Here is a 111,786-nt window from a genome sequence, read left to right as displayed (position 1 = left end):
AGCCCAGTGCTGCGTACAAGCCGGCCGACGCGTCCGGCCCCGCCCAAAACGTCCCTGTACCTGTGCTGCCGGAAGTGGCGAAGACGGAGACAAAAGAAGGGCTCGAGGCGTTTGTAAGGTACTGGTACGCAACGCTAAATTACGCCTTTGAGACCGGTGACACGGAGAAACTTGTGGAAACGAGCGGACCCGGCTGTGTCTTCTGCATGGGACTCAAAGACGGAGTGACGGAGGCCTGGGGTGAGGGCCGTTGGGTATCGGGAGGAAAAATCGAAACTCCTGCAGTTTCAGTTGTGTTCAAACCCGGGGTGGAATCACACGCCGTAGTGCAGGTGCTACAGCAAACGATTGAAATCAGAAAACCGGACGGAAGTCTTTTCCAAGCCCCTACTGCGGCTACCAATACTGGAAGTCGTGCGGCCGCTACTTTTGGCTCAACGGGATGGATGATGACCGACCTTGGCCTGATCAGGTAAGGGGATGAAAGCCAGTCCGCTAGGAGTATTAGGCATGACCTTGCTGCTGCTGATTGTCACTCCCACCCTCGCGTTCGCCGACATTTCACTCGGCTATGAGGAGAAAGGTCTGGGAGTTGGTGCAGATCAATGGGCCATCGACGAAGCAACAGGTCAACTAATGCGGGCGGAACCTGGGTCTGTGAATACCGACCCCAACGAGTACAAGTACGAACTCCAGTGTCACCTTGGCGGAGGCGACTTCGATACTAGCTGCCTTGCCCGGCAAATCGAATGCAACGACGGCCCTGACGGTGAAGAAGGTATTCCCGTCATCTGGCTTTCAAGGCCCCGCGGAGTCCCGGGTGCCGTCTGGGCCCGCCACTCGGGCCCGACCTGCCTTTACGATGCCCGACCTGAGGACCTGCTGCCCCGAATCGCCGCCGCCATCCAGCGGCAGTTCGAAAGCTTGCCGGTGAACGCCGGGAGTGTGGTCGCCCAGCCCAGTCCTCACACGCTGAGGGGTGCCGAAACCAACTTCTACGCCGAAGCAGTTGAACAGCAGTTCGACGTCACCATGTTCGGCCAGCGGGTGCACATCGTGGCTACCCCGGTTCAATACACGTGGAACTACGGCGACGGCACGATCTTCGGTCCCCAGCCGTCGATGGGAGGCCCGCTGCCGCAGGACCGGTGGGGTGAGAAGACGAGGACAAGCCACGCCTACGGAACCACGGGGGACTTCCAGGTCGTGCTGACCACCACCTTCCAGGGAACATACTCGGTCAACGCCGGCCCTCCGCTGCCTATCCCCGGCCAAGGCCAGTTCAGTGCGCCGCCTCAAACAGTCAGCGTCTGGCGATCGCTTACCCGCAACTATGCCGACGACTGCATTGTGAACCCGCAGGGACAGGGGTGTCCGGGAGTCGGGGCGACGCGCTGATCTCCTGCCGTGCCCCTTAGGCGCATACACCACCGGCGCTCACGCTGGCCGCGCCGCCTGCTACCCACCCACCCTGGTACCCGAAGCGACGTCATGAAGGGGTGTGATTCGCGTTGCATCCGGAATAGTTGCACGCGCCGCCCAGTTGGGCCAGACAGAACGTTGAAAACTTCGAAAGGACGCGCATGCTGTTTTCCCCTCTGGCCCTTGGCGAACTTGAACTCCCGAACCGCCTGGTGATGGCACCCCTGACCCGCCTCCGCGCGGGTGAGGATGGCATCCCGGGACCCATCATCGCGGAGCATTACCGCCAGCGTGCTTCCCTTGGCCTTATCGTCAGCGAAGGAACCTACCCCAGCCCCGCTGGCCGTTCCTACCCCGGGCAACCCGGCATCGTCACCGAGGAACAGGTGGCCGGGTGGAAGAAGGTCACCGACGCCGTCCACGCCGAAGGCGGGCGTATGTTCGCCCAGGTCATGCATGGAGGCAGGGTCTCGCACCCCGACATCACGGGTGGCAACACCATCGTCGCCCCCAGCGCCGTAGCCATTGAAGGCGACGTCCGCACTCCGTCCGGCAAGCAGCCATACCCGGTGCCGCACGCACTGACCACTGACGAACTGCCGCTGGTGATCCAGGAATTCGTCGCCGCCTCGCTGAATGCGATCGAGGCCGGGTTTGACGGCGTGGAGTTGCACTCAGCCAACGGCTACCTCCTTCACGAGTTCCTGGCGCCGAACTCCAACGTCCGCACGGACAGCTACGGTGGTTCCCCCGAGAACCGGGCGCGTTTCGTGATCGAGACGGTCAACGCGGTTGTAGCAGCGGTCGGCGCCAACCGGGTGGGCATCCGTATCTCCCCGGAGCACAACGTCCAGGGCATTGCCGAGGTGGACGCAGCCGACGTGCGCGCAACGTATGAGGTGCTGGTGGACAGCATCGCCCCGCTGAATCTCGCCTACCTCAGCATCCTGCACCACGAACCGAGCGGCGAACTGGTCCAGGACCTCCGCGCCCGCTTCGGCGGCACCTTCCTGGTCAACACCGGTTTCAGCGTCGTCACCACCCGTGAGGAAGCCGTTGCCCTGGTGGCCGACGGTCACGCCGATGCCGTCGTGGTGGGCCGTCCCGCCATCGCCAACCCTGACCTGGCCCGGCGCTGGAACGAGAGCCTGCCGCTGAACGAGCCTGACCCCTCCACCTTCTACGCCGAAGGTGCCGAGGGCTACACGGACTACCCGGCCTACGCGGGCTAAACGTCCCTCTACCAGCAAACACGCGAATAACAGCAGATGCGCGAAAACGACGACGGCGGCACCCGGCCTGGGTGCCGCCGTCGTTTGCTGCTCGGTGTGCTGTCCCGGCAGCGGGCGCCAGGGCCATCCGACGGCCTCCAGCTGGTGAAGTTGGCCCACCGGGCTCCTCTGGGGTCCCGGCGGTGATCAGATGCTACTCCAGCAAATGGAGTTTTACTAGGGGCCGGTCAAGCGACTGCCGGACAGGCTAGAGAAGCGCCTCCCGGCCTGTTCCTTCCTTCATCACGAGCTTGCCGTCCTCGATCGAAACGAGCACGCTTTTGGGCTTTCCGCTGACCTTTGTGATCGCCTTCAGGCCCCGGTTGGTCACTTCGACTCCCACCTGCGCGCCCTTGGCCGGCAGCTCGATGGACACCTCGGATGCGATGCCGAGAATCGGATTCGTGGAGACGTCCAGGTCCCGCCGCGCCTGCTTGCCGTTCACCGTCACGGTGATGTTGGCTTCCTCGAACCCCTCCTGAAACACAATGAGCAGTTCCCGCATGATGCCCTCTTCCTCGAGCGATGGGTGCCTTGTGACGGTAGTCCAACTACAGCACTTTGTGGGCGGCAGCGGAATACCTTCCCGGCAGGGCAGCACGCCTCCGCGGCAGTGGAGCCGGACAAACGCTTAGGGCAAGATGTTCTGGTGACCCAACTGCCGCACGCCCCTTCCCCTGCACCGTCCACCCCCGCGAAAAGGGAGCACGGAATCTACAGCCAGATCGCAACCGAACTGGGCGTCAAAGCCTGGCAGGTGAAGGCAGCCGTGGAACTGCTCGACGGCGGTTCTACCGTCCCGTTCATCGCCCGCTACCGCAAGGAGGCCACCGGGACGCTGGACGACACGCAGCTCCGTGACCTCGACGAGCGCCTGCGCTACCTCCGGGAACTGGAGGACCGCCGTCGTACGGTGCTCGATGCCGTTGCGTCCCAAGGCCAGCTGACCCCCGAGCTGCAGACGGCGATCCTCGCTGCGGACACAAAGTCCCGGCTCGAGGACATCTACCTGCCGTTCAAGTCCAAGCGGCGGACCAAAGCCCAGATCGCGCGTGAGGCAGGCCTGGAACCGCTTGCCGAGGCGCTGCTGAAAGGGCCCGAGCTTCATCCGGAACGTGAAGCCGCCAAGTACCTCAACCCGGAGCATGCCGTTGGTGACGCAGCTGCTGCGCTCGCCGGTGCCAGGGCCATCCTCGTTGAGCGCGTGGCCCAGGACCCGGACCTCGCCGCCACCCTGCGCGAGCGCCTTTGGACGCAGGGGCGCATGGTGTCGCGCGTGAAGAAGGGTAAGGAGACCGAGGGCCAGAAGTTCGCTGACTACTTCGAGTTCGCGCAGGCGCCGGCCGGCATGCCGTCGCACCGGGTCCTGGCTTTGCTGCGTGGCGAGAAGGACGGCGTCCTTGAGCTTGATCTCGCCGAGGCAGACCCCACGGACGACGGCGCCCTTGCCGCCGCGCGTTCACGGTACGAATCGGCGGTGGCCCGGTGCCTTGGGGTCGCCGACCGCGGACGGCCCGCCGACGCCTGGCTGATGGAGACGGCCCAGTTGGCATGGCGGTCCCGCGTGCTCGCCCGGCTGACAGCCGACCTTCGCGGGAAGATGTTTGCAGCTGCTGAGGATGAGGCGGTCCGCGTTTTCGCTGCGAACCTTCGGGATGTGCTGCTGGCTGCGCCTGCCGGGAACCGTGCCACGCTCGGTTTGGACCCCGGGCTTCGAACCGGCGTCAAGGTAGCGGTGGTGGATGGCACCGGCAAGGTGGTGGCCACAGATACGGTCTACCCCCACGCTCCGGTACGGAAGTGGGACGAGGCGCTGGCGACGCTGGTGCGGCTGGCGCGGCAGCACGCCGTGGAACTGGTGGCCATCGGCAACGGCACTGCATCGCGCGAAACAGACAAACTCGCCGCCGAGCTGATCAAGCGGCTGCCGGACGTGGAACGGAAACCGCAAAAGCTCGTGGTGTCCGAAGCCGGGGCCTCCGTCTACTCGGCTTCCGCTCTCGCTGCGGCTGAACTGCCGGGCATGGATGTGTCCCTGCGCGGGGCGGTGTCCATCGCCCGCAGGCTGCAGGACCCTCTTGCAGAATTGGTGAAGATTGACCCGAAGTCAATTGGCGTGGGCCAGTACCAGCATGACGTGACTGCGTCGAAACTGGACCGGAGCCTGGACGCCGTTGTGGAGGACTGCGTCAACGCCGTGGGCGTGGACGTCAACACCGCTTCGCCCGCGCTGCTCAGCCGGGTGGCCGGCGTCGGGCCTCTGCTGAGCGAAAACATCGTGGCGTACCGCAACGAGCACGGGCCGTTCGCCAAGCGGGCAGAATTGAAGAAGGTGCCGCGGCTCGGCGCCAAGGCGTTCGAACAATGCGCAGGCTTCCTTCGCATCACCGGGGGAGCGGAACCCCTGGACGCCTCCAGCGTGCACCCCGAATCGTACGCCGTGGCCCGCAGAATTCTTGTTGCCGCCGGTTCTGCGCCCGCCTCCTCACTGGACCCGCGGGAGTTTGTGGACGACACCTTCGGGCTGCCCACGGTGCAGGACATCCTGGTGGAGCTGGACAAACCCGGCCGTGACCCACGTCCCGCGTTTGCAGCCGCTACCTATTCGGAGGGGATCGAGAAGATTTCCGATCTCAAGCCGGGGATGATTCTGGAAGGGACAGTAACCAATGTTGCGGCGTTCGGAGCGTTCGTGGATGTGGGCGTCCACCAGGACGGACTGGTCCACGTCTCGGCACTGGCGAACCGCTTCGTGTCCGATCCCCGCGAAGTGGTGAAACCCGGGCAGGTGGTCCGGGTGAAGGTCCTCGAGGCAGACCCCGACCGGAAGCGGATTTCGCTGACGCTGCGGCTCGACGACGAGCCTTCCCCGGGTGCCTCAGCTCCCGGCAGAGCCGGTGGTAAGCCGCAAAACCAGGAGCGGGATAGGACCGCAAGTGCCGGGCGCGGAGGCAACCCGAATGCCGGGCGCGGCGGAAAGCAGGGTTCCGAGCCTGCTGCACGGCAGGAACGGGAACGATCGGGTGGTAAGCCGGCACGCAACGCGCCGCTGTCTGGCCGCCGCCATGCTTCCCAGCCGGCCCCCGTGAATACGGCGATGGCCGAAGCGCTCCGGAAGGCGGGGCTCGGTAAGTAGTTCCGTTCGAGACGCTCGGGCTCTTGGGTGTTAGGTGCGGCAGCCGCCTGGCGCCTACTGCTTAGGCCAGTGACAGCACGAACGCGAGGACGAATCCTGCGGCCGTGCTGAGAGCGACGGCAGGACCGCCATGTTCGTACGCCTCGGGCATCAGCGTGTCCGCGAGCGATGCGATCACCGCACCGGCAGCAAACGCCAAAGGTATGGAGATGGCCTCCGGGTCCGCTCCGGAGAGCGGTCCGGCTCCCATTACGACGGCGATGACGAGTAGGACCGCACACGCCACCCACAGCCCGAGGATGCTGCCGGTGGACCGGCCTTGGCTGCGCATGGACGCCGAGCCTACCAGCGCTTCCGGGAAATTGGAGACGAAGATCGCCGCGAGCAGGGCCAAGCCGCCGGTTCCCTCGCCCAGCGAGATTCCTAGGGCAACGTTTTCCGGCACGCCGTCCAGGGTGACGGCAGCCAAAAGCGCCAAGCCAGCTGCGCCGCGGGTTGAAGCAGATGTGGCGGGTTTGTCGCTGGCGGCCGCGTCGGTGTCCAGCTTGGCGCTGCCCTCGAACTCGTCGGCAGGCGTGGCCTGTTTCTGTTCTCCGGCCTGAGCCCACCGGTCCAACAGCGCGCTGAGGACCGTGAACACCACTGCACCGCCCATGAGGCCGATGGCTGCGCGGAGGATCCCGCCGCGCTCGTAAGCGTCTTCGAACAATTCGAAAGCGAGGGCAGTGATAAGCGAGCCGGCGGCGAAAGCCAACAGCATGGCCAGGAGACGCTTAGGCAGTTCGAAGCGGACGCCGACGAAAGCACCAACGACCAGGGCGCTGGATGCTATGACGCCAAACCACAGCGACATCATCATGCCGCAAGTATAGGAGTGCGCCGCTGACGTGGGAATACATACCTGGCCCTCCACCCGCTGAGCGCACTTTCGATGACGAGGGGTTTCTGCAAAGGTGGGTTCATGACCTATTTCCTGGAGTACACCATCCCTGCCGCAGCCAACGATGCCGGGTTTGAGTTCCCGCACGATGAAATTAACTCCGGTGCCACCATTCCGCTGACCCAGACGAATGCTGATGTAGTGCACGCGCCCGAACTTCCGGCGCGGACAGGCATCATCGGGGCGACTGTTCCCGAGGCAAAACTGGAGGCCGAGCAGCTGATCACCCACAGCCGCGCAACTGAAGCATCGCTGTACTTCGACCCGTCCAACTCCTTGAACGCTGGAGTCGGAACCCTTGTGGCCACTTTCGATGAGGGCCGCGGCTGGCAGGACGTTTAGGACCTATAGCTTCGGGGCCAGCTATCGGCCGAGGAAACGGGGCCGGCCGAATTGGGTCCGGACCCCAGGCGAATACAGAACAGACTCCGGCGGGCCGTCCACTTCAATCCCCGCGGCTGCCATCAACCCATCGTTCAGTTCCAGCACGTTTGCCCCGTACAGGGGCCATGGTTCGTGTGTATTAGGGATGTAGAGCGTTTGGCCCTTGAAAGTGCTATGCAGCCCGAAACGTGCAGTGAGATGAGTGGACAGGGGATCCTCCACGAACTTACCAAGATCCAGCGCCGCGCGAAATCTGCTGCTGGCGCCCTGCCTGAACCGGCGAACTGAGTAGCTGGTGACAGGGGACCTGGCGGAGGGCGGCTCGTAACCTGTGCGCGACCAGACATAGGGCAAGCCAGCCGCCCGAGCGGCCAGGACCACGGGCAGCCGGTTGGCGTCCAGGCTCAGAAAAACCACACCACGTGTACCGTCAGTCTCCCTGGAGTAAAGGCGGACGTTGACCTCAGTGAAACTCCCCAGGTGGGGGATGCCTGGCCCGCGTCCAATCCCAGCCTTCTTCATGCGGAAGCCGATAAGGCCCGCCCAGGAGCTTCCGTCGAAGGTGTCCGGCTGCACGCCCCGAGGCATAAACCGGGCAGCAACGGGTTCCGGAATGCGCCAGTGGAGGAAAACGGCGTCGATCCATTGCTGATCCATGATGACAGGAAGAGGCAGCTCCTCCGGCAACGGCCACCGCGCCGCCCCGTCCTGGTGCTGTTTCATCGCCCTCCTGCTGATTCATCGCGTGGGTATCTGGGGAAGATGGCCACCGCCCTGAGGAATGACCGCGGGAAAATCCATGCTGACTTGGCGTTGGTCGTTGCAGTGATGCTGTGAAGCCTAACGGAGCCCGTCGGAAACCAGCAGGAGCCCTCCGGGTTGGGAGGTACGGCTTGCTGGATGTGCGACGGGTGGCAACTCCGTCGTCGGTGGGAACCTGTGGATTCCTCCCGGGACAGAGCTGCTTTACGGGCCGGGCGCCGTATTCCTGCCTGGTTGTCATTCCGGCGGTGTTCATTACGGTGGCGGGCCCTCACTGTCGGGTGGGTGGTGGGGATGGTTTGAAGTAGGTGTTTTGTTGGGGTTTTTGGTGGGGGTCGATGTGTTTTGGGGGTGTGTACCAGGGGGTGCCGTTGATGGTGGTGATGGTCCATTGGTCTTTGTGGATCAGGTGGTGGTGGCCGGTGCAGAGGAGTGCGCCGTTGTTGATGGTGGTGGGGCCGCCGTGGGACCAGTAGGTGATGTGGTGGGCTTCGCACCAGGGGGCGGGGATGGTGCAGTGGGGGAAGGTGCAGCCTTGGTCGCGGGCGGTGAGGGCGAGGCGTTGGGTGGGGGTGAAGAGCCGGTTTTTGCGGCCGAGGTCGAGTAGTTCGCCGTGGGTGCCGAGGATGGCGGGGATGATGTCGGCGTCGCAGGCGATTTTGCGGAGGGTCGCCGGGGCGGCGGGTCCGGTGAAGGCGAAGTTCCCCGTGCCGTTGCCGTTGCCGGTGCGGGGTGGGTTGTTGTCGGGGTGGGGGAGGAGGCCCTGGTAGTTGATGGTGGCGATGATTTGGGGTCGGTTGCCGCCGGTGCCGGGCAGGGCGTTGGTGGCGAGGGCAACCTTGGCGGCGCCGATGAGGCCGTCGAGTTGTTTCTGTGGCCGGGTGCGGCGGTCCAGGTCAGGGTCGCCGTGAGCCCAACCGTCCTGTCCGGTGCCGGTGCCGGTGCCAGTCGCAGTGCCGGTGCTGGTGCTGGTGGTGGTGCGGGGGTTGGTGGCGGTGTTCATGACGGTGAGGAGGTGTTCGTACTGGTCGGTGGTGGCGAAGATCTCGAGGTGGTGCAGGCCGTGGCGGGGTTTGCGGATGAACGCGCCCTGGGTGTGGCGGAGGGCTTCTTCGCTGGGTTCGGTGCCGTCGGCGTCGATGGTGTCGGCCCAGCGGCGGGCGACGCGGGTGAGGAAGTCCGGGTCCGTTGTCGCGGCGGTGGTGGTGAGGTTCTCCTCGATCAGCGCGAGTTTCTCCGGGGTGGTGAGGTGTTGGAGCCGGTTCAGGGTCAGGCTGATGATGGTCCCGGCACGGGATGACACGGCCGGGCAGGCCGGGGCCTGACCGGGCAGCAGGACTGCACCGGCGCCGTTGGTGTCCTCCTTGGTGTCCTCGGTGTCAGGGTCGGAGTTTGGGGCGGTGTCGTCGGGGTTTGTGGCTGGTGTGGGGGTGAGGGCGGCGGCGAGGTGTTCGCGCGGGGCCGGGATGGTGTCGCCGGTGAGCGTGGTCGCGGGGAGGATGTCCGCGGCGAGGGCGAGACGGCGGTGGGCTTCACTCTTGCTTATACGCAGCCGTTGGCGGAGGAATTCGGCGGTGTTGGCGCACCCGTCATCGGCCGGTGAGGTGATGACCCGGTCACGACCGGCCGTCGCAGTCCCGCCAGGGCCGGCAGGTGCTTCACTGGGCCAGGCTGCGTCGGTTTCGTTCAGGGTTTCCACGCCGTTGTCCCAGCCGGTGACCCAGCCCTTGCCCGTGCGGGAGCGGCCGGCCCGGGCGGCGTCCGCGGCGGCGATGGCCCCTGTGCGGGTCCGGTCCACGGCGCCGGCGGCAAGGATCTGCAGGTACTCCACGCCCCGGGAGAGGTCCTCAACCTGCCCGGCGAAATCAGCGGCCTCCACGTAGTCAGCCGAAGCCAGCAAACCAGGTGCAGCAGCAGCGGCAGCAGCCAGAAGCCGGCCAATATCTGCCAGGCTGACCGGCGCACCGGCACCGGCACCTCGCCTGTCCGCAGAGTCCAGGGGCGCGGCCTGAACCGGCACAGCTTCGGAGGACTCAGCTTCACCCGGCACAGCTTCACCCGGCACAAATTCAGCCGGCAGAGCTTCGACAGACTCAACTTCGCGAGGTGTGTGCGTGGCGGGACCGACGCGAAGGCGAGGTCTGGAACTGGGGCAAGCGCCGTCGTCGTACGCTCCAGGGCCATGTGCGGGACTGGTTCCAGCCCGCGTCAGCACGGCAGTGGAACCGCCGAACTCCGCAAGCTGATCCCCCAGGGCTTCCATAGGACAACTCTGCCAAAGACCACCGGCAAAAGTGCGTGCAGAAGTTGCTATGTGGATAACTTACGCAGGACGCATCCCAAAAAAATCAGCGCGAGGTGGCTTCCGCGGAATCCGACGTACGTTCTTCCTTCTGCCACGGCCAGCGTCCCGTAATTTCCAGCTCCAACGAGAAGCTCAGGAACGTCCGGATCAGCACAATCATGGCCAAGACTCCCACGCTTTCGAACGTCGGCGTGACAGCCACAGTGCGAATGATGTCGGCCGCCACCAGGAGTTCGAGGCCCAACAAAATGGATCTGCCCAGCAGCTGCCGATAAAGGCGGTAGGTGCTGAGGCTTTCAGCCCCCGCCGGTAAGTTGCGCGGCTGGTGTCCGCGGAGCGCCAGCGGAATGGAAACCAGCGCCCCGATGACCATAACGGCCACTCCGGCAAAGTCGACAAATTCTCCGACCGTCTCGATGATGTGCCGAAAATCCATGGTTCCTGTCTCACTCGCGTCGCGTCAAAGCTGTTGGCGTCCAGGTGACAGCCTAAGCGCTGATACTCAGGGGAAAGGCCACAACCTACGGGTGCCGGACCCCGTTCCCGGCAAGAATGTCACGGTAGCCCTCGCGGAACGACGGAAAGTTGAACTCGAAACCAGTGTTTCGCAGGAGTCGGTTCCGGCAGCGCTTGTTACCGCCGCGCGCCGGCCCGGCGTCTCCCAGTGGGGGCTCGGCCAGGCCCATCTCGGCGGCCAGGAAACGGAGCACGGTACCGAGGTCGGCGGGTTCGTCGTCCACACCAACATAAACGGGCGACAGTTCGAGAGCCATGGTGGCGAGATGAACGATCGCAGCAGCGGCATCGTCGCGATGGATACGGTTGGTGTACCGGACATCTTCCGGAATGATGGCTGAACCGCTGCGTACCTGGTCGATCAACCGGGTCCTGCCCGGGCCGTAGATGCCGCCAAGACGCAGCGAGACCGCCTCGGTTCGTGTCCCCTCGAACCTGGCGTGCAGGAGTTCTTCGGCTTCGAAAAGGACCCGTCCGGAGAATCCGCCGGGAACCGCTGCGGTACCCTCATCAACCCAGCCGCCGCCGGCGTCGCCATAAACAGCGGTGGAGGAGATAAAGAGCACCCGCTCCGGCGTAACGCCGTCGCGCTCCAACGCGTCAAGGACGTGCGTGAGGCCCCGCATGTACGCGTCCCGGTAGGACTCCTCTGTTGGTGAGTCGGCGGCTACAGCTATCACGACGGCGGTGGTGTCGGCAGGCACCGGCGGAAGGTTGGGAGCGCTCAGGTCAGCCGCCACGCCTTCGATAACCGGCGGCAGCTTCGCAGGTGAGCGGCGCCAGCCCACAACCCGGTGACCCTGCGCGGCGAACCGCAGTCCGGCTTCCGTTCCAAGATCGCCGCAACCGGCCAGGAGGATCGTCATGCCCTACGGTGCCTCCACCGGGAAGAACACCCGGGGGTCCTGCAGGAGTGCCGGGTAAGCGAAGGCAGACCTGTCGATGATCTCGGTGACGGTGAAGTTCCTGCCGAACCTGCCGTCCTCGAGAGTGATGGGCCGGCCCACTACCTGCCCGACCGCAAACTTCGTACCGTGCTCGAACGGGACAGCCACGGGGGTCTTTCCGGGGAGCGTGGAGAAGGCTTCCTCCTGAGCCAGGCGCTTGCGGGTGGGCTTCTTCACCAGCTGCTTCGGCGGTGCCTTGCGCGGCTGCTTGGAGGGGCGGCGGGACGAGTCCTCAATGTATACAGGGGTGTAGTCGTCGTCGGCATCAGTAGCGGCGGCAGCCGTGAAACCATGCACCGGCGGCAGTGCCACCGTGTCCAGCGTCTGGGGATCGACGTCATGATGCGGCGACCGGAGGATCCAGAGAATGTCCCCCTCGGGTTCCTGCGGCAGGAACTCGTGCTTGGGCTCGGGCCAGAGGTAGTCCATGTCCGGAACCGCGTCCGTGAAGACGGAGCTGTAGAACTTCGGCTCCTTGCGCACAAGCTTGGAGCGGTGGCTGAGGTGGAAGTCCGAATCGCCAAGCCACGGCGGCATCGGAATTTTTGAAGCGTAGTCCGGGTGGGCGGCCTGAGGAGCGAACTCTGTGATGTTGGCGCGGGTCTTGTCCGGGTGCCCGCGTTGGGTCCATTCGTCCACCATCGCCAACCCGTACATGGTCAGCGCGGGCACGTACCCCATCCACATCCGGATGGCCGGGTGGGTCTGCCAGCCGTATCCGGGAATCACCAGTGCACGGAGCGTCTGCAGGGCTTCGACACGCTGCTTGCCGAGCCGGGCAGTATCCAAGGACGCGGCGCTCTGCCGGAAGTCGGGGTACGGAAGGAATGTTTGCATCCCTTCAGTCTGACGGCAGCCGGCTGATGTGCCAATTGCAGTGCCGGGCACCACAAACGCGGCACCCAGATGTTCATATCGTGGACCATTACATACACCGGATGGACGGAACCACTAAGATCACCGCAACCACCCCAGCGTTCTGGAAGCCCTCTCATGACATTCACACCTGAAAACTCCGCCGGAAACACACGCTCCTTCGCGCCCCGCTACGGGCAGATGCTGAGCCCGGAAGCTAAGGGCATCCTGGTCCTTGACGAATTCACCCTCGACCCCGAAGCCGCCATCAAGGAGCAGCATGGCTTCCTCGCCGGCGTGGCCGCCGTCGCCACCACTATGCGCCGCATCGCCGCGTTGCGCGTGGTGATCGCGGCCGTGGCCATCGCTAATCTGCCGCTCTTCCTGCTCTCCAGCGGATGGTGGATTTACGGCGTCTCACTCACCCTCGTCGTCGGCGTCCATGCTGCCGTCACCTGGCTGAACCGGCACGAGCCGAGGCTGAAGCAGCGGTCTGCCCTGGAACTGCACCTGCACCGCGAACGCAGCGCCAACTACCGCAAGGTCCGCGATGCCGTGAAGTACATGATCGATACCCCCAGCCGGATGAACGAGCACCTCTACCTGGAGCTCCTGGCCGCCAAACGCGTTGCCCTCAACCTGGCGCACGGCACCGTTGCCCTTTTGGACACGAGCGACGACGCCGCCTGGAAGGTGCGCATCGTCCGTGAGTTGCCGGCAGCCAGCTAAGCATCCGGCTTCAATAACTTAAAGAAAAGTACGACGCCGGCCCGCCCCTTGTGGGGGCGTGCCGGCGTCGTTCTGTGGTCAACGGAATTTGTCTATCGCCGACCGATTGGGGAGCCCTTGCGGGCGTCAGGCACTACCGTGCCACGTTCGCGCGGGAAAGGATTCACGCGGGAAGCTGGATGACCTGTCCTTCGAAGACGAGGTTCGGATCTGAAATGGTGTCCAGGTTCGCGTCGGCAAGGTGCTGCCAGCCGCCGTCGACACCCAGTTTCTCAGCCACGATGCTCAAGGTGTCGCCGGCCTGCAGGGTGTAGGTCTCGCCGCTCAGGGCAACCGCGGTGACGTGCTTGGCGACGGGCGCCTGGGCAGCGGGCGCGTTCTGAACCGGGGCAGCCTGAACCGGCGCGGCCTGGACCGGGGCAGCCTGAACCGGTGCGGCCTGGACTGGGGCAACCTGGGCAGGTGCGGCCTGGACCGGCACGCTTTGTGGTGCGACGCCGGTGCCGCCCCCGCTGAGGCCGAGCTGCGCGGCGCAGGATGGCCAGGCACCCCAGCCCTGGGACGCCTGGACCTTCTCGGCGACCGCAATTTGCTGCTCGCGGCTGGCGTCCGCGGCGGAACCCGTGCCGCCGTAGGCTGCCCACGTGCTGGGGCTGAATTGAAGGCCGCCGCTGTAGCCATTGCCGGTGTTGGTGGCCCAGTTGCCGCCGCTCTCACACTGCGCGACGGCGTCCCAAGTGGAGGCGCTTGTAGCGGCGTTTGCCCCGGTGGCCGAGAGAGCGATCCCTGCGGCTGAAATGGCGGCTACGGTGGCGCCGCGGCGCGCGGCAGTACGGAATCTAGTGTGTTTCATAATGGTGATGCTCCTGAAGGCCACCTGCGCTGGCTCCGTCCCCGGAGATCGTCGCGCCACTGCCCACCCCTGACGAATAGAGGTCATTTTCGGTGGCTGCCAGCTGGGCAGTTCTGGTGGGGGCAGCACCGGGCATTCATGCGCCCACGTTCGCGGGCATGCATTTCACGCTAGGACATAGCCCCGGCGTTATCAAATCGAGATTTTTCTGGGCGTTGGCTGGTGCTTTCCTGACGGAGTGCCGCGGCCAGGTAGGGGGCGGTGCGGCTTTCAGGGGACTGTGCGACGACGGCGGGTGTCCCGGTTGCCATGATTTGTCCGCCTTTGTCCCCGCCTGACGGCCCCAGATCAATCACCCAGTCGGCGCCGGCCACCACTGCCATCTCGTGCTCAACAACCACCACCGAGTTTCCTGCCTCCACCAGGCCGTGGAGTTGCGCCATCAGCAGTTCCACGTCAGCGGGGTGCAGGCCGGTGGTTGGTTCGTCCAACAGATACAGGGTGTGGCCGCGTTGGGCCCGCTGTAGTTCCGTGGCCAGTTTAATGCGTTGCGCCTCCCCGCCCGAAAGCTCAGTGGCCGGCTGCCCGAGCCGGAGATAGCCGAGCCCGACGTCCTGCAGGCTTTTGAGGCTCCGCGCCGCGGCAGGGACGTGGGCCAGGAACTCTGCGGCGATGTCCACCGTCATGGCCAGCACTTCGGCCACGTTCCGGCCGCGGTACTGCACCTCAAGCGTTTCCGGGTTGTAGCGGGACCCGGCACATTCAGGGCAGGGGCCGTAGCTGCCGGGCAGGAAGAGCAGTTCGACGGCAACAAAGCCCTCGCCCTGGCAGGTTTCACAGCGCCCGCCGGCCACGTTGAAGGAGAACCTGCCGGCACCGAAGCCGCGCGCCCTTGCTGAGTCAGTGGCGGCAAAAATCTTGCGGACCGCGTCAAAAAGCCCCGTGTAGGTCGCGAGGTTGGAGCGCGGCGTCCGGCCGATGGGCTTCTGGTCCACCGTCACCAGGCGATCGATGTGGTCGCTTCCGGTCACGGTTCCCAGCGCCAGGGGCTCCGCGGTTTCGTCCGGCTCCAGGGGCGTCCTGAGCCCCGAGCCCACCACTTCGCCCAGCACTCGGCTCACCAGGGTGGACTTGCCGGAACCTGAAACACCGGTGACGGCAGTCAGGACGCCAAGTGGAAAACGGGCGTCCAGTCCCCGCAGGTTGTGCCGGCTGACGTCTTTCAGCTCCAGCCATCCGGCAGGCTCCCGTGTTTGGTCCTTGCGCGTATCGTCGGCGACCTGCGGCAGCGCTTCGCCAAACAGGAAGGGCCTCGTGACGGATGCCTCGACGCCGGCGAGCCCGTCCACGGGTCCGCTGTAGAGCACCTCGCCGCCGCCTTCGCCGGCGCGTGGGCCGACGTCCACCAGCCAGTCCGCCTTGCGGACCACATCCATGTTGTGCTCCACCACGAACACCGAGTTGCCGGAGGACTTCAGTTGCTCCAGCACGTCCAGCAGGGGCTCGGCGTCGGCCGGGTGGAGCCCTGCGGACGGTTCGTCCAGCACGTAGATCACGCCGAAGAGGCCGGAACGCAGTTGGGTGGCGATGCGAAGCCGCTGCATCTCGCCCGGCGACAAAGTGGGCGTCGCGCGGCCCAGAGCAAGATAGCCGAGCCCGAGGTCCAGCAGGACAGTGATGCGCTGGAGCAGGTCCCTGGTGATGGCCACGGCAACCTCGTTCGACTCACCGGAGACATGCGTGCGCGAGGCTGTGCCGGCGTCGTGCAGCTGGGAGGTGGGGCGGACGATCTCCGCAAGGTCCACCATGGGAAGGCGGTTGAGCTCCGCGATGCTCCGTCCCGCAAACGTGACGGCCAGGGCCTCCGGCGTCAGCCCGGTGCCTGAACAGCGTGGGCACGGCCCGGACTCCATGAACGCAAGCACCCGCTCCCGCATTGAGGCGCTTTGCGAATCGGCCAGCGTATGGAGCACGTAGCTCCTCGCGCTCCAGAAGCGCCCCTTGTACGGTTTGGCCACGCGGTCCCGCTGGGGCGTCACCTCCACCACGGGCTGTTCCTCGGTGAAGAGGATCCAGTCGCGGTGCTTCTTTGGCAGCTTGCGCCACGGGGTGTCCACGTCGTAGCCCAGATGGGTGAGGATGTCCCGCAGGTTCTTTCCCTGCCACGCGCCGGGCCAGGCAGCGATGGCGCCGTCGCGGATGCTCAAGGACGGATCCGGGACGAGCGAGGACTCAGTGACGGTGTGCGCGGTGCCCAAGCCGTGGCATTCCCGGCACGCCCCTGCGGCGGTGTTGGGGGAGAACGCGTCCGAGTCTAGCTGGGTGCTACCGGCGGGGTACGTGCCTGCGCGGGAAAAGAGCATGCGCAGGGAGTTGGAGAGCGTGGTGACCGTTCCCACCGTTGACCTGCTGCTGGGTGCGCCGCGGCGCTGTTGAAGCGCGACGGCGGGCGGCAGGCCGCTGATCAGCTCCACCTTGGGATTGTGCCCCTGCTGGATGAGCCGGCGGGCATAAGGGGCCACGGACTCGAAGTAGCGGCGCTGGGCTTCTGCGTAAATGGTGCCGAACGCAAGCGACGACTTTCCGGAGCCGGAAACCCCGGTGAACGCCACGATCGCATCGCGCGGAACGTCAACGTCCACGTTGCGCAGATTGTTTTCACGGGCTCCGCGCACCCGGACGAAGCCGTCGGTTGCGTGGGCAGGAGCTGGATATTGCAGGTCATCAGCGTGCTTTGCATTCTGCATTGGTTCGACTCTAGTGGCGTTTCCGGCGGAGGGCATTATCCTGACCGGATGGATAACTTTGCGGGCGGTACTGCCGCGCCTGAAACCGAGCCCGTCGCAGTTGAGCCCGAGGTCCCCACCAGGCTCCTCCCGGTGGCGGAGCTGCACCTCCATATCGAGGGGACACTTCAGCCGGAGCTGATCTTTGCGCTCGCGGAACGCAACGGCATCGCGTTGCCCTACAGCGGGATTGACGAGCTCCGGGCGCGGTACGAGTTCACCGACCTGCAGTCCTTCCTTGACCTGTACTACGCCAACATGGCCGTTCTGCAGACGGAACAGGACTTCGCCGACATGACCCGCGCCTACCTTGAGCGGGCTGCCGCGGCCGGCGTCCGGCACGCCGAAATCATGCTGGACCCGCAGGCGCACATCTCCCGCGGCATCCCCTTGGAGACCTGCGTCAATGGCGTGGCCTCAGTCCTGGCGACGTCCGAGGAAGACCACGGGATCTCCACCATGCTGATCGCGGCGTTCCTGCGCGATCTTTCCGAGGAGTCGGCGCTGGAAGTCCTGGATAGGCTGTTGGCCATCAACGCGCCCATCGGAGCGATCGGGCTGGACTCAGCAGAGGTGGGGAATCCGCCGTCGAAGTTTGAGCGGCTTTACGCCAAGGCACGTGAAGCGGGGCTCCGCCTGACGGCCCACGCAGGCGAGGAGGGGCCGGCGTCGTACATTATTGAGGCCCTGGACATCCTCGGCGTGGAGCGCATCGACCACGGCATCCGCTGCATGGACGATCCCGACCTGGTGGAGCGCCTTGTGGACGCCCGGATCCCGCTGACCGTCTGCCCGTTGTCCAACGTCCGGCTGCGCGCCGTCGACACCCTGGCCAACCACCCCCTGCCCGCCATGCTCGCTGCCGGGCTCAACGTTTCCGTGAATTCGGACGATCCCGCCTACTTTGGCGGCTACGTGGATGACAACTTCACGCAGCTGGAAGCGGCCTTCGAACTCTCCGATTTCGACAAGGCCCGACTGGCGGCGAACTCCATCCATTCGTCCTTCGCCTCCGAGGAGCGGAAGGCGGAACTGCTGGACGAACTGAACCGCGGAGAAGTCACGCACTGACGCCCGTTGTGTCTCACGCAACAAGCGCTCGGTTATACCGCTAAACTGGGTGCCGCAGACGTGTCTGGGACGTGCCGGGTGGCATCCATGTCAGCACTACGGGGTTGTGAAGCCAGCCCCGAAACCTGAGACCCCAGACTCACTTGCCGGAATGTCCGCTTAATAGTCGGTCACGACACGCAGAGTTAACCATTTCAAGTCGCGCGATTTAACGGGCAGTTGGCAAGATGCCTAAGACCGATCGCTTTTATAAAAGGGGAATCATGGCCAAGTCCACCGCAGAAAACACCTTCCTTCGACTCAAGACCGTGCTGGATGTCCTGACCGAAGGCGTGTGGTCCGGCGATGCACTGAACGCGGGCGAGGTCCTCGCGGAGGCTACGGCACGCGTGCCGTTCAACGAGCACGAGGGCGAGCTGCTCAGCGGCGGCATTCCCCGTGGCCACAAGACGCTGACTTCAGCCACGGCCAAGCTTGTCAAGGCCGGCTGGCTCGTCAAGGGCCGCTCCGGCTGGACCATCACCGAAGACGGTATGCGCGCCACGGTCGCCTACCCGGATCCGGTGTCCTTCGCCACCGCGCTCGACGCCGGAACCCCCGTTCCTGCCGACACCCCGGTTCCCACGGCTCCCGCAGGCTTCGTCCGCAGGACGAGCGCAGTTCCCCTGGCAGCAGTGCCGGCAGCGGGCCCGGCCAAGACGGAGACCAAGAAGGCCGCCGCGAAGAAGACTCCTGGAAAGAAGGCCGCTGCAGCCGTAGGCAAAGCAGCCAAAGTGATCGAGGACGCCGTCGAACCCGTGGTGAAGGCAGTGCGTGGCAAGGCTCCTGCCAAGACCCCGGAAGCCGAAACTGCTGCCGAGCCGGTTGAGGACGCGGACGTCGAGACGCACCCGCAGCCCGAAGCTGTGGCTGTTGCGGGCGACTTCAACACCATCCTCGGTGCGCCCGAGAACTGGGCGCCGCAGTACGACGAAGCCCAGATGGAGTTCGATTTCCTGGACCAGCTCTGGAAGAAGAGCGCCGAACTGCCGGCCGGCCACTACACCTTCAAGATCGCCCTGAACCGGTCGTGGGACGAGAACTACGGCGCCTTCGGCACCTTCGACGGACCCAACCACGAACTGCACCACGACGGCGGGACGGTCACCATCCGCTACAACCACAGCACCCGCGACATCACCATCAACTAAGTTCCGCCGGCCCAACTGGGTCGCACATTACGTCGTGAAGATCCGTTTTCGGAGCGTTAACTGCGACCCAGTTGGGAAACCAGCCGCTTTACCTGCGGCCGTTGAGCATTCGTGGCGGGTGATTAGTTGGCAAAAGAGGAGAGGCCAATGGGCCCGGAAGGTTCGTCTTCCAGTGCGTCGAATTTGCCTGAGTCCGACGCCGGGGCGGTGCGCTTGACTGCCCGCGTGTTCGGCGTGGTGCAGGGCGTCGGGTTCCGCTTCTGGACGGCGGGCAAGGCGGAGGAGCTGGGCCTCACCGGCGAGGTGAAAAATCTCGACGACGGTTCGGTCTCACTGGTGGCTGAAGGGCCGCAGTGGAAGATCCACGAGCTCAGGTCCTGGTTGAACTCCGACGCCACACCCGGCCGGGTGGAGCGGGTGGAGGACTCGATGTCCCCGGCGGAGGGCAACTTCCGCGGTTTCAGGGCCCGCTGACCCTGGTCACGGGCCTTGCCGCACGAGCGTGGTGCCGCTGAAGTGTGGGATTGTCAGGCTCCCGCTGCATTGCCGCATGCCGTCCGACAACTTCACTCCCGCGGGCTGAGGCCTATAAACGCGCCGAGCTCCTCCAAGGATGCCGGCCGGTGCGGCATGTAGCTGGTGAGCTCGGGGGAGCGGATGATGACCGCCCGCCACTGCCCGCGCGATACCGCCACGTTGATCCGGTTCCTGTTCAGCAGGAACTCGGCCCCGCGGGGCGCCTCGCTGACTGCCGAACAGGCCATCGACACCAGCACCACCGGTGCTTCCTGGCCCTGGAACTTGTCCACTGTTCCCACCCGGACGCCGTTCAGGCCTTCCTCCTCGAGGGCTTTCCGGATCAGGTGGACCTGTGCGTTGTAGGCGGCCACCACCAAAAGGTCGTCCTGGTCCAGGGGCCGGGACTCTGCACCCGCACTGGAAGTCCATTTCAGCCCGAGATGCCGCCGCGCCTGGCGGACCACCTCTGCAGCTTCTTCCTTCGAGGAGGTGGTATTGCCGCTGTGGTTGACGAAAGCTGTTTCAACCCCCGTCGGGCACCCCTCAAGCTCGCGTTGCGAAGCCGCGGGCGCCGCCTGGAGCTTGCCTTCGTAGCTCAGCCGGGAGACCGCACGGCACAGTTCCGGATGCATCCGCCAGCTGTCCGCCAGGAAGTAACCAAGTCTGGCAGGCAGGGTGGCATGTCCCGCAGCCAGCCAGCCCAATGCTGATTCATCCACCGGCTCTGGGTGTGCCCCCTGTGTGACCTGCGGCAGCTGCTGGGGATCACCCAGCAGGAGGAGCCGCTTCGCCGCCCGGGAGACGGCCAGGGTGTTCGCGAGCGAGAACTGCCCGGCCTCGTCAATGACCAGCAGATCCAGCGAACCGGCCGGGACTTCCTTGCCCGTCAAGGTCCATGCTGTGCCGCCTACAAGGCAGCCTCCGGGTGTAGCCAACAGCCGGGCCACGTCTCCGTCCCCGCGCAACTTCCACGGAACGTCGTGCGGTGCCGAGAGTTTCTTGGCGACTGCAGCGGGATCCACGCCGCCGGTGTTGATGGCACAGCACAGCAGGTTTTCGACGACGTTGTGCGACTGGCCCACCACGCCGATCTTCCAGCCTTCAGCGACGAGTTGGGCAATGACATGGGCGCCGACGTAGGTCTTTCCCGTGCCAGGCGGTCCCTGGACCGCGAGGTAGGAGCGGTCGAGATCGCGGACGGAATCAGTAATCGCAGTGGCATAGTCGGCTGAGCCGTCCGGCCCGTGGGGGACCTCCACGGGCTGCCGGAGCGTGCGGAACCGCGGGGGCTGTTTGCGCAGGATGTCCAGGCCTGGCTGGGCCGGCAGGTCCGGCACAGACGCGCCAACGCTGGCCGCGATTTCCGCGATCGCGGCCTCGATGCTGGCCGTGGCAAGGGGCTGGTCCTCGGTGAGGGCGACGGGGAGGTGCGGGTAGGCCGCAACCTTGCCGGACTCACGCTCGGCGATGGTGATAATGACGTGTTCGGGGTTGTCGGGCGCCGGCGACATGTCACCGATCCTGGTGCCGAATGTAAAGGCCCTTGCTCCAGGAGCGGCGTCGGGCGCGGCCATGCCGTCGGGCGGCGGCGCATCGTAGAGCCGGCACCAGCTGGAGTCCGCTCGAAAGTCCGACCCCTCCGTCATGGTGCCCCGAAGGCGCAGTATTCGGGTGCGCATCCGTTCCTTCGGCTTGGCCAGTGCCCAGTCGGAAGCTACTTCGCCCGATTCCACGACGAACACGTTCCGCTGGTCAGACCAGTTCTCGATCGGTGCTTCCACGCGGTCGAAGTGCTGCCACCAGAACTGCTTGCGTTCGCGGCGGTGATAACCGGTAGCGGCAGCCACCATGGCAATGGCGCGTTGGTCGTCTGTCCAGGGAACGTCGTCCGGCAGTCCGGCGAGGTACTCGCCCAGCCTGGACTCCTCCGGAGTTTCCTCCGGTGCGGCCCTGCCTTCGGAGGACGCGGCAACAGCGGGCTGGCCGGCCTCTGCTTCCGGGGTGGCCACGGCGGCGGGCTGCCCGGCAACCTCGAGGAGCCAGTCACGCAGCCGGAGCGTGGACAGGCAGTCGTACTGGTTGTAATCGGAAATCGACGCGAGGACCTTCCCGGCTTCGGCAACGTTCCCCGCATCCCGGGCGGCACAGTACGCTGCGTACGCAACCACGGAGGCTCCGGCGTCCTTGACGTCCCCGGAGCGCAGGTTATTGCCCATGTACAGCGGTTCGAGCTTCTTGATGGAGTACGACGCTTCCGAGATGCGCAGTGACTGCCTAACCGTCGCGTAGAGGTCTACGAGCATGCCCTCCCGGAGCCAGGTGTCAACGGTGTCCTCGCCGGCCTGGTGGGCAAGGGAGAGGTTCCGCAGCGCGGTCTTTTCATAGGCGGCATAGTGGTAGACGTGCATGTCCGGGTAGCGCGCCCGGCGCTCTTCCACGTAGTCCAGAAACTCCAGGAAGGCGCGGCGTTCCTCCGACCGGGAGTGGGCCCAGAACGGGCGGAAAACAGGGTCACCCGGATCACTTGGTACCGGTGCCTCGACCACACCGAACAGGTACTCAATACCCCATGCTCCGGTGGCAGGGTCCTGCCAGAGCGGGTCGCCCTCGAAGTCGAAAAAGATGTCTCCCGGGCTGGGCGCAGGGAGGGACCCGATGGTGTTCTCCGGCAGCACCGTGAACGAGACCGTGTGCGGCTGGCCGTCCTTCGTAAAGGTCCGGGATCCTGCCGGTGCATCCAGGCCCAGCTGCATCCGGGCCTGCGCCCGCAGCCGGACTACAGAATTCCTGGCCTCCTCGGCGGGCATCGCCGCGAGCTCGTCGATGGTGGTGATATTGGCCGCGCGCAGCTTCCTGCGCTGCACCACGGACATCCCTGCCACCATCAGCAGGTCCCGGTGTGCCTGCACCTGCTCGGCGCAGTAGTCGCACCGGCCGCAGTGGACTATCCCCGGCTGCTGCCACTGCACGATGCTCTCAGCGGCCCGGTGCCGCGCAGTCAATTCGCGGAATCGGCGGCGCCGTTCCCGGAAAACAGGCAGCAGGTCCGGAAGCGAGTGGCTGCTGCGGAGCCAGTCGTCACCTATGCGGGTACCCAGCACCAGGGTCACGGTGGGGGAGGGCTCGAGACCCATGCCGAGAAGCTGGTCCCCGTAGGCCGCGAGCTGGAGCAGGGCGCCCACCTTGGCGTGCCGGGCCAGCTTGGTGTCCCAGACCTCGTAACGGCCGGGGCTGCCCGTGCCGGCGGCTTCGTTGACAAGGAAGTCCGCGTAGCCCAGGAACTCGCCGTCGAAGAAGGTGGCCTGGAAAACGACGTCGGCGCCGGAGCGGAGGGCGAGCTCGGTTTCGGCGTGCCTGGCCTGCAGTTCCCCGCGCAGGTTCTGGCCTCTTTCCAAGGAGTAGACGCCCGCCCCGCGGCTGGCGTCCCACTCTCCGTACTTCGCAATCAGGCTGGCGAGGACTGTCTGCTCGTGTTTGTCACCCAGCTCGCCGGCCCGGACCTGCATCTCGTCGGCCTCAAAGACAGCTTTAGGAGAGCGTCCCAGCTTCTCGTCCAGGACCCGGAGCGTGCGGTACTCACATTCGCTGGCGGCCACCAGGTCGCTGGCGGAAAACACCAGGTCCGGCGGCGCGCCAGCTACTGCAGCTTCAAGCAAAAACACGGGGCCTCCCCATCGACAGCCGGGCCGGAGGACGGTTGCCCTGGCCTTGAATCCAACGTAGCAAGAGGCACTGACAGTAAGTCCGCCGGAACAGACCCGGCCGAGGCTAGCTGTCCGCGGCCGCCCGCACCTGGGCCTTGTCGTGCTCCGCGTGGGCGCTGCGCAGCAGGTTCAGGAACTCCGTCTCGTTGCGGACGAGCCTCTTGTACTTCTCTGGCAGTTGGCGGATCTGGTCCTCCTCGCGGCACATCTTGGCGAAGAGCTTGTCCCGCTCCACCATGTCTGTCTCGTAGTTGAGGTCCAGGTACTCGATGGCGTGGCGCTTGGCGCCGGACACAGCGTTCTTGGCCTTGCCCTTGGGGCTGAAGATGGACGCCAGGACGGTCACCACGAGGACGCCGAGGATCACGCTCAGGGAGACCTGGGTGCTGACTTCCACCACGTTGACGTGTTCGCCGTCGTTGATGAACGGCAGCGTGTTTTCGTGAAGGGCGTGCAGGATGAGCTTTACGCCGATGAAGCCAAGGATTGCTGCCAGGCCGTAGGAGAGGAAGATCAGCCGGTCCAGCAGCCCGTCGATCAGGAAGAACAGCTGCCGCAAACCCATCAGTGAGAACGCCGTGGCAGTGAAAACGATAAAGACGTTCTGGGTCAGGCCGAAGATTGCCGGGATCGAATCAAGCGCAAAAAGGATGTCCGTGCCGCCGATGGCCACCATGACCAGCAGCATCGGCGTGAGGACACGCTTGCCGTTCTCCATCGTGAAGAGCTTGTCGCCGTCGTAGTGTTCCGACGCCGGCAGGAACCTCTTGGCGAGCCGTACCACCAGGCCCTCGGACTCGTCGTCGTGGGCGTTCGGGCGGAGCAGGTTGCCGGCAGTGACAAGCAGGATGAGCCCGAAAATGTAGAACACCCAGGCAAAGCTGTTGATCAGCGCGGCACCCAAAAAGATGAACGCGGTGCGGGCGATGAGCGAGAAAACGATGCCGAAGAGCAGCACCTTCTGCTGGTCGGCGCGGGGCACCCTGAAGCTGGCCATGATGATGAGGAACACGAAGAGGTTGTCCACGGACAATGCCTTCTCCGTGACGTACCCCGCGAAGTACTCCGTGCCCATGGTGGGCCCGCCGAAGATCAGCACGCCCAGTCCGAAGAGCAATGCGATACCCACGTAAATGGCGGACCAGGTGGCGGATTCCTTGAGCGAGGGCGTGTGGGCCTTCCGCACATGGAAAAAGAAATCGAAGGCGAGCAGGCCAACAATTCCTGCGATGGTCAGCGTCCAGACATAGGAAGGTACTTCCACGCGGCGGGCCTTTCGTCGGAGTGTCCTTCCAGCCTACCCGCGTGGGCAGCAGCTAAGCGGGGCGCAGGAGTTCGTGCTCCACAACGGCGGTACGGGACAGGGTCTTGTAGCCCTCCTGCTCGAACAGGACGGTAATCACGTCGTCCTCATGCCGCATCACCAGCCCCGGACCCCACTCCTTGTGGACCACCGCGGACTGGAGCGGGAACGGCTCGTCGGCACCTGAGGCGCCCGTTTCCGCGGACCCCGGCCCGCCGTCGTCGTGCGCGTTTGTTCCCAAGCCGGGCGCATCCGCGCGCTCAGCAGCGTCCGCGCAGGCGTCGCAGTTGCCGCACGGCTCCGGCAGGTCCTCGCCGAAGTAGCCCAGCAGGAACTGCCGCCGGCAGCTGTCCGTCTCCGCGTAGGCGCGCATCATGGTCAGCCGGGACTGGTCCATGCGCTGCCGGGCCTCGGCCATGTCGACGGCGCGGTCCACCAGGGTGGGCAGTTTGGCTTTGGAGGTGAGGCGGATGCCGCGTTTGCCGGTGGTGACGCCACCCGTCTCCTCCAGCTGGTTCACAAGCCCCGTGACCCGGCGCACCGGCATCCCGGTGAGCTCCGCCAGGGAGGTCTTGGGCGCGGGTGCGCCCGCGGACTTGAGGACCTTCAACACGTCCAGCAGCGAGTCCGGATCGGGGGAGTGCGTGCCGAAGAACTTGCGCAGGCCGAGGTCCTCGGCTCGGTAATGAAGTACAGCCGATGCCGGCTCACCGTCACGGCCCGCCCGGCCGATTTCCTGGTAGTACGAGTCCAGGGCTTCCGGGATGTCGGCGTGCACCACGAACCGCACGTTGGGTTTGTCGATGCCCATGCCGAAAGCGGTGGTGGCAACCACCACGTCCAGCTGGTCATCCAGGAACAGCTCGTGGATCCGCTCGCGGTCTCCTGCGGAGCGGCCCGCGTGGTACGCCTCCGCCCGGAGCCCCTCCTTTTCGAGCTTGGCCGCGTACTTCTCCGTGTCCTTACGGGTGGCGGCGTACAGCAGCCCCTGCCCCTGTTCCCGGGCGAGCGCCGCGACCTGCCCCAGCACGGCCTTGCGCTTGCCCTTGTCCTCCTGGTGGCGGACCACGTCGAGCGTGATGTTGGGCCGATCAAAGCCGTGGACCAGGACCAGCGGGTCCGCCATGCCCAGCCGTTCGCAGATCTCGTCGCGCACGGGCGGTGAGGCGGTAGCGGTCAGCGCTGCCACCGGCGGGTTGCCGAGCCGTTCGCGGACATTCCCCAGGTTGAGGTAATCAGGCCGGAAGTCGTGGCCCCAGGAGGAGACGCAGTGGGCCTCGTCCACCACGAACATGGAGATTTCCAGTTTGGCGATGCGGTCCACGGATTCCTGCTTGGCCAGCTGCTCCGGTGCGAGGAACAGGTACGTTGCCTCGCCGGACTCGGCAGCCTGCCAGGCGGCCTCCACCTCCGAGTCGCTGCGCGCGGAATTGACGGCGACGGCGGCGCCCTCGCCCAGCTCCCCGGCCAGCCCGTCCAGCTGGTCCTCCTGCAGGGCAATCAGCGGGGAAACCACGACGGCGGGACGCCCCGTGGTGTTCTGCAGGTACCGGGCGGCGACCTGGTAGATGGCGGATTTGCCGTAGCCGGTGGGCATCACGGCCAGGACATCGCGGCCGCCGGCGAGGGCACGGATGCCATCCAGTTGGCCCTCACGCAGCTCGGGCAGGGAAAAGGACGACGCCGCGAGGGCGGTAAGGGCAAGATCGTCGGACATTTGGGAGCGGCTCCGCACAGTTGTTCCTGCGGCCGCTTGCTTCAGCCGAGGTACCAAGCCTAGCGCGGGCCGGGACCCGCCGTCGTGCCGGTCATCGCTGTGTGGACAAACCCTTCCTCCTGCACGGCGTGGCTGTTGTCCACTTGCCCGCCGCCCATCCTTGACTTCCCGGCCACCCTGAACAACTGTGGAAGGAACTGGTCCGCCGGCAGAAGCTGGGACGTTTTGGGGCCGGGACGAGCAAGGAGAGTGCATCGTGACGCGCGAAAACCCGAAGGTCGAAGAAGCCGACGAGTCCGAGCTTGAGGTGACGGGACATCCCAAAACCTGGGCCGCAGGAGTGCCCGGCGTCTACCACTCCATGCAGCCTGCGTTGAAGCACATGGGCGTGGACAGGTCGCGGAAAACCCTGCTGGCGCTGAACCAGAAGGACGGCTTTGACTGCATGAGCTGCGCCTGGCCGGACCCCGGCCACCGCAAGACGTTCGAATTCTGTGAGAACGGCGCAAAAGCAGTCACCTGGGAGGCCACCCCTGTGGTGGTCAGTTCGGAGTTCTGGGCCGAGCATCCCGTCAGTGAACTGCGGGAGCGGTCCGAGTACTGGCTGGGCATGCAGGGCCGCCTCACGGAGCCCGTGTACAAGCCCGCGGGCGCAGACCACTACCGGCCCGTGAGCTGGGATCAGGCATTCGGGATCATCGCGGAGAAACTCAAGTCCCTGCCCAGCCCGGACCAGGCAGCGTTTTACACCAGCGGCCGCACCTCGAACGAAGCCGCGTTCCTGTACCAGCTGTTTATCCGCGGGTACGGCACCAACAACCTGCCCGACTGCTCCAACATGTGCCACGAATCCTCGGGATGGGCAATGGGCCAGACCATCGGCGTCGGGAAGGCCACCGTCTCCTACAACGACTTCGAAAAAGCGGACCTCATCATCATCCTGGGCCAGAATCCCGGCACCAACCATCCGCGGATGCTCACCGCCCTCGAGGAAGCAAAGGAAGCCGGGGCCAGCATCGTGGCGGTCAACCCGCTGCCGGAGGCGGGCCTGATGCGTTACAAGAACCCGCAGAAGGTGAAGGGGATCATCGGCCACGGCACGGACTTGGCCGACCAGTTCCTCCAGATCCGGCTCGGCGGGGACATGGCGCTGCTGCAGGCCGTGTCCAAGCGGGTCCTGGACGCCGAGGCCGCAGCGCCGGGGACGGTGCTGGACCATCAGTTCCTCGAGGATCACTGCCTGGGGCTGGAGGAACTCCAGGCGCACCTTGCCACCCTGGACGACGCGGCCGTCCTTGAGGCCACTGGGCTGCGGTCCGAGGAGATCGACGAACTGGCAGACCGCTACCTGCGCGCGGAAAAGGTGATCATCACCTGGGCCATGGGCATCACACAGCACAAGAAAGCTGTCGCCACCATCAAGGAGATCGTCAACCTCCTGCTGCTCCGCGGAAACATCGGCAAACCCGGTGCCGGCGCCTCGCCCATCCGCGGACACAGCAACGTCCAAGGGGACCGCACGATGGGCATCTGGGAGCAGATGCCGCCGGCGTTCCTGGACGCGCTGGGCAAGGAATTCAGCTTTGAACCGCCCCGGGAGCACGGCGCGGACGCGGTGGAAACCATCCGGCAGATGCGCGACGGCGGCATCAAGGTGTTCATAGCCCTGGGCGGCAACTTCGTGGGTGCCATGTCAGATACGCGCGCAGCTGAAACGGCGATGGAACATACCGAGCTCTCAGTCCAGATCTCCACCAAGCTCAACCACTCGCACGCGGTAACCGGGGCAGAGGCTTTGATCCTGCCAACGATGGGGCGGACAGAGATCGACAGGCAGGAGTCAGGGCCGCAGTTCGTTTCGGTGGAGGACACGGTCTGCGCGGTGCACGCCTCCCACGGAACGGTGGAGCCTGTGGCGCCGGGGCTGCTGTCCGAGGTGGCCATCGTCTGCCGGCTGGCGCAGCAGGTGCTGGGGGACCGGATCTCCGCGGACTGGGCCGGTTTCGAAAAGAACTATGACCTGATCCGCGAGCACATCTCCCACGTGGTGGTGGGTTGTGAGGACTACAACCGGAAGATCCGGCAGGACGGCGGTTTTGTCCTTCCCAACGGGCCGCGCGACTCCCGCACCTTCAACACTCCCACCGGCAAGGCGATGCTCACCGTCAACGAACTGGAACACGTGGAACGGCCTGCAGGCACCCTGATCCTGCAGACCATCCGCTCGCACGACCAGTTCAACACCACCATCTACGGCCACAACGACCGGTACCGTGGCATCAAGAAGGGCCGCGAGGTGGTGTTTGTGAATCCGGCGGACCTCACCGAACTTGGACTTGCGGACGCCCAGCACGTGGACATCCACGGTGTGTACCCGGACAACGTGGAGCGGGTGCTCCGGAACTACCGGGTGGTGTCGTACCCGTCGGCGCGCGGGTGCGCGGCGGCCTACTACCCGGAGGCGAATGTCCTGGTGCCGCTGGAGAGCGTGGCAGAGGGAAGCCAGACGCCTGCGTCCAAGGCCGTGATCGTCCGGCTGGTGCCCGTTCCGGTCCTCGAAGAGGAGCCGACGGCGGCAGGGTAGCTATTGCCCGGTGTCCGCCCAGCCCCTGCTGGCGGGCCCGCCGTCGTGTCCGTCCTCGCACAGCCCGAAAGCCACGCCGGCGGCCTTGGAAACGGCCGCGCTCGACGCTTCCCGCGTACCGGCACTGCCGGTCCCGACTTCCAGGCCGGCGGCATAGCCCACCAGGAACGTGGTGACTGGCGCGGCCGGGTGGATAACGGACTCGGCTGACTTGCGGGCCAAATCAAGAAGCAGCTCGTTGTCCACGTCCAGGTCCAGGATCTGCAGGGCCTGGGCCAGCCGGTTGCTCCACTGGTCCAATACCTGTGCTTCTTCGTCACTGACTGCCATGTCCGCTCCTTCGTCAACAAATGGTTTAGCTGCTGGCTGCATCCGGTGCCGACACTACAAGGCTTCGCAGCGGAAGTCATGGGGTTCCCAAAACCCCTAATCCGAAAAAGGGTAGAGCCCCCTCCCTTATGACTCTGGAACGGCCTCCCCGGCCCTGCTTAGACTGGGCAGACCCCAGCCCAGGAGCGTCGGCACCTGATCAGTGGCACCAAAGGAGGCGCCATCTGATCGGCGCGGGGCACTGCCTGCAGGGGTACATCACCTACCCCAATCACGGCTGCCCTACCGGGGGCCTGACTACAGGAGACACAGATGACAGGGAACAAAGCCGTTGCCTATAAAGCGCCAGGCAAGGTTGAAGTAATCGACATCGACTACCCCAGCTTCGAACTCAAAGACGGGCCCGGCGTTAATCCCGCCAACGTTGGACGTCCGGTGAACCACGGCGTGATCCTCAAAACCGTGGCCACCAACATCTGCGGATCGGACCAGCACATGGTTCGCGGACGCACCACCGCACCGGCCAACCTGGTGCTGGGTCACGAGATCACCGGTGAAGTGGTGGAAGTGGGCCGCGACGTCGAATTCATTAAAGTCGGCGACCTCTGCTCGGTGCCGTTCAACATCGCCTGCGGGCGCTGCCGCAACTGCAAGGAACGCAAAACAGGTATCTGCCTGAACGTGAACCCGGACCGTCCGGGCAGCGCCTACGGATACGTGGATATGGGCGGCTGGGTGGGCGGCCAGGCGAATTATGTGCTGGTGCCCTACGCCGACTGGAACCTGCTGAAGTTCCCGGACAAGGACCGGGCCATGGAGAAGATCCTGGACCTGGCCATGCTCTCGGACATTTTCCCCACGGGCTACCATGGCGCCGTCAGCGCCGGGGTGGGTGTTGGTTCCACCGTATACGTAGCCGGGGCAGGTCCGGTGGGCCTTGCAGCGGCGACGAGCGCGCAGTTGCTGGGCGCCGCCGTCGTAATTGTGGGGGACCTCAACGAGGACCGGCTGGCGCAGGCCCGCAGCTTCGGCTGCGAAACGGTGGACCTCACCAAGGGAGGCCCAGCAGAGCAGATCGAACAGATCATCGGCGTACCGGAAGTGGATTGCGGCGTGGACGCAGTGGGCTTCGAGGCGCGCGGGCAGGGGCACGGCAGGGACGCCGAGGAGGCTCCGGCAACGGTGCTGAACTCGTTAATGGACATCACTGCGGCCGGCGGTGCCCTCGGCATCCCAGGCCTCTACGTCACCGGTGATCCGGGCGGGATTGACGAGGCCGCCAAGAAGGGCGCCCTGAGCCTCAGCCTGGGCACCGGCTGGGCCAAGTCGCTGAGCTTCACCACGGGGCAGTGCCCGGTGATGAAGTACAACCGGCAGCTGATGATGGCCATCCTGCATGACAGGGTGAGCATCGCGAAGAACGTTAACGCCAAGCCCATCACGCTGGAAGAAGCGCCGAAGGGCTACGCGGAGTTCGACGCCGGCGCAGCCACCAAGTACGTCCTTAACCCGAATGGGTACCTGAGCTAAGGCGGAACGGCGGACGATGGTCTTCGTGGGGAAACCGATACGGAAATAAGGGCTGCCCGGCCCGGGTTAGGCTTTGCACGGGCAGCAATATAACCGCATCGAAGGAGATCCCCTTGAGCCAGATCACCGTCCGCCACAACCCCGGCCACCAGCGCTTCGAAATCCTTGACGCCGGCAACGTGATCGGCAAGGCCGCGTACAAGGATTACGACGGCGGCGCCTCACCCCAGCGGATTTTCTACCACACCGTGATCAACGAGGAATACGGCGGGCAAGGTTTGGCGGGGCAGCTCGCCACGGCGGCTTTGGACGAGACGGTCAGTGCGGGGTTCGGAATCGTGCCGGTGTGCCCCTACATCAAGAAGTTCCTGACCAAGCACCCCGAATATGAGGCGAACACGGTTCGCACGGCCCCCGCCCACTTGGAATTCCTGGACGCCGCGCTCGCTGCCCGCACCCGCTAGCTGGCCCTGCACCTGCGCGTCCCGCGGTGTTCATCAAAGTCGCGAACGCCCGGGCCGGTGCACCAGACTGTTTCCGTGAGCAACAAACCCCGGACTGCCCTGGCCGTCGCAGGCCTCAGCTTGGGCACGGCATTGAACCCGCTCAACTCCTCAATGATCGCCGTGGCCCTGGTGGTGCTCCGCGCCGACTTCGGGCTCGACGTAGCTGCCGTCACCTGGGTGGTTACCTCCTTCTACCTTGCCTCAGCCGCGGGCCAGCCCGTGATGGGCAGGCTCGCCGACAGGTTCGGACCGCGGCGGATGTTTATGCTCGGCATGGCACTGGTTGCCGTTACCTGCGCACTGGCACCGCTCGCGCCGAACTTCGCCCTGCTCTGCGTGGCCCGGGCCGTGATGGCACTTGGTACGGCCACCGCCTATCCCAGCGCGGTGGTAATGGTGGGAGCCCTTGCGCACCGGGCCAACGTGGACTCCGCCCGTCCGTTGGGCCGGCTCCAGATGGCCAACACGTCGGCGGCGGCAGTGGGGCCTGTGGTGGGTGGCCTGTTGGTGAGCTTTGTGGGCTGGGAAGCGCTGTTCCTGGTCAACGTTCCGCTGGCGCTCGCCGCGCTGCTGATCGTTCGGCAGGCCGCGCCAAAGGACGAAGCCCGGGAACGCGGCAGCTTTGCCGAGCTGATCCGGGACTCGGACATCCCCGGGATTCTGGCCTTCGTAACCGCACTGCTGCTGGTGATGATGGCGGCGCTGAACGTGGCGCCGGGCTACCGCTGGTGGATGCTGGGGGCTGGAACGGTGATCGGTGTGTTGTTCGCCTGGCGCGAGTTGCGCTTCAACCGGCCCTTCCTGGATCTGCGGCTGCTGGGACGCAACCGCCCCCTGATGCTGGTGTACTTGGGCTTCGCGGTGTTCAGCAGCGTCTATTACTTTGTCTTCTTCGGCCTGCCACAGCTGCTGCAGGAAGCGGGCGGTTACGATCCCGGCGTGGTGGGCCTGCTGATGCTGCCGCTCGCCGCGATGTCCGTCGTCGCCACGCCGTGGGCAGTCAAGGCTATGGAAAAGTTCGGCGTGCGCCACGTGCTGATATTCGGCGTCGTACTCTTGACCGCCGTGGCCGCGCTGATGTGGTTGCTCACCGTGACGCTGGTAATTCCGCTGGTGGTGGTGCTGACAGCGCTGATGGGTATCCCGTACGGAACGGTGAGCATCGCCACCAACCAGGGCATGTTTGTCTCCACCCGGGCGCAGGAGCGGGGAGTGGCGGCCGGTATCTACCAGACCTGCCGGTACGTGGGGGCAATTGCCGCCACCGTGATGATCGGCGTTTTCGCGGCCGCCGGCGTGGACCAGGAAAGCTGGGCGCGGATGGTGCTCGCCATGCTGGTCCTGTGTTTAGTGACGTTCGGTGTGTGCCTGCTGTGGCGGCAGCGGACCTAGTAGCCCGGCTTCGAAGGGCCGTGCGGACCCGTGTTGGCCTGGTTTATCGTGGAGCTATGGCTTCTCCAAAGACGCAGCTGTACCTGGACATCACCGCGAAGGGCTTGTGCATCCTGGGCGCGGCGTTGATGATCTTCGGCCGGGGTGCATGGTTCTACGTGGGCGTCGCGATCGTGGTCCTGGGCGTGCTGTTCATCGGCGGTTCGCTGGTGGCCACGCGCAACCTGCGGGGCAGGGGATGGGGCGGCACCAACCGGCCACCGGCCAGGTAGCCCCACTCCCTGCAAGCCATCATCACAGCCCTCGAACGACGTCGACGCGCCGTAGTAAGGTCTGCGTCCGCCAGTTCAGGTATACATCAGTGAGCCGGGCGTGGTGAGTTTCTCGCCCGTCTCCAGCCAGGTCTTCAGGCCGGAAAGGATCATCGGCCAGCCGCCGTAGAGCTGTTCGTTGGCGCCCTCGCGGAGGTCGCTGTGGGTGACGGTGAGGCGGCAGGAATCACCCACCGGTTCGATGTCCCACGTGATCTTTGAGGTTCCTTCGGCTTTGACGTCATCGCCCCAGAGCGCGCGCATGGTCTGGACGAGGCGGCGCGGCGGGTCCACCTCAAGGTTCTCGCCTTCGCCAAGCGGTGCGCCGGCCTTCAGGTTGTTCATAGTGAAGCGCCCGCCCGGGGTCCAGTCGGTTTGGATGGTGTTTCCGAACTGGTACTTGCTGCGGATTTCGCTGTCCGTGATGGCTTCCCAGAGCCGTTCCGGGGTGGTCTTGATGTAGATCTCGAAGATTTTTTCCATGGGACTTTCCAATCTGGATTTGAGGTCGCTGAGGCCAGCGGCCCATGGTTCTGCGTATTTGCTCACCCAGCGGTCATGGACGAGCCGGATAGGGACCGGGTTAAGGAAATGCAGCTTTTCACGCCCCCGACGGCGGGCCACCACCAGCCCGGCTTCCTCCAGGATCCGAAGGTGCTTGGCGATCCCGAACCGGGTCATGTCGAAGCGGCCTTCAAGAGCACCGAGGGTCTGCCCGTCTTCCCGGAAGAGCTCGTCCAGCAAGTCCCGCCGGGTGGGGTCCGCGAGCGCCTTGAACACGGCATCCATAGGAATAATGATAGGTGACCATATGGTCACCTATCAAGGCTTTCCCTAGGTCAGGGTGCCCCCGGCAGCGACTGGGGCTGAATTTCAGGAGCGGCCGCCGTGGCAGGATGGGCAGCATGTTGCCCTTGAGCCAGATTTCAGGAATGAAAGCAACGGTCGACGGCGAGTGGCGCTCGCCGGTGGCCGATGCAGTAGGCCTGAAGTGGGGCATTCCCGCAGGTGCCCTGAGGTACTGGCGTTCCTCTGCGGCGCATGTCTTCGTCCTTCCGCCCCAAGGTGACGCGCACAGTGTCCTGTACGCCCGCTTCGCTCCCGCCGGATCGACGGCGGGAGCGCGCCTGGAGCGGGGAGCCCAGCTTCAGGCACGGCTGAGCGACGCCGATGCTCCCGTTGCGGGCCTTGTGCGTTCAGGCGAAGGCCGGCCTGTAGAGCTGGTCCCGACCCCGTTGGGGCAGGTGGCAGCGTGCGTGGTCAGGCGAGTCGACGGTGAGGAGCTGGACACGGACGGGCTCGACGCCGGTGCTGCCGCCGCCTGGGGTGGGGCCTTGGCTGGCTTTCATCAGGCCGCCGGTGCGCTAACTAGTGCAGTCCCGCAACAGCAGGCGAACGTGTTTGCCCGCCTGATGGCACACCCCGATCAGGACCTGCGGGAGGCGGCACAGATTCTGACGCTGTTGACCGAACGCCTTGGTCCGGGGCCGAACGTGCTGGGCCATGGGGACTTTGAGCTCGACAACCTTCGCTGGTCGCAGGGAAGAGCTACCTGTTTTGACCTGGACGAATGCGGGCTTATGCCTGCCGCCACAGATGTGGCCTCCGCGGTGCGCGACCTCCTCGGTTCAACGCCGGATGTGCCCGAGCATCCGGAGCTCCTTGACGCATTCCTCGCCGGGTACCAGCAAAGCTGCGGCCTGGCCGTGACTCTTGAGGAGCTGCAAGTCCACCGCGCAGCACTCTCTGCACGGCAGGTCCTGGAGGCGCCCGCAATCCTCGACCTCGATGCGACGGTCCTCGAAGCGACCGGCAACGGCTGGCTCAAGGAGCTGAACGATTCCCTGGCCGGCCATTATGAGGATCAGCGGAACATCGTCCTGTCAACGGCGCAGGCGCTGGCCCAAGTCGAGTAACCAAAGCGGTCAGCCAACTGCTCTTCGACGGCACAGCACACTAAGATCACCCTTATGAAATCCTTCCAACTCCCCGTGGTGGCGGCATGACCGGGCCGCTGCGCGTCTCTCTTCCGGATCAGAAACTGCTGGATGCGCTGGAGCCGACCACCGGCGTCGAGTTCCTGCTGTGGGACTTTTCCGGGCCTGCCCCCGCCGAACGGTTGGACATCGTGGTGCCGCCGTACATACGCGGCCCGGAGGTGTTGGCGGCGCTGAAGTCAGCGGACATCGGCCTGATCCAAAGCCAGTCCATCGGGTACGACGGCGTCGAGGACGTTCTGTCCGGCGGCTTCGTTTTCGCCAACGCGGCGAGCGTCCACGAGACGTCGACGGCGGAGCTCGCCCTGGGGATGATGATCGCCAGCCAGCGCGGGATGGTGGACTTCGTGCGGAACCAGGCCAGCGGGACGTGGGGCAACGGCGAGCGGCCCAGCCTGGCAGACAGACGCGTGCTGCTGGTCGGTTACGGGGGAGTGGGCAAGGCCATCGAGGCTCGGCTGCTGCCGTTCGAAACACACGTTACCCGGATGGCCAGCCGCGAACGCGAGGACTCCGGCGGAAAGATTTTTGGGATTGACTCGCTGTACGAGCAGCTGCCGCTCCACGACATCGTGGTGGTCAGCGTTCCCCTGAGCGAGCAGACACAGAAGCTCGTGGACGGGAAGTTCCTCGCCGCCATGCCCGATGGCGCCCTGTTGGTGAACGTGGCCCGCGGTCAAGTGGCGGACACCGATGCGTTGCTGGCCGAGACGTCCTCCGGCCGTTTGCGGGCTGCCTTGGACGTCACGGATCCGGAGCCGCTGCCGGCCGACCATCCGCTGTGGACTGCCCCCAATGTGCTGATTACCCCGCACGTGGGCGGGGCGAGCTCGGCGATGTTCCCGCGGATGGTCCGGCTGATCAAGCAGCAGATCGGGCTGATGCTTGAGGGCAAGGAACCGGTGAACGTGGTGCTCGGCGGGTCGGCCCAAGGCTAGGTACTGCGGGATAGCCACTTCGACGGTGCGGTGGCCTGTGCAGACGTGGCCGGCTCCCAAGCTGGGGCCATGTATACATATGAGGTCCGCCGCAGCGCGGTCATTCCTGCCCCCGCCGCAGACATCTTTCCGCCGGACTTCGAACGCTGGCTGAAGTCGCTCACCGAGGCTGTGGCAGCAAGAAGGAGCTGACGACGCCGGCACGCGCCACCCACAGCAGCCCCACCTGAGGCTTCCCGCAGCGGAAGTCCGGCGACGCCGTCGTCCGGTCCTTTAGAGCGCCGGCTGGCGCCGCCTGCGGAACACGATCCGAAGGTTGTCGCGGAAGGTCATGTGGCTCCTCCGGCTGACCATGGTCACGGCAAACAGCGCAGTTACCAAAACCACCGCACCGCCGGCCGCCACGGACCAGCGTGCGCCGAACTCCGAGCCAATCCAGCCCATCAACGGTGCCCCCACGGCGGTTCCGCCCTGCAGGACTGCCAGGTACAGGGCCAGTACGCGTCCGCGGAACTGGGGCTCCACCGAGAGTTGGATGCTGGTGTTGCAGCTGTTCAGGAACGTGATTGACGCCAAGCCGACAGGTATCAGCACCACGGCATACAGCCAGAACGACGGCGAGACGCTTCCAAGAAGCGTGAAGACCCCGAGCCCGAGCGCCCCGCCGAGCAGGAACCGCAGCCGCGGCCCCGCCCTGCGCGCAGCCAGCAGCGCGCCGGCCAGTGTGCCCACCGCCATGATGGAGCCCAGGAGCCCAAATTCACCGGGGCCCATCCCGAACTCCACGGTGGCCATCAGCGCATTGATGATGGGGAAGTTCATGCCGAAGGCGCCCAGGATGCCCACCAGGACCATGATCAGCACCAGGTCCGGTCTCCGCCGGACGTAGCGCACGCCTTCGGCGACCTGGTGTTTGCCCCGGCCGGCTTTGGCGGGCGGGGCCAGTTCTGGAGTGTGGATCCGGAACAGCGAGATGATGACGGCGGCGAAGCTGGCGGCGTTGATCAGGAACACCGGTCCGGTGCCCACCCACGCGATCAGCAGGCCGGCGACGGCGGGACCCGTGAGCCTGGCGGTGTTGAAGGACGCGGAGTTTAGTGCCACCGCGTTGGAAATGTTGTCTTGTCCCACGAGTTCGGAGACGAACGCCTGGCGTGACGGTGCGTCGATGGCGCCGGCAATTCCTAGGCAGAGGGCGGCCAGGTAGGCGTGCCACAGTTGGGCGGTGCCGGTCACCACCAGGAGTCCCAGCACCAGCCCGGTCAGGCCCATGGCCACCTGCGTCCACAGCAGGATCACCCGCTTGCGGTACCGGTCGGCCAGGACTCCGCCATAGGGGCCGAGCAGCAGCATGGGCAGGAACTGCAGGGAGGTCGTGATGCCGACGGCGGCACCCGAATGATTGGTGAGGACCGTCAGGACCAGCCAGTCCTGTGCCACCCGCTGCATCCAGGTGCCGACGTTGGATACCAGCGCCCCGGCGGCCCAGATGCGGTAGTTGCGGTTTTCCAGAGCCCGGAACATGGCGCTCATTTGCCGCTCATCTCCTGGAGGATGTGCGCGGCGCGGCTCAGGACCAGCCGGTCCTCTTCGCTCAAACCCGCTACGCGCTGGGCAAGCCACGCGGTCCGCTGGGTCCGGGCTTCCGCCAACACGGCCCGCCCGGCGTCGGTGATGTCCACGTGGACCTGGCGTCCGTCGTCGGGGTTTGCCGCCCTGGATACGAAGCCCTGGTCAGCGAGGGCGTTGACTATCCTGGTCATGGACGGGGCCTGCACGTGCTCCCGTTCGGCGAGTGTGCGGAGGGTTTGTGCCCCGTTGCCGTTCAGCTGGGCGAGCACCGTGTACTGGCCCGGGGTGATGACCTCGCCGGTTGCCTCGACGCGCAGCCGGCGGGAAGTGCGCATCACGGCCGTGCGGAGGTCTATGGCCAGGTTGTTGGGACTGGCCGACTCGGAACTTTGGCTGCTCTCAGTGTTGGTTGTGGTCACGCTTGCGTTGCGCCTCCTGAAGATGCTTAGCACTGCTAATTAGTTCTGCTAATAAGTATGCTGCGGTCTCGAAGGATCGGCAAGGCTTGAAAGGTTGATGTGCGTCACCGGGCAGCTGGAAGGGTGCTGCCTCCCCAGGACGGCAGGTGGGTTAGTTAGCCTGAAGCATGGACTACCAGCTTCGCCAAGCAACTCCTGAGGACGCCGAGGCAGTGGTGCTGATGCACACGCTGTCCCACGAGGAGTGCTACCCCCACCTGCTATCCCCGGCCTTTTTCGCCGCCCGCCGGAAGGCAATTCCGGAACGTGTGGACCGCCGCCGGACGTACCTAAACGTTCCCCACCCGCGGATCATCGCCCTGGACGCCAATGACGAGGTGGTGGGACTTGCCGACGCCGGGCCGGGCCGTGACGGGGACGGTCCCGTTCCGCTGGAGTTGTATTCGATCTACATCCTGGCTCGGGCGCAGGGCAGGGGCTTGGGTGCGGCCCTGTTGGGTGCCGCGATCGGGGAGTCCCCGGCGTACCTGTGGGTGCTCGAGGGCAACCCGCGGGCGCAGGCTTTCTACCGCAGGCACGGGTTCCGGCCGGACGGCCGGCGGGGCCTGCTTCCGCCCGAGTGGGAAAGTGAGCCGGAGATACGGATGGTCCGGGCGGGGCGGAGCCTGTGCCGTCCGCTCATTAACTAGCCGACCGCGGCAGGGTCTGTTACCAGCAGGTCTCCCACCTCGCAGTCCAACTCCCGGCATACGGCTGACAAAGTTGAGAACCGGATGGCTTTGGCCCTGTCATTTTTCAAAACCGAAAGATTCACCAGGCTCACCCCCACCCGCCTGCTTAGCTCAGTCAGTGTCATTCCGCGCTGTTCCAGCAGTTCGTCGAGGCGGCAATGGATGCCGGTAGTATCCTCGGCTGGCATCAGACCAGGCCCTCGGTGTCTTTCCGCAGGCGGCCGCCGAACTGGAACACGCCGGCCACCAGTGTGAGCACAACTCCAGCGACCACCGGCACGAAGTTGAAGTGCCCAATAAAGACCATGCCTTCTTCTGCGCCATTTACCCCGATCGCTTCCGTAAGGCGGCCCCGGGCCACCTGGTCCAGAACCTGCCCGGCACTTCCCGCCACTCCCAGGACTGCACCGCAGGTTCCGACGGTGGACACCGAGCCCGCGGAGAACAGGTTCTCGCCTTTGAGGCGGAAGGCGAGCATGAACAGCAGGGCCAGCACGGCCAGGAGGCCGAGGTGGTTCAGCGCTCCGGCCCAGGCCAACAGGGCAGCCTCGCTGGCCGGGAGTGCGGGGATGGTCGCCTCGACTGAGGTGAAATGCGCCTCCGCTCCCAAACGCAGGCCGTCCGAAGTCCATCGCGTGGTGGCCAATGGCAGTGTCAGGGTCACGGGACCGGTGAAATAGGCGGTGATTCCGGAGACGGTCATGGTCGTCGTCACAACAACCACGGCGGCCGAGACAATCATCAGTGCCACTGCGTCCGTTTTGGAGACGACGCTTTTGCTGCCCGGTGTCCGGCGCGCAACGCCATTGGCCAATTTCATATTCCCCCAAAGTTATCGACTATCAGTAATAACGACAATCGATAACCTACTGGCCGGGTCCTCGGCAGGTCAAGAACTGTGCTTACACGTTGCTAACTGCCGGTGCCATCCTGAGCTGTTGCAACCTCCAACGAAGGGAAGTTGGTAATGGCTGCTGATACTGAAGCTGTCCTGCACGACGGTTCGATCATTCCCGCGACCGTCCATGGGGACGGACCCGCGTTGCTGTTGCCCGTCCGGCTCGAGCCGTACCCGCCGGCTGAAGCGGCGTTAATACGCAACTGGGGTGGTGAGCCTGGCCTGGGGCGGGCTTTGATGGCCGGGCTTTCCGGCTCAAGCAGCATAATCGTGGCCGACTATGAAGGCCGCCGGGTGCCCTCGTTCCGTTCGCCCACGATGCTGTGCTTCTTCACCGCGCGCTGGTGGTCCGCGTCCGTCCGCGAATCGATGCTGGCGAACCACATGCTGCGGTGCTCATGCAGGGCGATGTGCCCCCACATCAGGGACGGGATCTTCTTGCCGTACTTCTGCTCGGTGGCGATGGAAAGGTTCCGGTACCAGGTGACCTGGTCCATGCGCACCCAGTCCCAGTCCGGGTAGCCTTCGAAGTCCTGTCCGTTGATGCTGTCCGGGGCGTAGCGGCCGGTGTCGATCAGCCACAGGCCGAATGCGGGGTCCTTCGACTTGGAGGACCGCACCAGCAGCAGCGAGTTGGAGGTTCCGGTGACGCCGTCGGCGGTGTCGCCGTTGACGTTGAACTCGTAGCTCTGCAGGAACTGCAGCATCTTGGCTTCGGTCATCCCGGTCCGTGCGACCGAGTCCTCGTCGTGGTTGCCGAAGGTGACGGCCCAGGGGATGTTGCGGCTTTCCATCGGCTGGACCACGTGGTTCAGTGCCTGCTTGACCTGCAGTCCGGTATCGCAGCCGCCGTTGATCACCTCCCCGTTGATCACCACAAAGTCCGGCTTTTCCACGTCCAGGGTCCGGTCCATCAGTTCGATGGTGCGGCGGTCCGTCTGCTCATCGTCCTGGGTGTCGTTGAACTGGACCACCTTGAACCGGCCGTCCGGGCGGAAGGCGAGGGCTGGCTTGGGCGCCTTCGCCCCCGGCGCCGCGTTGGCGCCGGTCCCGGCAACCACTGCGGCTCCCAGCGCGCCGAGGGTTCCGGCTGCCGCTAAAGCGGCGCGCCTGCTGAAGCTGGGCTGGTCCATTTTGATGGTCATTTCTGCCTTCCTGTATTTTTCGCGGCCACGCGTCCGGCCGCCGTCCCTGCGACAGTAGGAAGGCCCGGCGTCCAGGTTCCAAACGCGTGGTGACCAGCGGATGCGGCGGCGGTGTCGACGGCGCGCGATGCAGGCTTGAGGACAGATAGTAAGTATGCTTACCTTGAGAATCGGGCCATGCTTGCTGAAGTTGCCGGGGTCGCCCACGCCTCGTCAGGAAAGAATCTTGCCAGTGAGAGGAAGAACCATGACCGCCGGACCTGAAGGCCCGCTTGCCGATCCCGGTGCCGGGGGCAGTGCCGGCAGCCCGGTCGGCCGCTTGGCCGAAGATCCGGCGAAAGTGATGCGGATTGGAACGAGCATCATCCGGCTCCTGGACGAAGTACATCATGCACCTCTCGACGACGAAGCCCGGGCCCGGCTGGCGCACGTCCATCAGCGCTCGGTGGAGGAACTCCAGGACGGCCTCGCGCCGGGCCCGGCGGAGGAACTGCAGCGGTTATGGCAGCCGCTGACCGGCGCATCTTCGGCGTCCGAGGAAGAGCTGCGGATCGGCCAGGCCCAGCTTTCCGGGTGGATCGGGGGACTGGTGCAGGACATCCAGTCCACCATCGCGGCGAAACAGGCAGCAACACGGCAAGCGTTGGAGCCATTGGAAAATCTTCACGGCGGCATGCCAGCCGTGGTGCTGGACAACGGGCCGCTGGGGCAAGGCAGCGGCCGGGAACAGAACCCGGACGACGACGTCGAGCTTCCGGGCCAGTACCTCTGACGCTGCGGCTTTCCAGCCCGGGCGGTTTCCCCCCATTGCTTTTTAGGAGGGTGTTGCCTGTTGCCTCGTTAGGTGGGTGTGAGACCATCCGGTATGGGTGATAACAACCAAGTGGACAATGACGCCGTGCCCGTAACCGGGGCGAACCACCATGTGGGGGAGCGGGAGCACCGGCATCCCACCGCTGAGCAGGCCCGCTCCATCGGCTACCGCCGGCGGGATGCGGAGGCCAAGCTGGAGCAGCACCTGCGGGAAGCCCGCGATAAGTCCTAAGAGGAGCGGGCCCACCGGCAGACATCGCGCCTGCCGGCAGCGCTCGAGCTCTTCCGGCGTGTCCGCAGGAATCACCCCACGTTCGCCTTGCGGCCTTACAAACGGCGGGAGATGAGGGCTGCGGGCACGATCAGGAACCACAGATACGGGGTGTTGCTGGTGAGGAAAAACGCAGCCGGAATGCTGAGAAGGAACACCCGCCGGCGCCGTCAACCGTCCCCGGAACACCCGCCGGTGCTCGTAGTCGTCCACGGTGTCATCCGTTAGCCCTTTGCGCCAGGCATAACTCCACATGCCGGCGAGGGTGAGGTAGACGCCGGAAATCGTCGCCGCGTACAGCGCACTAGGCCAGGGACTCGGATTTCCGCCGTAGTCGCTGAGGACCGACGTGGTGGCGGGCAGCATCACGATGAAGAACAGCAGCAGCATGTTCAGCCAGGCCAGCCCCGAGCTGAATTCCCGGATGCGGAAAAAATCGGTGTGGTGGGACATCCACACGCGGGCGATGATGATGAAGGACAGCACAAAGGCGAACAGTTCCGGGAGCGCGCCTATCAGTTCGGCGTTGAGGTGCTCGGGCGGAATCCCCACCGGCAGTTTCAGGTCCAGGGCCAGGAGAGTAAGTGCGATGGCAAAGACCGCATCGCTGAAGAACACCATGCGCTCAAGTGGGACTGATTTATCCACCGCAATTCCTTCCGCCGGGGTGAGTCCTGTGTCTTCCGGCAGTTGAGCCTGTCGACACTCTAAAGGTGGCAGCAGTCAGGTGAAAGAGCCCCTAACCCCTATTTCCGTTGGCACCAAACAGTTCCATAATGGGCACATACGCTTCGGGGACCCTCGCGCCGATGATGGCTGGCGGGGCGCTTCAGAGTCCCAGGTGGCAGCCCGGCATAAGGCGGAAAGGGCGGCCACGCGCCCCGGACAGTGTTGATCCGGGACTGCCTTATGGGGGAGAGCATCGCCATCAATGCGAAAGCGAATGCACAAAGGAAATCATTATGCTCAAGGACTCAGCACTCATGGCTGTCCTTCCCGCGAAGGACATCAGCAGGGCCAAGGAGTTTTATCGGGACAAGCTGGGATTGGAATCGTCCGAGTCCATGGAGGAGGACAGCTTGCTGTACCGCTGCGGCAACGGAACCGCCTTTTTGGTTTACCAAACAGATAACGCGGGGTCGGCCAAGAACACCCAGATGGGCTGGGAAACGAACAACCTCGAACGCGAGATGGAAGAACTTCGGGGCAGAGGTGTCACGTTCGAAGAGTACGACATGCCAGGCCTGAAGACGGAAAACGGCGTCGCCACCAGTGATTGGGGCAAGGCCGCCTGGTTCCTCGACAGCGAGGGCAACATCCTCAACCTGACCCAGCGCACGTAGACACCGGTCCTCAGCCCGCGCGGGCATCGTCCCCGCGCGGGTTTTTCCGTCCAAGGGGAACTTACGACGCCGGCGCTCGCCGCCGTCGCTTGGTCCGCCCCCAGTGCGGGCTACTGATTCGGAGTGCGACCAGTCGCATCAAGAATGGATCAAGACGACATCAATGTTGTCCCAGCTTCGCCGCAGTTTCACGGTTCATCCGCGTTAGGAGAAATAGGCTCCAACTATAACCAATGCGGTTTAGCAAAAGGCCCGGCTTACTTGCCGGGCAATTTTTAATGGGGGAAAGATTGTCGGACTACGGGGCCCTTCCGGGATCAGGACCATCTCCGGTGTCCGGGCAAAAAGCGAAGCCTCCACGCAGGCCGGGGGCCGTGGCACTTGCCGTCGCTTTTGCACTCTTTACCGCCGGCGCCGTCACGCTGCCGCAGGTGTTTGCTGCCGACCTCGAGGTGGCTGCATCAGAAAGCACAGCTTCGGCCGCGCCTGCCAAGGCGAGCGCAACTGCGGAAGCGGCGCCGGCGCCGTCGTCCGTTCCAACTGCACAGGAGACGGGCGCCCCGCTGGATCCCGGGGCCACCGCCGTGGTGGCCCAGGGCGCCGCATTGGCAGCTCCGAAGACGCAGCCCGCCTTCGCCGCCAAAGCGATCGACGTGCTGGCAGCCCTCCCCATTAAGGGCCGGGCGCCGAAGACGGGGTATGACCGCGGGCTGTTCGGGCAGTCGTGGGCGGACGTTGACCGTAACGGCTGCGACACCCGGAACGACATGCTGCAGCGCGACCTGACCGGGATCACCTACACAAACAGTGTCCCTTGCAAGGTGCAGTCCGGAACCCTCGCGGACCCGTACACCGGCACCAGCATCAGCTTCCTGCGGGGGAGTGCCACCAGCAGCAAGGTCCAGATCGACCATGTTGTGGCGCTCAGCGATGCCTGGCAGAAGGGCGCGCAGCAGCTGACCACGGAGCAGCGCATCGCCTTCGCCAATGATCCGCTGAACCTGCAGGCAACGGACGGACCCACCAACATGCAAAAGGGCGACGGCGACGCCGCCACCTGGTTGCCGCCGAACAAGCGGTTCCGGTGCGAGTATGTCGCCCGGCAGATTTCAGTGAAGGCGACCTACAGCTTGTGGGTCACCCAGGCGGAGCACGATGCGATGGCCAGGATCCTGTCCAGCTGCTCGGACCAGCCGGCACCGACCAACCAGCAGGCACCAGCCGCTGCGCCTGCTGCCGAGCCGGCACCGCCAGTGGCGGCACCTGCTCCAGCTCCTGCTCCGGCTGCCGCGGCCCCGGCGCCGGTTCCAGCGGCTCCCGCACCGGTGGCCCCGCCCCCCGTTGTCCCTGCTCCGGCTGCCCCCGCAGCCGCTTACTACGCCAACTGTGCGGCGGCCAGGGCTGCAGGTGCCGCGCCGCTTTTCGCCGGGCAGGCAGGCTACCGCGCCAGGCTGGACCGCGATTCCGACGGCGTCGCCTGCGAGTAGCACCCACAGTCTTGGGGCTTCCACGCCCTACTGCATCACCACCACAACCATTTCCTAGGGGGAAAATTGAAAAAGACGCTGACACTAGTTGTGTTGACCGGCCTCATGCTGACCGGTTGCGGCAGCAAGCAGGCGGCAGTGCAGCCGACAGAAACCGCAACTGCTGTTGCGGCAGTTGCAGAGGCTGTTACGGTTCCCGACGTCATTAGCCTGACTTTGGATAAGGCCACGGAACAGCTGGAAGATCTCGGGTTCGAGGTCGAGGCAGTGGACATTGTCGACGGCAAGTCGATCATGCTCAAGAAGAACTGGCTGGTCATGTCCCAGGACCCGACGGATGGCACGAGTGTGGCTGAGGGTTCCACCGTGCACCTCGGCGTCAAGTCCCTTGAGAAGATCGCGGAGGAGAAGGCCGCTGCTGAAAAGGCCGTGGCAGACAAAGCTGCCGCTAAGGCAGCCACGGCCGCAAAGGCAGCGAAAGCTGCGGCGGACAAGGTGGCTGCGGACAAGGCAGCCGCTGACCGGGCGGCAGCAAAACTGGCCGCCGAGCAGGCCGCAGCGGCTGCAGCTGCGAAACCGGCACCCGTACCGGCACCGGCTCCCAAACTTGTTCCCGCACCGGCACCAGCCCCCGCCCCCGTCGTGCCCGCACCGGTGGCGGGTCCGTTCCCCAACTGCGCTGCAGCTCGGGCAGCAGGAGCAGCGCCGGTGTACTCCGGCACGCCGGGCTATGGAACGCACCTCGACAGGGACCGCGACGGCATCGGTTGTGACAAGTAGGGTCCACTGCCCAACAGACGCATCGTCGAATCAGTAATCCGTAAACAAGATGCCGTGGATACCTTTCACAGGGTGTCCACGGCATCTTTCGTTTGTTGTTCTGGAGTGCAACCCGTCAATGCTCGGACATTTCCCGCATCAATCCCAACTGCGCCAGGAACTCGACCTGGTCGAAGTAGAAGTGGTGGGAGGTGATCTCCCCGCCCACAACCTTGGCGATGTCGCAGCTTCGGATCCTCATCTGTTTGCCGGTGGCCGGCATTGTTTCACCTGTGGCCATGCGCAGCGGGCCAGTATTGGTTCCGACGACGAAACCCTCATCTACCGCTACGCTTTCGGTTTCGTACCTTGCCGCATGTTCGTACCGGATATCCGGCATGGATTCCCAGAATCCGAAAAGGTATTCGGTGACGGCGTCCCGGCCGCGGAGTTCCCCTTTATCGGGGGTGTAGGCCACAGCGTCTGTAGCGTAGCAACGTGCCAGCGTTTCTTTGTCCTTTTCATTCATGGCCGTGGTGAGGCGATCCATGACTTCGCGTGCCTGTCCCATTGTGGACCTCCAATTTTGGGCGGCCTCACGGAAGCGGGGGCCGCTTCGTGGATTGGTTTCGGCTGCTTGCCGGAGCCAATTCAATTGCACATCCGCCCCGGAGCACTGTCAACGAACGGTGCTACCCCTTCAGAACGGCAGCGCCACCAGCGCAATCAGGGCCGGCACCGTGGCACCGAGAGTGCCCGGAATACTGTCGCCCCTCTTCGGGTAGTGGCCCTGCATGTCCGCCAGGAGCATGGCTGGAGCGGTGAGCACCATGTTCGCGCAGCAGTAGATCACCAGGGTGTAGCCCACCACCAGGTAACCCATGTTCACCGCCACCACCCCGGCTAGGACTCCCACACCGATCGCCAGGTTGCGGAACCCGGTGGGGATGGCCCACATCATCACGGCCGGAACGTTTTGCGGCGGCGTGCTCAGGAACTTCTGCGCCGCCGGCCGGTGCATCAGAAAGCTCTCCAGCGGGAACACCACGATGTAGATCACGGCGGCAAGTACCGCGAAAATCTGGGATACGGCGTTCATAAGGAAAAAGTACGACGCCGGCGCCCCCGGCCGCGATCCCCTCACCGGGGGTTCCGGGGTGCTTGGGGAACCCCCACTTTGGGGGATTGCGGGCTTGACCCTCAGGCGGATACTGGACGTATGTGGGAGGAGCGCGCTGAGCGTGCCCGGCGCGACATCGCCGCCCTGGCCGCCAGCGGTGTAAACCTGGCCGACCTGCACGCCTCGGCGCTCGCCGTCGTGCAGCAGCAGGTGCCGTTCGAACAGGGCTGCTGGGCCGCCGTCGATCCTGACTCCCTGGTGATGACATCCGTGACCAACTGGCGGCCGTGGCCGGTGGGCCAGGCGGAGTACGAGGAATACTCCGCCCGCTTCGCTGAGACCGAATACACGGGTCAGGAACCGAACACGTTCGCTCAGCTTCTCAGGCGCCCGCAGTCCATCGCCAGAATGTCCGATGCCCCGCACCGGGAGGTGGTCCGCAGCGTCCGGATCAACGCGCTGCTCAAGCCGCAAGGGCTGGAGCACGAGCTCCGTGCGGCCTTCCGGGTGGACGACGCCTGCTGGGGAGTTGGCAGCATCTTCCGGAAAGCCGGCCGTGACTTCACGGACCGGGAGGTGGAGTTCCTGGCTGCAGTGGCGGCGACGCTGGCAGCGGCAACCAGGATCGCCGTCCGCGTCGGGCACCAAACGGGGCCGGCGTCCGTCGGGCCCGTCATTGTCCTGGCCGGGCTGCACGGAGAGCTGCGGGCGGCCACGCCTGCCGCGGCAACCTGGCTTGCAGAGGTGGAGGAAGCGGATCCCGGCCGGTTCAGCATGACGCTGCATGCCGTAGTTGCGCAGGCGCACGCTGCGGCGTCGGGAACGGCGCGGGCCAGGATGCGCGACGCCGGAAACAACTGGGTGGTGCTCCAGGCCAGCCGCCTGATCACCGGTGACCGCCCGGAGCAGATGGTGGTTACCGTGGAACCGGCCACCACGCACGACCTCGCCGACCTGCTGCTCCTGGCCTACGGGGTCACCGCCCGCGAGCGTGAGGTCTGCCTGGAGGTGCTGTCCGGAAATTCGACGGCGGACATCGCCCGGCGCCTGTTCATCTCCCCGCACACGGTGCACGACCACCTGAAGTCGCTGTACGGGAAGGTGGGCGTGGGCAGCCGCGGCGAGCTGGTGGCGAGGCTCGTGGCATGACGGCCCGGGCGTCATGAAGATCCTGCTGCTGACCGCGGGGACACGCGGCGACGTCGAGCCCTTTCTGGCACTGGCACGGGCCGGCAAGGAAAGGGGGCACCAGATCCAGATCGCCATTCCGGACAACTCCGGGGCGGACATAGCGAACCTGGACACCGTCAGCCTGCGCATGGATTTCGCGCAGCTCATCGGCGACCAGGGGGTGTCACCGCGGGCCGCGGCCAAATCATTCCGAACCGTGATGCGGCCTGCGATGGGCCGGATGCTGCTCGCCGCTGTGGAGCACGTTGTGGCCTTCTCGCCAAATGTTGTGGTGTATCACCCGAAGGTTTTCAGTGCGCCGATTGCTGCCGAGACCCTTGGGGTTCCGGCCGTTATCGTCGAGACCGTTCCACTCACCCCCACACGGGAGTTCGCCGCACCGTTCACGAGTATGGCGAGCCTGGGTCCGCTGAACCGTGCAACTTACGGTGTGGCTAAGGCCGGTCCCTTGATGTTCAGGAAAGAGTTAAAGACAGCGCTGAAGATGCTGCCTGCCGGACGCAAATCAAGGGCTGGAACACGCTTCTCAATGGTCCCCGTTAGTCCCCACCTCTTGCCGCGCCCATCGGACTGGCCCGAAACAACCCACCTCACAGGCCACTGGGCCGCCAGGCCCACGGCAGCGGACATGGACGACGAGCTAAAAGACTTCATGGACGCCGGCGACTTTGTGTATGCGGGCTTCGGTTCCATGAAGGCCGGCGACGCCAGGGAACGGGGCGAGACAGTTATCGAGGCAGCGCGCAGGAACGGACTGAACATCCTGGTGGCAGGGGGGTGGGGAGGAATGGACGTTCGTCATGAGAGCGGGGCCGACGTGCTGGCCAGGGACTCCGTGCCCCACCACCTTGTCCTGCCACGGGCTGCGGCCGCCATCCACCATGGCGGGGCGGGGACGGTCCATGCTGTCGCGAGGGCAGGTATTCCATCCGTGGTGGTGCCTTTCATCGCCGACCAGCCGTTCTGGGGCAACCTCCTGCACCGCCAAGGCTTGGCACCGAAGCCCATGCCGTACAGGAGGCTCACCAAGGACCGGCTCACCGCTGCCCTCGCCGAGTCAGCGGGATGCCGGGACCGGGCCGCGCAGGTTGGCGAGCGCTTGCGGAAAGAGGACGGGACCGCCGTCGCGCTTGATGTCCTGGAGAACCTGGCCGGGTCATGATCGCTCACCGTTTTGGAAACGAGCATGACCAGCGGGATCAGGAGTGTGGTTGCCCGTCCTTCGGCGTCACCCGGATGCGGGCGATCCGCAGCCGGTCCATGGCAGTAACCGTCAGGGTGTGGCCGTCCGCCTCCACGCTGTCCCCCGTCCGGGGAAGCCTGCCCAGCCGGTCAATGACGAACCCGGCCACCGTCTCGTAGTGCCCCTCCGGCAGTTCGATGCCGGACGCCGACGCAAACTCCTGAAGGATGAGCGCGCCGGCGACGTCGATTGAACCGTCGCCTTTGGTGACGCGGTCCTCGGGGTCCTCGCCGGCGTCGTACTCGTCGTAAATTTCCCCGACCAGCTCTTCCACCAAGTCCTCCAGAGTGACGATGCCGTCCGTGCCGCCGTATTCGTCCACCACCAACGCGATGTGCTGGCCCAGCCTGCGCATACGCTGCAGTGAAGGCAGCACCTTGTTGGTGCCCGGCAGCGGGAGGATCTCCCGGGCGATATCGCGGACCTGTCCGTCGTCGTGCTTCCCGTCCCGCGGCACGAGGTCACGGACGTGGATGAAGCCAAGGACGTCGTCGGGCGTTTTGTCGATCACGGGATAACGCGAAAACGGACCGTCCCTGACCATGCTGAACGCCTCGGCGATGCTGAGGTTGCCGTTGATGAACGTTACGTCGGTTCGCGGGCGCATGACTTCCTGCAGGGAGCGCTCCCCGGCGCCGAAGACGTCCGAGAGGATGCTGCGGCTCTCTTCTTCCAGCATGTCGCTTTCGGCCACCATGTCCCAGAGTTCTTCCGAGCTGACGCTCTCCTGCTTTGCGTTCGGGTCGCCGCCGAAGAGCCTCACGACGGCGTCCGTTGAGACTGACAGCAGCCAGACGGCGGGACGCATGATTTCGGAGAGGACGCCCAGGGGAGGGGCGAGGACCTTGGTGAAGCCGACGGCGCTCTGCATGGCAAGCCGTTTGGGCACCAGTTCCCCGAGCACTAGGGAGAGGTAGGCCACCAGCAAGGTCATGCCGATGAAGGAGACGGGTTCCGCGGCGGCGCCGAAGCCGATGCCTGCGAGGAGGGGTTCGACGTCGGGCGCGATGGTGGAGGCGCCGTAGGCTGCGGAGAAGAAGCCGGAGAGCGTGACGCCGATCTGGACGGTGGAAAGGAACCGGTTGGGGTTGCCCGCCAGCGCTGCGATCCGGGCGCCGCGTTTCCCTGACTTCTCCATCCGGCGCACCTGGCTCTCGCGGAGGGAAACCAGCGCCATTTCCGTGCCGGCAAACACCCCGCCCAGCAGCACAAAAAAGAGGACCAACAGAAAATTCAGCAGGGTGTCGCCGTCCATGGACTGACACTACCGAATGATGGTGCGGGAGGCGGAGGTAGGACGGCGGGCTACTCGGCCACGGCGGGCGGTCGAGGATAGGCCTTGGCCCTCGAACTCTGTCATGTGGTGCCCTCCAGGGATTCCTGCAGCAACTTCGCAAAGTCGAAAGCGTGGGTTTCCGGGTACCAGTGCCCGGCATTCACGTTCGTCACCTTAAGCTTCGGCACCCACTCCTCCAGACCGTCAACCAGAGCCGGGCTAAGGAACGGGTCCTTGACCGGGACCACCACATGGACAGGAATCGATATCCGCGACGGTGGTTGACGTCCGGCGTGGAGATTTGCCCGGTAGAGAGCAAGCCCCCGCACGGGGTTGTTGCCCACCGGGCGGCCGGCAGCCCTCTCGTAGATGCCGGTGAAGACAAGGCGCCAAAGTGCTTCCGGCAACACCGGAATTTGGAAGACGGCAACGTAATGGCTGCGCAGGAGCTGCCCCACCAGCTGTGCCCAACCGCGCGGGTGGCTCCGCCGTTGACGCAGCCAGCAGGAAAAATGCCCCAGATCCGGGCCGGACACACTGGTGAAGCGGCTGATTCTTCCGGCGGCACGAGGGTCCTGGACAGCTGCCCATCCCTGGATGGACCCCCAGTCGTGGCCCACGAGGTGAGCTGAAGAGGCCTGCGTTGCGGCCAGGACTGCATACAAGTCATCCACCAGGACCTGCAGCACAAAGCTCCCCGGCTTGCCCGTTGTAAATGAGGACCCCGCATTGCGGGTGTCATAAGCAATCACGTGGCAAGTCTCCGCCAGTTCACGAATGAGCGGGAGGTACACGCGGTGATCATCCGGGTAGCCGTGGACCAGGAGCAGGCTAGGGGTATCCGGTGACGGGTCCGGGCCGTATTCGAAGACTGCCAGGTCCGCCCCCTGGGAAGGGACCGTTCGCCGCCTTTCCTTCCACCTGTCCATCGGCACAGCCTAAGCTATCCGGAGTAAGCCCGGGAGTTAATAGGCCGCAGCGCAGGAATCAGTATGGAGCAGACCGGTCCGGGTCCGTGCTGCCGCGGCGCACGAAAAGATCACCTAAGATTCAACGGGCTTGCGCCTACCGCTGCCCATGCCTTGCCCTTGAGCTCAGCAAGTTCCCTGCGGGCCGCGAGGGCCTCCGCTTGGCTGACGGCCACAAACTTCGTTGCTGTCCCGGGGGCCGCTCTGGCCACCAGGTCCATATCGGCACTGATGACAGTGCCCACCATCGCGTAGCCCCCACCAGAGACTGCATCACGGTGCAGGATGATGGGCTGGGTCCCGCCGGGAATCTGGATTGACCCCACGGCGTACCCTGCGTCCACAATGTTGGAGGGGTCCGACCCGGCGCCGAAGGGCTGTTCCCGTTCTTTCCATTTAACCCCCGGGCCGGAGTAGCGCAGCCCCATCCGGTCAGCCACCGGGGTCACTTTCCATTCCTCGTTGAGCAGATTCTCCCGTCCCTCGTCCGTGAGCCGGTGATCGTACAAACCCAGGACAATGCGGACTTCCTGCTCCTTTGTGTACACGGGCCGGAATTCCTCAGGAATGGTTTGTGCCGACGGCAGCTTTCCATTGTTGAGAGGTGCGCCCACGGGAACGACGTCGCCCGCCTCGAGCTTGCGGCCCTTGAATCCACCGATCCCCCCGAGCCCGTACGTAGACCGGCTTCCCAGTACCTCCGGGACGTCGATGCCGCCTTGGACGGCGATGTAATAGCGTGTGCCGCCTTTGATGACACCGAACGAGAGTTCATCGCCGGCCCTGAGGCTCAGCCGGGTCCATTCGGGCCGTGACTCCCCATTGACCTTCACCTCCACAGGGGCCCCCGTGATGGCGATGGCCACATCGTTGTCGGTGGTCAGCACGGGGCCGAGGTATGTGCACTCCAGGACAGCTTCCCGTGCTGTGTTTCCCACCAGGGCGTTTCCGAGTTCAGCAGAGTATTGGTCCAGGGACCCGCTTTGCGGGATACCCACGTTGTAGTGGCCCGTGCGCCCCTGGTCCTGGACGGTGGTGGCCAGGCCGGGGTTCGCAATTTCAAATGCCATTGAGGGCCTCCATGAGTTCACGGTTGTAGGCTTCGGGGTCGGCCAGTGCCTTGGACAGCTCGAAGGTCACGGGCGCCTGCCGGTAGCGGAAGGTCCCGGCGGAAATTTCTGCCTGGATTGCGTTGTATTCGGCCTCGTTGACGGGCTTGAATTTGACGATGTCTCCCGGGCGGAAGAACACCATAAAATCAGCGAAGTCTTCCAGGGATTGGGCAGGATCAAAGATGGGGGCGGCGGCCACGCCGAACATCTGGTATCCGCCGGCGCCGCGGACGGAATAGATGCAGCCGAAGCATCCTCCGTGCCCCACTGTAAGTTTGGGTGTGTCGGTCCGCGGGCTGAGGTATTTGGGTACCTCCAGCTGCTTGTCCCGGTCCACCAGTTGGAACAGGAACGGAAGCCCGGCCACGAAGCCAACCATGGAAACCAGCCATGGCTGCTCGTGGTGCCGCTGGATGAACTCCGCTGCGTCCTTGAGGTGGTTGACTTTGGCGGCGTAGTCGATGTCGCTGCCGTCGGGCTCCTGGTGGAAGCCTTCCCGGAACCGCTGCGCCACTTCGGCGGTGAACGGGTCCTCGTACCAGACCGGCACTTCAATGATCCTGGTTTCCAGGGCCCGCTCCTGATGGTTCATCAGGTCGCGCTCGATGTCACGCACAGCCGTTTCCAGTTGTTCCGGAGGCAGGACGTCAGGATCGAACCGCACCAGCAGGGAGGCGTTGGCGGGGCAGATGTCCACGATCCCCGAGAGCTGGGCCTCGGAGAGCCTGCCCGCGATGGACATTACTTTGAAATTCGCGGGCAGGCTCATGGCCTCGGAGACTTCCACGAACAGGAATTCGTCCCCGCCCCAGGTGTAGCGCGCACCGGGGAGGACGGCCGCTTCGCTGGTCATTTTGCCCCTAACAGGTCGGGTGTGGTTTCGATGAACTTGGAGTGGTGGTTGACGTCGGCGAATTCAGGCCGTGCCAGGAGCGCCATATGGACGGGAACGGTGGTTTTAACGCCTTCGATCTGTGTTTGTTCCAAAGCCGTCAGCGTGGCCGCGATGGCGGCATCCCGGTCGGGGGCGTGGACGATCAGCTTGGCCAGGAGGGAGTCGTAGTACGGGCTCACAACGGAGCCACTTTCCACTCCGCTGTCCACCCGTACTCCATTACCTGATGGCCACGCCAGCGACTGGATGACGCCCGGGCTGGGAAAGAAGTGCTGACTGGGGTCTTCCGCATTGATGCGGCATTCAATGGCATGGCCGGTAAAGCGCACATCGTCCTGGGAAATGGACATGGATCCGGTGATGGCTATGAGTAGCTGCTCACGGACCAGGTCCACGCCGGTGATCTCCTCGGTGATGGGGTGCTCCACCTGGATGCGCGTGTTCATTTCGATGAACGCCGCCTCGTGGTTGACGGGGTCGTACAGGAACTCCACCGTGCCCGCACCGTGGTAGCCGCATTCGCGGGCAAGAGCCACGGACGACTCCCGAATGGTGGTTCGGACGGCCTCCGGAAGGTCGGGAGCCGGTGCTTCCTCCAACACTTTCTGGGAACGCCGCTGCATTGAACAGTCGCGGTCACCAAGATGGATAAAGTTGGTCCCGTCACCAAGGACCTGCACTTCAACGTGGCGGGCATGCTCCACGAAACGTTCCAGGTACACAGTGGAGTCACCGAAGACAGCAGCGGCTTCGCCCCGGGCCATCTCGATGGTCGCCAGGAGCTCGCTTTCGTCGTGCACGAAGCGGATGCCCCTGCCGCCGCCTCCGGCGGAAGCCTTCACCACCAAGGGGTACCCGGTGCCGCGGGCAATTTCCACGGCGTCTGCTTGGGGGTCCAAAGGGCCATCTGATCCCCGGAGCACGGGGACGCCGGCCTTGGCTGCCGATTCCCGTGCCAGGGATTTGTTGCCCATCATGGCGATGGTGTCCGCATTCGGGCCCACCCAGGTAAGGCCGGCGTCTGCCACCTTCCGGGCGAAGTCGGCATTTTCCGAGAGGAAACCGTAGCCCGGGTGCACAGCGTCGCACCCTTGCTCCTTCGCGGCGGCGACCAGGGCATCCTGGTTGAGGTAGCTGGCGGCTGCCTGGGCGGGGCCGACCACCACGTAGTGGTCGGCCGATCGGGCAGCGAGTGATTCCGCATCGGGCTCGCTGACCCCCAGGACGGTTTCAATGCCCATCTGGCGGGCGGTCCGGGCGATCCGCACGGCGATCTCGCCACGGTTGGCGATGAACAGTTTCATGGGCAGCCTTTATCCTTCCCTGATGACCACAATGGAGTCGCCGGGGTTGACCATGTCGCCCTCGTTGACTTTGAAGGATTCAAGGGTTCCGGCGACGTCGGATTGGATCTCGGTGAACTGCTTCATGATTTCCACAATGCCGATGGTCTGGCCGACTTCGATGGTGTCGCCTTCATTGGCGAAGGGGGGTTTGCCCGGTCCGGGCTTGCGGTAGAAGACTCCGGGAAGGGGTGAAACGATCGTGGCCATGTGGTGCTCGCTTTCAGGAGTGGGTGGGTCGGGGTGAGTTGAGTGCCTTGCGAACGGCGGAGGCAACGGCGACGGCATTGGGAGCATCGGAATGGACGCAGATGCTTTGGAACGTGATGTTCAGGGGAGTGCCGTCGACGGCGGGCACGGGCTCGCCTGCCACCGCCCGGCTGACACGTTCTGCGGCGGCTCCAGGGTCTGTGGGCGCGGGCCGCCGCTGGATGAGGAGTTCGCCGGCCGGGCCGTAGTTGAGGTCAACGTACAGTTCCGCAACGAAGTCCACACCCAGGGCACGGCATACGGATTCGTGGGCAGTGCCTGCCAGTCCGTAGAACGGAACACCAAACTGCTTTGCTGTTCCGGCCGCCGCCTGCATCAGGTCTTCGTCTCCGGCGAGCATGCCGTACAGGGCGCCGTGGGGCTTGATGTGGTTAAGGGATAGCCCGTTCTTCGCCAGGAAGGCGGTCAAGGCTCCCGTCTGGTACAGGATGATCGACTCAACCTCCTCGGCGGTGAGGACCATTCGGCGGCGCCCGAACCCCATGGGATCAGGCAGCCCGGGATGGGCCCCGACGGCCACGCCGTGTTCAGCGGCAAGGGCTACGGTCCGGTTCATGACATCCGGGTCCCCGGCGTGGTAGCCGCAGGCGACGTTGGCGACGTCGATAATTTCCATCAGGGCAACGTCGTTGCCGAACTCGTGCAATCCGAATCCTTCGCCCAGGTCCGAATTCAGGAGCACCTTGGCAGCCGTGGTTTCCGTCACATTAGTCTGCATGCAGGCAACGGTACAGAGGCGATGACCCGGCGGGAATTGGGCAGATCGCCGAATCTGACGAGGCGGATTATGATGCTTGCACTAGCAGGAGGTGTTCTTATGCGTGTTGCCGATCTTGTGGCAGATCCTGCGTTGAACATCCGCCTTGCCGCGGCCGGCAGTCCGGGGCGCCTTGCCCGCCCCATCGCCTGGTGCGCGCCCACCGAGCATATGGACCCCACGCCCTTCCTCAGTGTCAACGCGCTGCTGTTGACCAACGGGATGGGCCTGAACGTCAAGGACTACCGGATCTGGGATGCCTACGTGGAGCGCCTGATGTCCGTTCCCGTGTCGGGGCTGGTTTTCGGGTTGGGCGCAGCGCACCGCGATCTGCCTGCAGGACTGGTGCAGGCCTGTGAAGCCCATGGCCTGCCGTTACTTGAACTGCCTCCGGAGGTGCCGTTTGTCCTGGTGATGAGGCATGCGGACCAGCTCATCGCGTCCGAACGGTATGCCGAGTTGCGTGCCGGGTGGGAGCTCGCGGATGAGTGCACCAGGCTGGCAGCCGGCGGTCATTCGCTTGCGCAGGTATTGGAGCGGGTAGCCACGGCCGTCAGGGCGCGGGTGGCCGTCCTTGACCACAACGGCTTTGAACTCATTTCCGCAGGAACAGCTGGGGGCGGAACGGCCCGGACCACCCTGAGCCTGCCCAGTGGCGGAATCCTCCGGTTCAAGCTCGCCATCGAGGGAATCAAGAGCAGCGTGGTGCTGCAGCCTCTGCTGGGGCCGGTAGCGGCGGTCATTGCCATGCAGCTGAGCTACACCCTTGGCTCCCGGTCGCCCCTGCATTCACGGGAGGCCGCGCGCTTCATGGAGGCGCTCTACGAGGCCCGGGGAACTCCCGCGACGGCCCTTGAGCGCTACGCCGCGGAGGCCGGGTTCGAACCCGAGGGGGAGTGGGGTGCAGTGCTGATCGGCGGCGCGGGGGACGTTGCGCCGGTCAAGCTGAGGACAATCGCCTGGCGGGTGCGGGTGGGCCTGCAGGGTGAGTTCAGGACCGTGCGGTTCATGGAAGAGGCCAGCCTCACCACGCTGCTTGTGCAGCGCGGCGAGCCGGGTATTGAACTGATGGAAGCCGTCCGGAAGTCCTTCCGGGACGCACCGGAGCTCTCCGCCGTCGTCTCTGAGTGCGGGAGCCTGGGCGAACTGCCGCTGGTGTTGCAGCTGGCCCGCCGCCGGGTCGGGGAGCCCGGTCTCCATCAGGCGCCTGTCGCAGACCTGGCCGGCGTGGTGGAGGGCCTGCCCGGGCCGGGGCTGGTGGCGATGTCCCGGCGGCTTTTGGCCCCGTTGATGTCCGACGGCGGTACGGCCTTGCGCGCAACGCTTGAGGTGTACCTGCGCTACAGCGGGAATACCGGCGAGACCTGCAAAGAGCTCTTCATTCACCGCAACACCCTCACGTACAGGCTGCGCAAGATCGAGGAGCTTTTGCGGCTTGACCTCAATGATGGTGAAGTCCGCGCCACCTGCCTGCTGGCGTTGAAGATCATGGCCGCCGGGACCTAGGTGGCAGCCACTTCCGCCGTCACCCTGGCGGCGCTGCTTTCCCGCACGTACAGCGTAGGTGTCAGCCGTGCAGGTTTGGGTTGGTCGCCCTTGAGCACACGTTGGATAAGCTGCACTGCCGTACGTCCTATCTCCGCCATCGGGGAGTGGACCGAGGTCAACTGAATGGGAAGTTCGGCCGCCAGGGAGGTGTCGTTGTACCCCACCACGGCAACATCCTGTCCCACAGTGAGGCCGTGGGATCGTAAGGCTCCCATCGCACCAATGGCTGCAAAATCGTTGACGGCGAACAGGGCGGTGGGCCGCGGCTTGCCGCTGGCGAGAATCTTCTCGGCGGCCTCCCGGCCGCCGGCCGTATCGAATGTGGACCACACCACGTCGTCGGCGGAGATGATACCGCCCAGGGAACGCCAGCGGTCCAGGAACCCGGCGGTCCGGTCGACGGCGGTGCTTGCGTACGGCTCGCCGGCAATCACCGCTACCTGCCGGTGGCCCATCTCCCACAGGTGTTCGGCCACCAGCTCGCCGCCCACCACGTCGTCGCAGGTGGCGGAAGGGTAGCCCGGCACCCTGCGGTTCATCAGCACGAACGGGACCTTCCGGTCCGTCAGTTCCTGCAGGAGGCTGCCGTCAAGGCGGGCGTCGCCAATAATCAGGCCATCCACCCGGCGCGCCAGCATGAGGTCGATCTTCCGGCGCTGTTCTTCGGGATCATCGCGTGAGTTCATCACAAACGCGGAGTACCCTACCTCGGCTGCCGCCTCATCGATTCCCTCATACATAATGGCCAGGACCAGGTCCGAGAGGCGGGGGACGATAACGCCAAGCAGCTTGGTCCGCCGGGTCCGCAGGCTCGCGGCCTGGGGGTCGGGGGAGTAGCCGAGCTTGCGCGCGAGTTCACGGACGCGCTCCGCGGTGGCAGCGGAGGCGGCTCCTTTGGCCACATCGGAACCCGAATGCAGGACCCTGGAGACGGTGGAAGGATGAATACCCAACTCCCGGGCCAAATCCTTCAGCGTGACCGTGCGGCCGCCGTCTGCCTTTTCTTCCATGTCCCTCTCCTGCCCACCGAGGTCACTGTAGCCCAGGTCTGCTCAGCCAGGCCCCACGGGCGGCCCTTGACGTGACCCGCTTCACATTCTATAGTCTTTCATCAACGCAACCCAAACGTTTGGGTAGGTGTAGATGAACGCTCTCCCGGTATCACAAACCTCTTGGTGCCGAACCCTTTTGCCCCTCAAGCGATGCCCACTTCCGCGGCAGGTTACCCAATCGATTGTGTTAGGTACCTGCAGCGAACTACCGGAGCTGAGATGACTGATACCGACTCCCATGTCGTGCTGCTGGCCACCGGCGGCACCATTTCGTCCCGTTCCTCCAGTGCCGGTGGCGCCGTCGCTTCCGATACCGGCGAACAGGTATTCAAAGCCCTCGGTGCGCGCGTCTCCCATCCCGTCCGGGTGCTGGACGTGTTCCAGAAAGGGTCCTACCTCCTGACCTTCGAAGACATGCTGAGGGTCTGCGCCGCCATCAAGGAAGTCCTCAAGGACCCCAAGGTTCTGGGTGTGGTGGTGACCCACGGGACGGACACTATGGAAGAGACCGCCTACCTGGCCGACCTGACCCATGGCGACCAGCGCCCGGTTGTCTTTACCGGCTCGCAACGCGCCGCTGACTCCGAGGCTCCCGACGGCCCGGAGAATGTCGCCCGCGCCATCGCTGTCGCGGGTTCGAACGACGCCAAGGGAAAAGGAGTAATGGTGTACTTCGCAGGTACCATTTTTCCTGCCGCCGGCGTCCGGAAAAGCCAAACTCTTCGGCTTAATGCCTTCGCGAACCCAGATTTTGGGGTGCTTGGCGAAGTATCAGCCCAAGGAGAAGTCGCAATGGCGGGCTGTGGCGGCAGGCTTGAAGCGCTGCCCTTGCCCCCGCCGGGCGACGACTCCCCACGGGTGGACCTCGTTGCCGCTTACCCCGGCGCCGACTCCACCCTGATGCACGCCGCCCTTGAAGCGGGAGCCGCCGGCATTGTCCTGCAAGGCACCGGAAGCGGCAATGCCAACGCCAGCCTCTGTTCCGCGGTGGCCGCCGCGGTGGCATCGGGCGTCGTGGTGGTCACCAGCACCCGCGTGGACTCCGGTCCCGTGGTCCCGATTTACGGGGCCGGAGGAGGCGGTGAGGACCTCCGCGCGGCCGGGGCCATCGGATCCAGTCACCTGCGGCCGTCACAGTCGCTGATTCTGCTCAATCTCCTGCTCAGGCTCAACCCCGACCGGGAGCGGATCGCCGAAATCTTCGCCCAACGAGGGAGGCCTCCTGAACCTTCCCCTTGACACCCACGAACACACCCGGTTTTACGAATTGAAAGGAATATTCAATGGCTAAGGACATTCAAGTTGCCTTCGGCGTGGACGTCGATGCAGTGGCGGGCATGCTCGGCTCCTATGGAGGCGAGGACTCTCCGTGTGACATCTCCAGGGGACTGTTCAGCGGTGAAGTCGGGGGACCCCGGCTTATCCGGTTGTTTGAAAAGTACAACCTTCCGGCAACCTGGTTCGTGCCGGGCCACTCGATTGAGACCTTCCCCGAACTCACGCAGATGATCGTGGATGCCGGACACGAGATCGGCGTCCACGGGTACTCTCACGAAAACCCCATCGCCATGACCCGGGAACAAGAAACGGCGATCCTGGACCGCTCAATCGAACTGATCGAGAAGGTTTCAGGGCGCCGGCCTACAGGCTACGTCGCACCGTGGTGGGAGTTTTCGCCCGTCACCAACGAGATCCTGCTTGAACGGGGCATCAAGTACGACCACTCCCTGATGCACCGCGATTTCGAACCCTACTACGTCCGTGTGGGCGACTCGTGGAAGAAGATCGACTACACCAAGGACGCCGAAACATGGATGGAGCCGCTGGTGCGCGGGCAGGAAACGGACCTGGTGGAGATTCCGGCCAACTGGTACCTCGACGATCTCCCTCCCATGATGTTCATCAAGGCGGCGCCAAACTCCCACGGCTTTGTCAGCCCCCGCGACATCGAGGAGATGTGGCGGGACCAGTTCGACTGGGTCTACCGCGAGATGGACCAGGCCGTCTTCACCATGACCATCCACCCGGACGTCTCCGGCCGTCCGCAGGTGCTGCTCATGCTCGAACGGCTCATCGAACACATCAACACGCACGAGGGCGTTAGCTGGCTGACCTTCGACCAGATCGCCGACTCCTTCCTTGCCCGCAGCCCCCGAAAGGAAAGTACCCCATGACTACCCAGCAGTCCGACGTCGACCTGTCTCAGCCGGGACCGAATGAAAAGCGCCGGTTCCCGGTCTTTTCCAAGCGGAACACCACCACCGCTACCGTCCTTGCCCTGCTTGCCTGGACGATCGCGGTCTTTGATTACGGCCTATTCGGCACCCTGTTGCCGGCCATGCAGGAGGAGTTCGGCTGGACGGCCCCTGAAGCCTACGCGATCAACACCTGGATCGCCGTCGGCACAGCCATCGTCTGCTTCGGCATCGGCCCTCTCATTGACCGGCTGGGGCGGCGCAAAGGCATGATGGTCACCGTAGGCGGAACCGCCGTCGTCTCCGGCCTGACGGCACTGATCCCCACCGGCATTCCGATCCTGAGCAACGCCCTGCTCGTCATTGTCCGATCCTTCGGAGGCCTCGGATTCTCGGAACAGGCCGTGAACGCCACCTACATGAACGAGGTCTACCAGGTCACCGAGGTCCCGGACAAGCGCAAGCGGCCCGGCTTCCACTACTCCTTCATCCAGGGCGGCTGGCCGTTGGGCTTCCTGCTTGCCAGCGCACTCGCCCTGGTACTGCTCCCTGCCCTCGGCTGGCGGGCGCTGTACCTTGTTGCAACGGTTCCGGCCGCGGTCATCGTCTGGGTTATCGCCAAGAAGCTCAAGGAAACGCCCCAGTTCGAGCTTCACCACAAGCTGACTGAGCTTGAAAAGAGCGGCAAATCAGCGGAAGCCCACGCCCTCGCGCACTCCTATGGCGTCGAGCACTCCTCAGCTGCCCCGCTGAAGCGCATCTGGGAACCGCACCTGGCCCGCAACACGGTTGTTTTCTCGCTCGCCTGGATCTTCAATTTCTTCGGCATCATGATCTTCAGCGTCCTGGGCACCTCCGTACTAAAAAATGCCAAGGGCGTGGAGCTCTCGGATGCTTTCTGGATGCTGATCATCATCAACCTGCTGGCCTACTTCGGATACGTCTTCCATGGCTGGATCGGCGACAAGATTGGCCGCAAACGAACCATCATCGGCGGCTGGATCCTCTCCGGCATTTCCTTTGCGATCATGCTCAGCCCCGTAGCAACCTCCCCGTTCATGATCATCCTCACCTACGGCGCCGGCCTGTTCTTCCTCGTCGGACCCTACGCCGCGATCCAGTACTTTATGGCCGAGTGCTACCCCGTGAGCTGCCGCGCTACCGGCACCGCCTTCATCGGCGCCATGAGCCAGCCCGGCACCATCCTCGGTGGCGCGCTGTTCACGGCAGCGGCAGCCAGCGCGGGAACCGGCGCTGCAGCCCTGTGGGTCGGCGCGGCCGGAACGCTGTTCTCCGGGCTCCTGATGATCGCCGCCAAGCCCCCCGCTGAAGCCCTCCTGGAGGATCACCCCCATGACGTCCCCTAACAGAGTTGCCATTATTACCGGTGCCGCCAGCGGCATTGGCCGCGCCCTCGCCGTCCATTACGCCCGCCGGGGGGTGGTGTCCGTAATCGGCACCTTCCCCGGCGACCCCCACGACCCCGACGAAACCCTCCGTCTGGTCAAGGAAGCCAAGGGCGAGGCGGTGATCCACGAGGTGGACGTGCGTACCACTGAGTCGGTGGATGCCCTGGCCCAGCGGGCCGTGGATGAGTACGGCCGGTTGGACTACGCCATCGCCAACGCGGGGATCCTCCGCAATTCCCCGTTAGGGGAGATGACGGACGAGCGCTGGCACGACATGCTCAACGTGGACCTCACCGGCGTGCTGCGCACGTTGCGTGCCGGCGCGGAGAGAATGACCGACGGCGGCGCGCTGGTTGCGGTCTCGTCCATCGCGGGCGGCGTGTACGGGTGGGAAGAACACGCCCACTATGCCGCCGCCAAGGCAGGGGTCCTGGGCCTGGTCCGCAGCGTGGCCGTGGAGCTCGGACCGCGGCAGATCCGCGCGAACGCCGTGATCCCCGGCCTTATTGAGACTCCGCAGTCCCTGGACCCGGTGAATTCGCTGGGCCCCGAGGGGCTGCAGCGGGCCGGGAAAGACATCCCCTGGGGCCGCGTGGGCAAACCGGAGGAAGTGGCCAGCGTGATCGGGTTCCTCACCTCCGAGGAGTCCCTTTACATCACCGGGCAGGCGCTGGTGGTTGACGGCGGCCTCACCGTGAAGATGCGCGCCTGAAACGGGAATGGATACCGTGAACACATCAGACAATGCCCGGAGTTCGGGCCCAGGCCGCGCCGTAGTTGTAACCGGCGGTTCCAGCGGCATCGGCAAGGCAATTGCCGAGGCCTTCGCCGCGAACGGGGACAGGGTAGTCGTACTGGACCGGGCCTCAGGGGACGGCACCGTCCGCGTGGACGTGGCGGATGAAGCCAGCGTCCGGGCCGCCTTCGCCGAAGCCCGGGACAGGCTTGGCCAGGTTGACGTCCTCGTGAACAGTGCCGGCCTGCTGACGGAATCTCCGCTGGAGGACATGTCCCTGGCCATGTGGAACGAGACCCTCACGGTGGACCTGACCGGTGTGTTCCTGTGCTGCCGGGAGGTGGTGGGGGAGATGCGGCAGCGGAAGTGGGGCCGCATCATCAACATCGCCTCCCAGCTGGCCATCAAGGGCGGCGTGGGGCTGACCCATTACAGTGCTGCCAAAGCCGGCGTGGTGGGCCTTTCCAAGGCCCTGGCCCTGGAAACGGCGGCGGACAATGTCCTGGTCAACTGCATCGCGCCCGGCCCCATTGAGACACCATTGGTGGAGGGCATCTCGGAAAGCTGGAAAGCTGCCAAACGTGCCGAACTTCCGCTCCGGCGCTTCGGGACTCCGGCAGAAGTGGCGCCGGCCGCGGTGCTGCTGGCGAGCGACCCCGGCGGAAACCTCTTCGTGGGACAGACGCTGGGGCCCAACTCCGGCGATGTCATGCCGTAAGGAAGGAGCGACATGTGCGGTGCATGCGGAAGGACCACCGTGGCGGACCCCGCCCTGGGGCCGGTGCGGACTATGCGGCAACACCTGATCGTGGCCGCCACGGTCAACGCCCTCTGCACCGGCCTCCCCGGCGCGCCGAAGGTGACCGCCCTCAAGGACGGCTGGTTGATGACAGCCGCCGCAGGGGCCGCCCGGCAGTGCCAGACACTCGAAGAACTGTGGTCCGCTGTGCTCGGCTGCTTCACTGACGTGTCGGTTCTGGGCCACCTGCACAGACGCGGGCAGGCCTACGCAACTGATCCTGCCAACGCGGGCCTGCCTGCACAGGCTGCCGGGCTCCTGCCCGACCCGAACACTACCAAGGAGATTTTGAATGACTGATTACTCCCCGCTCTGGTCACCTATCCGGATCGGTGCCACCCACCTGGACAACCGGGTCGCGCTGGCTCCTATGACGCGGATCAGCGCAACCGAGGACGGGCAGGCCACGGAGAAGATGGCTTCCTACTACCAGACCTTTGCGCGCGGAGGCTTTGGGCTGCTGATCACGGAAGGTATCTACCCGGACACCGCCCACAGCCAGGGCTACCACTTCCAGCCGGGCCTCGCGACAGAGGAGCAGGCCCGGTCCTGGGCAAAAGTGGTCAACGGCGTGCACTCGGAGGGATCGAAAATCTTCGCCCAGCTAATGCACGCGGGGGCGCAGAGCCAGGGGAACCGCTTTGTCACTTCCTCCGTGGGGCCATCCGCGGTGGCACCCAAGGGGGAGCAGCTGGGCTTCTACCGCGGCGAAGGTCCCTACCCTGTTCCTTCCGCGATCACCTTGTCCCAGATGAAGGAGGTGCTGGACGGTTTCGTCACCGCCGCGCTGCGCGCACAACAGGCCGGATTCGACGGCGTGGAAATCCACGGGGCCAACGGCTACCTGCTGGACCAGTTCCTCACGGACTACCTGAACCAGCGCGATGACCACTACGGCGGATCACCGGAGAACAGGGTGCGATTCGCCGCTGAAATCTGCCGGGACGTCCGCGAGGCCGTTGGCCCGGACATGACGGTGGGAATCCGCATCTCCCAGTCCAAGGTCAGCGACACCGACCACAAGTGGAGCGGGGGAGTGGGGGAAGCCGAAGTCATTTTCGGCACCTTGGGTGCAACGGGGATCGATTTTGTCCACACCACCGAATACCGCGCCACCGAGCCTGCCTTCGCGGATGCAGAGGAATCCCTGGCCGCGCTGGCCAAACGGTACTGCGGGGTACCGGTTATCGCCAACGGCAAACTGGACGATCCGGACACCGCGGTGTCCATGCTGGCGGACGGCTCAGCGGACGTAATTGCCCTGGGCAAGGGAGCCTTGGCCAACCGGAACTGGCCGCATCTTGTCCGCAATAATATGGAATTCGAAGAGCTTGACCCCTCCGTGTTCGCTCCTTTTGCGGATGTCAAGGACTGGGAAGTCGAGGATCCCTCCTAAAAAATCCTGGACTCGGCGTAAACCAGAATTAGTGAGGTTAGCCCTTCACCCCATACGCCTTGGGCAGCTTCAGGCCGCGCTCCTCCATGAGGGTGCGCAGGCGGGTGGGGTAGTCGGTGATGATGCCGTCCACGCCCAGGTCCATCAGGTGCTCCATGTCCGCGGTGGTGTTCACGGTCCAGGGGATGACGGGCAGGCCCAGTTCGTGGGCTTCGGCGATCATCGCGGGGGTGACGGAGCTGAACGTGGGGGAGACGACGTCATACCCCTGCGCAGCTGCCGCCTTGGGCAGGGAACCGGCGTAGTCATCGATGTCTATGCCGCCCAGGTTCCGGCTGGCACCCGGCTGGCCGACGCCCATCCAGGCGTTGCCGCTGGAGAGCGCCACCAGCGGCAGCTCGGGCGCGATCTCCTTGGTGAGGTTCAGCGAGGACCAGTCGAACGACTGCACGGTGATGCGGTCCGCCATGCCGGACGCCTGGATCTCGGCCACCACGGCGCGGGTGAGGGACTCCATGCCGGCGCCGCCCACCTCGCTGCTCTCCACCTTGGTCTCCACGTTGAAGCGGACCTTCGCGGCGTTGGTATCCCGAACCAGCTGGTAGACGTCCTTGAGCTCCGCAATCCGGTTGCCCTCCACGACGTCCTGCTCCGGGTAGCCGGACAGCTGCTTGAAGCCGCAGTCGAGCGTCTTGATCTGCGCCAGGGACAGCTCGGCCACGCGGTCGCCCACGTACGGAAACTCGGGATCCGTGTCGGTGGTGGCGGCCGTGTCTTTGCACTTGCCGGCCTGGATGGTGTCGTCGTGCCACACGATCACCTTGCCGTCCTCGGTCAGGTGCGTGTCCAGCTCCAGTGTGGTGACGCCCAGCGCCAGGGAGTTTTCGAACGCGGCCAGGGACTCCTCGGTCCATTCACCACGGCCGCCGCGGTGGCTCTGCAGGTCGAAGGAGCCATTTCGCTCGTTGGTTCTAATTGCTGAGGTGGCGGTTCCAGCAGCGTTCGACGACGGCGTGCCGGCTTCGTTCCCGGAGCTCGCGACGGCGGGGCTCGCCATGGCGGCGATCAGGGCGGCGGCTGCCGCGGCAGTCAGGACGTGGCGCATGGGTGTTCCTCCTGGTGAGACGGGGACCGGCTGGTGGCCGGTGACCCGTCGACGCTAGGGAGGGCAGGTTGCGTGTTTGGTGCCGGGAGTTGGAGCGGAGGTTAACGCGGGGTGCCGGTCCTCTGTCATTCGGCAGGCTAGTGCTGGTGTTCCTTGACGGGCCGGGGCCGCTTCCACGTCGACTCGCGCGGGCCCGGCGGGTAGGCCGCCGTCTTTCCGGCGTAGGCGATAACCAGCGCCGCGATCACCGGGAGCGCAGCGGCTGCCGGCACCAGCAGCGGACCGGCCACCACCAGGGCGGCGGAGCCGTAGAGGGCGCCGATGGTGATACCCAGCTGGATGGTAAGGACCGTGAGCCCGTTGGCGGCGTCCTTGTTCTCCCGGCCGGCGCGGAGGATTGCCGACTGGTTGTAGATGCCGATCGCGCCGAGCCCGGCGCCCCACACTGTCATCAGTGCGAGTGCGATGACAAGGTTGCCACCCACGAACGGCAACGCCAGCATCGAGACGGCAATTGCCGCCGTCGTCATCAGCAGCGAACGGCGCGGGTGGGAATCAACGGTCATCCCGGCGATCCAGATGCCGAGCAGGCCGGCGACGCCGAGGACGGTGAGTGAGAGGCTGATGGCGTAGTCGGGCAGGCCGGCCTCGCGGATGTACGGGGCGATGTAGGTGAAGAGCGCGAAGTGGGCCAGGACCAGCAGCGGCCAGGCGATGGCGACGGACTTCACGCCGGGCTGGGCGATGGCCGCACGCATCGAAGGGCGGACCTCACCGGCGCCGCGCCGGACGGACGGCAGGAACAGGAAGCCCAGGATGGCGAGCAGCACGCCGAATCCGGCGAGTGCCATAAACGCCGAGCGCCAGCCGAGGACAGTGCCCAGCGCAGTGCCGATCGGGGCGCCGATGGCCAGGCCCAGGCTGTTGCCGCTGAAGACGATGGCGAGGGCCTTGCCCACCTTGTCGGCCGGGACCACGCGGGCGACGTACGGGGCCATGGTGGTCCAGAGCAGCCCGTGCGCCAGGCCGCCTACCAGCCGGGCCACCATCGCAAACTTGAAGTCGGGGGCGATGCCCACCAGGGCGTTGCTGAGCGCGAACGTCAGGACCAGTGCCACCAGCAAGGGCCGCTTCGGTATGTTGGCGAGCAGCCGCGCGGCGGGCACCACGGTGACCACGATGACGGCGGCGTAGGCGGCGGCAAGGTAGCCGGCCACCGGCTCGGACACATTCAAGCCGGCACTGATCTGGGGGAGCAGGCCGGAGGGGAGCAGTTCTGTGGTGATGGCGGTGAAGGCGATGGTGGCCAGGACAATCATGGCGGCCAGCGGGAAACGCTGGGGCGCCGGCGCGGAAATCGCGGAAGACATTAAGGGGGATTCCATTCAAGGGGGAGGGAGCGGAACCGGGCGCTGCTGGCCTAAACAATTCCTCCACCAAGTTTACAGGGTGAACTAAGGGCCCCGGTGCAATCCGGCGCGGTGTAGGGGGCCCTGCTGGTACCTGCCAGGCGCGATCTGCGCCAGACTGGAGGCCGGTCCCAACAACGAAAGCAGATTTCCCTTGATTACTCTCCAGCAGGACTCAGAAGGCTTCATCCGCATGAACCGGCACTACCCTGCCAGCGTCCGCATCAGGATCACCTTCACCGACGGCAGCACCGGGGAGTTCTCAGGCCAGACCCTCAATAACGCCTATGACGCAGCCGTTGCGGAATTCCGCGCGAAGAACGGCCTCGACGCGCGGGGATTCTCCAGGACGACTGCGGGCCGAACAAACTCCGGCAACACAGTGGATTTCGTCCGGGTGCACCCCGGAATGGGAAACGAGTAGCTGGCGCGCTCGCTCCCGGGCGTCGTCGCGGTGCCGGCCTGCGTTCCACCGGCAGGTGTTCCAGCAATTGGTCCTTCCACCCATTCCATCCAAGCCTCTAGCGTGGAGGCTGGAACATCGTGTCCGGGAAAATTGGCAAGAAGACGGAGAACCATGCGAATTGTTGTTATCGGTGGCAGCGGCCATATCGGCACCTTCCTCGTTCCCCGGCTGGTGCGTGCCGGCCATATGGTCATCAACATCAGCCGTGGAACCAGCAAGTCCTACGTCGAGGCGCCCGAGTGGCAGCAGGTGCGCCAGGTGATTGCCGACCGCGAGCAGGAGGACCGGGACGGCACCTTTGGGGAGCGGGTCGCGGCGCTGCAGGCCGACGTCGTGGTTGACCTGGTGTGCTTCACCCTCGAATCGGCAACCGCGCTGGTCAGCGCACTTCGTGGGAAGGCCGCCCATCTGCTGCATTGCGGGTCCATCTGGCGGTACGGGCCCAGCCGCAAGCTGCCCATCGCCGAGGGGTCCGACGCCGCCGCAGCCCCCATCGGTGACTACGGCATCCAGAAGGACACCATCGCGCGCATGCTGAAAGAAGAGACAGCAGCCGGGGGACTGGCCACCACGTCCCTGCACCCCGGGCACATCGTCGGACCGGGCTGGCACCCCATCGGCCCGCTCGGGAACCTTGACCCCACCGTCTGGCAGACCCTGTCCGCCGGCCAGCCGCTGCAGGTGCCCGGAAGCGGCACCGAAATGATGCACCATGTCCACGCAGACGACCTCGCCCAGGCCTTCGAGAAGGCCATCGAGCACCGGGACGCCGCCGCCGGCGAGGACTTCAACATCGTGGCCCCCACTGCGCTTAATGTCCGCGGATACGTGGAGATCGCCGCCGGTTGGTTCGGGCACCCGACGGCGCTGGAACCAATCTCCTGGGAGCAGTTCCGCGGCAGCACCACGCCTGAGCATGCCGACGCGAGCTGGGGCCACCTGTACCGCAACCACTGCTTCAGCATCGAAAAGGCCAAGTCGCTGCTGCACTATGCGCCCCGCTACGAGCCCGAAGAGGCTGTGCTCGAATCCGTCCGGTGGCTCATCGACCACGGGCACCTCAGAGTTGCCCGCCCGCTGACCGCCCCCGCCAACTGACCGAAGGGGACCTGGATGAAAATCAATGAGCTATTGCTGGAATCGTTCGGCCGGATCCGGGAGACGGTGGAGGCCACGCTGGAAGGGCTCGACGGCGATGCCCTCACCCGGCGGCCGGGCGGCACCGGGAACTCGATCGCCTGGCTGATCTGGCACCTCGGCCGGGTGGAGGACGCACAGGTGGCCGCCGCGGCCGGGCTGGAGCAGGTGTGGACGTCGCAGGATTTCGCTGGCCGCTTCGGCCTGCCGCTGCCGGAGCGGGACACCGGCTACGGCCACTCGAGTGACCAGGTGGACGCGGTCCAGGCCGGGCCGGAACTGCTGCTGGAGTACTACGATGCCGTGCACCGGCAGACCGCGGGCTTCCTCGCGGGACTCGGGGACGAGGACCTGGACCGCATCGTGGACCGGCACTGGGATCCGCCGGTCACGCTCGGTGTCCGGCTGGTGAGCACCCTTGCCGACTGCCTCCAGCACGTGGGGCAGGCCGCCTACGCCAGAGGGCTCGGGCGCACCTAGGAGAGTCGGAGCCACACGGCTACGCGCCCGTGCGCTCGATCGTGACGGTCCCGGCGTCGCCGTCCACGCTGATCTGCTGGCCGGTGGCAATCCGCTGCGTGGCTACCCCGGTGCCGAGGACGGCGGGGATGCCGTACTCGCGGGCCACGATGGAGCTGTGGCTCAGCGGGCCGCCCACGTCGGTCACCACGGCGGAGGCCATCGCGAACAGTGACGTCCAGGCCGGAGTGGTGATACGGGCCACCAGGACGTCCCCGGGTTCCATCTTGCCGAAGTCCTGCGGCCCGGCCAGAACCCGGGCCGGGGCGCTGACCCGGCCCGCGCTGGCGCCGACGCCTTTGATGATGTCGCCACTCTGGTGCTGCGAGCCGGCCGGCATCATCGACCCGAAGGCCCGCTCCATCCACCGGCTCTCGGGAAGCATCTGCGGGGCGGCGGCCTTCACCTGGCCCCGCCACAGCATCCTGCGCTCCTCAACGGCGGCGGCTCGGACGGGCCGCTCAGCTCCGGCAATGACGACGGCGGCCCGCGCCTCGGGCGCGCTGCCGCCCGGTGCGGTGAGACCGAACTCGACGGCGCTCCGCAGCTCCTGGAACCGCAACCAGAACACATCGTCCGGCGAATCGATGACCGAAGAATCAACCAGCCGCTGCCCGAGTTCGAGCAGCATCTGCCGCAGCAGAGGCCATGCAAGTCCGACGTCGGCCAGCGCGTCCTCGCGGAGCGGTGCGAGGTCCTGCGCCCACCGGAGCAGCCGGAAAAACACCGCCCGGCGCCGCGGCCCGAGGCGGCCGGCCATCTGCTTAGTGAGCGACTCCCGTCGCTCGGTCAGCTGCCGTTGCCGCTCATGCGGGTCGGTGCCCTGCCCGCGCAGGTAGAACTTCACCGTTTCCAGCAGGGCGGACGGGTCGTCGGCCGCCACCGGGCTGGCGAAATCGAGGTTGTAGACCGCGTGGCCGTACATGCCCAGGTGCTCCCGGAAGGTGAAGCGCCACTCCTGCCACAGGACGCCGTCCACCCCTTCCGGCGGCGAACCGGTGCGCAGGCACTCGGCGAGCACCGCCGTCGGACGCTCCACCAAAGCTGCTGTCAGCCTGGGGTCGCTGCGGGCCCAGCCAGCCAGATCGTACAGGGACTTCTCGGCGCGGATGGGTTCGCTGTCGTAGCCGAGGAGGAGCGTCTGGGCCGGCGGATCGCCGTCGCGCCGGACCAGCTTGTCGTAGAACGCCCGGAAGGAGATTTCGCTGGTGGCGGCGAGCGGAATAATCGACTGCACGGCGGTGTAGTACACGGTGCCGGCGTCCAGCAGCGCCTGTACGCCCGCCAGCAGTTCCTCACCGGACAGCTCGGCAACAGGCCGCGCTGACCAGTCCTTGATCATCCGTTCGTACCGGGGATGTGAGAACTCGCGCCAGCCGGCCACCCCCATATGCGCCTTGCCGCGGGCCAGCGCGCCCACCGCCGTCAGCGCCCTGCCCATCATCCGCCACATTCCCGAGCTGCGGTAATAGTAGTAGGCGTAGCCGTTGATGGTGGGCAGCCGCACATCGCCGTCGCGGATGACGTTTTTGCCGAGGGCCTCGGCCATCAGGGTTCTCAGCGACCGCGCCACGGACCCGTCGATCAGGTCGGCGAACAGCGGCGAGAGCGGGTCCGGCAGCTGTTCCACGATGCTCGCCCGGAAGTAGAGCCCGTTCGGATAGGGCAGCGGCCAGGCGTCCGGGGTGTCGGCCGCCGGTTCAGGCAGCGCCGTGATGGGACGGGACTGCAGGATGAAGAATGTGCCATCGGCCAGCGCCCACTCGATGTCCTGCGGCACCCCAAAATGCTCAGCGCTCCGCTTGCCAAGGCTGGCCAGCTCGGCCGCCGCCCGGTCATCAAGCACTGGCGCACGACGGCGGGCTGCCGCCACGGGCTGCTCCCGGGTCCCGTTCTCCGCGTAGACAGTCATGACTTCCTTGTCGGCTGTCTGCCGCGACACCACCGAGCCGGTCCCGGCATCGACCACCACGTCGTCCGTGGTGACCGTCCCGCTCACCACCGACTCGCCCAGGCCCCACGCGGCACTGATGACCGTCTGATCGCGCCGCCCGTTGGCGGGGTTGGCGGTAAACATGACCCCAGCGGCCTCGGCCTCCACCATCTGCTGGACGACGACGGCGAGGCGCACCTCGTCAGACCGCATGCCTTCGCGGGCGCGGTAGGCCATCGCACGCGCCGTCCAGAGGGAGGCCCAGCAGTCGGTCACGGCTTTCGCGAGGGCGCCAGTGCCGCGGACGTTGAGGTAGGTTTCCTGCTGCCCGGCGAAACTGGCCGATTCGAGGTCCTCGGCAGTGGCGGAGGAGCGCACCGCCACCGGCGTATCGTCACCGCCGAGACGCGCATAGGCGGCGGACAGTTCGGCTGCGATCCCGGCCGGCATGGTGCCGCTCAAGAAAAGGGTTCTGATCCGGTCCGAGGCATCCTCGTAGTCCTGGGGCGTAGCCTGCGGTGACAGCGTGGCCAGGTCCTGGATCGCCGCCGCGAGATTGTTGCGGGCGACAAAGTCCGAATAGGCGGCGGTGGTCAACACAAACCCTGCCGGGACCGGCAGCCCGGCTTGGATAAGGCCGCCCAGTCCGCCGGCCTTTCCGCCGGCCACGGCGACGTCGTCCCGCCCCACACTGCCTAAATCCTGAATAAAGGTCATGACTGTGCGTCCTTGCTGCCCGGTATCGGGCGCCTGGATAAACCTGGTCCTCAACATACTGGCACCAGAGCGGACAGGAGGCCACGGGCAGCCCTCCACCAGGACCAGTTCCGCTGCGTCTTCCACTGCACTGCTCCGACCTTTTGGGACGGGCCTGTCCAGAGCTAGGCTGGACTTGACCGCAACAGGGCCGGGAGGATGCGCAGCATGGCAGATGACCGGGCACCTGCCGCCTCCTTTGACCGGGTAGTTCTGATATTTAATCCCGGCAAAGTTGGAATGTCCGCGCGGATTGACGTCTTGCAGCGTGATCTAGCAACTGATCTGCCGAACCTGCCTGTTGACTTGCTGCCGACGGACTTTGCCGGGCATGCCCGCGATCTGGCTCGATCCGCGGCCGGGAGGGGATCCCCGCTCATAGTTTCGGTCAGCGGTGATGGCGGGTACAACGAGGTGGTTAACGGTGTGATGGGCGTTCCCGCCAACAGGGCGGTGTGCACTGTGCTCCCGGCAGGCAACGCCAATGATCATCACAGGAGCATGCCGGTAAGGCCGCTTACAGAGGCCATTCGCGAGAGCCGGATCCGCCGCATCGACCTGATGCGCATAACATTCCGTGGTGCAGAGGGGCAGCAGGTCGAGTACGCCCACTCATATGTGGGGTTCGGGCTCACTCCGCTAATGGCTATCGGAATCGAAAAGGGCGGAAAGGGGAAAGTCCTCGAACTCATTTCCGTGGCCCGGACGCTTTCTGGCCTGAGGCCGTTTGAGCTCGTGCGCGCCGATGGTGCCACAGCGCAGTTCGACAGCCTGATCCTGGCCAACATTTCGCGGATGGCGAAGTATGGGACAGTCAGCGAGCCGAACCACCCAGACGACGGTTGACGGCGAAGTGGTTCATGTTCAGGCAGGCACCCATGTTCTGGTGGAAAGCGCCCAGGGTGCTCTCGCCACCATCTGAAGGACCAGTCACGACGTTCCGACACGAGCCCGTGGTTTGGCTTCTGCCTCCCGGAGGGCGCCGTGCACATGGGGGACGAGAAGACCGGGAGGACGTAGCCGCTTAGTCGAATGAGGGCTGCCGGCCGGACCGGTAAGCAGAGGCGATGACGGGTTCGAGTTCGTCGATTACCGTTCGGTTCCCTGGAAGAACCACATGGGCAAGGAACTCCAATTCAAGGGTGGCAACGCCTGCCCCCACCGCCGCAAGTTTGGCGTCTATGGACAGGGCCAGGGCGTGCCAGAACCTGCGGTTTGCACGTTCGAGGACCTTAGCCTTCGCTTCGCGGATAGGGCCCTCCGCCGTGTCCCTCGGAATTACCGTGGTTCCATCAGACTGCGGCAACGGGACTACGATACGGAATTGCCTCCCGTCGCCCTTGAAAGCGATGGCGCTCCGGTTTTCACGCTGGCTGAAAAGAACGTCCGTCGCCCCATACTCCACAAGCGCTCGTTTGATGTGTTCCCGGGATGCCCCGCCGCTGAAGGAGTCGCCACGGGTGTAAGGACTTGTCATCGTCCAACTATGCGCCTTTCAGCCTGCTTCCTATACCCCAACGACACTGTGTTTCGCGCCCAATAGCAATGAGGACCGCAGCTCCCTTGCCCCGTAATCTTCCCGGATGCCGAAGGGGTGTTTCTGCGGCGCTGCCCGCCGTAGGCTATGGGCATCCATCACACCCAGGAGACAGCATGCGCAAAGCAAATCCAGTGACCGAACCCGAGCAGGTCCTCCCTCTTGCTGAGAACCTCATGGCCCACTTGGCCAAGGGGAGGGAATGGGCCACTCCCGGGGTACAGACGGCACTGCAACGGGCCGTGGCCGGGCTCGATACAGGCATTGAAACCGCATCACCCCGCCTCCAGGCAGTAGTGCGGCGGCTCGCTGACGAGCTCGCGGGCGGGGTGGAGACCCTGAGCCCGCGGGTCCAGGAGCGTTTGAAGCGGGTGGCGCCGAAAGCCGCGGCCGACATCGTGGATCCCGCCCCGGTCACGGCTGTGCGGCCAGCATCGCGGATGGCGTGGTGGATCGCAACTCTTCTGGCAGTCGCCGGGTTCGGCGTGTGGCGTTCCCTGCGGACGAACCGTGAAGAACCTGTGTCCCCGGCCCCCTCGCCGGACCGGGGCGGCGAGGACTTTGACGCCGATCCGGACCTCGCCGCGGGCCGTATCTAGAGGGCCCTCGGCAGGGCCTCACCCGGCTCTGCTCATAGGAACTGTCGTTATTGGTCCGCGGGAGGCGTTTACCCGCGGACCTTCCTGAGGCCCAACCTGCGCCGACGCGCCGGGCGCTGCCCGGTTAGCGGGCGGACCCGGCGCCAGGTTCTGTGGAGACGGTTGCGGCTGGTGCCAGCAGGAGGGGAAGCCGAAGCCACCAAGGACGAGCCGTTCCTGCGGCGCCGCACCCGTAGGAGTACCGCTACCGTCAATCCCAACCATACGAAAGCCGCACCAAAAACCAAGAACACCGCCGGGATCGACTCCATGATTGAGTTTAGGCCCGGAACCGCCCGCAGGCCCTACCCGTTCCTCTGGTGCCAACCATTTCCCCAAATGAGTTCCCCATTCTTCTGTCGGCTGACCCCTAATGCTTCCCTTTTCCGGTTGGCGGTCCGACGTTGCGCCTATATCATTTCCTAAGCATGCTTACCATTGCCGTTCGAGTCAGTCAGTCAGCGGCATGGCGGGTCTGTCTCTGGTGCACGATTGACCGGAGCAGGCGCCAGCCAAGTTAAGCTTTGAACTTGCGCTTATGGGTACAGTCACCGCATAAGTGCAGGACGGAAACGAACAGGGGCTTGATTTGGCAGGGAATGCAACCTTCCGGCACAGCAACACGGCGCTGCTTTCGGTAAGCAGTGTCGAGGCTCCGAGGATCGTCAGTTCCACGGATTTCGACCGCAGGCTGGCGTCCACCCTGCAGCGGCTGAAATTCCCGCCCCGGCTGTTGGAGCGCGTTGCCGGCGTAACGCACCGCCGCTGGTGGGCGGCCGGCACCTCCTTTGATGATGCTGCTGCCGAAGCCGGAGCGAAAGCCCTGGCCGAGGCAGGTGTGGAGGCGTCTGACGTCGGCCTGCTGATCAACACTTCGGTGACGCGGCGCAATCTGGAACCGTCCGTCGCGGTGAAGATCCATCACGGACTCGGCCTCCCGTCGTCGGCCATGAACTTTGACTTGGCCAATGCCTGCCTGGGGTTCGTGAACGGCCTGACGCTCGCGGCCAATATGATCGACTCCGGCCAGATCAAGTACGCGGTGATCGTCAATGGCGAGGACGCCGAGTCCACGCAGGAGGCCACGCTGGCCCGGCTCGAGCGGCCGGAGACCACGCGCGAGGACTTCAACCGCGAGTTCGCCACCCTCACCCTGGGCTCCGGGGCTGCCGCCGCCGTCCTCGGCCCCGCAGACCAGCACCCCGGTGCCCACCGGATCCTGGGCGGCGTGATGCGTGCCGGCACCGAACACCATGAGCTGTGCGTGGGCGGCATTGACGGCATGGCCACCGACACAAAAGGCCTGCTCGACGGCGGCCTGCAGCTCGTCGTCGACGCCTGGCACGAAGCCCGGCCGGAGTGGGACTGGGCAGCCATGGACCGGTACGTCACGCACCAGGTGAGCAACGCCTACACGCAGGCCATCATCGACGCCATCGACCTGGATCCCGACAAGGTGCCCATCACGTTCCCGCACTGGGGCAACGTGGGCCCGGCCTCCCTCCCCATGACCCTTGCCGCCGAAGCGCAGTCCCTTGAAGCAGGGGACCGGGTGCTCTGCATGGGTGTGGGGTCCGGGCTTAACACCGCGATGCTGGAAATCGTTTGGTAGCCGCGGGCTGGCCCGGCGTCCGCGCGGGATGGTCGCGCGAAATTGATGTGCCGTCCACGTCCGACGCCGATGCGCCGGGCACAGTGCGCCGCTGGCACCTGCTGGACAACGGCGAAGAGCTGGCCCGCCTGGGCCTGACTCCCGCCGGAACCCTGCTGTGCGTGCACGGCAACCCCACCTGGTCGTACCTGTGGCGGACGCTGCTGGCCGCCGGCTCGGACCCGGCACATCCATGGCGCGTCATCGCTGTGGACCAGCTGGACATGGGTTACTCCGAGCGCACGGGCACCTTCCGGCGCCTGGCGGACCGGATCAACGACCTCGGCGACCTGACGTACGCACTGGGCCTGGACGGCCCCGTGATTACGGTGGGGCACGACTGGGGCGGCGTGATCAGCCTGGGCTGGGCCCTGGCGCACCCGCAGCAGCTCGCCGGGGTGGTGCTGACCAACACAGCGGTCCATCAGCCGACCAGTTCGGCCATCCCGCCGGCCCTGCGGCTGGCCCTGCACCCGGCCGTGCACGGGTGGGGGACCACGACGTCGGACGCCTTCCTGCGGGTGACGCACTCGCTGGCGCACCCGCCGCTGCCGGCCGACATCCGCAAGGCCTACATGGCGCCTTACCGCGGGGCCGACCGCCGGACCGGGGTCGGAAACTTCGTCGCCGACATTCCCGTGGACGCGTCCCACCCCAGCTTCCCGGCGCTGACCAGCGTTGCGGAAGGCCTGCGCGGGTTGAAGGTCCCGGCGCTGATGCTCTGGGGCCCGCGGGACCCCATTTTCTCGGACCGGTACCTCAAGGACCTTCTCACCCGGCTTCCGCACGCTGACGTGCACCGCTTCGAGGGTGCCGGCCATCTCGTGGCGGAGGACCGGAACATTGCAGCGCCGGTTTTCCAGTGGCTCGCGGAGAACGTTAATGTCAACGGAAGTGATGCCTTGGACGGCACAACGACCGGTGGCCCGGGGCGGCAGGATGCGCCCGAACCGGAGCCCGCGGACTTCCGTCCCCTCTGGGACCTGCTCGGCCAGCAGGCGGCAGGGGCGGCGGGAGTAGATACCGCCGTCGCGGAGATGGCGCCGGACGGCACCACCGCCCGCTCGCTCAGCTGGCAACAGCTGGACCGGAACATCCTCGACCTCGCCGCAGGGCTGCAGGAAGCGGGAGTGGGACGCGGCAGCCGGGTGAGCCTGATGGTTCCGCCCGGGGTGGACCTGACGGTAGCCCTATACGCCTGCCTGCGCCTGGGCGCCGTGGTGGTGGTGGCCGACGCCGGACTGGGAACCAAAGGCCTGAGCCGCGCCGTGAAAGGCGCCACCCCCGATTTCCTCATCGGGATCGACAAGGCGCTCGCCGCTGCCTCCGTGCTCGGCTGGCCGGGACGGCGGATCAGCGTGCAGGACCTCCCGGCCGCCCGCCGTCGGCTGCTCGGCGTCGAGACCTCCCTCACCGCACTGTCCCGTTCGGGTGCCGGCCGCGGATCAGCACAGCTGACGGACAGTGTGAACCCGGATTCCCCGGCCGCGGTCCTCTTCACGTCCGGGTCCACCGGCCCCGCCAAAGGTGTGCTCTACACGCACCGGCAGCTGGCCGCCATGCGGGATACCGTGGCCGCAACCTTTGCGATCCGTCCCGGCGCGCGGCTGGTGGCAGGCTTCGCCCCTTTTGCTTTGCTGGGACCGGCGCTCGGAGCGGTGTCGGTGACGCCGGCCATGGATGTCACGGCGCCCCGCACTTTGATGGCCAGTGCGCTCGCGGACGCCGCCGCAGCCATCGACGCCACGGTGGTCTTCGCCTCGCCGGCCGCTCTCCGCAACGTCCTCGCCACCAAGGACGGACTGAGCGAGGCGGGGCACAAGGCGCTGGAGGGTATCGAGCTGCTGCTGTCCGCCGGCGCGCCCGTCCCGGCACCGCTGCTGGCTGAGGTCCAGAGGCTGCTGCCCCGGGCCTCGCTGCACACCCCGTACGGGATGACTGAGGCGCTGCCGGTCACCGACATCAGCCTCGAACAGATCCAGGCGGCCGACGCCGATGCTGCCGCCGGCACCGTGCCGGGAGCAGGCAACGGCGTGTGCGTGGGAAAGCCGGTGCACGGCGCCCGCGTGGCAGTTGTCCAGTTGGCACAGAATGGCACTGCACCCGGGTGCCATTCCGTGACGGAAGCCGGCGTGACCGGCGAGATCCTGGTCAGCGCTGCGCACGTCAAGGAAGAGTACGACAGGCTCTGGCTGATCCAGCAGGAGAGCACCAGTGTGCCCGGATGGCACCGCACCGGCGATGTGGGGCACTTCGACGCCGCCGGCCGGCTCTGGGTGGAGGGACGCCTCGCCCATGTGGTGACGGCTCCCGGTGCTGTGGTGACACCCGTCGGCGCGGAACAGGCCATCGAACGCCTGGACAGCGTCCGGCTGGCGGCCATCGCCGGGGTGGGACCGGCCGGCACCCAGGCCGTGGTCGCCGTCGTCGAGACCGTCCCTCCGGCACGCAAAGCCGGTCCTGCTGCGCCGCAACTTGCAGGGCATGTCCGCGGCGCGGCCCGGAAGGCTGGCGTAAGTGTCTCCGCCGTGCTCGTCGTCCCCGCCCAGCCCACCGACATCCGGCACAACGCCAAGATCGACAGGAGCCGCCTGTCGCGCTGGGCTACACGGGTGCTGGCTGGCGGCCGTCCGGGAAAACCGTGAGGGTCCTGGTCACCGGCGCCAGCGGGCTGCTAGGGGGAGAAGTGGCCCGGCTCCTGGTGCGCCAGGGCCATGATGTGGGGACCTTCCAGCGCCGTCCGTCAGGGGTCGACGGCGCCACTGACGTCCGCGGGTCACTCGCCGACGACGGGGTGCTGCGGGAAGCAGTTCGAGGGGCGGAAGGAGTCATCCATCTGGCCGCGAAGGTTTCCTTCACGGGCCGGGCCGGGGAGTTCGACGAGGTGAACGTCGAAGGAACCCGCCGCCTGCTCCAATGCGCCCGTGCGGCCGGGGTGCGGGACGTCGTGTTTGTGTCCTCGCCGTCCGTGGCCAATTCCGGCGCCGCCATCGCCGGGCTGGGCGCGGAGCCGGCGGACCCGAAGCGAGCGCATGGTGACTATTCCCGCACGAAGGCCGAGGCGGAGCTGCTGGCGTTGGCGGCGGACGCTCCGGACTTCCGGGTGGCGGCGGTGCGCCCGCACATCGTGTGGGGCCCCGGCGACACCCAGCTGGTGGAACGGGTCCTGGCACGCGCCAGCCAGGGCCGCCTGCCGTTGCTTGACGCTGGCGCGGCCTTGATCGACACCACCTACGTGGACAATGCGGCCTCGGCAATTGTGGCCGCGCTGCACCGCATGGACCACGTCCATGGCAGGGCCCTGGTAGTGAGCAACGGCGAGCCGCGTCCGGTGGGCGAGCTGCTGGCCGGCATCTGCGCTGCGGGCGGGGTTGCCGCGCCGCGGTGGTCGGTGCCGGGCGGGGTGGCGCGTGCGGCGGGAGCGGTGGTGGAGAAGCTGTGGACTTTGGCCGGGCGGCAAGAGGAGCCGCCGATGACCAGGTTCCTCGCCGAGCAGCTCTCCACCGCCCACTGGTTCGACCAACGCGAAACCCAGGAGCTCCTGGACTGGACGCCCGCTGTCTCGCTGGATGAGGGACTGGCGAAGCTGGCCGAGCACTATGGTGCCGGACCAGCGGCCCGCCGCTCCTAAGCGCGCTGGAAAGACGAGCGGGACGCTGGCCCTGATTGCTGCGCGCGCCGGCATATGAAGTATTCGGCCACCACCAGTCCCTATGCCACTACAGGGCGGGCCCGCATGCGAGCGAGGAGCCAGACTGTCCGCGGGACCGGCCAGAGGATGGCCAGGGCGAGGGCGGGCACCAGTGAGATGCCGACGTCGGGAAACTGGCGGACCACAACGAACAGGTGCGTGTCGAACCTGGTCGGGGCGTAGTCGAGGCACAGCCACAGGACGAAGGCGTCGAGGGCGAGGGCCGCAGCGGCGTAGGCAAGGGGAGTCCGCCTGCCCGCGGAATGTGGGCGGAGCAGCAACCGCAGTGCCAGCCACAGGCTCAGCAGTTCGGCGAGCAGCAGTCCCATGGCAACCGCCCAGCTGTACCGCTGAAGCCAGTCCTCCTGGACAACGGCAGGCACCGGGGACCGCCCGTGAAGGATCCGCAGGAGGTTGGTGTCGATGGCCTTCAGCCGGGACGGGGCGGCGGCAGGATTGGCGTTGATCACCAGCGCCACGCCCAGCCCCGAGGACGGAACCATGCCCAGGTAGGTGTGGCTGTTGCCCCATTCGCCTTGATGCTCGAGCAGCAGCGGCAACGCCTCCTCGGGGACGGGAGGAGCCGCGGGATCGGCGGATTCCACCAGCGGCCGGGTGAACCAGCCCATGGCGTACTGCTTGGCTTCGTCAATCCGCACGCCGGGCTCGAACATCGCCGCCACACTCTCGGGCCGGAGGATCCGGGCGGCGCCGTACCCGCCGCCGTCGAGCAGTGCGGTCAGCTCATGGCCCAGGTCCTCGGCCGAGGCGTACAGAGTGGAGGAGGGAGTCCCGGCAGTGGGTGCGGGTACGTCGGTCTGGCGCCAGAAGGAGCCGAACCAGAGGGAGTAGCCGGCGGCGGCGTTGTCGGCGCGGGCCGCGGCGCGCGTCGGGTGGCTGTGCACCATCTCCAGCGGCCCGAAGACGTGTTCCTTCAGGTAGTCCCCGAACGGCTGGCCGGAGACCGTCTGCACCAGGAGGCCCAGGATGTTGAAGTTGGCGCTGGCGTAGTGGAAGGCCTCACCCGGATTGCCGGCCAGAGGTGAACCTGCCAGTGCGCGGACGCCTTCTTCCAGGGCCTCCGGGGTCTGCGCGTCCGAGGCCTCGAAGGCGGTGTCCCTGGACCCCATGCCGCTGGCCTGGTGGAGCAGGTGCCGCACCGTAATTGCTTGGGAGCGGCTGTCGTCAAGTGTGAACCAGGGCAGGTAAGTCTGTACCGGCTCGTCGAGCCGCAGCCGGCCGGCCTCCACCTGCTGCATTACGGCGATGGCCGTGAGGGACTTGCTGGTGGAGGCGAGCAGGACCGGCGTCTGCGCGGTCATCGGCCTGCCGGAGTCGTCGGCGCGGCCGAAGGCGGCCGAGTGCACTTGGGTGCCGTTGCGGACGACGGCGACTGCCGCACCGGGAATGCCTAGCGTTTCGAGCTGCTCGCGGAGGTAGGAGTCCAGTGCTGCGTAGGTTTGCTCAAGATTTGCTGGTTCCGCATACGTTGTGCCGGCGTATGTTGCGGTGGGAGTGCCACTGCCGAGGAGCCCTGCGACCAGGAAGCACAGCAGCAGGCAGCGCGATGACCACCATATTGTCTGCATGGCTGCACCTGCTTCGGCTGTCCGTCACTTCACGGTAGGGCCTGGCCAAGCGGAAGACAACGCATGGCCGGGCGCTACCGGACGCGCCTCAAGTGCGAGGCTCGCGGCAGATACTTCTGGAAGTGCGCCTACTCCGTGACAGCCACCGGAACCGGCTCACCGGGGCGTGCGGCAGGAGTGCTGCGGCGGCGCCAGTAGGCCGCGAGGACCGCGCCCGAAACGTTGTGCCAGACCGAGAAGATGGCGGCAGGCAGGGCGGACTCGGGAGTCAGGTACTGCCGGGACAACGCTGCGGCAAGCCCTGAGTTCTGCATCCCAACCTCAATCGCGGTGGTGCGCCTGGCGGGGATGGGCAACTTGAACAGGCGGGCTGCGCCGTAGCCGAGGGCATAGCCAAGGCCGTTGTGCAGGATGACCGCGGCCAGGACCAACAGTCCGGCAGTGAAGATGGCCTTGGCGCTTCCAGCGACGACCGCTACCACCACAAGGGTGATGGCGAGGACGGAAATCCAGGGAAGGGCAGGCAGCGCCTTAGTGACCAAACGTGGCAGGAAGACACGGAGCACGAGTCCCAGCAGCACAGGGATCAGCACCACCTGGACGATGGACCACGCCATCGAGCCGGCATCCACCGGCATGTACTGGCCAGCCAGCCACAGAGCCAGCACGGGGGTCAGCAGCGGAGCGAGCAGCGTGGAAACGGACGTCATGGCAACGGACAAGGCAACGTCGCCCTTGGCCAGGTAGGACACCACGTTCGACGCCGTTCCACCCGGGCAGCAGCCCACCAGGATTACCCCGGCGGCCAGTGCAGGCGGCAGGCCCAACGCCGCGGCAACCAGCCAGCCAAGCAGCGGCATGATGACGTACTGCGCCACAACACCAATCACCACCGGAACCGGGCGCTTGGCGATGATGGCGAAGTCAGGGGGCGTAAGCGTCAGGCCCATGCCGAACATAATGACGCCCAGCAGTGGAGTGATCCACGGGGCCAAGCCCGTAAAGGCTGTTGGCATGGCAAGCGCTATGGCGCCTCCGGCCAGGATGAGGATGGGAAAGAGCGTGACGGCGACGCGGGCGCTGCGTTCTTCGGCGGCGGATGCCGTGGTGGAAGATTTGGATAAGGGAGACATACCTACCGGATTATCACAGTGGAGGTGGGGTTCCGGAATCAATGCGCGTTGATGACGACGGCGCCGTACTTTATGGCGCTACTGAAACTGTCTGTTGCAGAAGCAATCGAGGCGGCCCATCCTTGCAAATAACGCAAACGAGAGTTGGCCACGTTTGGTCCAACAGCTTCCGGCGGTGGCTTGCTCAAATAGCGTCGAAGCCCGTCTTCGTCCAGCCGGCGCTGTCGATCCTGGTTCAGGTCAAGCCCGACCGCTCCCGGGTTTGAACCCGGGAGCGCAATTTCGGCTAGCGGTACCAGCCCACCGAACGGTCGAAGCTGGCTATCAGGGCTCCCGTCCCTGGTGCGTCGCCTCCGCCGGCAGGAAAGTACATGGCTCCGAACTCTGCGCCCTGGGCTTCGATTTGTGCCTGTGCCCAGACCTTGGCGGCTTCCATGTCCTTCACCGGGATGCTCTCCCGCGTGGTGCTGCCTGCGCTGTGATGGATGTCCAGCTGGTATTCTCCCGGCTGGGAAACCCCCTCGTGGTGGACGGGGTCGCGTTCATCCCGCCTGCTGATCATCACCTGCGCCGAGGCATGGAGTATCGAGGGGTCTTTGGCGTTGCCCCCATGCTCCTGCTGTTCCATCCGCAGGCGTGAAACCACGCTCTCGACGGTGTCGTTATCGCTGACGGTGTAGGCCGCAGCGTTGAGATCAACTTCTGAACCGCCAACGCTTTTCAAGTACTTCATAAATTGCTCGGAGCTGGACTGCTTGGAGTTCATGCACCCTCCCTGAGGGTAATCGCGGCGATTGCCGACCCAGCCAACACTAGACCTAATCAGCTGCTTTCCACCGGTATGACCAGGGAAACTTCCCGCGTGGGCAGAAGCGAGCGTGCCCATCCTGCACGGACCCCGGCGCCCGGATTAGGTTACAACCGCTAAGAGGCGCATGCTGGGCAAGGAGGCACGGATACTCGGGATACTTAATACCCGGGTTTTTTTGACTCAAGCGCCGATCAGTTCGATCGATCGAAACCCTGTCATCCGTTATGCAGCCAGCGGCCCTGATGGACTCGTTTGAGCGGACTCGGGGCGCGATTGTTCCCGGCGAGGTCACTCCCGGCTGGAGGGCCCGCCAGTACCGCCAGCCGGTCCTGCTGGAGAAGCCTGACCATGAGAAGGGCCTGACAGAAGTTCATGTCGTGGCCGTTCAGGTCTTCATTAACGACGAGGACTGTGCCCCCTGACTGGCGGGCAAACCGACGGTTTAGAGTCTTTGCCTATGAACAGCGCAGCCAGTAACGTCCCGGTTCGGCCCTTCCAACGCGTCCTCATCGTCCACGGGTATGAATCGTCGCCTCATGCAAACTGGTTCCCCTGGCTTCAGGGTGCCCTCGAAGCTGAAGGCATCGCAGTCACCGTCGTTCCCCTCCCCGATTCTGACGAACCTGACAATGCTGCGTGGGAAAACGCGGTCAGCGCGGCACTCGGGGTGCCCGATGCGGCAACGGTGGTTGTAGCCCATTCCCTGGGTGCGGTCACCGCCCTGCGGGTACTCGCGGCGCTGCCGGAACCATGGGAACTGGGTAGTCTCGTGGTGGTGGCTGGGTTCACTGAACCACTGCAGGCCCTGCCGGAACTTGATGGTTTCCTCGCAGCTGACGTTGATGTTGAACGGCTGGTAACGAACATTGGAGAACGAATAGTTCTTCGCTCCGACACGGATCCTTTAGTGCCGGCGGCGGCATCGGATGACCTCGCCAGGCGACTGGGCGCACGGCTTCAGGTTCATCCGGGAGCAGGACACTTCATGGCAGACGATGGTGTCACGAGGCTGCCGGCTTTGCTTGACCTGATTCGATCCAAGTAGAGGCTTAACTAAAGCAGTCACGGACTGCAACAGGAGCTGCAGGAACAGGACCCGGGCGTGGTGAAGGATCAACAGAGCGCATGACATTTTGAGCCTGAAAGTTGTTTCCACTCAACTCCGGGTTTCGCGCCACACGCTGCGAACCAGCAGACTGTCCTGGTGAAGTGGACGCGTGCAAAGGACTGGCTGATCGGTGCTGCTGGAATGGTCCTCCTCTTGGGACTCGTGGTTGCGATTTTCTGGTGGGCGGTGAGCGACCCGGCAAACACGGCCGAAGCAGGGCCCGCGCCCTCGCCGACGGCGGGGGCCGAGCGCACACCGGGCGCCGAGCCGCCCGGAGACCTGGGTCAGGACGGGGTGTGGCTATCCGACGTCGTGCTGGATGCCGGGACAGTGGTGGCCGCTGGCTCCACCCTCCGCGACGTTCGGGCCGTCGGGCAGGACGTGGTCACTAGGCCGGACGGGCTGGTCGCCGGACAGCTCACTGTGGACGCGACCGTGCCGTTCGAGGTTGTGGCTGAGCAGATCGGGAGCGGGACAGTGGTCCGCGCTGCTGACGGCGGTCAGGCCACGGTGGTTCGCACCGTTGAAGCCCTGGGGCGAGAAGTGCGCGTCGTTGCCACCGGCACGGTCAAGGTCCGAGACGGCAGGCTCATTGTGGAGCCACGCTCAATCGACATTGGTGGGCCGGCCTTCCTCTCCGACGCCACGGCCGCCGTCGTGCGCGGGCTCGTGACCATCGAGCACAGCATTGAGGGGCTGCCCGAGGGCCTAGTGCTGCAGGATGTCGCGGTCCAGGGCGACGGCTTCCGTACCACCCTCCGGGGCGGGGACGTAAGGCTCGTTCCCTAAACCTCCGCCCTCATCCGGTGCACCTCCCGGGCCCCACCCGTGCTCCGCCGTCCTGGCTACGAAGTTATAAGCGCCTTGGGCGCCTGGTTGCTTGACGTGAGTCTTCCCACGTTATTTTGAGTGGCTCAGGATAAGCCCGTAAACTTGGATATAGGCCGCCGTAGCCCTTGAGTACCGCACCGGTGAACATTCCCGGGCCGGCAGGGCAGGCGACACAACCCGCAGACGCCCTCCCGCTTGAGCGGTACTTGAGCCTGAATGGCCCCCATTCTGAGACCCCAAGGAGTACCCATGACTTTGCTGGCTAAAAGCCCGGCAACCGCCGAACCCACCCTCGAGACCGCTGCCCGCATTGCTGTTGCTGGCACCGCAGTGCGCGGCGGCAGCTACGTAACCCTTCCCGCCGGCAGCGCCGCGGCCCGCGTTGAGGGCACCTATGTCACCGTCGCCGGCAGCCGGAACCTGCCTCCCGTTACCCGTGGCAGCTATGTGACGGTAGACGGCGCTCCCACTGTTCCCGCCGGCGTCATCGAAGGCAGCTACGTAACGCTTCCGACGGCGGCCTAGAGTCCCAGCGTCTTTGGTGGATATCACCTTGCGGCGTAGAAGGGAGGCCGACGGCGACACTGGGTGTCGCCGTCGGCCTCTTTTGCGTTCCAGGGACAGACGGACAGCATGACCCTCCACCCGCTGGGAGCCGCCGTCGTCCTGCCCGCTGCTTTGGGCCAGGCACGGCACCGTGATGCCGGTCCGTAGCCGGAGATCCAGGACTTCGGAGTCCATAGCTTCAGGGTACGCCGGGCGCAGGCCTTGAGCGGTGGGGATTAGTCGCCTTACAGTGACTGCCAACGACACTTCAGGAGACCGTATGTCCCTTGTCCGCGTACACAATTTCTCGGTCTCCCTCGACGGCTTCGGCACGGGCGAGGGCCAGCAACTGGACGCTCCGTTCGGCCATGCGGGCACGCGGCTGCTGGAGTGGGCCTTCGAGACGCGGACCTTCCGCGCGATGGGCATCCATGGGGAATCGGAAGGATCCTTCGGCGTCGACGAGGCGTTCGCCAGCCAGTGGGGACACGGGGTCGGCGTCGAAATCATGGGGCGCAACAAGTTCGGTCCTCAGCGCGGTCCCTGGGAAAACGAGGATTGGAAGGGGTGGTGGGGCGATAACCCCGTGTTCCACACGCCTGTTGTTGTCCTGACACACCATCCCCGGCCGGTCCTCGAGATGGAAGGCGGAACAAGCTTCCACTTCGTTGACGCGGACCCCGCATCCGCGCTCGAACAGGCCCGTGCCCTGGCCGGCGGCCTGGATGTCAGGATCGGCGGCGGCACCAGCACGGTGCGGCAGTTCCTCGAGGCCGACCTGATCGACCACATGCACATCGTCCTCGTGCCGATCGTCCTGGGCCGGGGTGAACGGTTCTGGGACGGACTGGAGGGACTCGAAGAGCGTTTCGACATTGAAGCGACCCCCTCTTCCCAAGGGGTGGTCCATCTGGTCTTCACCCGTCGCTCGGCCGGAGGACAGTGATGCTCAACGGTCTACAGCAATCACGATCTTGCCGCGAGTGTGCCCTTCCATATTGGACCGGAAGGCATCAGCAGCATTCTCCAGCGGAAACACCTCGGCAACTTCCACGCGGATCTTCCGGCTGTCCGCCAAGTCGGCGAGTTCCTGCAGGTCGGCGCCCACCGGGTTGACCCACATCCAGTCACCGCCGTGCTCTTCCACTTCACTGTCGGCGATCGAGGCATGCCGGCCTCCTTCGGCCAGCACGGCCAACGTCGCCTCGAGGTTTCCGCCGACGAAATCGGCAACGACGTCCACGCCATGAGGATGCAGTGCGCGAACGCGCTCGGCGAGCCCGTCCCCGTAGGCAGTTGGCTCGGCTCCCAGGGAGCGGAGGAACTCGTGGTTTTTCTCGGAGGCAGTGGCAATGACACTGGCGCCCAGGGCAACAGCGATCTGGATGCCAAGGGAGCCCACGCCTCCGGAACCTCCGTGGATCAGTACAGTTTCGCCGGCCTTCAGGCCCAGCCGGTTGAGGACCTGGTAGGCGGTCAGGCCGGCCAGCGGCAGGCCCGCCGATTCGCTCCACCCGAGCGAGGCAGGCTTCCGGGCCAGGAGCCGCTCCGGCAGCGCGATGTACTCGGCAAAGCTACCACCATGGACGTAGTCCTTGCGGCCGTAGGCGATGACCTCGTCGCCGGGCTGGAACTGCCTGGCATCAATTCCCACCGACTCCACAACCCCTGCTACATCCCAGCCGGGGATGGCGGGAAACTGCAGCTCCATGATGGGATCCAGATACCCCGCCATGATTTTCCAGTCCACTGGGTTCACTGCGGCGGCCTTGACTTTGACCAGGACCATTCCCGGCCCGACTTTCGGCATGGGTTGGTCGCCAAATTCGAGGACATCAGGGTTTCCGTACGAGCTGTAAGTGATTGCCTTCATGCCTTCCACAATGGCACAGGCATGCCTCGCTATTTCGGAACCCGGCGCTAAGTGGTGTATCACACGGTTAGGTAAGGCCGGGGCAGGGCTGCAGGCAGGGAAATTAGCGCTGCCCCAGGGCCTGGGCAATCCCGCTGGAGTCCACCTCGGGGATCAGGATCGGCTCCTGGGTAGTCGTGGAAACCGTCGATGAATTGCGGCCCGTAAGTGACATCGCTGGAATCACCCCGCTTGCTCGCCGGGGCAACCAGAACGCCGTCGCCCTTCGGGCCAGCCGCAGCGTTTTTAGTGAGGATTGACACATTCACTGGCAACTGCCTACACTCGTGGAATCGATTCCATGGAATCGATTCCACCATGAGCAAGTGACCTACCAACACGAAGGAGTGTCTGCGATGACCAGTGTCACCATTAAGGATGTCGCAGCGCTGGCTGGAGTCTCCTTGGCCACGGCATCCCGGGTGCTGTCCGGACACCCCGCAACGTCTGATGCCTCTCGGGCGCGGGTCACTGCGGCCGCCGAGCGACTGGACTTCCGACCGAACGCCCAGGCCCGGAGTCTTCGCTCGGCCAGGACGAATGTGCTGGGTCTTCTGGTTTCAGACGTGCGGAACCCGTTCTTTGCCGATCTGGCGCATGCGGTGGAGCAGGCGGCCCTAAAAACCGGGTACGTCATTCTCCTCGGCAACGCCAATGAACTCGAGGATCAGCAGAACCGGTTCCTGGACACATTGATAGACCAGCGGGTTGATGGCGTGATCGTGGCGCCGCAAGGTGACGGCAAGGGTTCCATCAGTTCGCTTGTGAACCGCGGGATCCCCACCGTCTTCGTGGACCGGACCGTCGACGGCGTGGACGTTCCCAGCGTCACCACGGACAGCCGCGCGGGAATCAGTCACGCGGTCCGGCACCTCGCGGAGCAAGGGCACCGGCGGATCGGCTACATTGCCGGACCGCAGTCAATTTCCACTGGCCGGGAACGTTATGGCGCATTCGTGAGCGCGCTGCATGAGGCCGGACTGGATCAAGTCCCGGCCCTGACGGTTTTCGGCGACTTCCAGCTTGAGAGCGGCGCTGCAGCCACCGAACGGCTGCTCCAGCTCAAGGACCCGCCCACGGCAATCCTTGCAGCAGATAGCCCCATGGCCGTGGGTGCCGTTGCGAAACTACACGAACTCGGCATTCGGATCGGTCAGGACGTGGCCCTGGTTGCCTTCGACAACATCAATTGGTTTGCCCTGCTTAACCCGGCGCTGAGCGTCATAGCGCACAGCGTGGAGGACATGGGCCGGATAGCGGTGGATCTGCTGCTGAAAGTCATCGACGGCGAAGAACCCCTCTCGGTGTCTTTGCCCAGTGAACTCATTATCCGCGAGTCATCCTTGCACCGTCTTTCCGATCCAGTGAAAACCCAGAGGAAGAATTGAAATGACCGATCGCTCCTCCAGCGCCGCAGAGCATCCCGGCGAACCGCTTGTCACGCTAAAGAACATCAGCAAATCCTTTGGGCCCGTCAAAGTGATCAAGGACGTGACCGTCAGTGTCTACCCGGGAAAGGTGCAAGTTCTCCTGGGCGAAAATGGCGCCGGAAAGTCAACCCTGATCAAAATCATGGCAGGGGTTTACCAGCCGGACAACGGTGAGATCCTCATCAACAACGAACCGGTCGTCCTCCCGAACACCCGTGCGGCCGAGGCTCACGGGATTGCCACCATCCACCAGGAACTGAACCTGGTTTGCAGCATGAGCGTGGCTGAAAACATCATGCTGGGACGCACGCCCAAGAAATTCGGGATGGTGGACCGGCGTGAATTGAGGCGCCAGGCCAAGATCGCACTGGACCGGATTGGACTCCGCGTCGAAGTGGACACCCCGGTGGGGGAGCTCGGCATCGCACAGCAGCAACTGGTGGAAATTGCGAAAGCGTTGAGCATCAACGCCCGGGTGTTGATCCTGGACGAACCGACGGCGGCACTAACCAAACACGAAACAGAGAACCTGTTCCGGGTGGTGGAGGAACTCCGTGCGGAGCGCGTCGGCATGCTCTTCATCAGCCACCACCTTGAGGAGATCGCCGAAATCGGCGACTCCGTGTGTGTCTTGCGTGATGGTGAGTTCATCGCCGAAGTACCCGGATCCACCCACGAGGACGAATTGGTCCGGCTCATGGTAGGCCGCAGCATCGACGATCAGTTCCCCCGCCGCATCGTCGAGCCAGAAACCCCCCAGACCGTCCTCGCGGTCGAGGGCCTCGGGGCCAAGGGCCGCTTCAGCAACATTTCCTTCGACGTCAAGGCCGGCGAAATATTGGGCATTGCCGGTCTGGTGGGGGCCGGGCGGACTGAAGTCATCCGTGCCATCGCCGGTGTGGACAGGCACGACGCCGGCAGCGTCACCGTGCGCGGCAAACGGCTGCCCAAGGGTGACGTGGGGGCCGCCATAGCTGCCGGCATCGGGCACGTTCCCGAAGACCGGAAAGTCCAAGGACTCGTGCTGGACGCCACAGTGAACGAAAACCTGGGTTACGCGACCCTGAAGTCCAGCTCCCGTCTCGGCCTGGCCGACTTCGCCGGTCAACGCCAAAAAGCGGAGGAGATTGCCAAGAAGCTGCGCATCCGCATGCACAACATCGACCAGCCGATCCGATCCCTTTCGGGCGGTAACCAGCAAAAGGCCGTCTTTGGGCGCTGGATCATGGCTGCGTCTTCGGTGCTGCTGCTGGATGAACCCACCCGCGGCGTCGACGTTGGCGCCAAGGTGGAAATTTACGAACTGATGAACCAAATAACGGCCGCCGGCGGCGCCATCGTGATGGTCTCGAGCGAGCTTCCTGAAGTCCTGGGCATGAGCGACCGCATTCTCGTCATGCGCGACGGTGAAGTCGCCGGTGTGCTGTCCGCAGCCGACGCCACCCAGGATGCCGTCATGACCCTGGCGGCTTTGGATACGGACGATGACCAGTGAAAGCCCCAAATCCCGAGACGAAGACGTCACAGTCCCCATTGACCCAGACAAGGAACACCAACATGTCCACTGCAACCCTGACCCAGCCGCATCAGGGCTTTGATGTCAAAAAGTTCCTGGCGAACAACGGCGCCTTGGTGGGCCTGCTGGTCCTGGCTTTGGCGCTGTTCATCATCACCCCCGACTTCCTGACCGGGCCGAACCTGCTCAATATCGGCATCCAGGTCTCCACCGTGGCCATCCTTGCCTTCGGCATGACCTTCGTGATCGTGGCCGGCGGCATTGACCTTTCGGTCGGGTCAGTGGCTGCCCTGAGCGCCATGGTATCCGGCTACATGTTTGTCTCTTCCGGCTTGCCCGGGGGCCTGGCCCTGCTGGTCGGCCTGCTGACAGGCCTGGTGGTGGGAACCGTCAACGGTGTTGCCAGCGCCTACGGAAAACTCCCCTCCTTCATCGCCACCCTGGCCATGCTCAGCATTGCCCGCGGCCTCACACTGGTCATTTCAGATGGCCGTCCCATTAAGACGGCCCCGGAAGTTTCTTTCCTCGGTGGCAACATCGGCCCTGTCCCCACCCCGATCATCGTCCTGGTGATCGCGGCAGCTGTAGCCTCCTTCATCCTGAACCGAACCGTCATCGGGCGTTCAATGTACGCCGTCGGTGGCAACGCCGAGGCAGCCCGACTCTCAGGGCTTCCGGTCAAGCAGATCACTGTCACTGTTTTTGCCCTGGCAGGGCTCTTCGCCGCCCTGGCAGGACTCCTGCTGGCCGGCCGGCTGGACTCCGCCCAGCCCCAGGCTGCGGCCGGCTACGAACTCGACGCGATTGCCGCCGTCGTGATCGGTGGGGCATCCCTGGCGGGCGGCCTCGGCCGAATCTCCGGCACGATCGTCGGTGCGCTGGTATTGGTGGTCATTCGCAACGGCCTGAATCTTCTCAACGTGACCTCCTTCTGGCAGCAAGTCGTCATCGGCGTCGTGATTGCCCTGGCTGTCGGCATGGACGTCCTTCGTCGAAAGACCCGTTCCAGCTAACGCCCAGCAGATTTTCCACCCCCGAATCCAAACCTCCAAGTCAAAGGACAGAACAATGAAGCTCTCCCTCACCCGCGCCCTCGCACTGACCGCCGTCGGCGGCCTCCTGCTTACCGGAGCCACAGCCTGCAACCGCGGTGGCGATTCTGCCGGAGCCAGCAATCCCAAAGTGGTTATGGCACTTTCCACCCTGAACAACCCCTTCTTCGTCGAGGTCCGCGACGGCGCGCAAGCCGCCGCCAAGGCCGCAAACATCCAGCTGGAAGTAGTTGACGCGCAGAATGACTCCGCGACGCAGGCCAACCAGCTTGCCAACGCCCAGACATCGGGCGCCAAGGCCGTCATCGTCAACCCGGTGGATTCTGATGCAGCATCGGCATCAGTGACCGCCTTGACCAAGGCAAGCATTCCGGTGATTGGCGTGGACCGCACGGTCAACAATGCGACCCTTAGCTCGCTGGTGGCCAGCGACAACGTTGCCGGCGGCAAGCAGGCCGCGGAGGAGCTCGGTGCAGCGCTGGGCAAAAAGGGCACCGTCATCGTGCTGCAGGGCGTTGCCGGAACCTCCGCAAGCCGTGACCGCGGCGCCGGCTTCGCAGAGGGCATGAAGGCCTTCCCCGACATCAAGATTGTCGCCAAGCAGACCGCCAACTTCGATCGGGCTGCCGCATTGGACGTCACCACTAACCTGCTGCAGGCCAACCCCGGTGTCACGGGGGTCTTCGCCGAAAACGACGAGATGGCCTTGGGCGCAGTCCAGGCTCTGGGCGCCAAGGCCGGCAAGGACGTCAAGGTCGTAGGTTTTGATGGAACCACCGATGGGCTGGCTGCCATCAAGGCCGGCACCCTGGTGGCGTCGATCGCGCAGCAGCCGGCAAAGCTGGGTCAGTTTGCCGTCGAGCAGGCCGCGAAGGTCCTTAAGGGCGACAAGATCGACGCCACGGTCCCGGTCGGCGTTGTGACCGTGAACAAGACCAACGTCGGAGACTTCAGCAAGTGACAGAACAGCAAGGGCCAGGCGGGAAAGTGGCTGTAGTTGGCTCCATTAATCTGGATCAGGTAGTACGCCTGACGCGTCACCCCTTGCCGGGGGAGACGCTGCTCGGCAGCTCGATCACACTGCTTCCCGGAGGGAAGGGAGCCAACCAGGCCCTTGCCGCGGCTCAATGTGGCGCAATTGTAAGCCTGGTCGGCGCGGTGGGCAACGATCCAAACGCCGCCCTGGCCACGGCACTCCTGGAAACCTCAGGGGTGGACCTCGGTGCCGTCAGGACTGTGGACGGAGCCACCGGGGTGGCTGTCATTTGCGTGGCGGACGGCGGCGAAAACACCATCGTTGTCATCCCGGGGGCCAACTCCTCGGTGGACGCCGAGGCGGTGGAACGGGCTGCTGCCCGGATTGCCGAAGCAGCCGTTGTGGTTTTGCAGGGTGAAATACCTGCCGAGGGAATTGCGGCGGCGGCCAAACTTGCAACCGGGAGGGTGCTGCTGAACCTAGCCCCAGTGGTCGCCGTGGACCCCGCGGTCATCCGTGCGGCGAGCCCGCTGGTGGTCAACGAGCACGAGGGGGTCCTGGTGCTTGCGCAGCTGGACCCCCTCGCCCCGGTGCCGGCAGATGACGAGGCGCTGGTCGCCTCACTGCGGGCACAGGGGATCCCGTCTGTCGTCCTCACCCGTGGCGCGGACGGCGCCATCTGCTCAGATAGTGAGGGCACTCACCTGGTACCGGCCCCGACGGTCCAGGCCGTGGACACCTCGGGCGCGGGCGATGCCTTCGTCGGTGCCTTGAGCACGCGTCTTGCCGCTGGCGCGTCACTCCTGGAGGCTTCCCGCTATGCGGTCCGGGTAGGCGCATTCGCGGTGCAAGGACACGGAACCCAGCCGTCCTATCCGACCCTGTCCGATGTGCTCCCTGAGGTGAAAGCTTGAAGCGCCACGGAATTCTCAACGCCGAGCTCAACGCTGCCCTGAGCCGGCTGGGCCATGGCGACCTGGTTCTGCTCGCCGATTGCGGCATGCCCGCCCCTCGCGGAGTCCCGGTGGTCGACCTTGCCCTTGTCCAGGGCATACCGCGGTTTGACGACGTTCTGGCGGCGTTAGTCGGGGACCTGGTGTTCGACAGCGCCACGTTGGCCAAGGAAGGACGCGGCACGGATACCGAAAATTGGGTAGGTAACCGCATCCGCCAACTGAAATACGTCAGTCATGAGGAGCTCAAGGTCGTGTCAGCCTCTGCAAGACTGTTCATTCGGACAGGGGAAGCTACGCCGTACGCCAATGCACTGTTGACGTGCGGGGTCCCTTTCTAGCCGGATGCCGGGGGATCTGCTGACCTGGCCAAGCCCCGGTGCAGGCGGGGGGGCCGGCGGCCGCAGTCGCCCCTGGGTGCGGCGCGTCAGGCAACGGACCGTTAGGGTCGTTCCATGACCACTGACGCTCTTCGGCCTGTCTATTTCCTTTCAGACAGCACCGGCATCACGGCGGAAACGCTGGGCAACACGTTGCTGACCCAGTTTCCCGGGAACAATTTCGACCGCATTACCATCCCGTTCATCACCACCGTTGAGCAGGCGCGCTCGGTGGTCGGGATCATCGACAGCGCCGCCGCTGCCGGCCCGGCGCCGCTCGTCTTTTCCACGGCGGTCAGCAGTGACATCCGGCAGACGCTGAGTGCCTGCCAGGGAATCATCGTGGACCTCATCGGCTCGTACGTGGAACAGCTGGAGCATGCACTGGGCAGCCACGCCAGCGGAGAGCCCGGCCGGGCGCACGGCCTGGGAAACGCAGCGCGCTACCAGTCCCGGATGGCCGCCGTCGAGTATGCGATGGAGCACGACGACGGCCAGAGCCTGCGTGCGCTGGAGAAGGCCCAGGTCATCCTGGTGGCCCCGTCCCGGTGCGGGAAAACGCCCACCACCATGTACCTGGCGCTGCAGCACGGGATCTTCGCGGCGAACTTCCCGCTGGTGGAGGAGGACTTCGAACGCGAGGGGCTGCCCAAGTCGCTCAAGCCGTTCGTGTCGAAATGTTTCGGCCTCACCACTAACCCGCTGCGCCTGAGTCAGGTCCGCACCGAACGGCGCCGCGGCTCACCCTACGCCTCCCTCCGGCAGTGCGGTTTCGAACTGCGGAGCGCGGAGCGGCTGTACGAATCCCACGGGATCCCGTACCTCAACTCGGCCAGCGTGTCCGTGGAGGAGATGGCAGCCACCATCCTGCAGAAGATGAACCTTAAGCATTAGGGAAAAGTCTCACAAAGGTGATGTGGCGCACATCATGTGGCGGCCCTCTCAACGGCCTGCCAATGTGGAGGAGACTTTTGCCCTCAACCGGCCACCGCCGGGAGCAGGGCCTTGGCACATATCCCCTGCGAAGGAGCAGTAACTATGGCAACAGACATCCTGTGGTTCTCCGAACTTGGACTCAAGGACCTGGACCGGGTGGGCGGCAAGAACGCCTCCCTGGGTGAGATGGTTCAAAACCTGACCTCGGCCGGGGTCCAGGTGCCGGACGGGTTCGCCACCACTGCCGATGCCTACCGCAACTTTCTCGCCGAGTCCGGGCTGGACCAGCAGATCGCCGACCGCCTGGTGGGCCTGGATACCGACGACGTCACCGCCCTGGCTGCTGCCGGGCAGGACATCCGGTCCCTGGTGCGCCAGACGCCCTTCCTTCCGGACTTTGAGCAGCAGCTCCGCGACGCCTACACGCAGCTGGTGGAGAAGCACGGCGGCTCCGATGATCTGTCCTGGGCCGTCCGGTCCAGCGCGACGGCAGAAGACCTCCCCGATGCCTCCTTCGCCGGCCAGCAGGAAACCTTCCTCAATGTCCGGGGGATCGAGAACATCCTGGTCGCAATCAAGGACGTGTTCGCGTCGCTCTACAACGACCGCGCCATCGCCTACCGGGTGCACCACAAGTTCGAACACGCGGACGTGGCACTCTCCGCGGGCATCCAGCGGATGGTGCGCTCCGACGTCGGGGCCTCCGGCGTGATGTTCACCATGGACACCGAGTCCGGCTTCCAGGACGCCGTGTTCGTCACCTCCTCCTACGGCCTGGGCGAGGCAGTGGTCCAGGGTGCCGTGAACCCGGACGAGTTCTACGTCTACAAGCCGGCGCTGCAGGCCGGCCGTCCCGCGATCCTCAAGCGCGGACTGGGGGAGAAGGCCCTGCAGATGACCTACACCGCCAGCCAGGAAATCGGCCGCACCATCGACTTCGTCCCGGTGGAGGCCTCCCTGCGGAACCGCTTCAGCCTCAGCGACGAGGATGTGGAGCAGCTGGCCCGGCACGCCGTGGCCATCGAGAACCACTACGGCCGGCCCATGGACATCGAGTGGGGCAAGGACGGGATCGACGGCGGCCTGTACATCCTGCAGGCACGCCCGGAAACGGTGCAGTCCCGCCGCGCCCCCGGCACCCAGACCCGCTTCCGCCTCAGCGAAACCGGCCCGGTCCTGGCGGAGGGCCGCGCGATCGGCCAGCGCATCGGCGCCGGCAGCGTCCGCATCCTCACCGCCATCGACCAGATGGCCGCCTTCCAGACCGGCGACGTCCTCGTGGCGGACATGACGGACCCGGACTGGGAACCGATCATGAAGCGCGCCTCCGCGATCGTGACCAACCGCGGCGGACGGACCTGCCACGCAGCCATCATCGCGCGGGAACTGGGGATCCCCGCCGTCGTCGGTACAGGCCAGGCCACTGACATCCTGTCCGACGGGCTGGACGTCACCGTCTCCTGCGCCGACGGTGAGACCGGCGTCATCTACAAGGGCCTGCTGGACTTCACGGTGGAGGACACCGGGATCACCAAGATGCCCGATGCGCCCGTGAAGGTGATGATGAACGTGGGCACCCCGGAGCAGGCGTTCACCTTCGCCCAGCTGCCCAACCACGGCGTGGGGCTGGCACGGCTCGAGTTCATCATCAACCGACAGATCGGCATCCACCCCAAGGCGCTGCTGAACCTGGACAGCCAGCCGGAAGACGTGCAGGCGAAGATCCGGGAGCGGATCGCCGCCCTACAGCAGCCCGCGCGAGTACTACATCAAGCGCCTTGCCGAGGGCGTGGCCACCATCGCCGCCGCGTTCGCGCCGGAACCGGTGATTGTGCGCATGTCCGACTTCAAGTCCAACGAGTACGCCAACCTCATCGGCGGTCCCGCCTACGAGCCGCACGAGGAAAACCCGATGCTCGGCTTCCGCGGCGCCTCCCGCTACCTCGAGCCGTCCTTCCGGGACTGCTTCGACCTGGAGTGCGAGGCCCTGTCCTTCGTCCGCAACGAGATGGGCCTGACCAACGTCAAGCTCATGATCCCGTTCGTGCGGACGCTGGACGAGGCCCGTGGCGTGATCGAGCTGCTCGCCGAGAACGGGCTGCGCCGCGGCGAGAACGGCCTTGAGGTGATCATGATGTGCGAGCTTCCGTCCAACGCGCTGCTCGCCGACGAGTTCCTGGACTACTTCGACGGGTTCTCCATCGGCTCCAACGACATGACCCAGCTTGCCCTGGGTCTGGACCGGGACTCGGCCATTGTGTCCGCCGGTTTCGACGAACGCGATCCCGCCGTCAAGAAGCTCCTCAGCATGGCCATCAAGGCCTGCCGGGAACGCGGCAAGTACGTGGGCATCTGCGGTCAGGGCCCCAGCGACCACCCGGACCTCGCCGAGTGGCTGGTGGAGCAGGGCATCGAGTCCGTCTCCCTGAACCCGGACACCGTGGTGGACACCTGGCTGCGACTCGCGGACGTAGCGGCGGGCACTTCCGCTGAGGGCGCCGCTTTGGTGGAGGCGCGCTGACCCCGCCAAGCTGAAGCCGCGTGCCGCCGTCGGAAATTCCCGACGGCGGCACGCGGCTTTAAAGGGGTGCGCGCAGCATGGGTATCACGGCATATTGACCGGCCGTGGCCGGAGGCATAGTTTCTGCGGTAACGGGGTCAGCCGCCCCGTGTCCACGGAAGGAAAAGACCATGCCGAAGTATCTGTTTGAAGCAACGTACGTAGGCCAGGGCATCAAGGGGCTTATGCAGGAAGGCGGCACCAGGCGGCGCGATGCCCTGGCGGAGGCGTTGAAGTCCGTCGGCGGAACGCTGGAAAGCTTCTACTACGCCTTTGGTTACTACGACGTCCTGGGCGTTTTTGAGGCGCCGGACGATGCAAGCGCCGCAGCACTGTCGCTGCTGATCAATTCGTCGGGGAGCGTCAACGTCCGCCTGAAGCCGCTCCTCACCGTGGAGGACATCGACGAGGCCGCCAAGAAGACGCCGTCCTACCGTGCGCCGGGGCAGTAGGGAACGTTGGCACAGTGGCGGGCGCCCGCCGTCGTACATTTCGACGGCGCGTGCCCAGACTGGAGATTGAGGTGGCGGTGAGCGGGCTATGACAGAGCACAAAGGGCAGAAGCGGCGGCTGCAGGTATCGGACGTCAACGTGGTCAACCGCCGGACGCTGAAGAAGGCGCTGGGCGGGACCATCGTGGGTAACACGATGGAGTGGTACGACGTGGGGGTGTTCGGCTACCTCATCACCACCATGGGGCCGGTGTTCCTGCCCGAGGCGGACAGGGCGGTGCAGAACCTGTTCCTGCTGGGGACGTTCGGCGCCACATTTATCGCCCGGCCGCTGGGCGGCATCTTCTTCGGCTGGTTGGGCGACAAGATCGGCCGCCAGAAGGTGCTGGCCATGACGCTGATGCTTATGGCGATAGCGACGTTCGCCGTCGGCCTGCTTCCCGGGTACGCGGTGCTGGGCATCTGGGCGGCGGTGCTGCTGGTGGTCCTCAAGCTGGTTCAGGGCTTTTCCACCGGCGGTGAATACTCGGGAGCCACGACGTTTGTGTGCGAGCATTCACCGGACCGGCGCCGTGGTTTTTACGTCAGTTTCCTGGACATGGGCAGCTACCTTGGCTTTGCGGCGGGCGGTCTGGTGGTGTCCGTCCTGCAGCTGACGCTGGGCCAGGAGCAGATGGAGGCGTGGGGCTGGCGGATCCCGTTCCTGGTGGCCGGGCCGCTGGGTGCCGTGGCCGTCTACTTCCGGATGAAGATCGAGGAGTCGGCAGCCTTCAAGGCCACTATGGAAGCCGAAGCCGTGGCCGCCAAGCATCCCGAAACGGGGGAGGAGCTCCGGCCCGTGGGCCCGATCGGGATCCTGAAGGCGCACTGGCGGCCGATCGTGCTGGCCATGATCCTGGCGGCGGCCGCCAACACCGTGGCCTACGCCCTGACCTCCTACATGCCCACCTACCTGACCAGCAACAAGGGGTACAGCGAGGTGGACGGGACGCTGCTGACCATCCCGGTCCTGGTGGCCATGGCGTTGTGCATCCCCTTCACCGGGCTTCTCGCGGACCGGATCGGCCGCCGCCGGGTGTTGTGGATCGGGGCCTTCAGCACAGTGGTGTTTGCGGTTCCGGCGTTCCTGGCGATAGCGGTGGGCAGCGTCCCCATGACTTTGCTGGGCCTGGCCTTGATTGCCTTCCCGGTGGCTTTTTCGGTGCCGAACCTGGCATCGGCGCTGCCGGCGCTGTTCCCCACCGAGCACCGCTACTCCGCCATGGGCATCGCCTACAACCTGGCGGTGGCTATCTTCGGCGGAACGGCCCCGTTCATCATCGCGGCCCTGATCGGGCTGACCGGCGACGACATGGCGATTGCGTACTACCTCATTACAGTGGCCGCGATCGCCGCCGTGGCCATCCGGTTCCTGCCCGAATCGGCCGGGCGGCACTTGCCCGGGTCCATGCCCAGCGTGGACTCGGAGGAAGCGGCGCGGAAGCTGGTGGAGACGCAGGACAACAACCCGCTGCTGGACGTGGACTCGCTGCCGTTCGAGGAGAGCTTTGAGATCGCGCGGGCGGAGCACAAGCCCGGGCCGGGGAAGCCGACGGTGATGTGAGTAAGGACGTACGACGGCGGCCCGCTGGCTTTGGGTTGCGGGCTGGCACGGGTGGCCCTACTCGAAGTTTTGTGAGTCCTGCCGGGCTGCAAGGAGGGCGAGATCGTAAATCAGCCGCTGAACTTCACGCTCGCGGCCGCTGGTCCTGGCGGGTGCCTGTGAGGCGGTGGGTCCTTTGCCTGGCGGAGCAGGAAGGGGCCGGCGGACCGCTGGCGCTGCCGCGGATTTCGCTTTAAGGCCCGCAGATGGGTTCCCTGGGCGTACAGGCCCCACGGCCCTGGCTCCATTGCGGCCACTGTCCTCCGACACTTCAGTGATCATCAAGAACGTCCCCTTCGTCAAGCTTGTGGAATCACCTTAGAAAGCAGCAACGCCATGTGGAAGGGCTTTTATCCATCGAGAGGATTATTTGCGCCATTCTTGAGGGTTCCTTGAAGGTTCTGCCGCTTGACCTGCGCATACTTCCAACATGCGCGCGTTCGATGATTCATTCGCATTTCAATGGAACGGGCTGTAATTGGCCTGCGCGTAGGGTAGGAGGTGGACGAAAGGAGCACTTCATGAAGAAAATCCTCATGGTACTGACCAGCGTTTCCGAGATCGGCGATACGGGAGAGAAGACCGGCTACAACGTGGCCGAGGCTGCCCATCCCTGGAAGGTGTTCAGGGATTCCGGACATTTCGTCGACTTTGCGTCCATTCAGGGCGGCCAGCCCCCGCGCGACGAGGTGGATACGAAAGATCCCATCCAGGTTGCCTTCACGGAGGATGAGACCACGCGCGCCGGCCTTTACAACACTGCCCGCGTCGACGTCGTTGATCCCCACCAGTACGACGCCGTTTACCTCGTGGGCGGCCACGGCACCATGTGGGACTTTCCCGACAGTGAGGGCTTGCAGAACCTCGTAGCCAGCGTCTACAACGCGGGCGGCCTGGTGGGAGCGGTCTGCCACGGACCGGCCGGCCTGCTGAACGTGGAATTGGAGAACGGGCTTCGCCTCGTCGAGGGCCGGAAGGTGGCCGCCTTTACCAATGACGAGGAGGTTGCTGCAGGCAAGGACAAGGTCATCCCGTTCTTCCTGGCAGACCGGCTGGAGGAGCAGGGCGCAACCCACGTCTCCGCCGATGTCTTTGAGGAAAAGGTTGTGGTTGACGACCGGCTGGTGACCGGCCAAAACCCGGCGTCAGCTGCCGGTGTGGCCAAAGAGATGGAGAAGCTCTTCGCAGCGGTCATCCACCAGGAAAAAGCCGAGGAACAGCACGACGCGGAGGCTCTGCGTGCCGAGAAGGACGCTATCAAGGCGGCTGCCGTGGAAGCGGAGCAGTAACCCGGCAGGGCACTGAAACTGACGGCCACCCCGGTACCGGGGCGGCCGTCAGTTGTTGTCCATGCGGGGCTAATGAGTGCAGCTTAGGCTTGGCCTATGTCTACTGATGATGAGAAGGACCCTCCCGTGCCCGCTGACGTTGAGGGTAAAATCCCGAAAAAGGTTCACGACAAACCGGGTGCAGATGATTGTGAGGCTCGGGCCGATGAACCTGATGACTAACTAATCGCCCTGCAGAAAAGCGCGACTTCGACCTTGGGCGGCGGTGCTCCGATGAGCGATCCTACGCAAAGTGACCGACGTTAGGCAGCCGGGGCCGTCGTTGTCAGCCCCTACGGCTGGACAGGACGCCCTGCCTGGTTGAGTTCCTTCCCCGGCAGCGGTTAGCTACCCCGCGACGTCGACCGCTGCCGCGACCGCGAACGCAAGAGTATTCAGGAAACGGGGCAGCTTATCGCACCGTCTCCGACTGTGGGAAGGCCCTTGAGCCCGCTTGGTGCTGTTCGGCCATTTCTTGCGGACTTGAGGTTGCGTGAACATCTTCACCTGCACCCCGCTCAAAAGTTCGGTGGTGGGGCCAACAAGTCCAAATTAAAGGAACGAAGTGGAGGGCGGCGATCCAGAAGGCCATCGGCGTACCCATCAGCAGCACAACCTGTGCTGAAAGACAGAGCGCCATCACGCTTACGGGTTTTGCAATCTGCGAACCGCGGACAAACAGGAGAGCGCTGAACGTGAGCGTAAAGAAGGCACCAGTACCCGCTGGGACCGCCGACGCAAGCGAGGCCGCCTCCGCCGGTGCCGCCCAGGACTCCCATGTGCCTTGATATGGCGTTATGAGAGATCCGGCTTGGGGAACTGCAAACACCAGCAGAACGAGGGCTCGCCGCCAACTCTTGCGGGCACGGCGCGCACGGCCACTCTTGGCGAGGAATGCCTCCTCTGACGTTGGCCCTAATGCTGAATTTCGGAAGAGCAGGTGTCGTGCATACACCAATGAGAGCGAAGAAATGACGCAAAAGGCGACGAAGTTGATGGCGCTGGCTATTGCAAGTCTGGGGCTAGCGAATGAGAGATTCAGTACCAGGGAAAGTCCAAATAACCATTGGAAGGGTCGGAGGACCCAAAGCTGCTGTCTGTGTTCGTAGTCGGCATCGAGAATATCGATAGATGGTGCAGGATGTCGGCGCGCAAAGTTATCAATTTGCCGCGCAATTACTGGCATCACCGAAACCCGATTTTGTAAGTACGAGGTGTGGTCGAGCATGAGCCGGCCCGTCTGCTCTATGCGCACAACACGAGTGGGGAGCCCCATAACCTCAAGGGGTTTGGAAACCAGATCGCGGTTGGCACTTAGGTCCCGCCCCTCCACGTTGGCGCGTGTGCGTTCCATAATGGCCCGGCCCGTTGGAACCACCACTAGCACGATCAGCAGATAAAGGAGACCGTTGTACAAGGCGATCGGTAGGAGGATTTCGATAGGTGGGATAAGTTGCGGCTCCGTCAAAGATACGATCGCCCCTCGAAAATTGTCGTCCGCGAATAGCCTCGTTTGATCGGCAAGGGCCCGGTATGTAGTGTCGACCCTAAAGGCGTCTGCGAGGGGCCATGCCCAGAGGTTTTGCACTACCGCACTGACTGCTGTCCCCATCCAGATCAACCCGCGTAGTGCCAATTGGCTTGGCGCAAGCAGAAGGCCGAAGAACAATAAGAACATGGTTAGGGCAGCACCGATTGCGGTCAGCCAAATCAGCATAGGATGACTTCGCGCCTCGTAGAGAGTCGCAAGGATTGCTTGTCCACTACCGAGTGTAATAAGGCTCTGGTTCTTACGCGGTTTTGTTTGATTGCGGACCATCTCGGTAAGAATTGAGCCGCCCTGGGAGTGACCGACCAATATTGTCGCATCGGCGTTCGCCCGAGCGACTCGTCGCTCGCAATCCTTGATTACGGTCTCCCTAAATGTTTCATCGGAGCACCACGCCAAGGCATCGCTTGCAAGCTTGACCTTCCCGGAGACCATCAATGCAACCATGGCCATCACACCTGCGAGGATTATCAGCACTGAGCGTAGGACAAGGATAGCGATCCAAATGCTGACCAGCGGAATCAAGACCATAAGTAATAGATATGCGAGGAATGCCACGACTGCCTTGCGGCGGGTGCCCAAGCCTTCAAACCACTTGAGAACACGCTGCGCCCTAGCGAAGGGCATTATGAGATAAAGCAGGCTTAGAGCTAACGTTGCCCGAAAGACCCACCAGGAAACTCGAAAGCGCGATACTCGTGGGACTCTGTCGCGCCAGTGGAGGGCATCAATAGTAAGGTTCACGCGGCTTGCGCCGGGAACCGCCTGCATGTGTCGATGACCGATGGGCGCCCCGTGGGGGCACCCAGTCTGGCACGTGGTTGCCTCCCAGTCTCCTCCCAGCACATCGTTTATCGCGCCGGTCAACATGGGCAACGTGCGGCTGACGTAGCTGATTTCGGGATCAGCCCCAATTCCGTGGACGTAGAGGAGGTATATGTTTCGCTGGCGCGTGGGAGCGCTTCTCACTGTATTGTGCGGAGCCGGAGTGGATAACAGCTCTCCTTCAGCACTGGAGCGCTTAGAGGCGGCTGCTCCGGGGGGAACCGCACGTCGCCGTCGGACCATTCTTGATACTCCGTTCCCTGAACAATGAGGATTACACTTTCTCGCTTCGTTACCTCCCCTACTATGCTGGCTCGTCCCGTTCGGGGGCTTATAGACGCATAGTTTTGTTTGTATCGCTTGCTTTGTGACTTCATCTCGCCACCGACTGGAAGGCCAACTGATGGTCTCGCGGGAACAATAGCCCGAGTGTTTAGCCCACTACGGCCGCCTTCGCTGCCTGCGAGGACGCCATCCACTCGCTCAGCCACGGGGCCCGGACGGTGGACGTGATCCGGCAGTCGGCAACGAAGGTTCCCGTGGCGCCGGCGTCGATCCAGTCTTGAAGCGCGGCGAGATCTGACAGGGAACGGATGATCGCGGACTCGGCACCGAGCGCGCGGGCAATGCCGCTGAAGTCCACCTCGGGAATCAGCATCGGTTTTTCTGTCAGGCCCCGGGAACTGTACTGGTGAATCTCGGCCCCGTAGGCGGCATCGTTGTAGATCACGACGACGGCGCTGCTCGCCGCACCGATCAGCGATTCGAGGTCGGACAGGCCCATCAGGAAACCACCGTCGCCGGAGGCCAGCACCAGGGTGCGGCCGTCCTCCAGCGCGCGGGCTGCCCCGACGGCGCTCGCCAGTCCCAGGCCGATGGACTGGAAGGCGGTCCCCACCATCACCAGGTCCTGCGGCCGGGGGATGTTCCAGTACATGGGTGCCCAGCCGATGAAGTGCCCGCCGTCCTGGACCACCGTGCGGCGCTCGGGCAGCACGGCATCCAATGCCGTGGCGAGAGAACGCGGGTCCAGCCTGCCGTCAATGGTTTCGTCGGACCCTGGGTGGTGAGCCGGTCCTTCCGCCACGCGCTTGCGGGCTTCCGCGCGCCACGCTTCTCCCGAATGTCCGCCGTCCAGCATCCGGAGGAGGCGCCCCGCCGCGGACTTGGCGTCCGCGCGGACGAACAGGTCCACCCGGGCATTCGTGGGCTGCAGGGCGGTGTCGATCTGGATGACGGTGCTGTCCGGGCTGAGCAGGTGCCCGAAGCGCATGGTGAAGGGGCTCAGGCTCGCCCCGGCCACAAGGACCACGTCGGCCTCGCCCATGAGCTCGGCCGCGGTGTCAGTGCCGAAACCGCCCGCCACGCCCAGATACCCCTCGCCATTGAGGAGGTTGAGCGCGAGGGCGGTTCCGGCGGTCAATGCGCCGAGCCGGTCGGCGAGTTCGCGGAGCTCCGGGCCGGCTCCGGCGAGGTGCGCACCGCGGCCGGCGAGGATCAGCGGCCGCCTGGCCTCGGCGATAAGGCGGGCCACGTGTCCAAGATCAGTGCCGCCGTCGTCCGCCACCTTTGCAGCCAGGGGCGAGGAAAGTTCCTCGTCCTCAGCCTCGAGGGCCGCGAGGTCGTAGGGAATGGCAATCACGACGGCGGTCCGCTGGGTGAGTGCGTACTCCACCGCCTGCCGGGTGATGGAGCCGGCGGCGTCGCGGGTGACAGTGAAGGTGGCCGCGCCCAGGCCGGTGGCGATGGCCGCTTGGTCCACGTCCTGGGGCCGGGCACCGCTGGTCGGAGCGTCTCCGGTGACCAGCACCACCGGGATCTGCGCCTGGACCGCCTCGGCCAGGGCCGTGAGCGCGTTGGTGTAGCCGGGTCCATACGTGGTCGTGCCCGCTGCGAGACGTCCGGACGTGCGGTAGTAGGCGTCGGCCGCAGCGATGGCGGCGCCCTCGTGCCGGACGGGGGAGAAGCGGAGGCCCAGCTTTTCGGCGGCGTCCAGGAAGTAGACGTTTCCGTTGCCCATAACGCCGAAGACATCGCTGAGGTAGCTGCTGAGAACCTGTGCCACACGGCCTGAGACGGTAAGTGAAGTCATGCAGGAATCGTGTGGCCTGCGTCTCACGTTTGCAATACCGCTCGATACTGCTGGGACTTTTGGCAGTAGAAGAAGCAGCAAGTGACAATCTGCCCAAGATGCGGCCGGCGTAACCTGTTTCTAGTCGGAGGGGCGGCCTTCCTGCTCGGACAGGCGGCTGATGAGCCCGTCGTACCGGGGCGGCATGAGTTCCATGACGGAGATGGCGGTGCTGGTCCGCTGGATCCCGTCGATTTCCAGGATCTGGTTGGTGATGCGGTAAAGGTCGGCGGTGCCGCGGGCCACCACCTTGGCCATGAGGTCCGCGTCGCCGGTGGTGGCGTGCACCTCGATGACTTCCGGGATCGCTGCGAGGCCGCTCTCCACGGAGCCGAACCGCGTCTGGCTGATTTCCAGGGAGAGGAAGGCCATGAGCTCATAGCCGAGCGCTGCGGGGTCCAGCCGCCGGCTGAAGGAGCGGAGCGCGCCGCTGCGCTCCAGCCGTGCCAGCCGGGCATGGACGGTGTTGCGTGCGACGCCGAGTGTCCGGGAAAGTGCCAGGGCGCTGGCTTCGGGGTCCTTGTCGAGGGCCAGGATGATCCGGCCGTCGAGCGAATCGAGGGTGCGCGCATTCGTTATGGTCATATTTTCACCAGAGCTACTAAAAGTTGAGCAGAAGTCCCAAGCACAAAAGAGTATCTTGCTATGTGGGCCGGGTCACAACCATGATCGGTGCCCATGACCCCTGAGCAACTCCTGACAAGGCCGGACACCGCGCTGCCCACCCTTCGCGGCGCCGTGGCCGGGCTTCCGTCCTACGTCCCGGGCCGCCGGGGTGCCGGCGCGGACATCGCGGCCCTCGCCAGCAACGAAAGCCATTACGAGCCGCTGCCCGCTGCCGCCGCTGCGGTGGCCGAGGCGGCCGGCACCATGAACCGCTACCCGGACAGCGCCGCCGTCGAACTCCGCGAACGGCTTGCCCTGCACTTGGGCGTCACTGCGGGGGAGGTCGCGGTGGGGCCCGGCAGCGTGGGCGTCCTGCAGCAGATCATCACCGGGCTGTGCGACGCCGGGGATGAGGTGGTCTTCGCGTGGCGCTCCTTCGAGGCGTACCCCATTCTGGTGGAGCTGGCGGGCGCCCAGCCGGTCCGCATTCCGCTGGACCACTTGGAGGGCCACGACCTTGATGCGATGGCCGCGGCCGTCACCGAGCGTACGAAGGTGATCCTGCTCTGCTCTCCCAACAATCCCACGGGCGTCCCGATCAGCCACGAACGCATCGAGGCCTTCCTGCGCGCTGTTCGCTCCGACATCCTCGTGGTGATCGACGAGGCCTACGTGGAGTACGCCGAAGCAGGCAGCGGGCCCGATTCCTTGGAGCTCTACCGCCGGTACCCGAACTCTGCATTCTGCGCACCTTCTCCAAGGCGTACGGACTCGCCGGCCTGCGCGTGGGATATGCGGTCGCGGCGCCGGCCATTGCTGAGGGGCTGCGCCGGGCCGCTTTGCCCTTCTCGGTGAGCGGGCTGGCCCAGAAGGCTGCCGTCGCGTCGCTGGACGCGGGGGAGGAGATGGAGTCGCGGGTCGCCGTCGTGAAGCAGGAGCGCGCACGGATGGCCGCGCAGCTGGCAGCCCAGGGCTGGAACCTGCAGCCGAGCCAGGGCAATTTCCTGTGGATCCGCGCCGACGAGGAGCTCCGGGCGCGGCTCGTGGAGGCGTTCGACGGCGCGGGCATCCTGGTCCGGGCGTACCAGGGCGACGGCGTGCGGATCACCGTTGCCGATGCCGCCTCCAACGACCGCGTGCTCCGGCTCCTCGAAGCCCACACAGCCTGACCATTCTCTGATCCCTTATTACTCCGTTCCACCTACTATCTAGAGGAATCCCCATGGAACAACAGACAAAGACGTCTGCGCGCGCGCTCGGCGCGGCCCTTAAACCTCGGCAGCTCACCATGATGGGGCTCGGAAGCGCCATCGGCGCGGGCCTGTTCATCGGCTCCGGCGCGGGCATTCAGGCGGCCGGCCCGGCGGTGCTGATTTCCTACCTCGTGGCCGGCACCCTCATCATCCTGGTGATGTGGGCCCTCGGCGAGATGGCCGCGGCCAACCCGGACAGCGGTGCCTTCTCCGTCTACACCGCCAAGGCTTATGGGCCGGTGGCCGGTGCCACCGTGGGCTGGCTGTGGTGGATTCAGCTGGTGGTGGTCATCGCGGCCGAGGCGCTCGGCGCGGCAGGCCTGCTGGCCACCATCTTCCCGGCCCTTCCGGTGTGGCTGATGGCCTTCGTGTTCATCGTGGTGCTCACCGCCGTGAACCTGACGAGCGTGAAGAACTTCGGCGAGTTCGAGTTCTGGTTTGCACTGCTCAAGGTGGCAGCAATCGTCGCGTTCCTGGCTGCGGGCGCTGCCCTGCTCTTCGGCTGGCTCCCGGGCGTCCAGTCGCCGGGCCTGTCGAACTTCATGGGTGACGGCTTCGCGCCGAGCGGTTTCGCTGGTATTGCCACGGCGCTCTTCGTGGTGGCGTTTGCGTTCGGCGGCACCGAGATTGTGTCCGTGGCGGCGGCTGAGACAGCTGATCCGGCCCGGAGCGTGAAGAAAGCAGTCCGCACGGTGCTGTGGCGCATCCTGGTGTTCTACATCGGCGCCATCTTCATCATCGCGGCTGTGGTCCCGGTTGGTTCGGAGGGGCTGAAGAGCCCGTTCGCCGCGGTGCTGGACGCCGCCGGCATGCCCGGTGCGGCCACGGCCATCACCCTGGTCGCCGTCGCGGCACTGCTCTCCGCGCTCAACGCCAACCTTTACGGTGCCTCCCGGATGGCGTACTCCCTCGCCGAGCGGGGCGAAGCACCACGGTTGCTTGCCTCCGTATCCAAAGCCCGGGTTCCGGTGGTTGCAGTCCTGGCCAGCGTTGCCTTCGGCGTTGTCACCGTTGTGCTGGAGCTGGCGTTCCCCGAGATGGTCCTTGGCGTCCTGCTGAACATTGTGGGTTCGACCTGCCTGCTGGTGTGGACGTCCGCACTGCTCGCGCAGCTCGCGCTGCGCTTCCGTGCCGACCGCGAGGGGACAGAGCTTCCCCTGAGGATGCCTGGCTTCCCGTGGCTCACGTGCTTTGGCCTGCTGATCCTCGCGGCGATCTTCACGGTGGGCTTCATTGGCGAGGATTCCCGTCCCCAGCTCCTGAGCACCTTCGGACTCGTGGCGCTGCTGGCGGTGGCCAACTGGCTGAACCACCGAGGCGGGAAGGTGGCGGGCCACGTTGAAACTTCGGACCGTGACAAGCAGCCGGTGCTCATCGACTGACGCAGGTGCTGCCAGCCACTTCATGAATTCTTTGCAAGCGTAGGGCGCGCTCGGCTTTGCTGGGCGCGCCCTCGCCATGCATGCCTTTAACCTCCTTCCGGCTTAGCATGCAATATGCGTAAGTACGAGGCGCCAAATCACCGACCAGATGGGGGACAAAGCTATTTATGACAGAAGAACGTGCGGCATCCGGTATTGTTTCTGCTTTTGCAGCCATTCCTGATGAAACCGCTTTGAACTACCTGCGGAAATATTACGGGCTTGGTGCTTGGGAAGGGCGCGCCTACACGGGTTCCCACTTTGATAGACTTCCCGCCACGGTGGCGGACAGGGTCACGGCTGATGACATAGTTGCTGTGGCATGCCTTTCGATACACGTACCGGCTACAGCGTCTGTCAGGGTTCTCGGAGAACAGGCAGACGCGATCGCCGCTCTGTTGGCTGACGTGCCAACAACAGATCTTGAGGACATTCCTTTTGAGGATCACGACAAATTCTTCGGCGAGGGTACAGCGGCTATTGCGCTTTGGCGGATGCTGCGAAACCACAAAGGCGTAGGGCAGACGACTGCAAGCAAACTCATGGCGCGTAAACGGCCCGGAGTATTTCCAATTTTTGATTCAGTGGTCGGGCGGGTAACAGGATTCCCGAATGCTGACGGCACTTGGCGTGCCTGGCATCAGGCCCTTTCCGGCGATGCCGCCCTCACCGATGGCTTGCGAATTTTGCAGAAGTCCGCCGGTCTCGAACGTATCTCCTTGCTGCGTATCCTCGACGTCGTTCTATGGATGCATGGCACGAGCGGTATACCTGAGCAGGAGCGCGTTGACGGAGAGTCAGGAGCGTAATGCCTGTCGGAGCGGCCCAGACCGCCTTTCGGGAAGCGGCGGCCAGTGATGAAATTCAACTCGAGGTTGCCAAAGTCTCGTGGATCAATCAGCGTGGCCACTTGGCCCTTCCAAAAGTAGCAGCAAAAATAGCTGGTCCTGCGCTAGAAGCCATTTTTCTGGCCCTGGAAGGCCAGGCTGCAGCGCAGCAGGGCAAACGCGTTATAGCCCTGCCCGGCGACTTCTATCACGCTCCGACAGGGACTTTCATTGAAATTGATGAGGTGCAGCACTTTACAAGTTTCCGCTTGCAGACTTTGGAGCTGTATCCGCCTGGGGTGCCCCTCGGTTACGAGATAAGTTTCTTCAAAAATCTTTGCCGCCAGTGGGCGCCGACGGCAGACAAATATCGTGCTGCAAAGGATGCGACCGGATTTGGTCCAGGCGGGAGGCGGCGACAGCGTGCTTACAACGATGCGTTGCGAGACCTAGTAATTCCCACGATGGGCCATCCGCCTGTTATTCGTATCCCGATTCTCGATGACCATGGTGCAGCGGCCTACCTCCGCCACCGTGAGATGCTCCTTCTGGCAATGTCACCATAGCTTGACGGGGTGAATGACGATGACCGAGTGATCGCGCGCTATACGGCCACACCATCAGCCCGCGTAGAAGCATTTTGTCAATATCGCGACAAAGCCCCCGAGTAATGGCCCGGGGGCTTTGTGTTCTTTTAGAGTTACTTGACGGCTACGAAAGCCTTGTCGCCGAGCATGCCCGGCCTTACGGCGAGGACGCCTTGGGCAGCAGTGGCGCTTGGCACTTCAAAAGCCACGTTCCCTGTTGCTGTTCCATCCTTGTAGAGGGTGTTTGACGAATTGATGGCATCAGGTGCAATGACTGTCTTGTCGAAACTGTTGATGGTCCTGCCATCCGCAGTGACGTATTCCAGTGAGACGAAGGCTGGCATTTGCCCATTGGAGTCGTCGCCGACATAGGTGGCGGAGTAATTCACCAGGATGTACTCGGAACCCTCGGCAGGCGGATCATTGAATTCATTGGCCGCAGCAACGGCACTTGAAGCGGCGAGAGTCACGGAGTTGATCACAACGCGCCAGTCTTCCGATTCAACGACCGAGCCTATCGGAGAAGGATTCTCGCGAGTTCCAGTTTTGGCTTCCGTGTTCTTCTCTGCTGTTCCTGCATTGGAGCCTGCCTCGCCAGACGGTGCTACTACTTTGGTGTCGCCGCTTCCAAAGGCATTGTCGAAGGATGATCCAACGACGGAAAAGAAGACGACGAAGCCGACGATAGTTCCGACGATTGAGACAATTAGGGCTGCTATGCCCATCCCCTTGGGTTTGCCTTTGATGAAGAGAGAAACGATAGCCAAAATGAATGCGATCGGCAGCAGGACCCAGCCAACGATGAGGGCGCCAGGTATGCAGGCGAATATGAATCCTACAATCGCCGTGATCAGGGCGATAAGCCCGAGGACATTTCTTTGCTTCTTTGTTTTTGCCGGTTGAGGCGGAAGCACCTGCGACGATGCACCTTGATTTGGCTGTGCGTAATTTGAGTGTGGCTGGTGGGGCGCAGACTGCTGTGAGCTTGCCCCCGGAAGCTCTGGTGTTGTCATGAAGTAACTATGACAGACGAGAAGGACCTCAATAGTTTGTGACAAGAGTTTGGGGCTTGTTTAGCTTATTGTGCGCCCTGCGCAAGCCCCATAAACATTGTCCGGTGCAGGATGTCCACATGTTTCCGGGAGACCTCCACCGCTTCTTCAACGCGACCGGCACGCATAGCAGCTAGCAGTGCGATGTGGTCGTGGTTGGACTTGTGGAGCTTCTCAATGGGGTAGGGGATGAAGTAGTCGTAGAGCTCGGCGAGCGTCTCGTGATACACCTCGACAGCGGTGCCCATCCCTGAGGCCGCTCCCACCAGTTGATGGAACTGCTCGTCCGCCTGATGGTAGACGGACCAATCCGTTGCCTCGGCCATGTCCCGGGTCAGCCGGTCGAGCTCATCCAGTTGCTCCGGCGTCGCGTTGACCGCTGCGTAGTGCGTCACGGCGCACTCGAACAGCAGGCGCCGGTCCACCAGCCGGTTCACCGCCTGGGACTCGGCCGGTGACGCCGACAGCTCCGACAAAACATCGCTAGGCGGTGAATCCGCCACAAACGTTCCGCCAGCCCGGCCGCGCCGCCGCACCACCACGCCCTGCTCCGCCAAACTCGCCAGCGCACGCCGGGCGGTGATCGGGCTGACCGAGAGGCCCAGTGCAACGTCCTCCTGGTCCGGCAGCCGCTCGCCCGGTTTCAGCAGCCCAAGGGAAATAGCCATCCCGATCCGCATGCGGACCGCGTCCATGGCGCTGCGGCGCTCCATCCCGGGCATCCTGCCGGCAACAAGGCGCGAGGGCTCGGCGGTGTCCTCCAGCTGATCCGTCATAACCGCTACCTTACGG

At 65.0% G+C, this 111,786-nt stretch carries 101 protein-coding genes and 2 pseudogenes (1 of these 103 running past the window's edge); 60 read left to right on the top strand and 43 right to left on the bottom strand.

The features are described from left to right. From QFZ70_RS13640 to QFZ70_RS13630, 3 genes are all read left to right on the top strand, one after another. Positions 1-476: the 3' portion of a DUF6318 family protein gene (locus tag QFZ70_RS13640; RefSeq protein ID WP_307096372.1), read on the top strand. The gene continues 193 nt to the left of window position 1, outside the view; only the last 476 of its 669 coding nucleotides appear in the window; the start codon falls outside the window, past its left edge; its stop codon occupies positions 474-476. 34 nt (positions 477-510) lie between these two features. Then, the gene (locus tag QFZ70_RS13635) at positions 511-1,398 is read left to right on the top strand and encodes a hypothetical protein (protein WP_307096370.1); all 888 of its coding nucleotides are present in this window, start codon (positions 511-513) and stop codon (positions 1,396-1,398) included. Positions 1,399-1,583: 185 nt separating this feature from the next. Then, positions 1,584-2,654 (top strand): alkene reductase, encoded by a 1,071-nt coding sequence (locus QFZ70_RS13630; protein WP_307096369.1) that lies wholly within the window; start codon positions 1,584-1,586, stop codon positions 2,652-2,654. A 247-nt stretch (positions 2,655-2,901) separates the two neighbouring features. Here QFZ70_RS13630 and QFZ70_RS13625 read toward each other — a convergent pair whose 3' ends face one another. Continuing rightward, entirely contained in the window at positions 2,902-3,198 is a 297-nt protein-coding gene (locus QFZ70_RS13625; RefSeq protein WP_104044724.1) for a hypothetical protein, read from the bottom strand. 144 nt (positions 3,199-3,342) lie between these two features. On the opposite strand from QFZ70_RS13625, the gene QFZ70_RS13620 reads away from it, so the two are divergent. Beyond that, complete coding sequence (locus QFZ70_RS13620; RefSeq protein ID WP_307096365.1) at positions 3,343-5,829, top strand: Tex family protein; 2,487 nt, start codon at positions 3,343-3,345, stop codon at positions 5,827-5,829. A 61-nt stretch (positions 5,830-5,890) separates the two neighbouring features. Here the strand turns inward: QFZ70_RS13620 and QFZ70_RS13615 are convergent, their stop codons facing one another. Further along, positions 5,891-6,688 carry a ZIP family metal transporter gene (locus tag QFZ70_RS13615; protein ID WP_307096363.1) on the bottom strand — a complete coding sequence of 266 codons (798 nt, stop codon included), beginning with the start codon at positions 6,686-6,688 and terminating at the stop codon, positions 5,891-5,893. A 102-nt stretch (positions 6,689-6,790) separates the two neighbouring features. Between QFZ70_RS13615 and QFZ70_RS13610 the strand changes: the two genes are divergently transcribed. Continuing rightward, positions 6,791-7,111 carry a hypothetical protein gene (locus QFZ70_RS13610; RefSeq protein ID WP_307096361.1) on the top strand — a complete coding sequence of 107 codons (321 nt, stop codon included), beginning with the start codon at positions 6,791-6,793 and terminating at the stop codon, positions 7,109-7,111. A 21-nt stretch (positions 7,112-7,132) separates the two neighbouring features. Here the strand turns inward: QFZ70_RS13610 and QFZ70_RS13605 are convergent, their stop codons facing one another. The 5 genes from QFZ70_RS13605 to QFZ70_RS13585 form a co-directional block, all read right to left on the bottom strand. Beyond that, positions 7,133-7,876 (bottom strand): YqjF family protein, encoded by a 744-nt coding sequence (locus tag QFZ70_RS13605; RefSeq protein ID WP_307096359.1) that lies wholly within the window; start codon positions 7,874-7,876, stop codon positions 7,133-7,135. A gap of 310 nt (positions 7,877-8,186) precedes the next feature. Further along, positions 8,187-10,178, bottom strand: coding sequence for an HNH endonuclease signature motif containing protein (locus QFZ70_RS13600; protein WP_307096357.1), 1,992 nt, complete (start codon positions 10,176-10,178; stop codon positions 8,187-8,189). 85 nt (positions 10,179-10,263) lie between these two features. Beyond that, complete coding sequence (locus QFZ70_RS13595; RefSeq protein WP_307096355.1) at positions 10,264-10,656, bottom strand: DUF1622 domain-containing protein; 393 nt, start codon at positions 10,654-10,656, stop codon at positions 10,264-10,266. An 85-nt stretch (positions 10,657-10,741) separates the two neighbouring features. Then, on the bottom strand, positions 10,742-11,602 hold the full coding sequence (locus QFZ70_RS13590) for an SDR family oxidoreductase (protein WP_307096353.1): 861 nt from the start codon (positions 11,600-11,602) through the stop codon (positions 10,742-10,744). A gap of 3 nt (positions 11,603-11,605) precedes the next feature. Further along, the gene (locus QFZ70_RS13585) at positions 11,606-12,520 is read right to left on the bottom strand and encodes an MSMEG_6728 family protein (RefSeq protein WP_307096351.1); all 915 of its coding nucleotides are present in this window, start codon (positions 12,518-12,520) and stop codon (positions 11,606-11,608) included. A gap of 156 nt (positions 12,521-12,676) precedes the next feature. Here QFZ70_RS13585 and QFZ70_RS13580 point away from each other — a divergent pair, with 156 nt between their 5' ends. After that, positions 12,677-13,267: a hypothetical protein gene (locus QFZ70_RS13580; protein ID WP_307096349.1), complete on the top strand. Its 591-nt coding sequence runs from the start codon at positions 12,677-12,679 to the stop codon at positions 13,265-13,267. Between the two features lie 163 nt (positions 13,268-13,430). Here QFZ70_RS13580 and QFZ70_RS13575 read toward each other — a convergent pair whose 3' ends face one another. Continuing rightward, entirely contained in the window at positions 13,431-14,120 is a 690-nt protein-coding gene (locus tag QFZ70_RS13575; RefSeq protein ID WP_307096347.1) for a transglycosylase family protein, read from the bottom strand. A gap of 170 nt (positions 14,121-14,290) precedes the next feature. Beyond that, positions 14,291-16,867 (bottom strand): excinuclease ABC subunit UvrA, encoded by a 2,577-nt coding sequence (uvrA, locus tag QFZ70_RS13570; RefSeq protein ID WP_307096346.1) that lies wholly within the window; start codon positions 16,865-16,867, stop codon positions 14,291-14,293. A 48-nt stretch (positions 16,868-16,915) separates the two neighbouring features. On the opposite strand from uvrA, the gene QFZ70_RS13565 reads away from it, so the two are divergent. The 3 genes from QFZ70_RS13565 to QFZ70_RS13555 all read left to right on the top strand — a co-directional run bounded on the left by QFZ70_RS13565 (position 16,916) and on the right by QFZ70_RS13555 (position 19,641). Next, positions 16,916-17,977, top strand: coding sequence for an adenosine deaminase (locus QFZ70_RS13565; protein WP_307096345.1), 1,062 nt, complete (start codon positions 16,916-16,918; stop codon positions 17,975-17,977). A 263-nt stretch (positions 17,978-18,240) separates the two neighbouring features. Continuing rightward, positions 18,241-19,167 (top strand): glycosidase, encoded by a 927-nt coding sequence (locus QFZ70_RS13560; protein WP_307096343.1) that lies wholly within the window; start codon positions 18,241-18,243, stop codon positions 19,165-19,167. Positions 19,168-19,314: 147 nt separating this feature from the next. Beyond that, positions 19,315-19,641 carry an acylphosphatase gene (locus tag QFZ70_RS13555; RefSeq protein ID WP_307096342.1) on the top strand — a complete coding sequence of 109 codons (327 nt, stop codon included), beginning with the start codon at positions 19,315-19,317 and terminating at the stop codon, positions 19,639-19,641. 92 nt (positions 19,642-19,733) lie between these two features. Here the strand turns inward: QFZ70_RS13555 and QFZ70_RS13550 are convergent, their stop codons facing one another. The 3 genes from QFZ70_RS13550 to QFZ70_RS13540 all read right to left on the bottom strand — a co-directional run bounded on the left by QFZ70_RS13550 (position 19,734) and on the right by QFZ70_RS13540 (position 26,410). After that, the gene (locus QFZ70_RS13550) at positions 19,734-23,348 is read right to left on the bottom strand and encodes a TM0106 family RecB-like putative nuclease (protein ID WP_307096341.1); all 3,615 of its coding nucleotides are present in this window, start codon (positions 23,346-23,348) and stop codon (positions 19,734-19,736) included. A 106-nt stretch (positions 23,349-23,454) separates the two neighbouring features. Next, a complete protein-coding gene (locus tag QFZ70_RS13545) occupies positions 23,455-24,654 on the bottom strand; it encodes a TerC family protein (protein ID WP_307096339.1) in 1,200 nt (399 codons plus the stop codon). A gap of 52 nt (positions 24,655-24,706) precedes the next feature. Beyond that, positions 24,707-26,410 (bottom strand): ATP-dependent DNA helicase RecQ, encoded by a 1,704-nt coding sequence (locus QFZ70_RS13540; protein ID WP_307096337.1) that lies wholly within the window; start codon positions 26,408-26,410, stop codon positions 24,707-24,709. A 256-nt stretch (positions 26,411-26,666) separates the two neighbouring features. Between QFZ70_RS13540 and QFZ70_RS13535 the strand changes: the two genes are divergently transcribed. Then, the gene (locus QFZ70_RS13535) at positions 26,667-28,994 is read left to right on the top strand and encodes an FdhF/YdeP family oxidoreductase (RefSeq protein ID WP_307096336.1); all 2,328 of its coding nucleotides are present in this window, start codon (positions 26,667-26,669) and stop codon (positions 28,992-28,994) included. On the opposite strand, the gene QFZ70_RS13530 is transcribed toward QFZ70_RS13535, so the two are convergent. After that, positions 28,995-29,324 carry a DUF6457 domain-containing protein gene (locus QFZ70_RS13530; protein WP_307096333.1) on the bottom strand — a complete coding sequence of 110 codons (330 nt, stop codon included), beginning with the start codon at positions 29,322-29,324 and terminating at the stop codon, positions 28,995-28,997. It abuts the gene before it with no gap. Between the two features lie 312 nt (positions 29,325-29,636). Between QFZ70_RS13530 and fdhA the strand changes: the two genes are divergently transcribed. The 4 genes from fdhA (at position 29,637) to QFZ70_RS13510 (ending at position 33,024) form a co-directional block, all read left to right on the top strand. Then, positions 29,637-30,854, top strand: a complete 1,218-nt coding sequence (gene fdhA, locus QFZ70_RS13525; protein WP_307096331.1) for a formaldehyde dehydrogenase, glutathione-independent — start codon at positions 29,637-29,639, stop codon at positions 30,852-30,854. A gap of 113 nt (positions 30,855-30,967) precedes the next feature. Continuing rightward, positions 30,968-31,318: a GNAT family N-acetyltransferase gene (locus QFZ70_RS13520; RefSeq protein WP_307096329.1), complete on the top strand. Its 351-nt coding sequence runs from the start codon at positions 30,968-30,970 to the stop codon at positions 31,316-31,318. 75 nt (positions 31,319-31,393) lie between these two features. Further along, positions 31,394-32,752 (top strand): MFS transporter, encoded by a 1,359-nt coding sequence (locus tag QFZ70_RS13515; protein WP_307096327.1) that lies wholly within the window; start codon positions 31,394-31,396, stop codon positions 32,750-32,752. A 56-nt stretch (positions 32,753-32,808) separates the two neighbouring features. Continuing rightward, positions 32,809-33,024 carry a hypothetical protein gene (locus QFZ70_RS13510; protein ID WP_307096325.1) on the top strand — a complete coding sequence of 72 codons (216 nt, stop codon included), beginning with the start codon at positions 32,809-32,811 and terminating at the stop codon, positions 33,022-33,024. Positions 33,025-33,099: 75 nt separating this feature from the next. Here the strand turns inward: QFZ70_RS13510 and QFZ70_RS13505 are convergent, their stop codons facing one another. Further along, positions 33,100-33,852 (bottom strand): metalloregulator ArsR/SmtB family transcription factor, encoded by a 753-nt coding sequence (locus QFZ70_RS13505; RefSeq protein WP_307096322.1) that lies wholly within the window; start codon positions 33,850-33,852, stop codon positions 33,100-33,102. 143 nt (positions 33,853-33,995) lie between these two features. Here QFZ70_RS13505 and QFZ70_RS13500 point away from each other — a divergent pair, with 143 nt between their 5' ends. The 3 genes from QFZ70_RS13500 to QFZ70_RS13490 all read left to right on the top strand — a co-directional run bounded on the left by QFZ70_RS13500 (position 33,996) and on the right by QFZ70_RS13490 (position 36,190). Then, positions 33,996-34,979 carry a phosphotransferase gene (locus QFZ70_RS13500; protein WP_307096320.1) on the top strand — a complete coding sequence of 328 codons (984 nt, stop codon included), beginning with the start codon at positions 33,996-33,998 and terminating at the stop codon, positions 34,977-34,979. An 86-nt stretch (positions 34,980-35,065) separates the two neighbouring features. Then, positions 35,066-35,998, top strand: a complete 933-nt coding sequence (locus QFZ70_RS13495) for a 2-hydroxyacid dehydrogenase (RefSeq protein WP_307096318.1) — start codon at positions 35,066-35,068, stop codon at positions 35,996-35,998. Positions 35,999-36,067: 69 nt separating this feature from the next. Further along, positions 36,068-36,190, top strand: a complete 123-nt coding sequence (locus QFZ70_RS13490; RefSeq protein ID WP_307096316.1) for a hypothetical protein — start codon at positions 36,068-36,070, stop codon at positions 36,188-36,190. Positions 36,191-36,271: 81 nt separating this feature from the next. Here QFZ70_RS13490 and QFZ70_RS13485 read toward each other — a convergent pair whose 3' ends face one another. Together QFZ70_RS13485 and QFZ70_RS13480 are read right to left on the bottom strand one after the other, a co-directional pair. Beyond that, positions 36,272-37,531 carry an MFS transporter gene (locus tag QFZ70_RS13485; RefSeq protein ID WP_307096314.1) on the bottom strand — a complete coding sequence of 420 codons (1,260 nt, stop codon included), beginning with the start codon at positions 37,529-37,531 and terminating at the stop codon, positions 36,272-36,274. Then, positions 37,528-37,905, bottom strand: a complete 378-nt coding sequence (locus QFZ70_RS13480; RefSeq protein WP_373461682.1) for a MarR family transcriptional regulator — start codon at positions 37,903-37,905, stop codon at positions 37,528-37,530. The genes QFZ70_RS13485 and QFZ70_RS13480 overlap by 4 nt, the downstream gene beginning before the upstream one ends. Positions 37,906-38,156: 251 nt before the next feature. Here QFZ70_RS13480 and QFZ70_RS13475 point away from each other — a divergent pair, with 251 nt between their 5' ends. After that, positions 38,157-38,678 carry a GNAT family N-acetyltransferase gene (locus QFZ70_RS13475; RefSeq protein ID WP_307096311.1) on the top strand — a complete coding sequence of 174 codons (522 nt, stop codon included), beginning with the start codon at positions 38,157-38,159 and terminating at the stop codon, positions 38,676-38,678. Here QFZ70_RS13475 and QFZ70_RS13470 read toward each other — a convergent pair. The 3 genes from QFZ70_RS13470 to QFZ70_RS13460 all read right to left on the bottom strand — a co-directional run bounded on the left by QFZ70_RS13470 (position 38,675) and on the right by QFZ70_RS13460 (position 40,763). Continuing rightward, on the bottom strand, positions 38,675-38,908 hold the full coding sequence (locus tag QFZ70_RS13470) for a helix-turn-helix transcriptional regulator (protein WP_307096308.1): 234 nt from the start codon (positions 38,906-38,908) through the stop codon (positions 38,675-38,677). The genes QFZ70_RS13475 and QFZ70_RS13470 overlap by 4 nt on opposite strands. Then, a complete protein-coding gene (locus QFZ70_RS13465; protein ID WP_307096306.1) occupies positions 38,908-39,540 on the bottom strand; it encodes a hypothetical protein in 633 nt (210 codons plus the stop codon). Before QFZ70_RS13465 ends, QFZ70_RS13470 begins: the two co-directional genes overlap by 1 nt. A 356-nt stretch (positions 39,541-39,896) precedes the next feature. Further along, positions 39,897-40,763, bottom strand: coding sequence for a metallophosphoesterase (locus QFZ70_RS13460; protein ID WP_307096305.1), 867 nt, complete (start codon positions 40,761-40,763; stop codon positions 39,897-39,899). A 247-nt stretch (positions 40,764-41,010) separates the two neighbouring features. Here QFZ70_RS13460 and QFZ70_RS13455 point away from each other — a divergent pair, with 247 nt between their 5' ends. Beyond that, positions 41,011-41,535, top strand: a complete 525-nt coding sequence (locus QFZ70_RS13455) for a proteasome activator (protein WP_307096304.1) — start codon at positions 41,011-41,013, stop codon at positions 41,533-41,535. Positions 41,536-41,577: 42 nt separating this feature from the next. On the opposite strand, the gene QFZ70_RS13450 is transcribed toward QFZ70_RS13455, so the two are convergent. Next, entirely contained in the window at positions 41,578-42,495 is a 918-nt protein-coding gene (locus QFZ70_RS13450; RefSeq protein WP_307096302.1) for a TMEM175 family protein, read from the bottom strand. Between the two features lie 314 nt (positions 42,496-42,809). Here QFZ70_RS13450 and QFZ70_RS13445 point away from each other — a divergent pair, with 314 nt between their 5' ends. The 3 genes from QFZ70_RS13445 (at position 42,810) to QFZ70_RS13435 (ending at position 45,457) form a co-directional block, all read left to right on the top strand. After that, positions 42,810-43,190 carry a VOC family protein gene (locus tag QFZ70_RS13445; protein WP_307096301.1) on the top strand — a complete coding sequence of 127 codons (381 nt, stop codon included), beginning with the start codon at positions 42,810-42,812 and terminating at the stop codon, positions 43,188-43,190. Positions 43,191-43,564: 374 nt separating this feature from the next. After that, complete coding sequence (locus QFZ70_RS13440; RefSeq protein ID WP_307096300.1) at positions 43,565-44,677, top strand: DUF1524 domain-containing protein; 1,113 nt, start codon at positions 43,565-43,567, stop codon at positions 44,675-44,677. Between the two features lie 138 nt (positions 44,678-44,815). Beyond that, positions 44,816-45,457 carry an excalibur calcium-binding domain-containing protein gene (locus tag QFZ70_RS13435; protein ID WP_307096297.1) on the top strand — a complete coding sequence of 214 codons (642 nt, stop codon included), beginning with the start codon at positions 44,816-44,818 and terminating at the stop codon, positions 45,455-45,457. 115 nt (positions 45,458-45,572) lie between these two features. On the opposite strand, the gene QFZ70_RS13430 is transcribed toward QFZ70_RS13435, so the two are convergent. Beyond that, positions 45,573-46,007, bottom strand: coding sequence for an ester cyclase (locus tag QFZ70_RS13430; RefSeq protein ID WP_307096295.1), 435 nt, complete (start codon positions 46,005-46,007; stop codon positions 45,573-45,575). 129 nt (positions 46,008-46,136) lie between these two features. Further along, entirely contained in the window at positions 46,137-46,535 is a 399-nt protein-coding gene (locus QFZ70_RS13425) for a DUF1304 family protein (RefSeq protein ID WP_307096293.1), read from the bottom strand. Between the two features lie 120 nt (positions 46,536-46,655). On the opposite strand from QFZ70_RS13425, the gene QFZ70_RS13420 reads away from it, so the two are divergent. Beyond that, complete coding sequence (locus tag QFZ70_RS13420; RefSeq protein WP_307096290.1) at positions 46,656-47,705, top strand: helix-turn-helix transcriptional regulator; 1,050 nt, start codon at positions 46,656-46,658, stop codon at positions 47,703-47,705. 13 nt (positions 47,706-47,718) lie between these two features. Continuing rightward, positions 47,719-48,909, top strand: a complete 1,191-nt coding sequence (locus tag QFZ70_RS13415) for a glycosyltransferase (protein WP_307096289.1) — start codon at positions 47,719-47,721, stop codon at positions 48,907-48,909. 37 nt (positions 48,910-48,946) lie between these two features. Here the strand turns inward: QFZ70_RS13415 and QFZ70_RS13410 are convergent, their stop codons facing one another. The 7 genes from QFZ70_RS13410 to pxpA form a co-directional block, all read right to left on the bottom strand. Further along, positions 48,947-50,245 (bottom strand): hemolysin family protein, encoded by a 1,299-nt coding sequence (locus QFZ70_RS13410; protein WP_307096287.1) that lies wholly within the window; start codon positions 50,243-50,245, stop codon positions 48,947-48,949. Between the two features lie 101 nt (positions 50,246-50,346). Next, positions 50,347-51,195, bottom strand: coding sequence for an alpha/beta fold hydrolase (locus QFZ70_RS13405; protein ID WP_307096285.1), 849 nt, complete (start codon positions 51,193-51,195; stop codon positions 50,347-50,349). Between the two features lie 110 nt (positions 51,196-51,305). After that, positions 51,306-52,304, bottom strand: coding sequence for a biotin-dependent carboxyltransferase family protein (locus tag QFZ70_RS13400; RefSeq protein ID WP_307096283.1), 999 nt, complete (start codon positions 52,302-52,304; stop codon positions 51,306-51,308). Beyond that, positions 52,294-53,199, bottom strand: a complete 906-nt coding sequence (locus QFZ70_RS13395; protein ID WP_307096281.1) for an allophanate hydrolase subunit 1 — start codon at positions 53,197-53,199, stop codon at positions 52,294-52,296. Before QFZ70_RS13395 ends, QFZ70_RS13400 begins: the two co-directional genes overlap by 11 nt. Next, a complete protein-coding gene (locus QFZ70_RS13390) occupies positions 53,196-54,545 on the bottom strand; it encodes an acetyl/propionyl/methylcrotonyl-CoA carboxylase subunit alpha (protein WP_307096279.1) in 1,350 nt (449 codons plus the stop codon). Before QFZ70_RS13390 ends, QFZ70_RS13395 begins: the two co-directional genes overlap by 4 nt. Positions 54,546-54,554: 9 nt before the next feature. After that, positions 54,555-54,794 (bottom strand): acetyl-CoA carboxylase, encoded by a 240-nt coding sequence (locus QFZ70_RS13385; RefSeq protein ID WP_307096277.1) that lies wholly within the window; start codon positions 54,792-54,794, stop codon positions 54,555-54,557. Positions 54,795-54,807: 13 nt separating this feature from the next. Further along, a complete protein-coding gene (gene pxpA, locus QFZ70_RS13380; RefSeq protein WP_307096275.1) occupies positions 54,808-55,572 on the bottom strand; it encodes a 5-oxoprolinase subunit PxpA in 765 nt (254 codons plus the stop codon). 99 nt (positions 55,573-55,671) lie between these two features. On the opposite strand from pxpA, the gene QFZ70_RS13375 reads away from it, so the two are divergent. Then, a complete protein-coding gene (locus tag QFZ70_RS13375; RefSeq protein ID WP_307096274.1) occupies positions 55,672-57,117 on the top strand; it encodes a PucR family transcriptional regulator in 1,446 nt (481 codons plus the stop codon). Here QFZ70_RS13375 and QFZ70_RS13370 read toward each other — a convergent pair. Then, positions 57,114-58,169, bottom strand: coding sequence for a LacI family DNA-binding transcriptional regulator (locus tag QFZ70_RS13370; protein WP_307096272.1), 1,056 nt, complete (start codon positions 58,167-58,169; stop codon positions 57,114-57,116). The two genes, QFZ70_RS13375 and QFZ70_RS13370, sit on opposite strands and share 4 nt — an antisense overlap. A 261-nt stretch (positions 58,170-58,430) precedes the next feature. On the opposite strand from QFZ70_RS13370, the gene QFZ70_RS13365 reads away from it, so the two are divergent. Genes QFZ70_RS13365 through QFZ70_RS13335 form a run of 7 tightly spaced genes read left to right on the top strand, consistent with a single transcriptional unit; the run spans position 58,431 to position 64,746 of the window. Further along, the gene (locus tag QFZ70_RS13365) at positions 58,431-59,450 is read left to right on the top strand and encodes an asparaginase (protein WP_307096270.1); all 1,020 of its coding nucleotides are present in this window, start codon (positions 58,431-58,433) and stop codon (positions 59,448-59,450) included. A gap of 44 nt (positions 59,451-59,494) precedes the next feature. Then, positions 59,495-60,385 carry a polysaccharide deacetylase gene (locus QFZ70_RS13360; RefSeq protein ID WP_307096267.1) on the top strand — a complete coding sequence of 297 codons (891 nt, stop codon included), beginning with the start codon at positions 59,495-59,497 and terminating at the stop codon, positions 60,383-60,385. Then, positions 60,382-61,773: an MFS transporter gene (locus tag QFZ70_RS13355; protein ID WP_307096265.1), complete on the top strand. Its 1,392-nt coding sequence runs from the start codon at positions 60,382-60,384 to the stop codon at positions 61,771-61,773. Before QFZ70_RS13360 ends, QFZ70_RS13355 begins: the two co-directional genes overlap by 4 nt. Continuing rightward, on the top strand, positions 61,760-62,527 hold the full coding sequence (locus tag QFZ70_RS13350; protein WP_307096263.1) for an SDR family NAD(P)-dependent oxidoreductase: 768 nt from the start codon (positions 61,760-61,762) through the stop codon (positions 62,525-62,527). The genes QFZ70_RS13355 and QFZ70_RS13350 overlap by 14 nt, the downstream gene beginning before the upstream one ends. Before the next feature lie 7 nt (positions 62,528-62,534). Continuing rightward, positions 62,535-63,269, top strand: a complete 735-nt coding sequence (locus tag QFZ70_RS13345; RefSeq protein WP_373461591.1) for an SDR family NAD(P)-dependent oxidoreductase — start codon at positions 62,535-62,537, stop codon at positions 63,267-63,269. 39 nt (positions 63,270-63,308) lie between these two features. Continuing rightward, the gene (locus QFZ70_RS13340; RefSeq protein ID WP_307096259.1) at positions 63,309-63,650 is read left to right on the top strand and encodes a hypothetical protein; all 342 of its coding nucleotides are present in this window, start codon (positions 63,309-63,311) and stop codon (positions 63,648-63,650) included. Then, the gene (locus QFZ70_RS13335) at positions 63,643-64,746 is read left to right on the top strand and encodes an NADH:flavin oxidoreductase (RefSeq protein WP_307096257.1); all 1,104 of its coding nucleotides are present in this window, start codon (positions 63,643-63,645) and stop codon (positions 64,744-64,746) included. Before QFZ70_RS13340 ends, QFZ70_RS13335 begins: the two co-directional genes overlap by 8 nt. Before the next feature lie 37 nt (positions 64,747-64,783). Here the strand turns inward: QFZ70_RS13335 and QFZ70_RS13330 are convergent, their stop codons facing one another. Further along, positions 64,784-65,851 (bottom strand): glycerophosphodiester phosphodiesterase family protein, encoded by a 1,068-nt coding sequence (locus tag QFZ70_RS13330; RefSeq protein WP_307096255.1) that lies wholly within the window; start codon positions 65,849-65,851, stop codon positions 64,784-64,786. A 137-nt stretch (positions 65,852-65,988) separates the two neighbouring features. Further along, positions 65,989-67,221: an MFS transporter gene (locus tag QFZ70_RS13325; protein WP_307096253.1), complete on the bottom strand. Its 1,233-nt coding sequence runs from the start codon at positions 67,219-67,221 to the stop codon at positions 65,989-65,991. Between the two features lie 193 nt (positions 67,222-67,414). On the opposite strand from QFZ70_RS13325, the gene QFZ70_RS13320 reads away from it, so the two are divergent. From QFZ70_RS13320 to QFZ70_RS13310, 3 genes are all read left to right on the top strand, one after another. Continuing rightward, a complete protein-coding gene (locus QFZ70_RS13320) occupies positions 67,415-67,684 on the top strand; it encodes a hypothetical protein (protein ID WP_307096251.1) in 270 nt (89 codons plus the stop codon). A gap of 153 nt (positions 67,685-67,837) precedes the next feature. Continuing rightward, positions 67,838-68,824: an NAD(P)-dependent oxidoreductase gene (locus tag QFZ70_RS13315; protein ID WP_307096249.1), complete on the top strand. Its 987-nt coding sequence runs from the start codon at positions 67,838-67,840 to the stop codon at positions 68,822-68,824. A gap of 15 nt (positions 68,825-68,839) precedes the next feature. Further along, positions 68,840-69,343, top strand: coding sequence for a DinB family protein (locus QFZ70_RS13310; RefSeq protein WP_307096246.1), 504 nt, complete (start codon positions 68,840-68,842; stop codon positions 69,341-69,343). A 19-nt stretch (positions 69,344-69,362) separates the two neighbouring features. Here QFZ70_RS13310 and QFZ70_RS13305 read toward each other — a convergent pair whose 3' ends face one another. Continuing rightward, on the bottom strand, positions 69,363-72,032 hold the full coding sequence (locus QFZ70_RS13305) for a PEP/pyruvate-binding domain-containing protein (RefSeq protein WP_307096244.1): 2,670 nt from the start codon (positions 72,030-72,032) through the stop codon (positions 69,363-69,365). Between the two features lie 207 nt (positions 72,033-72,239). Here QFZ70_RS13305 and QFZ70_RS13300 point away from each other — a divergent pair, with 207 nt between their 5' ends. Continuing rightward, positions 72,240-72,917, top strand: a complete 678-nt coding sequence (locus QFZ70_RS13300) for a diacylglycerol kinase family protein (RefSeq protein WP_373461589.1) — start codon at positions 72,240-72,242, stop codon at positions 72,915-72,917. A gap of 178 nt (positions 72,918-73,095) precedes the next feature. On the opposite strand, the gene QFZ70_RS13295 is transcribed toward QFZ70_RS13300, so the two are convergent. Then, the gene (locus QFZ70_RS13295; RefSeq protein ID WP_307096242.1) at positions 73,096-73,548 is read right to left on the bottom strand and encodes a hypothetical protein; all 453 of its coding nucleotides are present in this window, start codon (positions 73,546-73,548) and stop codon (positions 73,096-73,098) included. A 176-nt stretch (positions 73,549-73,724) separates the two neighbouring features. Between QFZ70_RS13295 and QFZ70_RS13290 the strand changes: the two genes are divergently transcribed. From QFZ70_RS13290 to QFZ70_RS13275, 4 genes are all read left to right on the top strand, one after another. Next, positions 73,725-74,207 (top strand): hypothetical protein, encoded by a 483-nt coding sequence (locus QFZ70_RS13290; protein ID WP_307096240.1) that lies wholly within the window; start codon positions 73,725-73,727, stop codon positions 74,205-74,207. A 628-nt stretch (positions 74,208-74,835) separates the two neighbouring features. After that, positions 74,836-75,858 carry a 3-oxoacyl-ACP synthase III gene (locus QFZ70_RS13285; protein ID WP_307097882.1) on the top strand — a complete coding sequence of 341 codons (1,023 nt, stop codon included), beginning with the start codon at positions 74,836-74,838 and terminating at the stop codon, positions 75,856-75,858. Further along, positions 75,852-78,542, top strand: a complete 2,691-nt coding sequence (locus tag QFZ70_RS13280) for an alpha/beta fold hydrolase (protein WP_307096238.1) — start codon at positions 75,852-75,854, stop codon at positions 78,540-78,542. The genes QFZ70_RS13285 and QFZ70_RS13280 overlap by 7 nt, the downstream gene beginning before the upstream one ends. Then, a complete protein-coding gene (locus QFZ70_RS13275) occupies positions 78,539-79,528 on the top strand; it encodes an NAD(P)-dependent oxidoreductase (RefSeq protein WP_307096235.1) in 990 nt (329 codons plus the stop codon). The genes QFZ70_RS13280 and QFZ70_RS13275 overlap by 4 nt, the downstream gene beginning before the upstream one ends. An 80-nt stretch (positions 79,529-79,608) precedes the next feature. On the opposite strand, the gene QFZ70_RS13270 is transcribed toward QFZ70_RS13275, so the two are convergent. The 3 genes from QFZ70_RS13270 to QFZ70_RS13260 all read right to left on the bottom strand — a co-directional run bounded on the left by QFZ70_RS13270 (position 79,609) and on the right by QFZ70_RS13260 (position 83,076). Then, the gene (locus QFZ70_RS13270; RefSeq protein WP_307096233.1) at positions 79,609-81,177 is read right to left on the bottom strand and encodes a serine hydrolase; all 1,569 of its coding nucleotides are present in this window, start codon (positions 81,175-81,177) and stop codon (positions 79,609-79,611) included. Positions 81,178-81,305: 128 nt separating this feature from the next. Then, positions 81,306-82,310 (bottom strand): bile acid:sodium symporter family protein, encoded by a 1,005-nt coding sequence (locus QFZ70_RS13265; protein WP_307096231.1) that lies wholly within the window; start codon positions 82,308-82,310, stop codon positions 81,306-81,308. A 286-nt stretch (positions 82,311-82,596) separates the two neighbouring features. After that, a complete protein-coding gene (locus QFZ70_RS13260; RefSeq protein WP_307096230.1) occupies positions 82,597-83,076 on the bottom strand; it encodes a hypothetical protein in 480 nt (159 codons plus the stop codon). Between the two features lie 269 nt (positions 83,077-83,345). Between QFZ70_RS13260 and QFZ70_RS13255 the strand changes: the two genes are divergently transcribed. The 5 genes from QFZ70_RS13255 (at position 83,346) to QFZ70_RS13235 (ending at position 86,552) form a co-directional block, all read left to right on the top strand. Continuing rightward, on the top strand, positions 83,346-83,543 hold the full coding sequence (locus QFZ70_RS13255) for a hypothetical protein (protein WP_307096228.1): 198 nt from the start codon (positions 83,346-83,348) through the stop codon (positions 83,541-83,543). A 35-nt stretch (positions 83,544-83,578) separates the two neighbouring features. Beyond that, positions 83,579-84,166 carry an alpha/beta hydrolase gene (locus QFZ70_RS13250; RefSeq protein ID WP_307096227.1) on the top strand — a complete coding sequence of 196 codons (588 nt, stop codon included), beginning with the start codon at positions 83,579-83,581 and terminating at the stop codon, positions 84,164-84,166. A gap of 159 nt (positions 84,167-84,325) precedes the next feature. Next, positions 84,326-85,018, top strand: a complete 693-nt coding sequence (locus QFZ70_RS13245; RefSeq protein ID WP_307096225.1) for an LmeA family phospholipid-binding protein — start codon at positions 84,326-84,328, stop codon at positions 85,016-85,018. A 291-nt stretch (positions 85,019-85,309) separates the two neighbouring features. After that, the gene (locus tag QFZ70_RS13240) at positions 85,310-85,585 is read left to right on the top strand and encodes a hypothetical protein (protein ID WP_307096223.1); all 276 of its coding nucleotides are present in this window, start codon (positions 85,310-85,312) and stop codon (positions 85,583-85,585) included. Positions 85,586-85,886: 301 nt separating this feature from the next. Then, positions 85,887-86,552 carry a dihydrofolate reductase family protein gene (locus QFZ70_RS13235; RefSeq protein ID WP_307096221.1) on the top strand — a complete coding sequence of 222 codons (666 nt, stop codon included), beginning with the start codon at positions 85,887-85,889 and terminating at the stop codon, positions 86,550-86,552. Between the two features lie 3 nt (positions 86,553-86,555). On the opposite strand, the gene QFZ70_RS13230 is transcribed toward QFZ70_RS13235, so the two are convergent. After that, positions 86,556-87,479, bottom strand: a complete 924-nt coding sequence (locus QFZ70_RS13230; protein WP_307096219.1) for an NADP-dependent oxidoreductase — start codon at positions 87,477-87,479, stop codon at positions 86,556-86,558. 395 nt (positions 87,480-87,874) lie between these two features. On the opposite strand from QFZ70_RS13230, the gene QFZ70_RS13225 reads away from it, so the two are divergent. The 11 genes and pseudogenes from QFZ70_RS13225 to QFZ70_RS13175 all read left to right on the top strand — a co-directional run bounded on the left by QFZ70_RS13225 (position 87,875) and on the right by QFZ70_RS13175 (position 100,704). Continuing rightward, the gene (locus tag QFZ70_RS13225) at positions 87,875-88,906 is read left to right on the top strand and encodes a LacI family DNA-binding transcriptional regulator (protein WP_307096217.1); all 1,032 of its coding nucleotides are present in this window, start codon (positions 87,875-87,877) and stop codon (positions 88,904-88,906) included. 1 nt (position 88,907) lies between these two features. Next, entirely contained in the window at positions 88,908-90,443 is a 1,536-nt protein-coding gene (locus QFZ70_RS13220; RefSeq protein ID WP_307096215.1) for a sugar ABC transporter ATP-binding protein, read from the top strand. 62 nt (positions 90,444-90,505) lie between these two features. Then, a complete protein-coding gene (locus tag QFZ70_RS13215; protein WP_307096213.1) occupies positions 90,506-91,477 on the top strand; it encodes an ABC transporter permease in 972 nt (323 codons plus the stop codon). Between the two features lie 55 nt (positions 91,478-91,532). Beyond that, on the top strand, positions 91,533-92,477 hold the full coding sequence (locus QFZ70_RS13210; RefSeq protein ID WP_307096211.1) for a substrate-binding domain-containing protein: 945 nt from the start codon (positions 91,533-91,535) through the stop codon (positions 92,475-92,477). After that, positions 92,474-93,406: a ribokinase gene (locus QFZ70_RS13205; protein ID WP_307096210.1), complete on the top strand. Its 933-nt coding sequence runs from the start codon at positions 92,474-92,476 to the stop codon at positions 93,404-93,406. The genes QFZ70_RS13210 and QFZ70_RS13205 overlap by 4 nt, the downstream gene beginning before the upstream one ends. Further along, positions 93,403-93,786: a D-ribose pyranase gene (gene rbsD, locus QFZ70_RS13200; RefSeq protein WP_307096208.1), complete on the top strand. Its 384-nt coding sequence runs from the start codon at positions 93,403-93,405 to the stop codon at positions 93,784-93,786. Before QFZ70_RS13205 ends, rbsD begins: the two co-directional genes overlap by 4 nt. 114 nt (positions 93,787-93,900) lie before the next feature. Further along, positions 93,901-94,719, top strand: a complete 819-nt coding sequence (locus tag QFZ70_RS13195; protein ID WP_307096207.1) for a pyruvate, water dikinase regulatory protein — start codon at positions 93,901-93,903, stop codon at positions 94,717-94,719. A 144-nt stretch (positions 94,720-94,863) separates the two neighbouring features. Beyond that, positions 94,864-97,282, top strand: a pseudogene (gene ppsA, locus QFZ70_RS13190) (phosphoenolpyruvate synthase). Between the two features lie 170 nt (positions 97,283-97,452). Next, a complete protein-coding gene (locus QFZ70_RS13185; protein ID WP_307096205.1) occupies positions 97,453-97,773 on the top strand; it encodes a GYD domain-containing protein in 321 nt (106 codons plus the stop codon). Positions 97,774-97,861: 88 nt separating this feature from the next. Next, positions 97,862-99,376 carry an MFS transporter gene (locus tag QFZ70_RS13180; protein ID WP_307096202.1) on the top strand — a complete coding sequence of 505 codons (1,515 nt, stop codon included), beginning with the start codon at positions 97,862-97,864 and terminating at the stop codon, positions 99,374-99,376. Between the two features lie 560 nt (positions 99,377-99,936). Further along, a complete protein-coding gene (locus QFZ70_RS13175) occupies positions 99,937-100,704 on the top strand; it encodes a type 1 glutamine amidotransferase domain-containing protein (protein ID WP_307096201.1) in 768 nt (255 codons plus the stop codon). 451 nt (positions 100,705-101,155) lie between these two features. On the opposite strand, the gene QFZ70_RS13170 is transcribed toward QFZ70_RS13175, so the two are convergent. From QFZ70_RS13170 to QFZ70_RS13160, 3 genes are all read right to left on the bottom strand, one after another. Then, positions 101,156-102,823 carry a hypothetical protein gene (locus tag QFZ70_RS13170; RefSeq protein ID WP_307096199.1) on the bottom strand — a complete coding sequence of 556 codons (1,668 nt, stop codon included), beginning with the start codon at positions 102,821-102,823 and terminating at the stop codon, positions 101,156-101,158. Positions 102,824-103,550: 727 nt separating this feature from the next. Then, on the bottom strand, positions 103,551-105,209 hold the full coding sequence (locus QFZ70_RS13165) for a thiamine pyrophosphate-binding protein (protein WP_307096197.1): 1,659 nt from the start codon (positions 105,207-105,209) through the stop codon (positions 103,551-103,553). 120 nt (positions 105,210-105,329) lie between these two features. Beyond that, positions 105,330-105,833: an Lrp/AsnC family transcriptional regulator gene (locus QFZ70_RS13160; protein ID WP_307096195.1), complete on the bottom strand. Its 504-nt coding sequence runs from the start codon at positions 105,831-105,833 to the stop codon at positions 105,330-105,332. 93 nt (positions 105,834-105,926) lie between these two features. On the opposite strand from QFZ70_RS13160, the pseudogene hisC reads away from it, so the two are divergent. From hisC to QFZ70_RS13140, 4 genes and pseudogenes are all read left to right on the top strand, one after another. After that, positions 105,927-107,023 (top strand): annotated as a pseudogene (gene hisC / locus QFZ70_RS13155) (histidinol-phosphate transaminase). Between the two features lie 53 nt (positions 107,024-107,076). Next, complete coding sequence (locus QFZ70_RS13150; RefSeq protein ID WP_307096193.1) at positions 107,077-108,489, top strand: amino acid permease; 1,413 nt, start codon at positions 107,077-107,079, stop codon at positions 108,487-108,489. A 167-nt stretch (positions 108,490-108,656) separates the two neighbouring features. Further along, the gene (locus QFZ70_RS13145; protein ID WP_307096191.1) at positions 108,657-109,337 is read left to right on the top strand and encodes a DUF6308 family protein; all 681 of its coding nucleotides are present in this window, start codon (positions 108,657-108,659) and stop codon (positions 109,335-109,337) included. Next, entirely contained in the window at positions 109,337-109,921 is a 585-nt protein-coding gene (locus tag QFZ70_RS13140; RefSeq protein ID WP_307096189.1) for a hypothetical protein, read from the top strand. The genes QFZ70_RS13145 and QFZ70_RS13140 overlap by 1 nt, the downstream gene beginning before the upstream one ends. 134 nt (positions 109,922-110,055) lie before the next feature. Here the strand turns inward: QFZ70_RS13140 and QFZ70_RS13135 are convergent, their stop codons facing one another. Together QFZ70_RS13135 and QFZ70_RS13130 are read right to left on the bottom strand one after the other, a co-directional pair. Continuing rightward, positions 110,056-110,955: a DUF4190 domain-containing protein gene (locus tag QFZ70_RS13135; protein ID WP_307096187.1), complete on the bottom strand. Its 900-nt coding sequence runs from the start codon at positions 110,953-110,955 to the stop codon at positions 110,056-110,058. Between the two features lie 65 nt (positions 110,956-111,020). Beyond that, complete coding sequence (locus QFZ70_RS13130) at positions 111,021-111,770, bottom strand: FadR/GntR family transcriptional regulator (protein ID WP_307096185.1); 750 nt, start codon at positions 111,768-111,770, stop codon at positions 111,021-111,023. Positions 111,771-111,786 lie beyond the last annotated feature (16 nt).

The organism is Arthrobacter sp. V1I9 (assembly GCF_030817075.1).
In the GTDB taxonomy this organism is placed as follows: domain Bacteria; phylum Actinomycetota; class Actinomycetes; order Actinomycetales; family Micrococcaceae; genus Arthrobacter.
Note: the sequence above shows the minus strand (reverse complement) of the source record. Positions and strands in the feature narration are given on the sequence as shown.

Excerpts from the sequence above, each read along its gene's own strand:
- QFZ70_RS13605 (WP_307096359.1), bottom strand. The coding sequence starts at position 7,876 with ATGAAACAGCACCAGGACGGGGCGGCGCGGTGGCCGTTGCCGGAGGAG.
- QFZ70_RS13130 (WP_307096185.1), bottom strand. The coding sequence starts at position 111,770 with ATGACGGATCAGCTGGAGGACACCGCCGAGCCCTCGCGCCTTGTTGCC.
- QFZ70_RS13315 (WP_307096249.1), top strand. The coding sequence starts at position 67,838 with ATGCGAATTGTTGTTATCGGTGGCAGCGGCCATATCGGCACCTTCCTC.
- QFZ70_RS13265 (WP_307096231.1), bottom strand. The coding sequence starts at position 82,310 with ATGTCTCCCTTATCCAAATCTTCCACCACGGCATCCGCCGCCGAAGAA.
- QFZ70_RS13230 (WP_307096219.1), bottom strand. The coding sequence starts at position 87,479 with ATGAAGGCAATCACTTACAGCTCGTACGGAAACCCTGATGTCCTCGAA.
- QFZ70_RS13480 (WP_373461682.1), bottom strand. The coding sequence starts at position 37,905 with ATGCGCACTTCCCGCCGGCTGCGCGTCGAGGCAACCGGCGAGGTCATC.
- QFZ70_RS13270 (WP_307096233.1), bottom strand. The coding sequence starts at position 81,177 with ATGCAGACAATATGGTGGTCATCGCGCTGCCTGCTGCTGTGCTTCCTG.
- QFZ70_RS13575 (WP_307096347.1), bottom strand. The coding sequence starts at position 14,120 with ATGAAACACACTAGATTCCGTACTGCCGCGCGCCGCGGCGCCACCGTA.
- QFZ70_RS13460 (WP_307096305.1), bottom strand. The coding sequence starts at position 40,763 with ATGACCATCAAAATGGACCAGCCCAGCTTCAGCAGGCGCGCCGCTTTA.
- QFZ70_RS13360 (WP_307096267.1), top strand. The coding sequence starts at position 59,495 with ATGGCTAAGGACATTCAAGTTGCCTTCGGCGTGGACGTCGATGCAGTG.
- QFZ70_RS13425 (WP_307096293.1), bottom strand. The coding sequence starts at position 46,535 with ATGAACGCCGTATCCCAGATTTTCGCGGTACTTGCCGCCGTGATCTAC.
- QFZ70_RS13325 (WP_307096253.1), bottom strand. The coding sequence starts at position 67,221 with ATGTCTTCCGCGATTTCCGCGCCGGCGCCCCAGCGTTTCCCGCTGGCC.
- QFZ70_RS13180 (WP_307096202.1), top strand. The coding sequence starts at position 97,862 with ATGACAGAGCACAAAGGGCAGAAGCGGCGGCTGCAGGTATCGGACGTC.
- QFZ70_RS13585 (WP_307096351.1), bottom strand. The coding sequence starts at position 12,520 with ATGCAAACATTCCTTCCGTACCCCGACTTCCGGCAGAGCGCCGCGTCC.
- QFZ70_RS13500 (WP_307096320.1), top strand. The coding sequence starts at position 33,996 with ATGAAAGCAACGGTCGACGGCGAGTGGCGCTCGCCGGTGGCCGATGCA.
- QFZ70_RS13465 (WP_307096306.1), bottom strand. The coding sequence starts at position 39,540 with ATGAAATTGGCCAATGGCGTTGCGCGCCGGACACCGGGCAGCAAAAGC.
- QFZ70_RS13475 (WP_307096311.1), top strand. The coding sequence starts at position 38,157 with ATGGACTACCAGCTTCGCCAAGCAACTCCTGAGGACGCCGAGGCAGTG.
- QFZ70_RS13310 (WP_307096246.1), top strand. The coding sequence starts at position 68,840 with ATGAAAATCAATGAGCTATTGCTGGAATCGTTCGGCCGGATCCGGGAG.
- QFZ70_RS13395 (WP_307096281.1), bottom strand. The coding sequence starts at position 53,199 with ATGACCAGCGAAGCGGCCGTCCTCCCCGGTGCGCGCTACACCTGGGGC.
- QFZ70_RS13555 (WP_307096342.1), top strand. The coding sequence starts at position 19,315 with ATGGGCCCGGAAGGTTCGTCTTCCAGTGCGTCGAATTTGCCTGAGTCC.
- QFZ70_RS13260 (WP_307096230.1), bottom strand. The coding sequence starts at position 83,076 with ATGAACTCCAAGCAGTCCAGCTCCGAGCAATTTATGAAGTACTTGAAA.
- QFZ70_RS13490 (WP_307096316.1), top strand. The coding sequence starts at position 36,068 with ATGTATACATATGAGGTCCGCCGCAGCGCGGTCATTCCTGCCCCCGCC.
- QFZ70_RS13195 (WP_307096207.1), top strand. The coding sequence starts at position 93,901 with ATGACCACTGACGCTCTTCGGCCTGTCTATTTCCTTTCAGACAGCACC.
- QFZ70_RS13595 (WP_307096355.1), bottom strand. The coding sequence starts at position 10,656 with ATGGATTTTCGGCACATCATCGAGACGGTCGGAGAATTTGTCGACTTT.
- QFZ70_RS13295 (WP_307096242.1), bottom strand. The coding sequence starts at position 73,548 with ATGACAAGTCCTTACACCCGTGGCGACTCCTTCAGCGGCGGGGCATCC.
- QFZ70_RS13375 (WP_307096274.1), top strand. The coding sequence starts at position 55,672 with ATGCGTGTTGCCGATCTTGTGGCAGATCCTGCGTTGAACATCCGCCTT.
- QFZ70_RS13335 (WP_307096257.1), top strand. The coding sequence starts at position 63,643 with ATGACTGATTACTCCCCGCTCTGGTCACCTATCCGGATCGGTGCCACC.
- QFZ70_RS13540 (WP_307096337.1), bottom strand. The coding sequence starts at position 26,410 with ATGTCCGACGATCTTGCCCTTACCGCCCTCGCGGCGTCGTCCTTTTCC.
- QFZ70_RS13135 (WP_307096187.1), bottom strand. The coding sequence starts at position 110,955 with ATGACAACACCAGAGCTTCCGGGGGCAAGCTCACAGCAGTCTGCGCCC.
- QFZ70_RS13220 (WP_307096215.1), top strand. The coding sequence starts at position 88,908 with ATGACCGATCGCTCCTCCAGCGCCGCAGAGCATCCCGGCGAACCGCTT.
- QFZ70_RS13420 (WP_307096290.1), top strand. The coding sequence starts at position 46,656 with ATGTGGGAGGAGCGCGCTGAGCGTGCCCGGCGCGACATCGCCGCCCTG.
- QFZ70_RS13385 (WP_307096277.1), bottom strand. The coding sequence starts at position 54,794 with ATGGCCACGATCGTTTCACCCCTTCCCGGAGTCTTCTACCGCAAGCCC.
- QFZ70_RS13415 (WP_307096289.1), top strand. The coding sequence starts at position 47,719 with ATGAAGATCCTGCTGCTGACCGCGGGGACACGCGGCGACGTCGAGCCC.
- QFZ70_RS13630 (WP_307096369.1), top strand. The coding sequence starts at position 1,584 with ATGCTGTTTTCCCCTCTGGCCCTTGGCGAACTTGAACTCCCGAACCGC.
- QFZ70_RS13560 (WP_307096343.1), top strand. The coding sequence starts at position 18,241 with ATGGCCAAGTCCACCGCAGAAAACACCTTCCTTCGACTCAAGACCGTG.
- QFZ70_RS13175 (WP_307096201.1), top strand. The coding sequence starts at position 99,937 with ATGAAGAAAATCCTCATGGTACTGACCAGCGTTTCCGAGATCGGCGAT.
- QFZ70_RS13350 (WP_307096263.1), top strand. The coding sequence starts at position 61,760 with ATGACGTCCCCTAACAGAGTTGCCATTATTACCGGTGCCGCCAGCGGC.
- QFZ70_RS13530 (WP_307096333.1), bottom strand. The coding sequence starts at position 29,324 with ATGGCAGTCAGTGACGAAGAAGCACAGGTATTGGACCAGTGGAGCAAC.
- QFZ70_RS13355 (WP_307096265.1), top strand. The coding sequence starts at position 60,382 with ATGACTACCCAGCAGTCCGACGTCGACCTGTCTCAGCCGGGACCGAAT.
- QFZ70_RS13300 (WP_373461589.1), top strand. The coding sequence starts at position 72,240 with ATGGCAGATGACCGGGCACCTGCCGCCTCCTTTGACCGGGTAGTTCTG.
- QFZ70_RS13565 (WP_307096345.1), top strand. The coding sequence starts at position 16,916 with ATGGATAACTTTGCGGGCGGTACTGCCGCGCCTGAAACCGAGCCCGTC.
- QFZ70_RS13160 (WP_307096195.1), bottom strand. The coding sequence starts at position 105,833 with ATGACCATAACGAATGCGCGCACCCTCGATTCGCTCGACGGCCGGATC.
- QFZ70_RS13590 (WP_307096353.1), bottom strand. The coding sequence starts at position 11,602 with ATGACGATCCTCCTGGCCGGTTGCGGCGATCTTGGAACGGAAGCCGGA.
- QFZ70_RS13635 (WP_307096370.1), top strand. The coding sequence starts at position 511 with ATGACCTTGCTGCTGCTGATTGTCACTCCCACCCTCGCGTTCGCCGAC.
- QFZ70_RS13600 (WP_307096357.1), bottom strand. The coding sequence starts at position 10,178 with ATGGAAGCCCTGGGGGATCAGCTTGCGGAGTTCGGCGGTTCCACTGCC.
- pxpA (WP_307096275.1), bottom strand. The coding sequence starts at position 55,572 with ATGCAGACTAATGTGACGGAAACCACGGCTGCCAAGGTGCTCCTGAAT.
- QFZ70_RS13345 (WP_373461591.1), top strand. The coding sequence starts at position 62,535 with ATGGATACCGTGAACACATCAGACAATGCCCGGAGTTCGGGCCCAGGC.
- QFZ70_RS13485 (WP_307096314.1), bottom strand. The coding sequence starts at position 37,531 with ATGAGCGCCATGTTCCGGGCTCTGGAAAACCGCAACTACCGCATCTGG.
- QFZ70_RS13250 (WP_307096227.1), top strand. The coding sequence starts at position 83,579 with ATGAACAGCGCAGCCAGTAACGTCCCGGTTCGGCCCTTCCAACGCGTC.
- QFZ70_RS13165 (WP_307096197.1), bottom strand. The coding sequence starts at position 105,209 with ATGACTTCACTTACCGTCTCAGGCCGTGTGGCACAGGTTCTCAGCAGC.
- QFZ70_RS13210 (WP_307096211.1), top strand. The coding sequence starts at position 91,533 with ATGAAGCTCTCCCTCACCCGCGCCCTCGCACTGACCGCCGTCGGCGGC.
- QFZ70_RS13410 (WP_307096287.1), bottom strand. The coding sequence starts at position 50,245 with ATGGACGGCGACACCCTGCTGAATTTTCTGTTGGTCCTCTTTTTTGTG.
- fdhA (WP_307096331.1), top strand. The coding sequence starts at position 29,637 with ATGACAGGGAACAAAGCCGTTGCCTATAAAGCGCCAGGCAAGGTTGAA.
- QFZ70_RS13330 (WP_307096255.1), bottom strand. The coding sequence starts at position 65,851 with ATGCGCCACGTCCTGACTGCCGCGGCAGCCGCCGCCCTGATCGCCGCC.
- QFZ70_RS13290 (WP_307096240.1), top strand. The coding sequence starts at position 73,725 with ATGCGCAAAGCAAATCCAGTGACCGAACCCGAGCAGGTCCTCCCTCTT.
- QFZ70_RS13505 (WP_307096322.1), bottom strand. The coding sequence starts at position 33,852 with ATGGATGCCGTGTTCAAGGCGCTCGCGGACCCCACCCGGCGGGACTTG.
- QFZ70_RS13445 (WP_307096301.1), top strand. The coding sequence starts at position 42,810 with ATGCTCAAGGACTCAGCACTCATGGCTGTCCTTCCCGCGAAGGACATC.
- QFZ70_RS13150 (WP_307096193.1), top strand. The coding sequence starts at position 107,077 with ATGGAACAACAGACAAAGACGTCTGCGCGCGCGCTCGGCGCGGCCCTT.
- QFZ70_RS13625 (WP_104044724.1), bottom strand. The coding sequence starts at position 3,198 with ATGCGGGAACTGCTCATTGTGTTTCAGGAGGGGTTCGAGGAAGCCAAC.
- QFZ70_RS13430 (WP_307096295.1), bottom strand. The coding sequence starts at position 46,007 with ATGGGACAGGCACGCGAAGTCATGGATCGCCTCACCACGGCCATGAAT.
- QFZ70_RS13400 (WP_307096283.1), bottom strand. The coding sequence starts at position 52,304 with ATGGCATTTGAAATTGCGAACCCCGGCCTGGCCACCACCGTCCAGGAC.
- QFZ70_RS13140 (WP_307096189.1), top strand. The coding sequence starts at position 109,337 with ATGCCTGTCGGAGCGGCCCAGACCGCCTTTCGGGAAGCGGCGGCCAGT.
- QFZ70_RS13370 (WP_307096272.1), bottom strand. The coding sequence starts at position 58,169 with ATGGAAGAAAAGGCAGACGGCGGCCGCACGGTCACGCTGAAGGATTTG.
- QFZ70_RS13455 (WP_307096304.1), top strand. The coding sequence starts at position 41,011 with ATGACCGCCGGACCTGAAGGCCCGCTTGCCGATCCCGGTGCCGGGGGC.
- QFZ70_RS13580 (WP_307096349.1), top strand. The coding sequence starts at position 12,677 with ATGACATTCACACCTGAAAACTCCGCCGGAAACACACGCTCCTTCGCG.
- QFZ70_RS13240 (WP_307096223.1), top strand. The coding sequence starts at position 85,310 with ATGACTTTGCTGGCTAAAAGCCCGGCAACCGCCGAACCCACCCTCGAG.
- QFZ70_RS13365 (WP_307096270.1), top strand. The coding sequence starts at position 58,431 with ATGACTGATACCGACTCCCATGTCGTGCTGCTGGCCACCGGCGGCACC.
- QFZ70_RS13495 (WP_307096318.1), top strand. The coding sequence starts at position 35,066 with ATGACCGGGCCGCTGCGCGTCTCTCTTCCGGATCAGAAACTGCTGGAT.
- QFZ70_RS13610 (WP_307096361.1), top strand. The coding sequence starts at position 6,791 with ATGACCTATTTCCTGGAGTACACCATCCCTGCCGCAGCCAACGATGCC.
- QFZ70_RS13145 (WP_307096191.1), top strand. The coding sequence starts at position 108,657 with ATGACAGAAGAACGTGCGGCATCCGGTATTGTTTCTGCTTTTGCAGCC.
- QFZ70_RS13170 (WP_307096199.1), bottom strand. The coding sequence starts at position 102,823 with ATGGTCTTGATTCCGCTGGTCAGCATTTGGATCGCTATCCTTGTCCTA.
- QFZ70_RS13305 (WP_307096244.1), bottom strand. The coding sequence starts at position 72,032 with ATGACCTTTATTCAGGATTTAGGCAGTGTGGGGCGGGACGACGTCGCC.
- uvrA (WP_307096346.1), bottom strand. The coding sequence starts at position 16,867 with ATGCAGAATGCAAAGCACGCTGATGACCTGCAATATCCAGCTCCTGCC.
- QFZ70_RS13185 (WP_307096205.1), top strand. The coding sequence starts at position 97,453 with ATGCCGAAGTATCTGTTTGAAGCAACGTACGTAGGCCAGGGCATCAAG.
- QFZ70_RS13615 (WP_307096363.1), bottom strand. The coding sequence starts at position 6,688 with ATGATGATGTCGCTGTGGTTTGGCGTCATAGCATCCAGCGCCCTGGTC.
- QFZ70_RS13510 (WP_307096325.1), top strand. The coding sequence starts at position 32,809 with ATGGCTTCTCCAAAGACGCAGCTGTACCTGGACATCACCGCGAAGGGC.
- QFZ70_RS13235 (WP_307096221.1), top strand. The coding sequence starts at position 85,887 with ATGTCCCTTGTCCGCGTACACAATTTCTCGGTCTCCCTCGACGGCTTC.
- QFZ70_RS13470 (WP_307096308.1), bottom strand. The coding sequence starts at position 38,908 with ATGCCAGCCGAGGATACTACCGGCATCCATTGCCGCCTCGACGAACTG.
- QFZ70_RS13225 (WP_307096217.1), top strand. The coding sequence starts at position 87,875 with ATGACCAGTGTCACCATTAAGGATGTCGCAGCGCTGGCTGGAGTCTCC.
- QFZ70_RS13405 (WP_307096285.1), bottom strand. The coding sequence starts at position 51,195 with ATGGACAGGTGGAAGGAAAGGCGGCGAACGGTCCCTTCCCAGGGGGCG.
- QFZ70_RS13390 (WP_307096279.1), bottom strand. The coding sequence starts at position 54,545 with ATGAAACTGTTCATCGCCAACCGTGGCGAGATCGCCGTGCGGATCGCC.
- QFZ70_RS13255 (WP_307096228.1), top strand. The coding sequence starts at position 83,346 with ATGCAGCCAGCGGCCCTGATGGACTCGTTTGAGCGGACTCGGGGCGCG.
- QFZ70_RS13215 (WP_307096213.1), top strand. The coding sequence starts at position 90,506 with ATGTCCACTGCAACCCTGACCCAGCCGCATCAGGGCTTTGATGTCAAA.